The sequence below is a fragment of the Kitasatospora sp. NPDC058046 genome (assembly GCF_042885595.1).
Classification (GTDB): Bacteria; Actinomycetota; Actinomycetes; order Streptomycetales; family Streptomycetaceae; genus Kitasatospora.
Genome location: NZ_JBHVRS010000028.1, coordinates 13,073 through 110,672, shown reverse-complemented (window position 1 = coordinate 110,672; position 97,600 = coordinate 13,073). Strand labels below are relative to the sequence as shown.

General features: G+C 73.3%; 92 protein-coding genes and 2 pseudogenes. 48 read left to right on the top strand and 46 right to left on the bottom strand.

Features of this window, described 5'->3' with window-relative positions; all coding sequences use genetic code 11:
* Window positions 1–82: 82 nt before the first annotated feature.
* The 18 genes from ACFVU7_RS38765 to ACFVU7_RS38680 all read right to left on the bottom strand — a co-directional run bounded on the left by ACFVU7_RS38765 (window position 83) and on the right by ACFVU7_RS38680 (window position 20,018).
* Entirely contained in the window at window positions 83–2,779 is a 2,697-nt protein-coding gene (locus ACFVU7_RS38765) for an HNH endonuclease (protein ID WP_388050633.1), read from the bottom strand.
* Window positions 2,780–2,931: 152 nt separating this feature from the next.
* Window positions 2,932–3,513, bottom strand: coding sequence for a hypothetical protein (locus tag ACFVU7_RS38760; protein WP_388050631.1), 582 nt, complete (start codon window positions 3,511–3,513; stop codon window positions 2,932–2,934).
* Window positions 3,510–4,673, bottom strand: coding sequence for a DnaB-like helicase N-terminal domain-containing protein (locus ACFVU7_RS38755; protein ID WP_388050628.1), 1,164 nt, complete (start codon window positions 4,671–4,673; stop codon window positions 3,510–3,512). The genes ACFVU7_RS38760 and ACFVU7_RS38755 overlap by 4 nt, the downstream gene beginning before the upstream one ends.
* Window positions 4,673–4,894 carry a hypothetical protein gene (locus tag ACFVU7_RS38750; RefSeq protein ID WP_388050625.1) on the bottom strand — a complete coding sequence of 74 codons (222 nt, stop codon included), beginning with the start codon at window positions 4,892–4,894 and terminating at the stop codon, window positions 4,673–4,675. Before ACFVU7_RS38750 ends, ACFVU7_RS38755 begins: the two co-directional genes overlap by 1 nt.
* 98 nt (window positions 4,895–4,992) lie before the next feature.
* Complete coding sequence (locus ACFVU7_RS38745; RefSeq protein ID WP_074003042.1) at window positions 4,993–6,777, bottom strand: type IV secretory system conjugative DNA transfer family protein; 1,785 nt, start codon at window positions 6,775–6,777, stop codon at window positions 4,993–4,995.
* A 98-nt stretch (window positions 6,778–6,875) separates the two neighbouring features.
* Window positions 6,876–8,096, bottom strand: coding sequence for a hypothetical protein (locus ACFVU7_RS38740; protein ID WP_241852921.1), 1,221 nt, complete (start codon window positions 8,094–8,096; stop codon window positions 6,876–6,878).
* A 284-nt stretch (window positions 8,097–8,380) separates the two neighbouring features.
* On the bottom strand, window positions 8,381–8,878 hold the full coding sequence (locus ACFVU7_RS38735; protein WP_074003041.1) for a hypothetical protein: 498 nt from the start codon (window positions 8,876–8,878) through the stop codon (window positions 8,381–8,383).
* 33 nt (window positions 8,879–8,911) lie between these two features.
* Entirely contained in the window at window positions 8,912–9,148 is a 237-nt protein-coding gene (locus ACFVU7_RS38730; protein ID WP_074003040.1) for a hypothetical protein, read from the bottom strand.
* A gap of 143 nt (window positions 9,149–9,291) precedes the next feature.
* On the bottom strand, window positions 9,292–10,044 hold the full coding sequence (locus tag ACFVU7_RS38725; RefSeq protein WP_074003039.1) for a hypothetical protein: 753 nt from the start codon (window positions 10,042–10,044) through the stop codon (window positions 9,292–9,294).
* 96 nt (window positions 10,045–10,140) lie between these two features.
* A complete protein-coding gene (locus ACFVU7_RS38720) occupies window positions 10,141–11,247 on the bottom strand; it encodes a hypothetical protein (RefSeq protein WP_079272239.1) in 1,107 nt (368 codons plus the stop codon).
* 100 nt (window positions 11,248–11,347) lie between these two features.
* Window positions 11,348–12,625, bottom strand: a complete 1,278-nt coding sequence (locus tag ACFVU7_RS38715) for a hypothetical protein (RefSeq protein WP_074003038.1) — start codon at window positions 12,623–12,625, stop codon at window positions 11,348–11,350.
* Window positions 12,626–12,657: 32 nt separating this feature from the next.
* On the bottom strand, window positions 12,658–14,163 hold the full coding sequence (locus ACFVU7_RS38710) for an ATP-binding protein (RefSeq protein WP_074003284.1): 1,506 nt from the start codon (window positions 14,161–14,163) through the stop codon (window positions 12,658–12,660).
* A gap of 18 nt (window positions 14,164–14,181) precedes the next feature.
* Window positions 14,182–14,631 carry a DUF6238 family protein gene (locus tag ACFVU7_RS38705; RefSeq protein ID WP_074003037.1) on the bottom strand — a complete coding sequence of 150 codons (450 nt, stop codon included), beginning with the start codon at window positions 14,629–14,631 and terminating at the stop codon, window positions 14,182–14,184.
* A gap of 34 nt (window positions 14,632–14,665) precedes the next feature.
* Window positions 14,666–16,138, bottom strand: coding sequence for an SCO6880 family protein (locus ACFVU7_RS38700; RefSeq protein WP_380740961.1), 1,473 nt, complete (start codon window positions 16,136–16,138; stop codon window positions 14,666–14,668).
* 138 nt (window positions 16,139–16,276) lie between these two features.
* Window positions 16,277–17,737 carry an ATP-binding protein gene (locus ACFVU7_RS38695; RefSeq protein WP_074003283.1) on the bottom strand — a complete coding sequence of 487 codons (1,461 nt, stop codon included), beginning with the start codon at window positions 17,735–17,737 and terminating at the stop codon, window positions 16,277–16,279.
* Window positions 17,738–17,773: 36 nt separating this feature from the next.
* The gene (locus tag ACFVU7_RS38690; RefSeq protein WP_388050619.1) at window positions 17,774–18,460 is read right to left on the bottom strand and encodes a hypothetical protein; all 687 of its coding nucleotides are present in this window, start codon (window positions 18,458–18,460) and stop codon (window positions 17,774–17,776) included.
* Entirely contained in the window at window positions 18,460–18,768 is a 309-nt protein-coding gene (locus ACFVU7_RS38685; protein ID WP_063346628.1) for a DUF6112 family protein, read from the bottom strand. Before ACFVU7_RS38685 ends, ACFVU7_RS38690 begins: the two co-directional genes overlap by 1 nt.
* A gap of 80 nt (window positions 18,769–18,848) precedes the next feature.
* Window positions 18,849–20,018, bottom strand: coding sequence for a C40 family peptidase (locus ACFVU7_RS38680; RefSeq protein ID WP_074003034.1), 1,170 nt, complete (start codon window positions 20,016–20,018; stop codon window positions 18,849–18,851).
* A 570-nt stretch (window positions 20,019–20,588) separates the two neighbouring features.
* On the opposite strand from ACFVU7_RS38680, the gene ACFVU7_RS38675 reads away from it, so the two are divergent.
* Entirely contained in the window at window positions 20,589–21,338 is a 750-nt protein-coding gene (locus ACFVU7_RS38675) for a site-specific DNA-methyltransferase (RefSeq protein WP_074003033.1), read from the top strand.
* An 84-nt stretch (window positions 21,339–21,422) separates the two neighbouring features.
* Here ACFVU7_RS38675 and ACFVU7_RS38670 read toward each other — a convergent pair whose 3' ends face one another.
* From ACFVU7_RS38670 to ACFVU7_RS38660, 3 genes are all read right to left on the bottom strand, one after another.
* A complete protein-coding gene (locus tag ACFVU7_RS38670; RefSeq protein WP_074003032.1) occupies window positions 21,423–22,373 on the bottom strand; it encodes a DUF5655 domain-containing protein in 951 nt (316 codons plus the stop codon).
* A gap of 137 nt (window positions 22,374–22,510) precedes the next feature.
* Window positions 22,511–22,633, bottom strand: coding sequence for a hypothetical protein (locus ACFVU7_RS38665; protein WP_380786730.1), 123 nt, complete (start codon window positions 22,631–22,633; stop codon window positions 22,511–22,513).
* Window positions 22,634–22,674: 41 nt separating this feature from the next.
* The gene (locus ACFVU7_RS38660; protein WP_387828573.1) at window positions 22,675–23,097 is read right to left on the bottom strand and encodes an SsgA family sporulation/cell division regulator; all 423 of its coding nucleotides are present in this window, start codon (window positions 23,095–23,097) and stop codon (window positions 22,675–22,677) included.
* Between the two features lie 469 nt (window positions 23,098–23,566).
* Here ACFVU7_RS38660 and ACFVU7_RS38655 point away from each other — a divergent pair, with 469 nt between their 5' ends.
* The 3 genes from ACFVU7_RS38655 to ACFVU7_RS38645 all read left to right on the top strand — a co-directional run bounded on the left by ACFVU7_RS38655 (window position 23,567) and on the right by ACFVU7_RS38645 (window position 25,267).
* On the top strand, window positions 23,567–23,833 hold the full coding sequence (locus ACFVU7_RS38655; protein WP_074003030.1) for a hypothetical protein: 267 nt from the start codon (window positions 23,567–23,569) through the stop codon (window positions 23,831–23,833).
* 258 nt (window positions 23,834–24,091) lie between these two features.
* Window positions 24,092–24,436: a hypothetical protein gene (locus ACFVU7_RS38650; protein ID WP_380741362.1), complete on the top strand. Its 345-nt coding sequence runs from the start codon at window positions 24,092–24,094 to the stop codon at window positions 24,434–24,436.
* A gap of 288 nt (window positions 24,437–24,724) precedes the next feature.
* Window positions 24,725–25,267, top strand: coding sequence for a DUF6328 family protein (locus ACFVU7_RS38645; RefSeq protein WP_388050616.1), 543 nt, complete (start codon window positions 24,725–24,727; stop codon window positions 25,265–25,267).
* 19 nt (window positions 25,268–25,286) lie between these two features.
* Here ACFVU7_RS38645 and ACFVU7_RS38640 read toward each other — a convergent pair whose 3' ends face one another.
* A complete protein-coding gene (locus ACFVU7_RS38640; protein ID WP_388050613.1) occupies window positions 25,287–26,963 on the bottom strand; it encodes a phytoene desaturase family protein in 1,677 nt (558 codons plus the stop codon).
* Window positions 26,945–27,439 (bottom strand): SRPBCC family protein, encoded by a 495-nt coding sequence (locus ACFVU7_RS38635; RefSeq protein WP_388050610.1) that lies wholly within the window; start codon window positions 27,437–27,439, stop codon window positions 26,945–26,947. The genes ACFVU7_RS38640 and ACFVU7_RS38635 overlap by 19 nt, the downstream gene beginning before the upstream one ends.
* 346 nt (window positions 27,440–27,785) lie before the next feature.
* On the opposite strand from ACFVU7_RS38635, the gene ACFVU7_RS38630 reads away from it, so the two are divergent.
* From ACFVU7_RS38630 to ACFVU7_RS38610, 5 genes are all read left to right on the top strand, one after another.
* Window positions 27,786–29,573 (top strand): thiamine pyrophosphate-requiring protein, encoded by a 1,788-nt coding sequence (locus ACFVU7_RS38630; RefSeq protein ID WP_388050608.1) that lies wholly within the window; start codon window positions 27,786–27,788, stop codon window positions 29,571–29,573.
* Window positions 29,574–29,576: 3 nt separating this feature from the next.
* Window positions 29,577–32,639 carry an FAD-binding and (Fe-S)-binding domain-containing protein gene (locus ACFVU7_RS38625; RefSeq protein ID WP_388050606.1) on the top strand — a complete coding sequence of 1,021 codons (3,063 nt, stop codon included), beginning with the start codon at window positions 29,577–29,579 and terminating at the stop codon, window positions 32,637–32,639.
* A 3-nt stretch (window positions 32,640–32,642) separates the two neighbouring features.
* Window positions 32,643–33,158 carry a DUF1360 domain-containing protein gene (locus ACFVU7_RS38620; protein ID WP_388050603.1) on the top strand — a complete coding sequence of 172 codons (516 nt, stop codon included), beginning with the start codon at window positions 32,643–32,645 and terminating at the stop codon, window positions 33,156–33,158.
* The gene (locus ACFVU7_RS38615) at window positions 33,155–34,258 is read left to right on the top strand and encodes an enolase C-terminal domain-like protein (RefSeq protein ID WP_388050600.1); all 1,104 of its coding nucleotides are present in this window, start codon (window positions 33,155–33,157) and stop codon (window positions 34,256–34,258) included. Before ACFVU7_RS38620 ends, ACFVU7_RS38615 begins: the two co-directional genes overlap by 4 nt.
* Window positions 34,259–34,381: 123 nt before the next feature.
* Window positions 34,382–36,136 (top strand): glycoside hydrolase family 15 protein, encoded by a 1,755-nt coding sequence (locus ACFVU7_RS38610; protein WP_388050597.1) that lies wholly within the window; start codon window positions 34,382–34,384, stop codon window positions 36,134–36,136.
* Window positions 36,137–36,427: 291 nt separating this feature from the next.
* Here ACFVU7_RS38610 and ACFVU7_RS38605 read toward each other — a convergent pair whose 3' ends face one another.
* Together ACFVU7_RS38605 and ACFVU7_RS38600 are read right to left on the bottom strand one after the other, a co-directional pair.
* Complete coding sequence (locus tag ACFVU7_RS38605; RefSeq protein ID WP_388050594.1) at window positions 36,428–36,583, bottom strand: DUF6131 family protein; 156 nt, start codon at window positions 36,581–36,583, stop codon at window positions 36,428–36,430.
* 134 nt (window positions 36,584–36,717) lie between these two features.
* On the bottom strand, window positions 36,718–37,413 hold the full coding sequence (locus tag ACFVU7_RS38600; protein ID WP_388050591.1) for a TetR/AcrR family transcriptional regulator C-terminal domain-containing protein: 696 nt from the start codon (window positions 37,411–37,413) through the stop codon (window positions 36,718–36,720).
* A gap of 424 nt (window positions 37,414–37,837) precedes the next feature.
* Between ACFVU7_RS38600 and ACFVU7_RS38595 the strand changes: the two genes are divergently transcribed.
* The 5 genes from ACFVU7_RS38595 (at window position 37,838) to ACFVU7_RS38575 (ending at window position 43,066) form a co-directional block, all read left to right on the top strand.
* Window positions 37,838–38,011, top strand: a complete 174-nt coding sequence (locus ACFVU7_RS38595) for a CsbD family protein (RefSeq protein ID WP_387828540.1) — start codon at window positions 37,838–37,840, stop codon at window positions 38,009–38,011.
* Between the two features lie 141 nt (window positions 38,012–38,152).
* The gene (locus tag ACFVU7_RS38590) at window positions 38,153–38,332 is read left to right on the top strand and encodes a YqaE/Pmp3 family membrane protein (RefSeq protein ID WP_388050588.1); all 180 of its coding nucleotides are present in this window, start codon (window positions 38,153–38,155) and stop codon (window positions 38,330–38,332) included.
* A gap of 393 nt (window positions 38,333–38,725) precedes the next feature.
* Entirely contained in the window at window positions 38,726–40,792 is a 2,067-nt protein-coding gene (locus ACFVU7_RS38585; RefSeq protein WP_388050635.1) for a catalase, read from the top strand.
* Window positions 40,793–41,010: 218 nt separating this feature from the next.
* Window positions 41,011–41,967, top strand: coding sequence for a TIGR03557 family F420-dependent LLM class oxidoreductase (locus ACFVU7_RS38580; RefSeq protein WP_387828525.1), 957 nt, complete (start codon window positions 41,011–41,013; stop codon window positions 41,965–41,967).
* A gap of 292 nt (window positions 41,968–42,259) precedes the next feature.
* A complete protein-coding gene (locus ACFVU7_RS38575) occupies window positions 42,260–43,066 on the top strand; it encodes a ribonuclease BN (RefSeq protein ID WP_387828522.1) in 807 nt (268 codons plus the stop codon).
* 113 nt (window positions 43,067–43,179) lie between these two features.
* Here ACFVU7_RS38575 and ACFVU7_RS38570 read toward each other — a convergent pair whose 3' ends face one another.
* Together ACFVU7_RS38570 and ACFVU7_RS38565 are read right to left on the bottom strand one after the other, a co-directional pair.
* Entirely contained in the window at window positions 43,180–43,914 is a 735-nt protein-coding gene (locus ACFVU7_RS38570) for a class I SAM-dependent methyltransferase (protein WP_074003018.1), read from the bottom strand.
* A gap of 10 nt (window positions 43,915–43,924) precedes the next feature.
* A complete protein-coding gene (locus tag ACFVU7_RS38565; RefSeq protein WP_074003017.1) occupies window positions 43,925–44,293 on the bottom strand; it encodes an HAD family hydrolase in 369 nt (122 codons plus the stop codon).
* A gap of 125 nt (window positions 44,294–44,418) precedes the next feature.
* Here ACFVU7_RS38565 and ACFVU7_RS38560 point away from each other — a divergent pair, with 125 nt between their 5' ends.
* From ACFVU7_RS38560 to ACFVU7_RS38525, 8 genes are all read left to right on the top strand, one after another.
* Window positions 44,419–45,486 (top strand): SDR family oxidoreductase, encoded by a 1,068-nt coding sequence (locus tag ACFVU7_RS38560; RefSeq protein ID WP_388050586.1) that lies wholly within the window; start codon window positions 44,419–44,421, stop codon window positions 45,484–45,486.
* 2 nt (window positions 45,487–45,488) lie between these two features.
* Window positions 45,489–45,812, top strand: a complete 324-nt coding sequence (locus ACFVU7_RS38555) for a hypothetical protein (RefSeq protein WP_049649641.1) — start codon at window positions 45,489–45,491, stop codon at window positions 45,810–45,812.
* A gap of 351 nt (window positions 45,813–46,163) precedes the next feature.
* Window positions 46,164–46,619, top strand: coding sequence for a hypothetical protein (locus ACFVU7_RS38550; protein WP_388050583.1), 456 nt, complete (start codon window positions 46,164–46,166; stop codon window positions 46,617–46,619).
* Window positions 46,616–46,906, top strand: a complete 291-nt coding sequence (locus ACFVU7_RS38545) for a monovalent cation/H+ antiporter complex subunit F (protein ID WP_388050580.1) — start codon at window positions 46,616–46,618, stop codon at window positions 46,904–46,906. Before ACFVU7_RS38550 ends, ACFVU7_RS38545 begins: the two co-directional genes overlap by 4 nt.
* Window positions 46,907–46,955: 49 nt before the next feature.
* The gene (locus tag ACFVU7_RS38540) at window positions 46,956–47,258 is read left to right on the top strand and encodes a monovalent cation/H(+) antiporter subunit G (RefSeq protein WP_159028339.1); all 303 of its coding nucleotides are present in this window, start codon (window positions 46,956–46,958) and stop codon (window positions 47,256–47,258) included.
* Window positions 47,255–47,545 (top strand): DUF4040 domain-containing protein, encoded by a 291-nt coding sequence (locus ACFVU7_RS38535; protein ID WP_049649644.1) that lies wholly within the window; start codon window positions 47,255–47,257, stop codon window positions 47,543–47,545. The genes ACFVU7_RS38540 and ACFVU7_RS38535 overlap by 4 nt, the downstream gene beginning before the upstream one ends.
* A 104-nt stretch (window positions 47,546–47,649) precedes the next feature.
* The gene (locus ACFVU7_RS38530) at window positions 47,650–47,997 is read left to right on the top strand and encodes a sodium:proton antiporter (protein ID WP_049649646.1); all 348 of its coding nucleotides are present in this window, start codon (window positions 47,650–47,652) and stop codon (window positions 47,995–47,997) included.
* Window positions 47,998–47,999: 2 nt separating this feature from the next.
* A complete protein-coding gene (locus ACFVU7_RS38525) occupies window positions 48,000–49,808 on the top strand; it encodes a complex I subunit 5 family protein (RefSeq protein ID WP_388050577.1) in 1,809 nt (602 codons plus the stop codon).
* Between the two features lie 14 nt (window positions 49,809–49,822).
* Here the strand turns inward: ACFVU7_RS38525 and ACFVU7_RS38520 are convergent, their stop codons facing one another.
* Window positions 49,823–50,029 carry a hypothetical protein gene (locus ACFVU7_RS38520; RefSeq protein WP_388050575.1) on the bottom strand — a complete coding sequence of 69 codons (207 nt, stop codon included), beginning with the start codon at window positions 50,027–50,029 and terminating at the stop codon, window positions 49,823–49,825.
* Between the two features lie 605 nt (window positions 50,030–50,634).
* On the opposite strand from ACFVU7_RS38520, the gene ACFVU7_RS38515 reads away from it, so the two are divergent.
* Complete coding sequence (locus tag ACFVU7_RS38515; protein ID WP_388050572.1) at window positions 50,635–50,868, top strand: DUF6296 family protein; 234 nt, start codon at window positions 50,635–50,637, stop codon at window positions 50,866–50,868.
* Between the two features lie 212 nt (window positions 50,869–51,080).
* On the opposite strand, the gene ACFVU7_RS38510 is transcribed toward ACFVU7_RS38515, so the two are convergent.
* On the bottom strand, window positions 51,081–53,147 hold the full coding sequence (locus ACFVU7_RS38510) for a YbdK family carboxylate-amine ligase (RefSeq protein WP_388050570.1): 2,067 nt from the start codon (window positions 53,145–53,147) through the stop codon (window positions 51,081–51,083).
* Window positions 53,148–53,353: 206 nt separating this feature from the next.
* Between ACFVU7_RS38510 and ACFVU7_RS38505 the strand changes: the two genes are divergently transcribed.
* Both ACFVU7_RS38505 and ACFVU7_RS38500 read left to right on the top strand, forming a co-directional pair.
* Complete coding sequence (locus tag ACFVU7_RS38505; RefSeq protein WP_388050567.1) at window positions 53,354–54,010, top strand: HemK2/MTQ2 family protein methyltransferase; 657 nt, start codon at window positions 53,354–53,356, stop codon at window positions 54,008–54,010.
* Complete coding sequence (locus ACFVU7_RS38500) at window positions 53,994–54,251, top strand: CDGSH iron-sulfur domain-containing protein (RefSeq protein WP_388050565.1); 258 nt, start codon at window positions 53,994–53,996, stop codon at window positions 54,249–54,251. Before ACFVU7_RS38505 ends, ACFVU7_RS38500 begins: the two co-directional genes overlap by 17 nt.
* 251 nt (window positions 54,252–54,502) lie before the next feature.
* On the opposite strand, the gene ACFVU7_RS38495 is transcribed toward ACFVU7_RS38500, so the two are convergent.
* The 5 genes from ACFVU7_RS38495 to ACFVU7_RS38475 form a co-directional block, all read right to left on the bottom strand.
* Window positions 54,503–54,751, bottom strand: coding sequence for a hypothetical protein (locus tag ACFVU7_RS38495; protein WP_388050562.1), 249 nt, complete (start codon window positions 54,749–54,751; stop codon window positions 54,503–54,505).
* 304 nt (window positions 54,752–55,055) lie between these two features.
* The gene (locus ACFVU7_RS38490) at window positions 55,056–55,454 is read right to left on the bottom strand and encodes a DUF2267 domain-containing protein (protein WP_388050560.1); all 399 of its coding nucleotides are present in this window, start codon (window positions 55,452–55,454) and stop codon (window positions 55,056–55,058) included.
* A 58-nt stretch (window positions 55,455–55,512) separates the two neighbouring features.
* Window positions 55,513–55,923, bottom strand: a complete 411-nt coding sequence (locus ACFVU7_RS38485) for a DUF2267 domain-containing protein (RefSeq protein WP_388050557.1) — start codon at window positions 55,921–55,923, stop codon at window positions 55,513–55,515.
* A gap of 44 nt (window positions 55,924–55,967) precedes the next feature.
* Window positions 55,968–56,261, bottom strand: a complete 294-nt coding sequence (locus tag ACFVU7_RS38480) for an STAS domain-containing protein (protein WP_388050555.1) — start codon at window positions 56,259–56,261, stop codon at window positions 55,968–55,970.
* Between the two features lie 131 nt (window positions 56,262–56,392).
* A complete protein-coding gene (locus ACFVU7_RS38475) occupies window positions 56,393–56,827 on the bottom strand; it encodes an Hsp20/alpha crystallin family protein (protein ID WP_049649656.1) in 435 nt (144 codons plus the stop codon).
* A gap of 109 nt (window positions 56,828–56,936) precedes the next feature.
* Here ACFVU7_RS38475 and ACFVU7_RS38470 point away from each other — a divergent pair, with 109 nt between their 5' ends.
* From ACFVU7_RS38470 to ACFVU7_RS38460, 3 genes are all read left to right on the top strand, one after another.
* Window positions 56,937–57,623 carry a type III effector protein gene (locus tag ACFVU7_RS38470; protein WP_387828489.1) on the top strand — a complete coding sequence of 229 codons (687 nt, stop codon included), beginning with the start codon at window positions 56,937–56,939 and terminating at the stop codon, window positions 57,621–57,623.
* Entirely contained in the window at window positions 57,598–57,846 is a 249-nt protein-coding gene (locus ACFVU7_RS38465) for a hypothetical protein (RefSeq protein ID WP_387828487.1), read from the top strand. The genes ACFVU7_RS38470 and ACFVU7_RS38465 overlap by 26 nt, the downstream gene beginning before the upstream one ends.
* Before the next feature lie 193 nt (window positions 57,847–58,039).
* On the top strand, window positions 58,040–58,375 hold the full coding sequence (locus tag ACFVU7_RS38460; protein WP_388050552.1) for a hypothetical protein: 336 nt from the start codon (window positions 58,040–58,042) through the stop codon (window positions 58,373–58,375).
* Between the two features lie 144 nt (window positions 58,376–58,519).
* On the opposite strand, the gene ACFVU7_RS38455 is transcribed toward ACFVU7_RS38460, so the two are convergent.
* Window positions 58,520–58,813: a helix-turn-helix transcriptional regulator gene (locus ACFVU7_RS38455; protein ID WP_387828482.1), complete on the bottom strand. Its 294-nt coding sequence runs from the start codon at window positions 58,811–58,813 to the stop codon at window positions 58,520–58,522.
* A 167-nt stretch (window positions 58,814–58,980) separates the two neighbouring features.
* Between ACFVU7_RS38455 and ACFVU7_RS38450 the strand changes: the two genes are divergently transcribed.
* The 8 genes and pseudogenes from ACFVU7_RS38450 (at window position 58,981) to ACFVU7_RS38415 (ending at window position 64,826) form a co-directional block, all read left to right on the top strand.
* A complete protein-coding gene (locus ACFVU7_RS38450; RefSeq protein ID WP_387828479.1) occupies window positions 58,981–59,667 on the top strand; it encodes an STAS domain-containing protein in 687 nt (228 codons plus the stop codon).
* Between the two features lie 90 nt (window positions 59,668–59,757).
* Entirely contained in the window at window positions 59,758–60,216 is a 459-nt protein-coding gene (locus ACFVU7_RS38445; RefSeq protein WP_049649659.1) for an SRPBCC family protein, read from the top strand.
* Window positions 60,217–60,397: 181 nt separating this feature from the next.
* Window positions 60,398–60,592, top strand: a pseudogene (locus tag ACFVU7_RS38440) (hypothetical protein); the annotation flags it as partial.
* Window positions 60,593–60,807: 215 nt separating this feature from the next.
* Entirely contained in the window at window positions 60,808–61,368 is a 561-nt protein-coding gene (locus ACFVU7_RS38435; RefSeq protein WP_387828475.1) for a hemerythrin domain-containing protein, read from the top strand.
* A gap of 428 nt (window positions 61,369–61,796) precedes the next feature.
* A complete protein-coding gene (locus ACFVU7_RS38430; protein WP_380744003.1) occupies window positions 61,797–62,156 on the top strand; it encodes an ATP-binding protein in 360 nt (119 codons plus the stop codon).
* Window positions 62,157–62,511: 355 nt separating this feature from the next.
* Window positions 62,512–63,327, top strand: coding sequence for a SigB/SigF/SigG family RNA polymerase sigma factor (locus tag ACFVU7_RS38425; protein ID WP_388050550.1), 816 nt, complete (start codon window positions 62,512–62,514; stop codon window positions 63,325–63,327).
* 201 nt (window positions 63,328–63,528) lie between these two features.
* Complete coding sequence (locus tag ACFVU7_RS38420; RefSeq protein ID WP_049649670.1) at window positions 63,529–63,834, top strand: hypothetical protein; 306 nt, start codon at window positions 63,529–63,531, stop codon at window positions 63,832–63,834.
* Complete coding sequence (locus ACFVU7_RS38415) at window positions 63,831–64,826, top strand: iron-containing redox enzyme family protein (RefSeq protein ID WP_380781104.1); 996 nt, start codon at window positions 63,831–63,833, stop codon at window positions 64,824–64,826. The genes ACFVU7_RS38420 and ACFVU7_RS38415 overlap by 4 nt, the downstream gene beginning before the upstream one ends.
* 45 nt (window positions 64,827–64,871) lie before the next feature.
* On the opposite strand, the gene ACFVU7_RS38410 is transcribed toward ACFVU7_RS38415, so the two are convergent.
* From ACFVU7_RS38410 to ACFVU7_RS38400, 3 genes are all read right to left on the bottom strand, one after another.
* On the bottom strand, window positions 64,872–65,759 hold the full coding sequence (locus ACFVU7_RS38410; protein ID WP_388050546.1) for a Rieske 2Fe-2S domain-containing protein: 888 nt from the start codon (window positions 65,757–65,759) through the stop codon (window positions 64,872–64,874).
* A gap of 221 nt (window positions 65,760–65,980) precedes the next feature.
* Window positions 65,981–67,075, bottom strand: coding sequence for a three-Cys-motif partner protein TcmP (locus ACFVU7_RS38405; protein ID WP_380743998.1), 1,095 nt, complete (start codon window positions 67,073–67,075; stop codon window positions 65,981–65,983).
* 90 nt (window positions 67,076–67,165) lie between these two features.
* Window positions 67,166–67,921, bottom strand: a complete 756-nt coding sequence (locus tag ACFVU7_RS38400; protein ID WP_388050543.1) for a DUF5131 family protein — start codon at window positions 67,919–67,921, stop codon at window positions 67,166–67,168.
* Window positions 67,922–68,567: 646 nt separating this feature from the next.
* Here ACFVU7_RS38400 and ACFVU7_RS38395 point away from each other — a divergent pair.
* The 5 genes and pseudogenes from ACFVU7_RS38395 to ACFVU7_RS38375 all read left to right on the top strand — a co-directional run.
* Window positions 68,568–69,947, top strand: a pseudogene (locus ACFVU7_RS38395) (rhodanese-like domain-containing protein); the annotation flags it as partial.
* A 387-nt stretch (window positions 69,948–70,334) separates the two neighbouring features.
* Entirely contained in the window at window positions 70,335–71,633 is a 1,299-nt protein-coding gene (locus ACFVU7_RS38390; RefSeq protein ID WP_074002991.1) for an Ig-like domain repeat protein, read from the top strand.
* A gap of 350 nt (window positions 71,634–71,983) precedes the next feature.
* Window positions 71,984–72,106: a class III lanthipeptide gene (locus ACFVU7_RS38385; protein WP_198959373.1), complete on the top strand. Its 123-nt coding sequence runs from the start codon at window positions 71,984–71,986 to the stop codon at window positions 72,104–72,106.
* Between the two features lie 88 nt (window positions 72,107–72,194).
* On the top strand, window positions 72,195–74,891 hold the full coding sequence (lanKC, locus tag ACFVU7_RS38380; RefSeq protein ID WP_074002990.1) for a class III lanthionine synthetase LanKC: 2,697 nt from the start codon (window positions 72,195–72,197) through the stop codon (window positions 74,889–74,891).
* Window positions 74,888–76,402, top strand: coding sequence for an ABC transporter ATP-binding protein (locus ACFVU7_RS38375; RefSeq protein WP_198959372.1), 1,515 nt, complete (start codon window positions 74,888–74,890; stop codon window positions 76,400–76,402). The genes lanKC and ACFVU7_RS38375 overlap by 4 nt, the downstream gene beginning before the upstream one ends.
* A gap of 90 nt (window positions 76,403–76,492) precedes the next feature.
* On the opposite strand, the gene ACFVU7_RS38370 is transcribed toward ACFVU7_RS38375, so the two are convergent.
* Window positions 76,493–78,856: a LuxR C-terminal-related transcriptional regulator gene (locus ACFVU7_RS38370; protein WP_074002989.1), complete on the bottom strand. Its 2,364-nt coding sequence runs from the start codon at window positions 78,854–78,856 to the stop codon at window positions 76,493–76,495.
* An 835-nt stretch (window positions 78,857–79,691) separates the two neighbouring features.
* Here ACFVU7_RS38370 and ACFVU7_RS38365 point away from each other — a divergent pair.
* From ACFVU7_RS38365 to ACFVU7_RS38355, 3 genes are all read left to right on the top strand, one after another.
* Entirely contained in the window at window positions 79,692–80,756 is a 1,065-nt protein-coding gene (locus ACFVU7_RS38365) for a MerR family transcriptional regulator (protein WP_388050540.1), read from the top strand.
* A gap of 158 nt (window positions 80,757–80,914) precedes the next feature.
* On the top strand, window positions 80,915–82,375 hold the full coding sequence (locus ACFVU7_RS38360) for a cryptochrome/photolyase family protein (RefSeq protein WP_388050537.1): 1,461 nt from the start codon (window positions 80,915–80,917) through the stop codon (window positions 82,373–82,375).
* A complete protein-coding gene (locus tag ACFVU7_RS38355) occupies window positions 82,372–83,865 on the top strand; it encodes an SDR family oxidoreductase (RefSeq protein WP_388050534.1) in 1,494 nt (497 codons plus the stop codon). Before ACFVU7_RS38360 ends, ACFVU7_RS38355 begins: the two co-directional genes overlap by 4 nt.
* Window positions 83,866–83,969: 104 nt before the next feature.
* Here the strand turns inward: ACFVU7_RS38355 and ACFVU7_RS38350 are convergent, their stop codons facing one another.
* A complete protein-coding gene (locus ACFVU7_RS38350; protein WP_388050531.1) occupies window positions 83,970–84,824 on the bottom strand; it encodes a class I SAM-dependent methyltransferase in 855 nt (284 codons plus the stop codon).
* A 225-nt stretch (window positions 84,825–85,049) separates the two neighbouring features.
* On the opposite strand from ACFVU7_RS38350, the gene ACFVU7_RS38345 reads away from it, so the two are divergent.
* Window positions 85,050–88,202, top strand: a complete 3,153-nt coding sequence (locus ACFVU7_RS38345) for an ATP-binding protein (protein WP_388050528.1) — start codon at window positions 85,050–85,052, stop codon at window positions 88,200–88,202.
* A 40-nt stretch (window positions 88,203–88,242) separates the two neighbouring features.
* Here ACFVU7_RS38345 and ACFVU7_RS38340 read toward each other — a convergent pair whose 3' ends face one another.
* Window positions 88,243–89,493, bottom strand: coding sequence for a cytochrome P450 (locus ACFVU7_RS38340; RefSeq protein ID WP_388050525.1), 1,251 nt, complete (start codon window positions 89,491–89,493; stop codon window positions 88,243–88,245).
* Between the two features lie 186 nt (window positions 89,494–89,679).
* Here ACFVU7_RS38340 and ACFVU7_RS38335 point away from each other — a divergent pair, with 186 nt between their 5' ends.
* Window positions 89,680–90,621, top strand: a complete 942-nt coding sequence (locus tag ACFVU7_RS38335) for a TIGR01777 family oxidoreductase (RefSeq protein WP_388050522.1) — start codon at window positions 89,680–89,682, stop codon at window positions 90,619–90,621.
* Window positions 90,622–90,745: 124 nt separating this feature from the next.
* On the top strand, window positions 90,746–91,633 hold the full coding sequence (locus ACFVU7_RS38330; protein ID WP_388050519.1) for a hypothetical protein: 888 nt from the start codon (window positions 90,746–90,748) through the stop codon (window positions 91,631–91,633).
* A 22-nt stretch (window positions 91,634–91,655) separates the two neighbouring features.
* Here ACFVU7_RS38330 and ACFVU7_RS38325 read toward each other — a convergent pair whose 3' ends face one another.
* Window positions 91,656–92,153, bottom strand: coding sequence for a hypothetical protein (locus tag ACFVU7_RS38325; protein WP_049658900.1), 498 nt, complete (start codon window positions 92,151–92,153; stop codon window positions 91,656–91,658).
* Window positions 92,154–92,260: 107 nt separating this feature from the next.
* Here ACFVU7_RS38325 and ACFVU7_RS38320 point away from each other — a divergent pair, with 107 nt between their 5' ends.
* Window positions 92,261–92,752 (top strand): winged helix-turn-helix transcriptional regulator, encoded by a 492-nt coding sequence (locus tag ACFVU7_RS38320; protein WP_388050516.1) that lies wholly within the window; start codon window positions 92,261–92,263, stop codon window positions 92,750–92,752.
* A 12-nt stretch (window positions 92,753–92,764) separates the two neighbouring features.
* Here ACFVU7_RS38320 and ACFVU7_RS38315 read toward each other — a convergent pair whose 3' ends face one another.
* From ACFVU7_RS38315 to ACFVU7_RS38300, 4 genes are all read right to left on the bottom strand, one after another.
* Window positions 92,765–93,211, bottom strand: coding sequence for an SRPBCC family protein (locus ACFVU7_RS38315; RefSeq protein WP_388050513.1), 447 nt, complete (start codon window positions 93,209–93,211; stop codon window positions 92,765–92,767).
* A 39-nt stretch (window positions 93,212–93,250) separates the two neighbouring features.
* Entirely contained in the window at window positions 93,251–95,587 is a 2,337-nt protein-coding gene (locus tag ACFVU7_RS38310) for a condensation domain-containing protein (protein WP_388050510.1), read from the bottom strand.
* Between the two features lie 61 nt (window positions 95,588–95,648).
* Entirely contained in the window at window positions 95,649–96,437 is a 789-nt protein-coding gene (locus tag ACFVU7_RS38305) for an SDR family NAD(P)-dependent oxidoreductase (protein WP_387828422.1), read from the bottom strand.
* A 66-nt stretch (window positions 96,438–96,503) separates the two neighbouring features.
* Window positions 96,504–97,322 (bottom strand): AfsR/SARP family transcriptional regulator, encoded by an 819-nt coding sequence (locus tag ACFVU7_RS38300; protein ID WP_049653285.1) that lies wholly within the window; start codon window positions 97,320–97,322, stop codon window positions 96,504–96,506.
* Between the last annotated feature and the right edge of the window lie 278 nt (window positions 97,323–97,600).

Below are 97,600 nucleotides of genomic sequence, written 5' to 3'. Positions count from 1 at the left end.
GGCCTGCACCATGTGGTGCAGGCCGCCGCCCATATGCGCACACGAGTCCGAGCCCTGCCTAGGCCCGACTCTGCCGCAGGACTTAGCCGAAGGACATGTTGACCGAATCGGAGAGGCCGATCGCTCTGAGGTCCGCTGAAAGCCAGTTGTAGGCAAGAGCCGTAGCCGGACTCTCCCCAAATACCGACAGGACTTCATGGACGAAGCTTCGCCCGGACCATGCGGCCGATTCGGGGTGAAGACGGCGAAACTCGGCGTGGCCGTCGATGGATCCAAACCAGGTGGGCCAATAGTCGGCCTCGGCGCTGACGTCTTCCACCTCCGTGACATCGACCTGGGATGGAGAACCAGGTGGCAACGGGAGGATGGTGCGCAAGAACATGGGCCCCACATCCAGCCGGTCGGTTTCGATAGGAGGCCAGCTGATCTTGCAGGCGAACCGCACCGGCAGCGCACCGCCGAGTTGCAGGGTCCGTCGAATGGGAGCCAGGTACTCCGTGACGATGTCTTCGTAGATGGACAGCGCGCCGGAGTAGACCTGTCTGACCATGTCGATCAGTACCTCCGGGCTGTAGGCAGCGGAGACATCGCATGAAACCCTGTCAGGCCCCGAGACGTCCGGCGCCGGATAGGGGCAGTGGATCAAACCGTCACGAGTGATCAGGAGACGCTGATCGGCGCACTGGTCGCGGAGTGTCGCCAGTTCCGACCGCAGCGCGACGACGCCGCCTTGGAATCGGACCAGGGCGATGTTCGGAGTTTCCCGGAAGATCTCGTCGACCGCCGAGATGACATCGGTGAGTGCGATGGGGAGACGTGACCCGAAGCCGACCTTCCCGGTCAAGAGCCTGGCGATGTTCCAAGCTCGCTCCTGGACAGCAGTCACGTTCTCGGGCAAGGTGAAGGCTCGGTGTATGAGCACTTGCGCCATGCTCGCCTTCACCCACGACAGAGACAGCTCCCACGGCCAGGCGGGGACGTCGGAAGCGACGGCTGTTGAGCGGAGCGAGAGGATCCGATAGCCCGCTACCTCGCCACGTTCCAGGTCCGGTGGCATGGTGACTGCGAAGAAGCGCTCCCGGCCTGTAGGAACTGTGGGAGCAGCGAACACGATGCCGATAGTGGAACTCTCGGAGTCTGATCCGACCCCGATGGGGAGCCCGCGTCCGGCCCCGTCCGAACAACTGAGCAGAGATCCTGCGCGGCCGAGTCCGCTGAGCCAGTCGTCAAGCGTCCTGGACAGGCGCCGGGCGCATTCGAGATCCTCGGGAAGGCCCGCCGTCGATCCGAGTGGGTTCTTCGGAACGGCCTGATCGGTGATCCACGCGGCCAAGCCGGGGTCGAGTGCCGTGAGGTCGCGGAGCAAGGCCGTCACCCGGTCCCACGATCCGCTGGAGACGGCGAAGGTAAGAGCATCCCTCCACCGGTCCCGGCGTTGTGGCGTGAACCCCGAGAGTTCCGGTAGGCCGTTGTCCAAGATGTACTGGCCGCCGAAGTACTGTCCCAGTACCGGTAGGGCAAAGGAGAGCGTGCGGTTCCGGTGGACGACCAGACGGGTCCGGATGAGGTTCTGAAGCTCTTCCCCGGTACCGGCCTCGCCGGCCGCGACGACTCCTCCGGCGTCCAAGGTGAGTCGGCCGAGCCGGGCGAGAAGGGCGTATGTCTCGACGCCGAGGCCGGCGGACCGGGTGAGAGCTCGCTCGACGAGGGCGGCGAGAAACGCTCCCCGCGAACGGGGTACTTCGGAGCCGGACCTGCGGCAGTCGGCGGCGATCAGCGCGAAGAGCGGCCTGTGCAGTGCGTCGCGGATCTCAGGGTTGGAATGCCATGCCAGGTCCTGTGGCGCCTCCACTCGATCGAGGAGTTCCTGGAGTTCGGTCTCCGATAGTGCAGGCAGGGTGAAGGAGTCGGCGCGGAGGTTGAGGTCCGGGCGGCTGGTGGCCAAGACTTTCCGGCCGGACGCGCTGTAGAGCCAGGTCCAGAGTTCGTCGATGATCTCGGCCGTGCGCTCGGCTCCGAACTCGTCCAGGCCGTCAAGGTACACGGTTATTTGATGGTGCCCGTTGGGAAAGTGCGTGACCTGTTCGTCGATAGCTCGTAGGAGGTCGGGTCCGGCTGACCTCGCAGTGAAGTGGACCGGTAGTGGCGCATTGGGATCGTCGATGGCCCGGAACGCCGCCTTCTGGTACTCCCGCTCCAGAGCGACGGTCTTGCCGGAGCCGAAGTCGCCCGTCAGAACTGCGAATTTGCGTCCGCTGTGGAACTGGGCGAATTCCTGACACACGCCAAGCTCGCCGTCGTCGGCCAGGTTCTCGGCTTGTTCGGGATTTAGACCCACGGCGATCCAGCGAGTGATGAGTCGGCCCCTGCTGGCGGTTAGGCCGCGGAGCAGGGCGTCCCGCCTGCTCCGCTCCTCCGACGCTCCGTCAGGGGCTTCCCGTCGCCGGTCGACGGTGTCCTCGTGCGCACGCTTCATGGCCAGGAGGGCGTCAACGGAGAAGTGGCGCCCGTGTTCCTTGTCGATCAGGGTGTGATGCGTAGGACAGAGCAGGATGAGGTTGGTGTATGAGTTCCGCTCCGAGAGCGGGAGACTGGGATTGCCCCTCGGGCCGTCGTCCTCCCTGGCAACGATGTGCGCCTCTTCCCCGAGTACAACCGGGTTCCGCACGGCCGGATCGGTACCCACATCGTCCATGAGTCTTTGGCGGCAGTTCGGGAACGCGCACTCGTTCCCGGAGCGGCCCCAGAGAAGCTTCCGGTCCATGTCCTTGATGGCCACTGGCCTCCCGTTCGTCGATAGATGGTTCGGCCCCCAGCCGGCCTCCTGGAGCCTCGAGCCGCGGTCTACCGGCCGCGATCAGTTCTCGCGCTCCGATACTGTCCCATAGGTGACGGAAGGCTGTTTGGAGTTCGGCAGGACCGGCCGGGAGTTCAGCGCGAGCGTACAAGGGGCAGGGACACAGGCGCGGCCACGGCGGCAGCCTGCGTGGACGGCGTGGACCTGGGGTGGGCGCCGGTCGAGCGGGCACGGGCGGCCTCGACCCTAGTCTGCTGTGCATCGATGATCGAGACGGACGTCCGGATGGACCGCCGGGCCTCCGCCAGCTCGCTGTGAGCGGTCGTGACCGCTTCCTCGATGACCTGGCCGGCGGTCGCCAGGGCCTGGTCGACGTCGCGTCGGCCGCGCAGAGGGCCGAGGTGGGCGGCGGTTGCGAGCTGGTCGGTGGCCGCCCCCAGGGCGGAGACGGTCTGGCCCATCCGGTCGGCGACCTCGCCGTAGGTCCAGGCCGTCCGCAGGACGTGCTCGGGGACGGGCTCTACGGCCACTCGCGCTTCGATGGCCTGACCGATCTCGGCGATCAGGTGGCCGAGTTCGGTGATCTGCCGACCGACGGAGGAGGCTTCGGCGAGCCGGGCCGGCGGGCTGGTCACGACGGGCAGCTTCGCCTCCTGCGCTTCGAGGCGAAGGGCCAGGGACTGCAGGGCGAGGGATTCGCTGACGGGTGTGTTCACGAGGAGCTCCGGTGGGGGCGGGTGGGGACGGTGGGGGCAGTGACCACGCACGGGATTCGGGCGGAGGCGGCACCGGGCATCGTGCGGCCGGCGGCTCGGGTGGGGCTGCGGGCGAGCGCGGCGCTGACGCGGGCCGCCTGGTCGGCGTGCGGCCGCGGTTGCGACTCAGGCGGGGAGGTAGCCGTGCGCCAGCGCTCCCGCACCCGGTCGACCGGGCCGAGCGCATGAAGAGCCTGGCCGATGAGCTGACCGGGGGCGAGCCGGTCGCCGTCGGCCTGAGCGGCGATCTGCCGGGCTGCGACGGCCGCGGTGCGGTTGAGGGAGCCGCGCAGGAGCTGCTCGCCGAGCCACTCGGCCGAGCCGGCCGCGCCGTTGCCGAGCACGGCGGAGAGGCGTTCGCCGGTGAGGGTGCCGTCGGCGAGCAGGCCCCGCCGCTGCACTTCCCACAGCGCGGTGACCGGGTCGATCGGCTCCCCCCGGTGGTGGAGCGCCCCGAGGCAGCGGTAGAGGTGGCCGTGGCCCCGGTCGGCGAAGTCGCCGGGCCGCAGCCAGCCGAACACCTCGCCGATCGCCCCGTCCTGGTGGATGAGCAGCGCGAGCAGGAACCGCTCGTCCTCGATCTGGCCCGCCGCAGGTGCGGCAGCGACGACGGCCGGCGGCACGGCAGGGCCCTGCGGCCTCGGCGGGGTTCCCCAACGCCGGGCGAGGTCGACCAGGACGCCCACCAGGACGTCGGATTGGGCGACCGTGCCGTCGGCCTCGTGCTGCCGGGCGCCCTCCTCAGCGACCGCGAGCAGGCGGGCGGCATGCTCGGCGACGGTGCGGTGGATGGAGCCTTCGAGCACCATCCGGCCGTAGACCGGCGCGTTGGCCGGGTGCGGACAGGCCGCGATCAGGGCATGCGGGTAGGAGGCGGTGAGACCTTGGACGTGCCGACCGGCTTCGGCGAGGCTGTCGTTCAACCAGGCCAGCGGCACGGCACCCTCGGCGGCGAGCGCGGGGTGCCCGGCACCACCGAGGGTGCGCAGAGCGCCGAACAGGGCTTGGTGGGCCGGGCGGTAGAAGTCGCGCGGCTCCAGCCAGCCCAGGCGATCGAGCTGGCGCGGATCGAGCAGCACCGCGCCGAGCACGGCCTGCTCCCCCGTGAGCAGCGGGTCCATCACGCTGCCCCGTCGCCCTCGGCCCGCAGACAGGCGACCTCGCGGTCGGCGGCGGCCCTGGCAGCGGCGCACCGGTCCAGCTCACCCGTGAACACCGGGTCGGAGGCGAGAAGGGAACCGGCCCCGGTGACCAGCCACCAGTGGCCCCCGCGCCGGAACACCGGCGCCCCAGACAGCGGAGCCGATACGCGCGGGCGCTTGACGGCGTTCGGATCGGACATGCAGAACTCCCGGAGAGCAAGGGGAATCGAGGCGAGGTGGGGAAGGACGTGCGGCGCCGGCTGGGGGTGCTGTCGACCGGCGCCGTCGGGCGGGGTGCTCAGGCAGAGAGGGTGAAGTCGTCGCGGCTGTGGGCGGCCTTGGCGAGCGCGCGCTCGGTGATGGCCTTGGTGGCGCGGGAGGAAGCCGGGCCGATCTCCTTGGCCGAGCGCTCCTTGTACCAGGGCTTGAGGTCGAGCATCGCGACCCGCATGCCGGTGGCGAAGAGCAGGATCTTGCCCTTGGGGAGCGCGCGGATCTCGTCCGGCGGCAGGATGCGTTCGGTGCGCATCGAGACCGAAGTCGACTTGCCGCTGTCGGAGTTGGAGACCGAGACGGTCTGCACGTCGTGCTCGCCGATCTGCCGCGACAGCTTGTCCGCGAAGTCGGCGTCGTCGATGCCGCTGCCGATCACCTTCACAGTGGCGGCGGACCACAGGGCATCCATGCCGGCCTCGCCCCAGCAGCGCTGGCCCTGGCGGTAAGACTGCAGGATGGTGATCGGGATGACGCCCCGGCTGCCGAGGTGGGAGTAGAGGTCCGGCAAGTCCGAAATCTTGCAGACGTTCGCCGCTTCATCGAGTACGCACAGGGCGGGCGGGTCGAGCCGGCCGCCGTTGCGTTCGGCGACGATGACGGCCGCGCGCATCACCGCGTCGGCCGCCGCCGCGATGATCGCGCTGGCGGAGCCGCCGCCGTCCTTACTGAGCAGGAACAGCGTGTCGCGGGAGGAGGCGAAGTCGAACGGCTTGAACTCCGGTACGCCCTTGGTGGGGGTGACCCAGGCGGCGATCTCCGGGTCCAGCAGGCAGCTGGCGTACTGCCGCGCCGTCTCAAAAATCCCATCCCTGGTCTCGGTGGCCCCGGTGACGGTGCCCTGGAGCTGGGCGGCGACCGCGTGGTGGCCGGCGTCGCCGAGCAGGTCGACGGGGGTGCGGTCGGAAGGCGAGGCGAGCCAGGCCAGCACATCGGTGATCGGACGGCGGTGGCTCGCGGCAGCCAGGAACAGGGCCCCCAGCGTGTTGCTCGCGGCAGTGGACCAGAAGTCGGAGCCGCTGGACTCGTCCACGCTCGCCGTGACGAAGTGCCCGGCCAAGCGCTTGGCGCCGGCAAGGTCGCGGGCGTCGGCGAGGATGTCCCACCACATCTCGCGCGGGTGATGCGCGATCTGCTGCGGGTCGAGCGTCCAGACCTTGCCGACCTTCGCCCGGGCGTCCACGCACGCCGTGTAGGCGTCGTTGGCGGCTTTGTTCGAGGTCAACAGCACGGGCCCGGGCGCGGCGAGGATCGCGGGGATCGCGATGCCGCTCGTCTTGCCAGAGCGCGGCGCCATGATCGCGACCATCACGTCCTCCCAGCTCGCGCGGACCTCGGCCTTGCCCGGGGAGAGCGTGCCGATGGGGATACCGCGGTCGGCTGGCGCGACCTCCTTCTCGTCCTTCAGGCTCGGGCGCAGGCTGCGGGCCTTGTCCGTGACTTCCTCGTCCAGCAGCGGTGCGATGTCCGCTGCCCGGGCCAGACCACTCTTCGTCCCGGCGCGGTGGCGGAGCCACAGGGCGAGCACGGTGACGGTGGAGGCGAGGGTGAGCACGCCGGGGACGAGGCGGGCGCCGACCAGGACGGCGGCGGGGCCGAGGTGGGGCCACAGCCGGTTGGGGTGCAGCAGGGCGTTGGTGGCGTTGAACGATGCCCAGGGGCCGGAGCCGGCCAGGGCGTTGGTGAGGTTGCCGGTCAGCCAGGCGAGGGAGCCGAAGGCGAGGACAGCGCCGAGGACGCCGAACAGGAGGTAGAGCAGCGCGTCCGTGCCGGTGGTGGTCGACGGCGCGCTCGTGCGAGGGGCAGGCAAGAGGAGGTCCAGGGAGGTACGAGCGGGCGGTGGGCGGGGCGCGCTCGGCTCTGGTGCGGATCACGGTGCTCTCCACGGGGCTTGGCTGGCGGAGCGATTCAGCGGGCTCGGGCGGCAGGCCGGGCCGATGTAGCTGATGCGGGCGGCAGCCGGGTGGGGGCGGCTGCGGTGGACATGCCGGGGGTGGTGCTGCGGGCGAGGGCTGCGCGGGTTCGCAGGTCGTCGGTGCCCCTGCCGTCGGTGGCGCCCGGCGCGCGGGACCCGGCGCGCCGGACCTCGTCGACGGCCCCGTCCAGTTCGGCCTGGACCTCGACGAGTTGGTCGGACGAGGACCCGAATCGGTCGGAGAGTTCGACCTGGTCGGGGTCGAGATCGGTGATCTGTTCGGAGGCGGTCTCCAAGGCCTCCTGGAGGCGCACGAGCATCCCGTCGTCCGGGTCGAGGAGTCGGTCGAGCACGCCGGCGAGCTCGGCGAAGTCGGTGCTGCCGCGCAGCTCATCGCTGAGATCGAGGATCTGCTGGCCGGCGGTGGCGAGCGGCTGGACGTCGAGCCGGGGGTCGAGGTCGACCTTGTAGCGGGCGGCGCGCAGCATCTCGGCGGCGTGGGTGGCGCAGGCGGCTGCTTCGTGGTTGGGCGTCGTGGTGGGCAGCCGGTGGCGGCGGCCGTGCCAGTCGTCGATCTGCTTGAACCCGGCGTGGCGGAGCAGGGTGGCCGAGAGGTCGTCGCTGGTGCCGGTGGCGACGACGCTGCCGCTGGGCCCGGCGCCGATGGTGATGGCGGGCATCCGGTGGTCCTTGGAAGTGGTGACGGTACGGGTGAGGTGGCCGAGTTCGGCGGCGATGCGGGTGCACTCGGCCTGTATGTGGAAGGGGTCCCGGTAGGTGCCGTGGATGTATCCGTCCTCGCGTACGACGGTGGCGACGACGTGCACGGACCGGTCGCCATTGCGGATCGCGGCCCACCGGCAGCCGTTCCGGTCGTCGACGGGGGCGAGTCCGGTCGCGGTGACCAGGCGCCGGGCGACGTCGGCCCACTGGGCGTCGCTCAGGTCCGGTTGGCGGGGGTCGGAGCGCACCGAGCACATCCACACCGGGAGTTCGGGCGCCCGGGAGCCGATCCGCAGGGCCGGGGCGTCGAGCACGCCGCCGCCGAGGACCTCGTGCGGGTCGCCGAACAGGGGTAGCTGCAGCTGTTTGTCGGCGCCGCGGTAGTCGGCGCCGATCAGCCTGGGGCGCAGCCGTCCGCGTGGGTCGTCCAGGCCGTAGAGGGTGGGGATCAGCGCGGCCGTGGTGGTGGCGCGCTGCAGGTGGGCGATCACGGCGTCCCCTCTCGGACGGGCGGTGGGGCCCGGCGGGCGGGCTGGGAGACCGAGAATCCGCGGATTCGGCGGTTTGGCCGGGCTGGAAGTCGGTGGTAGGAGGCGGCTGGGCCCGGCCGGGGTGTTCCGCGAGCGTCAGCGAGGTGCGGCGAGCGGATCGGTGGTGTCCTCGGCGCGCCGGGCGCTGCGGTGCAGGGGGCTGGCCGTCGTGGTGCTCTCGAATCGGACGGCGAGGAAGGGGAGTTGGTTCGGTGCCCTGCCCGCAGGGGCAGGGCACCGGGGGTTCACACGAAGGGGTTCTCGGTCGGCCGGTCGGTGTCCAGCGCCGCGTCGAGCAGCTCGGGCAGATCGGCGGGCTCGGAGGCGCGCTGGTCGATCCACCAGCCGGCGCGGGTGATCGTGCGGGCCTGGTCCTCGATCTGCTCCCACTGCGGCTCCGGCATGCTCCCGTCGAGGACGAGGGCGGTGTAGGCGGCGGTGAGGACCTGGTGGCGGCACCGGATGCCCCAGGCGATGCCGCGGTCGGTGCCCTCCAGTGGTGGCATCCGGTACTGCTGGGACCAGGCTTCCGACTCAGCCTGCTCGGCGGCGCGTTTGGCCTCCAGCCACTCGGCCTTGCCCGTCTCGTCGTCGCCTTGGGCGGCGCGCCAGCAGTCGGTGCAGTCCTGCCTGGCCAGCCACTCGGCGAAGCCGGCTCGCCGGTCGGCCGGGCGGGCGCCGAGGTCGCGTTCGGCCTCGTGCCCGCACGCGTGGGTGATCGTCCAGACCTTTTTCACTGCCATGCTCGTCTGTCCCTTGTTCGTGGTGCTGGTTGGTCAGCGGTGGTGGTCACCGGTGGTGGCACAGGTGAGGACGGTGTCCGCGAGGGCGGGCTCGACGGCGACGGTGTACCGGCCCCGCTGGAGGCGGATGGTCGCCTCGGTGACGGCGTCGAGGCCGTCGCCGGGCGCTCGGAGGATGTCGAGGTTCGCCAGGTGGAGCCATCCCGCTTCGGTGAGGAGTTCGGCCGGCTCGCGGGGCAGGTGGTCGCGGAGAGCGGCGACTATGCCCAACTTGGGGTGGACGGCGAAGGCTACGTCCGGCTCCTGGGAGAGGCGCGGGAGCGGGGGGTGCTGGGGCGGTGGAGGAACTGGGTGTCGTCGGAGGGGGTGGCGGCAGCGGGCACAGAGGCTTCCTCGAGGTGGTGCGGGGTTGGTCAGCGCGTACGGGCGAAGGCGATGCGGGGGTCGACGGCCGCGGGGGGCCTGCTGGTGCCGACTGCGGCGGCAGGAGCGGGCTGGTGGGTGGGGCCCTTGAGCGCGGCCTCGTCGACGCGGAACTTGTGCGTGGTGAACGCCTGCCGGACCTCGGCGCGGTGCGCGGCGACGTCCTCGGCGAGCCGGGGCTCCAGGGCGACCTGGAAGTTGCCGCGTCGCAGTCCCGTGACGGTGTGCGCCACGATGTCGAGCGACTCCGCCCGGGTGCCGGTCGGCGGGAAGTAGACGTCCAGGTCCCGGTGGTGGCGCCAGCCGTCGGTGTCCAGGAAGATGCCCGGATTGAAGGGCAGGTGGTCGTTGACGGCGGCCACGATGCCCAGCGTCGGATGCTCGGCGAAGGCGACGTCCGGACCGGTGTCCGGTTGGTGGCTGGGCGTCGGTTCGGCGGCGGCCGTCCGTTCCTGTGCCCGTTTCTGCCGACCGGTGTTCTCGGAGGCCAGGGCCATGTCGGTGTCGACGCGATAGCCGGCGTCGGTGAGGAGCTTGGCAGCCCACGCTGCGCGTTCGGGGGCTTGGAGGTGCTGGTCGGTGAGTGTGTAGAGGGTGGGGTGGCCGGGGAGGCGCTCGAAGTCGAGGCGCTCCAGCATCCACTGGGCGGCCGGGGACTGGGTGGGCAGGGAGGCGACGATGCCGTGGTTCGGGTGGTGCCCGATGGCGACGTGGGGAAGCTGGGTGGGTTCGGCGGCAGACACGGTGGGGCTCCGCTTTGGTGGTCGGACGGTGGGAGCGGTGGGCGGAACGCGGTCTGCGGCGGCGGGGCACGGCGGTTGTCCTTCCCGGGCAGGGGTTCAGCGGCGCGGACCCGCGGAGCGGACGGCGGCCGGTGCGGCGAGGACGGCTTCGGCCGGGTGACCAGTGAGGGTGCGTACGGCGGTGGGGGAGGTGGCGACGGCGGCGAGCACCCGGGTGTCGAGGCGGGCCGGGACCCGGGGTGCGGGCCGGGCGCGGCTGGGGTGAGCGGCGTGCCGATCGGCGAGGTCGCCGCGCATCGCCCGGATCTCCCGCACGTAGCCGTCCGCCATGTCCGCGATGTGGCGCAGACGGGCGGCGTAGTGCGGATCGGAAGCGCCGCCCAGGCCCTCCCACCAGGAGGCGCTTTCGTGGAGCACGCCGACGACCTGGTCGAGGACGCCGTCGCCGGGAGCGGTCAGTTCGCTCAGCGCGTCGGCCACCTCGCGGGTGTGCCCGGCTGCCGAGACGGCCTCGCCGACCTGGGCCAGCGACCGGGACGGGGGCAGCGTCGGCGAAAGGCTGTGGTCGATCAGGTCCGCCGGGCAGGTGAAGCGGTAGCCCGCGGCGCGCAGGTGGTCGACGGCCCGCGTCACGGCGCTCCGGCGCTCGCCGGGGTCGACCATGGCGACGGGAAGCCGGTGATGGGTCTCGTGGACACGGACGACGGGGATGAACCCGGCGCGGTGGAGGGCGGACTCGGCGCCGGCACGTACGGCCTGGACCTGTTGGCGGGACGGCACGCCCAGGCCGTCGAGGTACTCGTCGACGGCGGCGAGAAGCTCGGGCACGTTCCCCCGCTTGCGGGCGTCGGGCCCGCCAGGCCTGCTGTCGTAGAGGACTTCGGGCAGCTCGGCGTTGCCCGGGGCGTACCGGCTCACGAGCCACGCGTCCGGGAAACCGGGGACTTCGGGGCGTCCGCCGTCCGGCGGGGGTGAGATCGACAGGAAGGTGCCGTCGTGCAGCTGCGCGACGACGACATGGTCGTCCGCTCCGAAGTCGACCCCGGTCTCAAGGCCCCGCTGCGCGAGGGGTCGGGTGACGTGGGCGTAGTGCCGGCCAGGACCGGTGGTGTCGCGGCCGGGCGGGGTGTCCGGGCCGTAGACGTGGGCGGTGACGCCGAAGCCGTTCTCGGCGAACAGGACGGTCAGCTGGTCGGGTTGCATGGCGTGCTCCTGCGGGTGCGCGGACGGGCCGCAGCGGGGCGGGGAGCTGATGATGCCGAAGACCGGGGAGTTGGTCCGGCTGCGAAGCCGTGCTAGACGCTCACCGCGCGCACCGGAGTGCACCCGGCGTCGGCGGGACCGGTGACGTTGCCGCCGCAGTGCTGGGGCCGTGAACCGGGCCGGTGCGCGCGAGTGCGGCCTTGACCTGCTGTTCGCGGTTCGGCTCGGGCGAACCGATCCTTGGTGCGACGTGTGCTGCCAGCGCGGGAAGCGGGCCGTTCGTGAGCGGCGCGGCACACTGCCACGCCTCCTGATTGCGCAGGTCCTCGGCGCGGTCCCGCGCTCGCTCGGCGGCGGCGCGGTCTCCGGTGATCGCGGCCATGTCGGCGCGCCAGCCGTCCCGGACCTCTCGGAGCCTGTCGAGCGCGGTCTCGGTGACGTGGAGCTGTCGCAGGTCGGGGCCGATGGCGGGGTCGAGGTGGTCCTCGATCGTCGCTGCGGAACGGATGCCGGCCACGAGGTACGGGCCCTGGTCGATGAGCGTCTCGGTGTACGGCCAGGCGGCGCGGTTGCGGCCCTCCTGGGAGTCGAAGGAGCCGATCTCGCCGTGGCCCCAGGGGTCGCCAGGGGCCGGGATGTAGGCGGTGCTCAGACGGCGCAGGGCCTCGACGGCGTGGGTGGCGGCGCTCGCGCGGGCCTTCCAGGCGGCCTGCTGGCAGCGCGGCCCCAGGGTGGTGGTGAGCTCGGCCGCCACGGCGGCCGGCGGTGCGCCAGCGGGGAAGGCGACGGGCGTGGGCAGGTGCACTGCCCTGGGGTCGTAGGCGGGCACGTTGTCGGGCCGGGCAGCGCCGACGAGGAGCGGGGCGTCCACGCCGGTCCGCACAGCGAGGAGGCGTTCACCGTTCGGGCCGGTGAGGGTGAAGGCGGTGTGCGGAGCGGAGACGGTGTTCCAAGGAAGCCGTCCCCAGCCCCAGGCCTGGCGGCGGAGTTCGGCGAGGTCCCGGCCGGGGGCGAGCGGGTTGGGCTGGACGGTCCAGCCGGGCAGGTGCTCGACCAGCTCTGCGGCGAACGGAGGGACGGGCGCGGGGCGGTGGGGCTGGTCGGGCAGGGCTCGGCCGTTCTCGTCGAAGTACACCCGCACGTACGTCTCGTCGTCGGGCGTCGGGGTGCCGAAGGCACCGCCCGGGCGGAACAGCGCGTAGGTGGACTCCCACCGCCCGTCGCCGCCTCGGCCGCTGGAGCTGAGTACAAGGTGCCAGTCGGAATCGGTGTACGGGCGGCGGTCGCGTTGGGCGGCGAGCAGCTGCTCGAACGCCGTGAAGTCGGCTGCCGTGAGGTGGGAGTGGTCGAGGTAGGACTCGATGTCGGTGCTGGGCATGTGAGTTAAGGATTCTCGGAGGGCCGGGGCGGTCAGGCGGCCATGCGGAAGTCGGTGTCGTACAGCTGCTTTTCCATGGGGTGGAGGAGGTGCTGAACGATGAAGGAGAGGGCGGCGACCTTCCACAGGCCGCGGCCGCGGGTGAGGGCGGCGATGGCTTGGGCTTCGACGCCGGTGAGGCCGAGCAGGGCTATGGCGGCGGGGATCTGGTCGGGTTCCTGGCGGTAGATGATCCGGGTTGAGCAGTCGGCCAGGAGGCCCTCGGCGAGGACGCGACCGCGCGATCCGGCGTCGCCCGCGGACAGCAGGTCGGACAGGCGGTGCAGGATCAGCAGGTTTGCGATTCCCAGCCCGCGAGAGAGCTTCCACTGCTGCTGCATGCGCTCCAACAGGCCGACGTGGCGCATGATCCGCCACGCCTCGTCGTAGACCACCCACCTCCTGCCGCCGGCGGGGTCGGTGAGAGCGGCCTCCATCCAGGCGCTCGCGCAGGTCATCGCGAGGACGAGGGCGGTGTCGTCGCCGCTGCTGCCCAGACGGGAAAGGTCGATGGAGAGCATCGGCGCGTTCGGGTCGAACGTGACGGTGGACGGGGCGTCGAACATGCCGCTCAGGTCGCCGTGGACCAGGCGGCGCAGGGCGTGCGCGAGGTCGTCGGTCGCGTGGCCGAGGCCGCCTCCCTGGTTGCCGAGGGCGGCGTCGAGGCGCTCGGGACGGCCGAGGACGTGGGCGATGTCGCCGAGCAGCGGCACCGTGCCGGCAGCTTCGGCATCGGCGACGACCAGGTCCAGGGCGACGTCGAGGCCGGTGTGCTCCATCGGCAGTAGATCGCGCTTGAGCACGGTGGCCGCGAGGCTCGCCAGCAGGAGCAGACGGCGCTTGCGGACCTCGGTGCTCCAGTCCTCCTCGCTCACCTCCGCGGGCCGCTCCGGCGCGTCCAGAGGGTTCAACCGTCCGGGGAGGCCGGGGCCGAGGGCGATGGTCTGCCCGCCGAGGGCCTGGGCCAGCCCGGTCCACTCGCCCTTCGGATCGCTCGGTACGTAGATCTTGTAGCCGTGGGCGATGGAGCGGGTGGCGATGGACTTGGCGAGCGCGCTCTTGCCCATGCCGATGACGCCGCACAGGATCGCGTTCGGGTTCGTGAACCCTTCTATTCGACCGGAGTTGTAGAGCGCGAAGGGGTCGAAGCAGAAGGAGCCTTCGGCGTGGAGGTCGCGGCCGATGAAGGTGCCCTCGGCGCCGAGGCCGGCCTCCGCCAGGAAGGGGTAGGCGCCGCCGGCGACGGCGGTGGTCAGGCGGTGCTTGGGTAGGCGGAGCTTGCCGCCGCGGGCGGAGGCGGGACCCGGGCGCCCGGAGGCGGGGTAGGTGGGTCGCAGGTCGGGGTCGGGCCCCTCGTGTTCGCGGCGTCGGGCGGGGGCTTGGGCGGAGCGGGCCTTGGTGCGGGCCTCGGCGAACTCGGCGCGGGCGGCGCGCTGCTGGGCGCGGGTGGTCTTGCGGGGGACGAAGAGCGGGGAGGCGGTGGCGCGGTTCCTGGACATGATCACGGGTTTCGGAAGTCAGTGGCGGACGAGGCCGGTGAACGGGGAGTGCAGGTCGGCGGGGGTGGCGCGGCGGCGCACCAGGTGGGCGGTCTGCTGGTGGCGGCGGCAGATGGTCAGTTCGGGCGCGCCCTCGGGCCGGCGGGTGCGACACGCCTCGGGAGCAGGGACTTCGCCGGTGCCGGGCCGGGGCGCGCTGTGGTACGCGGCGTGGAGGTGGTCGGCGGCCTGCCACAGGCGGGTGCGGGCGGCCTTGAGATGGTCGCCCTCCCCGGGCAGCAGCGGGCTGGTGCGCTGGGCGTGTGCGTCGAGCAGGGCGTGCAGGGCGACCAGGTGCTCGTGCAGGGAGTCGAGTTCGGCGCGGGAGGCGACCAGCGGGCCGGTGGGGATGTTGAGCGCGCGGTGGAAGTCGATCGCGGCGGTCGCGTACGGGACGAAGTCCTGCACGACAGGGGTGGTGGCCGGCATCGGGGTGCTCTTTCGGAAGGTGGGAGGGCCGGCGTCAGGCGGCGAGAGCGAACGGCAGAGCGGAGGCTGTGAACGCCTCGCCCTGCTGCCAGGTGAGCGGGCGCAGGTCGAGCTGGGCGCCCACCGCGGCGGTCTCCACCACGGCGCAGGCGGAGCGCAGTTCGTCCTCGGTGTCGGCCGAGACGGTCAGCAGCCCGGTGAGGGCGACGTCGGCGTGGCCGGCGATCAGCTGTCGCTCTCGGTTCTGTATGTCCTGGTACTCCACCGAGTCGGCCTCGCTGGAGACCTGGCCCTTGCGGGCACGCTCGGCGGAGTCGGCGATGACGGAGGCCTTCTTGCGGCGCACGTCGCGCATCGCCGAGTCGAGGTCCTGCGGCTCGTAGGACAGGGAGACGGTGCGGCGCACCCCGGAGGCGAACAGCACCTGGTGCAGGAACCCGGGGTTGACCTCGGTGCGCGGCCAGTTTTCCACCCAGTAGGTGGCGTGGTGGGCGGAGTCGGTCGAGATGTGGTCGGCCTTCTCCACCACGACCACCGGTCCGGCGGCGGCCGGGGCTGCGCCGGGGCGTCCGTCCTCGGACCAGCGGTCGAGGGCGGCGCGGGACTTGGGGTCGTAGGCGGTGCGGGCGACGGCGGCGATCTCGGCGGTGGAAAGCCAGCCGGTCGGGTTGAGGCCGGCGGTGCGGGCGGACTGCTCGAACGAGCTCGTCAGCTGGGCGAGGACGGCGAAGGCACCGGTGAGGCCGCCGCCGGCCTGGGAGATGAGCCGCCGGGCGCCCTTGAAGTCGAGAGCGATGGCGACGTAGGCCTCGTGCGGGGCTGCGGCCGGACCGGCGTTCTGGATCAGCTCGCCGTAGAGGGCGCCGGCCAGCGGGGCGTCGGGGCGGCCGTGCTCCTCCCAGTAGCGGCGCAGCGCGTCGCCCGAGTCGGGGACGGTGCGCTCGATGACCTGGACGCGGGCGACCTGGCCGGTACGGGCGAGGGCCGCCAGCGCGCGGCCCCAGCCGGTGACGTTGGCGTTCTGGGTGCCGGGGTCGAGCAGGGCGTAGGCGCGGCTGCTCACCTTGACGATCGCGGTGAGGGTGCCGGCGTGCGGATCGTGGACGGCGCCGTACCGGCGGTCAGGGGCGGTGACCACACGCAGGCTGGCCGCGCTGCCGGGAAGGTGCAGCAGGCCCTCGCGCACCGGCCGGGAGGAGGGGCGGGCGAGCCAGAGCAGCTGCCCCCGCAGGCGGCGCAGCGCGTAGCGGGCGGCGACCGGCGCCCAGTCGGCGAGGGTGCGACCGCGGTAGCGGACGAACACGGCGGCGGCGACCGTGGCCCAGACAGGTATGAGCTGGAGGGCGCCGGTGACGCCGCGGGTGGTGAGGACGGCGAGCAGCAGCAGGCCGGTGGCGGCGGAGGCGACCAGCTGCGGGGCGCTGAGGCCGAGCAGGATGCCGCGCTTGGAGCGGTGGGGGAACTTGACGGACGCGGGGGTGGCGTCGGACTTCGGAGTGGAGGACATCGGGGTTCCAGGGAGGCGCGTGCGGGCGGCGGGCGGGGGCGCGGCGCTCTTCTGGACGTCATCGCGGGGCTCCTTCGGGGATGGTGGGCCCGGGGCGGGCGGCGCTGGGCCGCCCACCCCGGGGAAGGAGGATACTGGTCAGGACCCGGGCTCGGCGGTCCGGTTCGGGTAGACGAAGCGTCCCGGATCCGGGCCTCCAGCCGGGCCCGGACTACCAGCAGCCGGTGCCGGCAGCGGGGGAACGGCGGGGCCGACCGGTGCCGGAGGAGCGGGAACGCTCGGGGCCGAGGCCGTACCGGAAGCCGGAGAACTCCCGACAGCAGACGGAGCGACGGAGTCTGCCAGGTTGGCACCCTGGACACGCGGGGCGGCCGGGGCCGGGGCTGCCTCGCCGCCGTCGGACTTCGACCGCTCGGCGCCGCCTCCGGCGGACGCCCGGGTAATCAGCGACGGGATGCCGGGCCGGGTGACCAGGGCGCGGCCGCGGTCGCCGCCGGCGTTCGGGTCCTCGCCGAAGCGGAACTTCGTCGGCTGCTGCGCGGGGCCGGCGTCGATGCCGTCCGCGCTGATCCGGCCGGTCGGGTCGATGCCGGAGGCAGCACCGCCGCCGCCGACCCCGGGAACCTGGGGCGGTCCCTGTGGCGCCGGCATCCCCATGCCGGACTGCATGGCCAGGGAACCGGCGGTCTTCGCCGCCCCGGCCACGGTCGCCATCCCGGCCATGCCGGTGCGGTGCACGTCGTCGTGGCCACCGCCGTCCGTCGCCCAGTGGACGAACTTGTAGACGGCGTACGGGCACAGCAGCACCATGACCATGATCACGACGCCGGCCAGGGCGTCGGACAGCGCGGCGATCCCGTCCTTGGCGTCCGTCTTGCCGAGCGCGGAGACGCCGACGAGGAATACCACCGTCATCAGCAGCTTGCTGACGATCAGGGTGGCGGTGGCCTCGATCCAGCCGCGCCGCCAGCGCTTGGCGACCTCCCAGCCGCCGCCGGCACCCGCGAACGCCGCGAGCGCCACCAGCACCAGGACGCCGACCTTGCGCGCGACCATCACGCACCAGTAGAGGAACGCCCCGATCGCGCTGCCGACCGCGACCAGGGCGGGAATCGCCCAGCCGAGCGGGAACATGGCGCCGAACTGGGTGACCTTGATCATGCGCCTGACGGCGTCGGCCACGCTGGTGTGCGCCGCTTGGAACAACCCGGCCGACAAGGCGTCGACCGTCGTCACTGCTACCGCGGTGAAGCTGATCGCCCCGAAGGCGAACAGGACACCGGTCATCGTGCCCCACGCCGCCTTGGCCAGCGCTCGCTCGTCCCGGCGCCAGGCGGCCAGGATCAGCTGCGCGCAGAAGGTGCCCACGGTCAGGATCAGCCCGATTGGCAGGATCAGCTGGTAGTTGTCCCTGAACCACGGCGCTGACAGGTCGATCGCGGTGGTCTCGTCGACCGCCTTCGCGCACAGGTCGACGGCGCTGGCCGCCAGCTCACCCATCGACTTGGCGATCCACGCGCCGATGCCGTCGGTGATGCTCTTGCCCGGGTCGCTGACGAAGTTCATGCCGTCGACGACGGTGCAGACCTGGGCGATCATCGGGAGGTTGCAGATGTCCACGAGTACCTCCCGGGCTCAGGGCGCCAAGGCCGGCAGCACACCGGCCAGAGCACACGGGCGGTCAGGACGGCACTGGACGGCGAGAGTGGCCGAGCGGTCCTCGGCGCCGCCGGCCGGGGCACCGTTCCAGGAGATCGACTGCTTCCCGGAGACCGTCACGGCGTAGACGTACGCCTGCGAGATCGCCCCCGGATCCGCCTGCAGCGCCCGGGTGAACGACTCCGGGAAGTGCGCCTCCGCCGCGGTCGCCGAGGCGAACTGCCCGGAGTCGGCCATCCGCCCCCAGAGCAGGGGCGACGGGACCAGCCGGTCGACCGAGTCCGCGTCGGCGTACTGGCCCTCGTCGGTCAGCCACCGGTGAAGGGAGGCCACCAGCTCGGGCTGGGAGGACGAGCGGGTGTCGTACGACCACAGCGCCACCGCCGCCGCCTTCGCGAACGCGATCGGATCGTGCGTCGACGGCGGCCCGGGCAGCGCGGCCGAGCGCGCGCCCGGCGAAACCGAACCCGACGGGCCCGGCGCGGGCGAGCTGGCCGCAGCAGCATGTTCGGGGGAGCTCCGGCCGTCCCGGGTGACGTAGGCCAGGATCCCGGAGCAGACGACGAGCACCACCAGGACGGCCGTGCCCAACAGCACCCGGCGGCGCACCAGCGCGCCGCTGGAAAGACCACCGCGGGCGGCATTGAATGAACGTTTCTGCATTACTTGACCTGACTTCCGAGCGTCGAGAAGAAGCTCACCACGCCGTTCGCGGCGCCCAGCAGGAGGGCGGCGCCGGCGCTGACGAGCACGCCCTTCTTGCCGTTGGCCTCGGCCTGGTGACCGCCGCTGTGGTGGCCCCAGGCCCACACACCGGCGCTCACGGCCAGGGCGCCGACGACCGCGATGATGCCGAACAAGTTCAGCGAGCCCATCACCTGCTTGAGGACCGAAAGGCCGGGCAGGCCACCCTCGTTGGGGGTGATTCCGGGGTCGTAGGCGAGCTGTACGACGGCGTCCGCGAGATACAAGATTGAACTCCAGTTCGAATCAAGGCATGCCAAGGCAGCCCGGAGAAAAGGGGAGAAGAGGGAGGGGAGGAGAGTGCGGGTCAGACGACCCGGCGGGCCGCGAGGATCTCCGCCCGCCACGAGGCGAGAGTCGAGATCTTGACCACGTCGCCGGTCTTCGGGGCGTGCACGATCAGCCCCGAGCCGATGAACATCCCGACGTGCTCCGGCACGGCCGCGGTGCCCCGGGTGAACAGCAGGTCACCGGGCTTGAGCGCGTCCGCCGAGACGGCGGTGCCCTGCTTGACCTGGTCGTAGGTGGTCCGCTCCAGTGAGACCCCGCCGGTTCGGTAGGCCACCTGCATCAGGGAGGAGCAGTCACACCTGCCCATCGGGTCCGCGCCGTGCGAGTTCGCGCACGTGCCGCCCCACTGGTACGGGGTGCCCAACTGTCCGAGCGCCCAGCGGATCGCGGTCTGTACCGGCTGAGGCGCGTCCGTCGGGATGTTGTATCCGGCCGGCAGCGAGCCGGGCGGGATCGTCCCGAAGTCGGTGCCGTCACCACCTGCCGTCGGTGTACCGCAGCCCCCACTGCTGGGCGTCGGGCTTGGGGTGCTGCCCGTCGTCGGCGTCGGCGCTGGGGTGGGCGAGGTGCCGGTGGCGGGGGAGAGCAGCGGGGCGATGGCCTTCTGCAGGGCCTCCGCCAAGGGCTGCCACTTCGCGTAGGCGTTGGGGAAGCCGGAGCGCTGCACTGCCTGGGCGGCCTGGGTGACGGTCATCGACTCCCAACCGTTGACCTCCTGCAGTGCCGCGTAGAACTTCGTCGAGGCGTACACCGGCTGCATGATCTGCTCCGGCGTGCCCCAGCCCTGCGAGGGCCGCTGCTGGAACAGGCCCAGCGAGTCCCGGTCGCCGTAGCGGATGTTGCGAAGCTCGCTCTCCTGCATCGCCGTTGCCAGCGCGACGACCTGCCCCCGGATCGGGATGTGCAGGGCGACACCGGTGGCCTGGATGGTCTTCGCGTTGGGGATCTGCTCGTCGGGCTTGCTCAGCCCCGCCACGCTCGGGGCGCTGAGCGGACTGGAACCCTTCAGGATCGCCTCGACCTGCGCCGCGACGGCCGAGCTGTCCACACCCTGCGGACCGCCGCCGGGCGGACACGAGGCGGACGTCGCCGAGGCGTTGCCCGCGCCGGCGATCACCACCGGCAGGGCCAGCATCAGCGGGCCGCAGGCGACGGCCCCGACGAGTGCGCTGACCGCCTTCTTCACGGTGCCCGCCGATCACCGAACCGGAACCGGGCCAACGGCGGAGGCGGATGAGGGCATGGGTGTGCCAGGGCATGCTGCATCGCAGCGGCTCCTTGCGGGGTTCGTAGGAGAGCGCGGTGCCGGCTCCTCGTGCGAAGAAGTCGCCGGCACCGCGCTGGTGGTGAAACCGCCGTTCAGGGCGGGTCCGGGTCGGGGGAGTTGGTAGCTCCCGGACGCCGGTCTCGGGTCACGCGCGGCAGCCGGCCGCGCTCGTAATCTCAGCTGGAACACGAGGCACCCCTCGGGCGTAGGGAAGATTCGCGCACTCCGTCGCGCGGTCTCGCCTGGGCGGGACAGCGCGGGCCAATGCGCCTCGGGCCGGGCCGACTTGGCCCGCTGCCCGGTTGGCATGGCGAGACAGTAGACGCGAACTCCGGCCGCACCAAACGAGCCCCGACCAGCCCCGACGTCCTCGTGCTGTCCGTTAGGCACGGCTGCCGATCGCGGCTACCGTCCCCTGCACCACCGCTCCCGGCGGCTGCCACGGCGCGCCGCCCGGAGCCGGTACACCCCTGCCCGAGGAAGGCCCCCGTGAACGACTTCACCCTCCACCGAGGCGACGCCCTCGCCGTACTGAAGAACCTCCCCGACGAATCCGTCAACGCGGTCATCACCGACCCGCCGTACAACAGCGGCGGCCGGACCAGCTCCGAGCGCACCAGCCGCGACGCCCGCGCCAAGTACGTCACCAGCGGCTCCGCCCACGACCTCAAGACCTTCCCCGGCGAAAACCGCGACCAGCGCTCCTATCGCGCCTGGCTCACCGAACTCCTCACCGAGGCCTACCGGGCGAGCACCGAGCACTCGGTCGCCATGGTCTTCTCCGACTGGCGGCAGGAGCCCACCACGAGCGACGCTCTCCAGATGGCCGGCTGGACCTGGCAGGGCACCATCCCCTGGATCAAGCCCGCCAGCCGCCCGAGGAAGGGCGGCTTCAAACAGTCCGCGGAGTTCATCACCTGGGGCGTCAAGGGCACCCTCGACAACGGCCGCGACCTCTATCTGCCCGGCCACTTCATCGCCAGCCAGCCCCGCAAGGACCGGGTGCACATCACCCAGAAGCCGCTGGAGATCATGCAGCAGCTCGTCCGGATCTGCCCCGAGGACGGCACCGTCCTCGACCCCTTCACCGGCAGCGGCTCCACCGGCGTCGCCGCCCTGCGCGAAGGCCGGCGCTTCGTCGGAGTCGAACTCTCCCCGCACTACGCCGAGATCGCCGAACAGCGACTGCGAGCAGAGCAGACCCAGGACGACTTCACCCTCGCCGGACCGGAGGCGTGAGCATGAGAACCGCCGCCACAGCGATCGTCCGAAGACGCGAAAGGGCGGCCGGAGCACCACGCTCCAGCCGCCCTTCCAAGGCCCTCAGGACTCCTCGACCGCCCGCCGGATCAACGGCACCGCCTTCTCCACGTCCGCCGACGAGGCGATCCGCACCTCCAGGTCACCCGTCCCCAGGTGACCGATGCCGCGTACGTCGCGGGTGAAGCCCTCCTCCAGCTCCACCGAGTCCGGGTTCAGCCGCAGGTACACCAGGATCGCCCTGTGCGACACGGAGGGCCGGAAGATCACTGACGCCACGTTCAGCAGCCGCCGGTAGGCGATGTAGTGCTTGAGCAGCACCACCTCCAGCTCGCCCGCCGCGGTCAGCGCCTCGTCCAGCTCGCCGTACAGCTCCCGCAGGCACCCCGGCACCTCCACCTGCGAGGACCCCGACGGTACCGCGACAACGTCCGGCTCGTCGTCCGCAGCTTCGCCCGCACCGGACGGCATCGGCGCGAACCCTGCGGCGGAGAAGCCCGGGACGGTCTCGACGAGCTGCAGCGTCAGCAGGTCGGGACCGAAGACCCGGTAGCGCACCAGGTCCACACGGTAGTCCCGCTGGTAGAGCGAGGCGGCAGCCCGATCATGGCGGGAGAACTCGCCCGCGACACAGATCACCCGAGGCCGTCGCCAATCGACCGCCTCCGCCACATCGGCGCCCAGACGTCTACGCACCAGCGCCTCGAACTCGTGCCGGTGCGCCAGCAACCAGACCAGGTAGGACGCCGCCTGGGTAATCACCCCGGCATCCCGCCGGCGCTTGAACTCGATGATCACCGGCACGCCGTCCTCGTCCAGCCCGAGCGTGTCGATCCGCCCCTGGTGCCACGGCCCCGTCACGTACTCCGATGCCAGGAACCGCACCCCAAGCATCGGCTCCAGCGCCGCCTCGACCCGTCGCTGCAGTTCCTGCTGCTCCCGCGCCACCGTCGAACCCTGCAGCTCGACATCCCGGCCATCGGCACCCCGCCGGAACACCTTCAGATCGGCCACCCTTACCCCCTTCGCACGACCGTATGCAAAGACCAATCAGGAAGAGGAGCGGCCTATTCCTGTTCCCCTCTCTGTCAAGATGAGACCGGAAGAGGAAGGCCCGGCTGTGGTTGACGGGCCGGAGCTGCCGGGGCAGGTCACAGCCGCGCGGTGAGGCTGACCAGCAGTGCCGCGAGTCCCGCGGCCAGCCACGCGACGTAGTGCCCGAGGAGATCCCAGGCGTCCTCGTTGGCATAGGTGACCGGGGCGCACATCGGCACCCGTGCGCCGGCCGGGCGCCCGGCCGGCGCACTTCGTGCGGTCAGCCGGCGGCGCGCAGCCGGGCGAGAGTGGCGTCGATATCAAGGTGGTCGGTTTCCGAACCTGCGGGCACCAGCGTGAACGAGTCCGTGAGGAAGGCGGCCACGACGTCCTCCGGGGCGCTGAGCACCGCCCGGCCGTCGGGGCCCTGCAGGGTGATGAGGACTTCGCCGACCGGTCCGGGGCTGATCTTGACGTCCCCGGTGCCGCTGGGGACGTGGCGCCCCTCGTCCAGCAGATCCCGGCTGAAGTACCAGCACACCTCGGCGTCGGAGCCGGTGCAGCCGCACGGGGTCAGCGGGAACACCAGGCATGCCGCATACGGAAGGGCCGTGTCGAAGCGGAGCTCCACGTCGACCGGGACGTCGGGCAGCGGGCTGTCGGGGAACGTGACGGGCATCGGGCGGACAGCGGACTTCTGCATCGGATCACCCTCCTGCGACGGCTGTGTGCGTCGGCCTCCGGTGGGCCGACGCATGCCAACGCGCCTACCCCAGCGCCCACGCGCCAGTCGGCAGGCCGGACATCTGCACAACTCCCTTGCTTTCGAGGAGTGTTGCATGTCGAAGCCACATGGGTGGAGCTCGGCAGGCCGGACAGGGACGAGCGCGCCGACGCCCTCTGCAACGTGATTCTCCGCCTGCCGGGAGCGCCAGGAGCACACGGCCGGCGCGGACCACCGGCCTGTCCGGCAGGTATGCGTACCGGGCAGGGCAGGTCCTCCGGCGGGCGGCTGCTCATCACGGACCTGTGGGAAACGACGGGCCAGAGCCGCCGTGCGGATCGTCTCCGACGATGCGTGGTGGCATGCTCGGATGATCGCGTCCCGTGTACGGAGGGAGTTTGCTGATGCTTGTGCCGTCCGCGTCGGAGCGGCACCCGGGTGGGTCACGGTGAAGGGCTGGGTGACCGGGGCTGTCGGCGAACCGGGCGAGTGGAAGCGGTTGCTGGTCGTGCTCACCGACGGTCGGCGGCTGGTGACCGGGGAGATCTCCGAGCGGGAGCGGGTGGAGCTCGGGGCGTTGGTCGCCGGGCTGCTTAGGCAGCCGCATCCGGGCGCGCGGTCGGTGGTGCGCTGGTTGCATCCGGTGCTGGCCGTCGTCGTCGAACTGGAGGCCGGGCAGGTGCGCCGGGTTGCGTTGCCTGCGGAAAGCGACTGAGCGATCCGCCGGGGGCAGCGCTCGGTTGTGCTCTGGCGCCGCCGCAGCGCGAAAGCGCCGTTCAGAGTGGGGCCGCGGAGCGTTCGAGGGGGCTTGGCGCGGGACCGCCGAGGCGATGCCGCGTTCGGCTTTTGGGCCGCTGCCTGGCAGGGGGGTTCACTCGGTTGCGCCGGATCCGATGGCCCGGAACCCTGCCGGTCCACTATCCGGCTGTCGGGCCCGGCGGCGAGTGGCTGCGAGTCGTCGTAGGTTGCGGGCATGACCAGTGACGAGACGACGATCCCGGCGGTGGGGGTGCGCCCGCTGGACGAGGTGTTCGACGCGATCGAGACCGCCAATCGGCGCCCCCAGCCCTGGGGCGGGTTCGACCACGGGGTCCTGGGGGCCTACCGGTGGGCCACCGGAGCCCAGATCGCGGCACCGGTCACCGCTGTTGCCGCGCTCGGGGCCACCGGGCCGTGCCGGGCGCAGCTGCTGGCCGAATGCCAGGCCGCCGCGGTCCGCCTGCGCGATGCCCTGGAAGAACGCACGGACCCCGCGTACGCCCTGGGCACCTATCAGGCGCTGGCGTGGCTGTGCGGCCATCACGAGGACCGTCCCTGACCTGCGGCTCTCCTTGACCAGTGCCCGCCCTGGCCGCTACCCCACAGGAGCCGCCCGGTGCCCAGCCTGATCACCCGCTCCGGTGGGAAAGTCGGCACTCCCGCCCCGACGTGCCGGTGAACGTCGCGCTCGGCGACGTGGAAAGCGCCATCAGGTGCTTCTCCTCTACTGACCCTGCTCCGGGTCGCCGCCTTCACCCTGCTCCATCGCGCCCCACGGGGAGGAACTGCTGCGCGTACGGGCCCGCACCAGCCGCCACAAGGACCGCCTGTAGGCGGGGAGGATTCGTTGACGAAGAACGACGGCGCACCGGGTCGGGACGAGACGCCCCAGCAACGGGCCGACCGGCTCTGGAGCGAGATGCTCCAGGAAGTCCGCGTGTGCCAGACCGGCGCACAAATCCTGTTCGGATTCCTCATCGGCGTGGCCTTCACCCCGCGCTTCGCCGCCCTGCCCGGCTTCGACAAGAACCTCTACGTCGCCACCGTCGTCCTCGGCGCCGTCGCCACCGGAGCCCTGATCGCGCCCGTGGCCCTCCACCGCTTCCTCACCGGCCACGGCATGAAACCCGAACTGGTCCATGTCGCCAGTCGCCTCATCGCCGTCGGACTCATCACCCTGGCCCTGACCATCGCCGCCGCGCTGCTGCTCCTGCTGCGCACCGCCACCGGCAGCCCGGCCGCCGCCTGGGGACTCAGTGCGGCCTGCCTGTTCTGGTTCGCCACCAGCTGGCTCGTCCTGCCCCAGGTCATGCTGCGTCGCATAGCCGCCCGCCGGGCGGCCTTGTCCGAGCATGGCGACCCCGGCGGCGGTGGCCGCCTCCCGCGATGACAGCTTCTGAAGTCCCGGCCTACCCGGGCTGCGGGTCCCGCCCGCCCGACGGCGTCACGCCGTCTCGCCCCCCGCCCGGGTCGGACAGGGCAAGCTGGGCGCGGGCCAGGGCGGGTCGCAGCAGCCGGCCGGTCAGGGCTCCCTGGGCGCGGAGCGCGGCGCGGGCGGCGTTCGCGCCGCAGGCGCCGTGCACGCCACCGCCCGGGTGGGCCGAGGCTGAGGCGAGGTAGAGGCGCTGGATGGGGGTCTCGGGCCGCCCCGTGCCGGGTAGCGGGCGGAGCAGCGCCTGTTGGTGGAGGGCCGCGGTGCCGCCGTTGATCGCCCCGCCGACCAGGTTCTGGTCCAGGTGTTCCAGCACCGGCGGGGTGAGTACACGCCGGGCCTGGATCCGGTCGGTGAAGCCGGGGGCGAAGCGTTCGACCTGTGCTTCCATGCGGCGGGCGATGGCTTCGCTTTCCCTGTCGTCCCAGGACCCGGTGATGCCGTCGGGCCCGAGGTCGTCGGCGATGTGCTGGGGGACGTGGGTGTACATCCAGGCCGATTCGGTGCCCGCGGGTGAGCGGGACGGGTCGGCGGTGGTCATCTGGCCGAGCAGCCCGAAGGGGCGGGCCGGCAGACGGCCGGTGCTGACCTGGAGTGCGTAGTCGCTCAGTTCCGTCCAGTCGGTGCCGAGATGGACGGTGCCGGCCCGGTGTGCCTGCTCGGCGGTCCAGGGGATCGGCGAGTCGAGGGCCCAGTCGACCTTGACGGTGGCGAAGTCCCACTGGAAGCGGCGTACGGCGTCGCGGAATCCGGGCGGCAGGTGTCCTTCCCGGACCAGGCGGCCGTACAGGTGCGGAGCGGGCACGTCGGCGAGCACGGCTCGGCGCGCGCGGACGTAGTCTCCCTGGGCGGTGCGGATGCCCAGCGCCCGGCCGGCGCGGACGACGACCTCGCTGACCGGGGCACCGCGGCGGATCGTTCCCCCGCGCGATTTCAGACGCCGCACCAGGGCGCCGCTGAGGGCGCTGGCTCCGCCGACCGGTACCGGCCAGCCGTACTGCTCGCCGAGCATCGCCATGAGCCAGCCGAAGGCGGCGCTGCCCGGCGATTCGGGCAGTAGATCGGCGTGCAGCGCGCAGCCGGCCAGCAGCAGCCCCGGGCCGTCCCGGTCGAACTCCTCCTCGGCCAGTCGCCGTACGGGCAGCGCCGCGAAGCGGGCCAGCCGCAGCAGGCCCGGCGCCCGGAGACGCGAGGCCAGCGCCAAGCCGGCGCGTACCGGCGGGAACGGCGCGAACATCGCCCCTACCAGGCACGGGTCCAGGTCCTGCCAGAGCTGTGACAGCCGTCGCCAGGCGAGCGCGTCCGGCCGGCCGAAGCTCCGCCCGATGTCGTCGATGTTCGCCTCCGGTCCGCGCCGCAGCAGTGCGCAGCGGCCGTCGGGCAGGGGATGGGCGAGCACGATCGGCGCGTGGCTCCAGGCGAGGCCGTGCTCTTCGAGGCGCAGGGCCGCGATCACCGGCGAGGCGGCGGCCAGCGGGTAGAACGAGCTGAACAGGTCGCTGACGTAGTCGGGGTGGACGCCGCGGTCGCTGCGGACAGCGCCGCCGGCCTGGTCCTGGGCCTCCAGCACCTCCACCTCCCAGCCGGCGTCGGCCAGCACGTTCGCGGCGACCAGACCGTTCGGCCCGGCCCCGATCACGACGGCGTCGGCCATGACGGACCTCCCCCCGACGCGGACGCTCCCAGGTCGGCCGCCCGGGGCGCCTGCTCGACCGTGCGGGCGAGGCAGGCGAGCAGTCGGCGGTGGCGCAGATCCAGCACCAGGTCCGCGGGCGCCGTGTGGAGGCTTCCGCCCAGGCCTCGCAGCGGGTGCTCGTCGACGATCACCAGGGTGGCGTCGCCCCACGCGATCAGCTCGATGGCGATCCGGACGGTGCCGAGCCGCCCGGCGAAGGCCTCCAGTTCCAGCCGGTGCCCGCTGTCGGACACACGTACGACGGTGTGGCCTTCGAAGCGGAACGGGCCTGCGCTGACGGTGTAGCGCAGGCTCGACCCGACTGCGGGCCACCGGCCCTCACCCGGGCGGGTCCGCTCCGTGCCGGGCACCCACCGGCCGTACGCGGCCGGGTCGCCCAACACGCTCCACACCGCCTGCGGAGTCCGCTCTATCAGGACGTGTCTCACAGCCATCGGCTGTGCCTCCTCGTGTCCGGTCCCTGACGAATCACCCGTACCTCAAAAGGCGCATACCCGGTGAATTCCCCTGAACGCGACACTCGCAGCGGCCCGTTCTCCGCCGTGGGGCAGGGCCACCCGTTCCACCGGAACCTCGACTGGTCGCCGCCGGGCCCCGTCCAGGGCAGCGTCTGTGCCGAGCCCGGCATGCCCGCCCACGGCCTGCGGGCCGGCAGGTGATACCGCACGGACACCGGGCGGTATCACCCACGGCGGTTTCATCGCGGCGCGAGCGGTTAGCCGCTCTCCGGGCCTCGTTCGCCCACCAGGAGCCACGCCCGCGCTGTGGAGGAGTTCGGTGATGAAGGTTTCCGACTACGTGCTGGAGCGCCTGCGCGACTGGGAGGTGGAGTACGTCTTCGCCTATCCCGGGGACGGCATCAACGGGCTGCTCGCGGCCTGGGGCCGCGCAGAGGACCGGCCGAGGTTCATCCAGGCCAGGCACGAGGAGATGGCCGCTTTCCAGGCCGTCGGGTACGCGAAGTTCTCCGGCCGCACCGGGGTGTGCGTGGCCACCTCCGGACCGGGCGCGATCCACCTGCTCAACGGCCTCTACGACGCCAAGCTCGACCACGTCCCGGTCGTCGCGGTCGTCGGGCAGACGGACCGCAGCGCCATGGGCGGCTCGTACCAGCAGGAGGTCGACCTGCTCAGCCTGTACAAGGACGTGGCCTCGGAGTTCTGCGAGATGGTCACCGTGCCGGCTCAGCTGCCCAACGTGCTGGACCGCGCCATGCGCATCGCGGCGACCCGCCGCACGGTCACCGCGGTGATCATCCCGGCCGACGTCCAGGAACTCGACTACGAGGCGCCGGCGCACGCGTTCAAGCAGGTCCCCTCCAGCCTCGGCGTCCCGCACTACGCCCCGGTACCGGCCGAGGCGGACCTCGCCCGGGCGGCGGAGATCCTCAACGCCGGGGAGAAGGTCGCGATGCTGATCGGGCAGGGCGCCCGCTCGGCCCGGCCCGAGGTCGAGCAGGTCGCCGACCTGCTCGACGCCGGGGTGGCGAAGGCCCTGCTCGGCAAGGACGCGCTGCCCGACACCCTGCCGTACGTCACCGGCTCGATCGGCCTGCTCGGCACCCGCCCGTCCTACGAGATGATGCGCGACTGCGACACCCTCCTCGTGGTCGGCTCCAGCTTCCCCTACACCCAGTTCCTGCCCGAGTTCGACCAGGCGCGCGCGGTGCAGATCGACCTGGACCCGTCCATGATCGGGCTGCGCTACCCGTTCGAGGTCAACCTCGTCGGCGACGCCGGCTCGACGCTGCGCCGGCTGATTCCGCTGCTGGAGCGCAAGGCGGACGGCACATGGCGCAAGACGGTGGAGGACAACGCGGCGCGCTGGTGGGAGGTCATGCAGCGCCGAGCCGACGTGTCCGCCGACCCGATCAACCCCGAGTACGTCGTCCACACCCTCGACGCGCTGCTGCCCGACAACGCGCTCCTGGCCGCGGACTCCGGGTCCGCGGCGAACTGGTACGCCCGCCACCTGCGGATGCGCGGCGGTATGCGCGGCTCGCTGTCGGGCACGCTGGCGACCATGGGGCCGGGGGTGCCCTACGTGATCGGCGCGAAGTTCGCCCACCCGGACCGGCCCGCGATCGCGATCGTCGGCGACGGCGCCATGCAGATGAACGGCCTCGCGGAGCTGATCACCGCAGCGAAGTACTACCGGGAGTGGGCCGACCCGCGCATGGTCGTCGCGGTGCTGAACAACCACGATCTGAACCAGGTCACCTGGGAGATGCGGGCGATGCAGGGCGCGCCGCAGTTCGAGCCCTCGCAGAGCCTTCCGGACGTGCGTTACGCGGACATCGCCCGGACGTTCGGTCTTGGCGGGGTACGGGTGGAGAAGCCGGAGGACGTGGAGCCGGCGTGGCGGCGGGCACTGGCCGCGGACCGGCCGTTCGTCATCGACTTCCGCACCGACCCGGCGGTGCCACCGATCCCGCCGCACGCCACCTGGGACCAGATCAAGGCCGCCGCCCTGTCGGTGCTCAGGGGCGACAGTGACCGGGGATCGGTGGTCCAGCAGGGCGTCAAGGCGAAGGTCCAGGAGTTCCTGCCCGGCAGCGGACGGAGCTGACCGGTGTCCGGGCGTCAGGAGGTGGACCTGGCCGCACTCGAGTCGGCCCTGCGGACCGAGGTGGACGGTGAGGTCCGCTTCGACGCGGGCAGCCGCGGCGCGTACGCCACCGACGGCTCCAACTACCGTCAGGTTCCGCTCGGGGTGGTCGTGCCCCACACGGTCGAGGCCGGCGCTGCCGCGGTGGGCGTCTGCTCCCGGTTCGCCGCCCCGGTGCTGTCCCGCGGAGGCGGTACCAGTCTCGGGGGGCAGTGCACCAACGAGGCGGTGGTCATCGACTGGACCAAGTACTGCAACCGGCTGGTCTCGGTGGATCCCACAGCGCGGACCTGTGTGGTCGAGCCGGGCATCGTCCTGGACGAGCTCAACCGCCGACTCGCTCCGCACGGGCTCATGTTCGGGCCGAAGCCGTCCACGCACAGCCACTGCGCGTTGGGCGGCATGATCGGCAACAACAGCTGCGGAGCGTCCGCCCAGGCTTACGGCAAGACCGCCGACAACGTCCACCGCCTGGAAGTCCTCACCTACGAGGGCACCCGGTTCTGGGCCGGTCCCACCAGCGAGGACGAGTACGCGCGGATCGCGGCCGAAGCAGGACCGCGCGCCCGCCTCTACCAGGGGCTGCGGGACATCACCGGGCGGCACCTGGCCGAGATCCGGCGTGGCTACCCGAAGATCCCGCGCCGGGTCTCCGGCTACAACCTGGACGCCCTGCTGCCGGAGAACGGCTTCGACGTGGCCCGCGCCCTGGTCGGCAGCGAGGGAACCCTGGTGACGCTCCTGCACGCCGAACTGCACCTGGTCGAGGTGCCGGCGGCGGAGGCCCTGCTGGTCCTGGGCTTCGACGACATCTACCAGGCCGCCGACGCCGTCCCCGACCTGCTCGCGCACAGCCGCCCCACCCAGCTGGAGGCCATCGACGGGCGCATGGCGCAGCTGATGCGCGAGGAGCACGCCTACCTGGACTCGCTGGAGAGCCTGCCCGAGGGCGACAGTTGGCTGCTGGTCCAGTTCACCGGCGACACGAAGCAGGAGGCGGACGCGCGGGCGTTCGAGCTGCTGCGGGCGATCGGCCGCGAGGAGGACGACCCGTCGGTGGCGCTGTCCGACGATCCCCCGCGGGAGCGGGAGATGCTCAGGGCCCGCGAGGCGGGTCTGGGAGTGACCGCCCGCCCGCCGGACGGCTCCGAGACGTGGGAGGGCTGGGAGGACTCCGCGGTCGCCCCGGAGAAGCTGGGCGACTACCTGCGAGACCTGGAGCGGCTGTTCGACCGGTACGGCTACCAGCAGGCCTCCTTGTACGGGCACTTCGGGCAGGGCTGCGTCCACACCCGGATCCCGTTCGAGCTGCGCGAGGGCAAGGGCATCGAGGCGTTCCGGGCGTTCCTGTTCGACGCGGCCGACCTGGTCGCCTCCTACGACGGTTCCCTGTCGGGTGAGCACGGTGACGGGCAGGCCCGCGGCGAACTCCTGCCCCGCATGTTCGGCCCCGCGCTCGTGGAGGCGATGGGCGAGGTCAAGGCCCTGTTCGACCCGGGCGACCGGATGAACCCCGGCAAGGTCGTCCACCCCCACCGCGTCGACGAGAACCTGCGCCTGGGCGCCGACTGGCGGCCCCGACCGCAGCGGACGCACTTCGGGTATCCCGACGACGACCACGACTTCACCCGCGCGGTGCTGCGCTGCGTGGGCATCGGCAACTGCCGCACCCACCAGGGCGGGGTGATGTGCCCCTCCTACCGGGCGACGGGCGAGGAGGAGCACTCCACCCGCGGCCGGGCACGGCTGCTGTTCGAGATGCTCGGCGGCCACGACGACTCCCCGGTCACCGGCGCATGGCGCTCCACCGAGGTCCGCGACGCACTGGACCTGTGCCTGGCCTGCAAGGGCTGCAAGTCCGACTGCCCGGTCGGCGTCGACATGGCCACCTACAAGGCCGAGTTCCTCGCCCACCACTACCAGGGCCGTGTGCGCCCGGCCGCCCACTACGCGATGGGCTGGCTCCCGCTGTGGGCACGGCTGGCCCGCACGGCGCCGGGCCTGGCCAACGCGGCCTTGCACGCCCCCGGCCTCGCACGGCTGGGAAAGCGGCTGGCCGGCATCGACCCGCGCCGCACCGCACCCCTCTTCGCCGCCGAATCGTTCCAGGAAACCCGGCATCGGCAGGGCTGGGCGGAGCCCGACCCGCGCGACCCGCGCACCGTCCTGCTCTGGCCGGACACCTTCACCAACCACTTCCACCCGCACGTCGCCGAGGCCGCCGTCCGCGTCCTGGAGGACGCCGGCTTCCACGTCGCCGTACCCGAGGGGCCGGTGTGCTGCGGCCTGACCTGGATCTCCACCGGGCAGCTCGCCACCGCCCGTCGCGTCCTCGAACGCACCATCCGGACCCTGCGCCCATGGCTGGAGGCCGGAACCCCGATCATCGGGCTCGAACCCTCCTGCACCGCGGTCTTCCGCGCGGACGCCCCCGACCTGCTCGACGGTGACCAGGACATCGCCCGCCTGGCCGCGCAGACGCGCACCTTCGCCGAACACCTCGTCAACCACGCCCCCCACGGCTGGCAACCGCCCCGGATCGGCCGGGCGGCGACCGTGCAGACCCACTGCCACCAGCACGCCGTCCTCGGCACCGACCCCGACCGCGAACTGATGCGCCGCGCCGGGCTGGACGTGAACGTGCTCGACGAGGGCTGCTGCGGCCTGGCCGGCAACTTCGGCTTCGAGCGGGGCCACTACGACCTGTCCCAGGCCATCGCCGAGCAAGGCGTCCTCCCGGCCGCGCGCGACACGGCCCCCGACGCGTTCGTCCTGGCCGACGGCTTCAGCTGCCGCACCCAGATCGAACAGTCCTCGACCGGACGGCTGGCCGTGCACGTGGCCGAGGCCCTCGCCCTGGCACTGGACGGGCCGCCGCCCGCCGACCATCCCGAGAAGACGATCCCGCGCCCGCAACCCCGCAACGAGGTGGCCGGCCTGCTGACCGCAGGTGTCGCGGGCGCGATGACAGGCCTGGCCGCGGCCGGTGCTGCCGCCGCGCGGCGCCACCGCGCCAGGAGGAGGTAGACCATGCGGTCCCTGCACGAGCGGCTCCACCGCGAAGCCCGCGCCTACACCGGCGACAACGACCGCCCGCTCGCGGCCTACACCGGCCTCATGGCCCTGTACGCCACCGCGGTACTCGGCACCGCCGCAGCCGCCCGGGCCTTTCGCCGAGAGCTGCCCCACCCGACTCCGTGGGACGTCGCCCTGAACGCGCTGGCCACCCACCAGCTCTCCCGCCTGATCGCCAAGGACCCGGTCACCAGCCCGCTGCGCTCGCCGTTCACCCGTTTCGAGGGCACATCCGCCCCGGCCGAGCTGGAGGAGGACGTGCGCGGCACCGGAGCCCGCAAGGCCGTCGGCGAGCTGGTCACCTGCCCGTTCTGCACCGGCCTGTGGGTCGCCACCGCGGGCACTGCCGGGTCCGTCTTCGCTCCGCGCGCCACCAGGCTCGCCACCGCGACCCTGGCCGCCCTGGCCGGCGCCGACTTCCTGCAGTTCGCCCGCGCCGCCGCCCAGCACGCGGCCGACGAGACGCCATGACCGTCACCGCCACCGTGGAGTCCCTGCACGTGCAGGTCCTCGACATCCCCACTGACGCTCCGGAAGCCGACGGCACTCTCGCCTGGGACTCCACCACCATGGTCCTCGTCCGTGTCCACGGGGGGGACACCACCGGCCTGGGCTGGACCTACGGCGCCCCCGCCACCGCCCAGGTGATCACCGGGCACCTTCGGGACACGGTCATCGGCCGCCCGGCGTTCGACGTCCCGGCCGCCAACGAGGCGATGAGCCGCACGGTGCGCAACGTCGGCCGCCCGGGGCTGGTCGCCGGCGCGATCTCAGCCGTCGACATCGCCCTGTGGGACCTCAAGGCCCGCCTGCTCGGCCTGCCCCTGGTCGACCTGCTCGGCGCCGCCCGCCATGAGGTCCCCCTCTACGGCAGCGGCGGCTTCACGACGTACACCGACCGGCAACTCGCCGAGCAGCTCGCGGGCTGGGCCGAACAGGGCTTCCACCGATTCAAGATCAAGATCGGCGAGAGCCGCGGCAGCCGGGAACGGCGCGACCTGGAACGCACCGAGCAGGCCCGGCGGGCGGTCGGCGACGCCGCCGCCCTGTACGTGGACGCGAACGGCGCCTACACCCGCAAACAGGCCGTCCGCGTCGGACAGACGCTGGCCGGCCTGGGGGTGAGCTGGTTCGAGGAGCCCGTCTCCTCGGACGACCTCACCGGCCTCGCCCACGTCCGCGACGCCGTCACCTCCGACGTCGCGGCCGGCGAGTACGGATACGACCTGCCCTACTTCGCCCGCATGGCCCCGGCCGTGGACTGCCTGCAGGCGGATGCCACCCGCTGCGGCGGCATCACCGTCTGGCTGCGTGCAGCCGCCCTGGCCCAGGCCCACGGACTCCAGCTGTCCGGACACTGCGCCCCGCACGTCCACGCACACGCCGCGGCCGCCGTGCCGAACCTGCGCCACCTGGAGTGGTTCCACGACCACGTCCGGATCGAGAACCTCCTCTTCGAGGGAACCCTCGACCCGGCCGGGGGACTGGTCCGCCCGGGCCACAGCGGCGAGCCAGGCCTCGGCCTGGCCATCCGCACCGAGACGGCGGAGCGCTACCGTGTCCGCGCCTGAGGAGATCCGGCCCGCTCCCGACGACGGCCGCCAGCCTCCGCGGACCGTGCACGTTCCCGGCGCTCCGCGTCCACCCGGCCGCGGACACGCGGCCCGCACCGCCGTACCCCAGGAGACGAGAACGTGACCGCCCCCATCGGCGGCTCTCCCGCCCCTCACGCGCTGCGTGACTACGCCCTGCTCGCGGACGGCGAGCGCGGCGCCCTCGTCGGACCGCGCGGCGACATCGTGTGGATGTGCGCACCCGGCTGGGACAGCGACGCCGTCTTCGCCGCCCTCATCGGTGGCCCCGGCTGGTACACCGTCACCCCCACCGACCCGTTCGTCTGGGGCGGCTACTACGAGAGCGGCAGCCTCATCTGGCGCAGCCGCTGGGTCACCACCGGCGGCGTCGTCGAATGCCGCGAAGCCCTCGCCTGCCCCGGTGACCGGCACCACGCGGTGGTGCTGCGCCGGATCCTGGCGGTCGACGGCGACGCCCGCCTCGACGTCCACCTGCACCCGGCGCCCGGATTCGGCACACACCGGCTGCGCAAGGTCCGCAGGGACGGGCAGGGGCGTTGGACGGCCCGGGCCGGAGAACTGCACCTGCGCTGGAGCGGAGCGCCCGACGCCCGGCCGGGCGATGGGGCGCTGTCCACCACGATGCGTCTGGAGACCGGTGAGCACCACGACCTCGTCCTGGAGATCTCCGATCGGCCCCTGCCCGAACCGGAGACGGCCGACGTGCTGTGGCGGTCCACCGAAGCGGCCTGGACCGCGCGCGTGCCGGCCCTCGCGAACACGCTGGGCCGACGCGACGCCCGGCACGCCTACAGCGTCCTGGCCGGCCTCACAGGCACCGGCGGCGGCACGGTGGCAGCGGCCACCACCAGTCTGCCCGAACGCGCCGAGACGGGCCGCAACTACGACTACCGGTACGTGTGGATCCGCGACCAGGCCTACATCGGCCAGGCCGTCGCCGCCGCGGGGCCGCACCCGCTGCTGGACGACTCCGTACGGTTCGTCACCGCCCGTCTGCTCGAACACGGCCCGGCTCTCGCGCCCGCCTACACCGTGACCGGTGCGGCGGTACCCGACCAGCGCACCCTCGACCTGCCCGGCTACCCGGGTGGCTTCGACGTCGTCGGCAACCACGTCAACCGCCAGTTCCAGCTCGACGTGTTCGGGGAGAGCCTGCTGCTGCTCGCCGCCGCCGCCCGCCTCGACCGGCTCGACCCCGACGGCTGGCACGCCGCGCTCACCGCCGCCGACGTGATCGCCACCCGGCATCGCGAGCCGGACGCCGGGATCTGGGAGCTGCACGACGACCGTTGGGCGCACAGCCGCCTGATCTGCGCGGCCGGTCTGCGGGCGGTCGCCGCCGCAGCACCCCGGGCGAGCAGCGGACGCGCCGCCGGCTGGGAGGCGCTGGCGGATGCGATCCTCGCGGAGACCTCCGCCGACTGCCTGCACCCCACCGGCCGGTGGCAGCGCTCCCCTGGCCGGACGGGCGTGGACGCGGCCCTGCTGCTGCCCGCCATCCGCGGCGCCCTGCCTGCCGAAGACCCGCGCACCGTCGCCACCCTGCGAGCGGTGCGCGCCGATCTCGCGCAGGACCACCACGTCTACCGGTTCCGCCACGACCGGAGACCCCTTCAGGACGCCGAGGGCGCCTTCCTGCTGTGCGGATTCGTCATGGCCCTGGCGGAACACCAGCAGCACAACGACGTCGAAGCCGTGCGCTGGTTCGAACGCAACCGTGCCGCCTGCGGTCCGCCCGGCCTCTATGCGGAGGAGTTCGACGTCGCCCAACGCCAGCTGCGCGGCAACCTGCCCCAAGCGTTCGTCCACGGGTTGATGCTCGAAGCCGCCGCCACGCTCGCACCCGGTCACTGAGACCGCCGCGATCCACCGCATCCGGATGCCGGAGCAGCGACGATGCCGTTGGAGAGTCCCGGCGGCATCGTCGTGCCCAGGGCCCTGACGGAAAGGGAGAGGCTCGCGTCACCGGCAGCAAGGCGACCGCAGTCGGCACGGCCGGCGTCGACGCCAGGCCATTGACCAACGGAGAACCGGTCCAGGCAGACGGCATGGATCGAACCGTCCACGTGTGCGGCGCATGACTGGCGTCGCGGCCAGCAGGACTGCGCTGCCGTGACAGGTCCGATGGCTGGTCTCCGCTGGTGTCTACCAGTAGTGGCGGCGGCCGCCGATCTCGTGGCCGACCGCGCCCATGATCCACAGGATGAGGCCGATGAGGGCCAGGACGATGCCGATGGTCCACAGGATGCCGATTCCGGTGATGAATCCGATGACAAGGAGGATGACTCCGAGGACGATCACGATGACCTCCGTTTCTTCCCCCTCTTCCGATGCGGCCTTCGCCGATGCGGAGGAAATGCCGCACTTGCTTTCGCGGATGCCCGGTTTGGGGGCGAGATATCAGCCGCGATGGCGCGACTCCCGGGTTCGGCGGACTACTGAGGTGTGGTGGCCAGGCCGGCGAGGAGGATGTCGAGGCCGCGTTCGAGCTCGGCGGCTCCGTCGTAGGAAGCGAGAGGGCCGGCGAGGCCTCGCAGGAGGGGGAACTCGCCGATCGGCAGCCGGTACAGGCCCAGTCGCAGCATGTCGTTGGTCTCGTCGGGGTTGTCGACGAGTTCCTGCAGTTCGTTGAGGACGTGGCCGTGGAGGAGTCCGAACAGGGCGCGGTAGACGTGCAGAGCGTCCGCGCCGGTGAAGCCGGCGCGGGTGAGCAGGGTGAGGATGGCCTCCAGCGGGCGCAGAGTGCCTTTGGGGCGCAGGGCGAGCGGGGTGGCCAGGGGGCGGGTGACCAGGAGCGGCACCGCATTGGGGTGGGCCAGGGCGAGTCGGCGGTAGCCGCGCGCGACGGCGCGCAGCTGGGCGGCCCAGTCCGGGTCGGTGGAGTCCACGGTGAGCTCGTTGAGGACGGTCTCGGCGACGCCGTCGAGCAGGGCCGCCTTGTTCGCAGCGTGGCGGTAGAGGCTCATCGGGTCGTGCCCGAGGGTGCGGGCGAGGCGCCGCATGGACAGCTGCTCGATGCCCTCGCGGTCGATGATCTCCAGTGCGCAGGCCAGGATCCGCTCGCGGCTGAGCCTCGGGCTCGCGGGCGGGTCGCCGTCCTGAACGGCCGGGCCGATCCGAGGAGGGGCCACGTCGAACCTTCTCTCGCTGGCGGCTTGCACCGGCGACCGTGAACTTCGTAGACCTACGGTGTAGACACCAGTCTAGTGCCGGAGTTGACTGGAGGCATACGACGTGGCCCTGCTGGGAGTACGTCATGATCATTGTTCTCGGACTTGTCCTCCTGGCAGCATCGGCGACCCAGGACCGCGACGAGCTCGCCGCAGCGCGACGCGTTCGCCGCGCAGCGGGACGGTCTCGTCCGCAAGCAGGAGCGGACCAGCGAGCATACGGCCGGCGCCCGCTTCAATCCGATGGCCCAGGGCAAAAGCGAAGGCGCGCCCGGGTACGCCTGGCAAGGGGCACCACGGACCACACCGCCTCCTCGGGCGTGGTACCGGGCGCCGATAGGCCCCGAGCCTGCCCGTCAGGGCCAACTCACGAAGGGAACCAGTCATGGGTATCGGCAAGAAGGCCGCCCACAAGGCCGAAGCGGTCAAGGGAAGCGTGAAGAAGAACGTCGGACGCGCCACCGGCGACCGCGCCCTCGAAGCCGAGGGCCGCGGCGACCAGTTCAAGGGCAACATCAAACAGGCCGGCGCCAAGGTCAAGGACGCGTTCAAGCACTGAGCGCCCGGCCGAGTGGGCCTGGTGGGATCCCGCGGGCTCGAGCTGCCCCGCCCACCGCCAAGGAAGCCGGGCAGGACGAGGACGATGCCCGCGGCTCCACCAGCGGACTCAACTCCTCCTCGATGGGTTGCGTCCGCTGTCGTGAATCGAGGAACGATCATGGTGAAGGTCCTGCTCATACTGCTCTGCCTGGTCCTGCCGTGGCTGGCGGTGCTCATCAAGGACGGCCCGAGCATCAAGGTGCTCTGGGCGTTCCTCCTGCAGCTGTGCGGCCATGTACCCGGCGTCATCTACGGCATCTACCAGGTAGCCAAGGACTGACCGGGACGCGCCCACTCTCGACGGCGGCCTCGGGGCGCATCCCCCGGTTGGTCCACAGCCGCGTGGGCAACCCGGCGCGGTGCGAGCCCGCATGTCGGCGGTGTTCGCCGGGCCCGGCCGGACCCGGGTGGACCGACCTTCGAACGCTCGGTTTGCCTGGGTGCGCTCTCGGGCTGCGGGGCCGCCCCGGCGCCTCTAGGCTCCGAGCTGGGCACGCCGGTTTGAGCCGCTGTCCGACGGGCGGCCGCGAGCTGCCTCGCACCGGCCCCAGGACGGAGAGCGTTGAGATGACCACCAATCCCGGACCGCCTGGAGGACGCCCCCAGCCGCCCCCGGTCACGGAGGCTCCCCATCCAGGCCCTCCCTCGGGGGGGCGAGCGCGATGCCAAGGACATCGCGCTGGACGCCTTCCGGGCCCCGGAGCCGGATGGTGCGCTCACCACCGATCAAGGGGTTCGGGTCGACGACACCGACAACTCCCTGACTGTGGGCGAGCGTGGCCCGACGCTGCTGGAGGACTTCCACCTGCGGGAGAAGCTCACCCGCTTCGACCACGAGCGCATTCCCGAGCGGGTGGTGCACGCCCGCGGTGCCGGCGCGTACGGTTTCTTCGAACCGTACGAGTCGCTGGCCGAGTTCACCTGCGCCGACTTCCTGCAGGAGGCCGGCCGCCGGACCCCGGTGTTCGTGCGCTTCTCGACCGTCCAGGGGCCGCGCGGCTCCGCGGACACGGTGCGCGACGTCCGCGGCTTCGCCACCAAGTTCTACACCCGGCAGGGCAATTACGACCTGGTCGGCAACAACATGCCGGTGTTCTTCATCCAGGACGCGATCAAGTTCCCCGACTTCGTGCACGCGGTGAAGATGGAGCCGCACAACGAGATCCCCACCGGCGGCACCGCACACGACACGTTCTGGGACTTCTGTTCGCTGCAGCCCGAGTCCACCCACATGCTGATGTGGGCGATGTCGGATCGGGCGATCCCGCGCAGCTTCCGGATGATGCAGGGTTTCGGCGTGCACACCTTCCGCCTCGTGACCGCCGACGGGCGCGCCACCTTCGTCAAGTTCCACTGGAAGCCGAGGCTCGGCGTCGCGTGCCAGGTCTGGGACGAGGCCCAGATCACCGCCGGACGCGACCCCGACTTCCACCGCCGGGACCTGTGGGAGGCGATCGAGGCCGGCGAGTTCCCGGAGTGGGAGCTCGGCGTCCAGCTGATCCCGGAGAAGGACGAGTTCTCGTTCCCGTTCGACCTGCTGGACCCGACGAAGCTGGTGCCGGAGGAACTCGTGCCGGTGCGGCCGGTCGGCCGGATGGTCCTCGACCGGAACCCGGAGAACTTCTTCGCCGAGACCGAGCAGGTCGCCTTCCACACCGCCAACATCGTTCCCGGTATCGACTACACCAACGACCCGCTGCTGCAGGGCCGCAACTTCTCCTACCTGGACACCCAGTTGATCCGCCTGGGCGGCCCCAACTTCTCCCAACTGCCGGTCAACCGCCCGCTCGCCGAGGTGCGCACCGACCAGCGCGACGGCTACGGCCAGCAGGTGATCCACTCCGGGACGAGCTACGCGCCGAACTCGGTCGGCGGCGGATGCCCGGCCACCCTGGGCGGCGGGCGCCTCGCCGAGGGGGTGTTCGAGCACTATCAGGAGCGTGTCGACGGGCGGGCGATCCGCCGGCGCAGTCCGAGCTTCGCCGACCACTACGGCCAGGCCACGCTGTTCTGGCGCAGCATGGCCGGCTGGGAGCAGGAGCACATCATCGCCGCGTTCTCCTTCGAGCTCGGCAAGGTCGGGGACCAGGCCGTGCGGCGCCGGATGGTCGCCAACCTGGCCCGTGTCGACCGGGAACTGGCTGTGGAGGTCGCCCGCCGCATCGGCGAACCCGAGCCCGCGCCCGAGCCCGCACCGGACCGGCCCACCGGCAACCGCGAAGCCGGAGCAGCGGGGGAGCGGGTCTCGCCCGCGCTGAGCCTGGAGAACCTGCGCGGCCACGGCATCCGTACCCGAAAGGTCGCCGTCCTGGTGGCGCAGGGCGTGGACGCCGCCCAGGTGCGGGCCGCTCGCACCGCCCTGCGGGCCGAGGGCGCCACGGTGGAGACCCTGGCCCGGTACGGCGGGAGCGTGGCCGGCAGCGACGGCCAGGACGTGGAGGTCGACCGGGCGTTGGCGACCACCGCCTCGGTGCTGTACGACGCCGTGGTCGTCCCGGACGGCGCAGAGGACGCGCTCGTCGTGGAACCGGACGCCGTCCGGTTCGTCAACGAGGCACTGCGGCACGGCAAACCGGTGGCCGCGCTCGGCACCGGCACGGCACTCGTGCGGGCCGCAGGGGCCCGCGAGGCGGAGCAGCTCGCCGGGGTCGCCCTGTGCGGCCCGGACCGGCAGCCCGGCGCCTCATTCTGGGAGGACTTCGTCCGCCTGATCGAACAGCACCGGTTCCCGCAGCGCTGAACACGAGCCCGAATCGCCCGCGCGACCTGCCCAGGAGGACGAGGTCGGTGGGCCCTGCCCCGTTCGCCGGCTGGGCCCGTTCGCGGTCGAGTCCGTCGGCCTTGTGGTGCTGTCAGGGAGCACTCGAAGGAGCATCGGCCTAGCGTGGTGGCGACAGTGCCCGGGGGCCGCCGCCACCCGAGGCGGGGCGAGGACGTTCACGAAGGAGCGGATTCCGATTGGCCGAGTACGGCTACTTCCTGTCGTGTGAGGAGTTCACCCCCGCGGAGCTGATCGATCAGGCCCGCCGCGCGCAGCAGGCCGGGTTCACCCGGTTGGCGGTCTCCGATCACTTCCATCCGTGGAATGACGCGCAGGGCAACAGCGCGTTCGTGTGGTCGGTGATCGGGGCGCTGTCGCAGGCCGTCTCGCTGCCGGTCACGACGCTGGTGACCTGTCCGATGGTGCGGCTGCATCCGGCGGTGACCGCGCAGGCCGCCGCCACCTCCAGCGTTCTGCTGGATGGGCGCTTCGCTCTCGGTGTCGGGACGGGGGAGGCGTTGAACGAGCACGTTCACGGCGATGCGTGGCCGTCGTTCGAGGTGCGGGCCGAGATGCTGGAGGAGGCCGTCGAGGTGATGCGCAAGTTGTTCACCGGTGAACCGGTCAGCCACCGCGGCCGGCACTACACCGTCGACAACGCCCGCCTCTACACCGCCCCAGACCAGCCGCTGCCGGTCTACGTCTCGGCGTTCGGGCCGAAGGCCGCCGAGCTGGCAGGCCGGATCGGGGACGGGTTCGTCACCATGACCCCGGACGCCGACCTCGTGGGCGCGTTCCGCGAGGCCGGGGGCCAGGGCAAGAAGGTGGTGGGCGGCGTGAAGGTGTGCTGGAGCAGCAACCGGGAAACGGCCGTGGACGTGGTGCACCGGCTGTGGCCGACCGAGCTGCTGCCCGGCGAGCTCGCCCAGCTCCTGCCCACCCCGGCGCACTTCGAACAGGCAAGTCAGCTCGTCACCCGCGACATGGTTGCCGACGCGGTCACCTGCGGCGACGACGTGGAGCAGCACGTGGAGACAGCGCGCGCATATGAGCGCGCCGGGTTCGACGAGGTCTACGTCGGACAGATCGGCCCCGATCAGGAGGTCTTCTTCGACGCCTACCGTGAGCTGGTCCTGCCCGCCCTGAACCGCTGACCCGGGCTGTCCGACCTATGGCCGCTGAAGCCGCGTCCGCACACGGGAGAGGCCCCGCTACAGGGTCCGGCCCCGGCAGGTGGCCCCTTCGGGCGCAGACGCCTTCGAGAGGCAGAGGTGGTTGCGGCGGCACGGCAGGGTACTTCGCGGCGCCGGGGCGCTCGGCGCCGGCCGGATGCCCCGGGTTCTGGCACCTGACCGGCGTGCGAAGGCGTGCACTGTGAGAGCGGTCTGGCACCGGTTGCGCTTTGTGTGCGGGCGGGCGTGGGGGCGCGGGTTGGAGATCGAGCTGATGCAGCGTTCGCTGGCCTTCGCCGCGCTGTTCTTCGTGACCCTGGTGCCGTTGCTCATGGTCATCGCGGCGGCTTCCCCTGCCCGCGGCAACGGGATCGCCCAGTGGATCACCGACGGCCTGGGGCTGTCGCCGCGCGGTGGCCAGGCCGTCGAGACGCTGTTCAGTTCACGCGGGCAGGTCCTCAGCACGACCACCGGGTTCAGCCTCGCCGCGCTGGCCTTCTTCGGCGTCTCGCTGACGGGTGCGATGCAGGGCGCCTACGAGCGGATCTGGGGCCTGCCGCGAGGACCGTGGCACCGGGTGGGGCGCCAGGTCGTCGCGCTGGCCGGGCTGACCGGCTATCTCGTCCTCGCGGCCTGGAGCGGCGTGCCGTGGCAGCACACCGCCGTCCAACCGACCCTGCGGATCCTCGCCACGGTGCTGGGCGGTCTGCTGCTGTTCTGGTGGCTTCCGCGCTTCCTGCTCGGGGCCCGTGCCCCGCGGCGAGGGCTGGTGCCCGGGGCGGTGGCCACGATGGTCGCCCTGGCCGGCCTCCGGCTGTTCTCCCGGCTGGTCTTCGCCCCGCTGCTGGTCTCCAACGCCGTTTCCTACGGCACGGTCGGCGCAGTCCTGGTGGTCCAGTCCTGGCTGATCGGGGTGGGCTTCACCGTGTACGGCGGAAGCCTCGTGGGGTGGGCGCTGTCCGGCGGCGACCGGTCAGCCGCGGGTGACGGTGGTGAGGGGGGCCGCGGCATACCGGAAACCGGTGAGGGGCCGGCTGGCGGGGCGCCAGGCGGAACACCACCCGGCGAAGCGGACGACTGATCCGGTGCGGCACGGGACCAAGGCCGCGTGAGATGCGCGCGGCACCGGTAGCCGGGGCCGTCCAGCAGCAGTGGCACCCGGAACGTGATGCCCGCAGGCGGGCGAGGTCGGGTCTAGAGAGCGGGGCGGCGGGCCGCCACGAGGTCGGATCCGGGGGCCTGCACAACGTGCAGTCCTGCGGCTTCGAGTTCCTCGGTGAGCCGCTCGGGCGGGGCAGGCCACATGTCGAACGCCTCCCGGGCCTCGCGCAGGAGCTCCTGCTCGCGTTCGACGCGGTAGGTGAAGACCACACGCAGGACGCCGCGGTGGGGCCGGCGGGTGACGTCGGCGCTGTACAGGTCAGGGCCCACCCGCACCGGACCGATCCGTCCCACCGCCTCGCATCCGCCGGGCAGGTCGGCGGGCGGCGGATCGAACAGGAGTAGGCCGCCCGGTAGGAGGGCCGCGGAGATCGCCCTCCAGGTGGCCCGCCTGGTCGGGGGATCCAGACAGGCGATCACGTTGGAGGCGACGGCCAGGTCCGCCACGGCCGTCAGGCCTGCTGCCGCGAGGGGCTCGGGGTGCACGGTGACGCGAGCGCGTTGGTCCGCCCCGAGGCGGGCCAGGCGCGACAGCAGGGCGGCGCGCATGGCCGGGGCCGGTTCGACGGCGTGGACGGGCACGCCGGAAGCGTGCAGCAGGACCTCGGTGACGATGCCGGTGCCCGCTCCGACGTCCAGGACCGCTCGGCGGGCTCGCTCGGCCGCCTCGGTGAAGCGCCGCTCGGCCAGACGGCGGTCGGTCTCGGCCTGCAGGAGATCGTAGAACTCCGCGGAGACCGCGTACCCGCCGTCGGGGGAGTCGTCCACGGCCGCGCGCTCAGCCGCGTACGGGCTGGAAGTGCGTCGGGTCCGCGAGGGCGCTGGAATCAAGGCGGGCAAGGAGTTCGCCGACATCGGTGTGGACCTCAAGGGCTCCCGCCGAGCGCAGGGCCCGCTCGCCGAAGCCGCCGGAGAGCACCGCCGCGCAGGTGACCTGGGCCCCGGCGGCGGCTTGGACGTCCCATGAGGTGTCACCGACGAACAGCGCCTCGCCCGGCCTGGCGCCGGACGTGACCAGAGCAGTGTGGACGCGGGCCATCGCCGGTGTGCGGCCGAACCGGGCGAGCGCCTCGGTCCAGGCGACGGTGTGCCAGTAGCTGGTGTCGAGAAGTGTGCCGTCGACATCGAACAGCGCTGCGGCCGGCATCGAAGCCTCCCTCACTCACGCCCCCGGCATGTCCACCCTGTCGACGCTACGGCCCGACGACCGGCCACGCACGCGGCGCGGCGCCGGGCCGTTTGCCCCGCTGTTTCCCGGAAACCCGAAGCAGTATGGAAACTGCCTGCCGGACCATCGTCATCACCGGGGCCAGCGGTGGCATCGGCCGCGCGACCGCCGAGGCGTTCGCCGCCCGCGGAGACCGGCTCGCGCTGATCGCCCGCGGCCGGGCCGGCCTCGAAGCGGCGGTGCGCGAGGCCGAGCGGGCCGGCGCTGCCAAGGTCATCGCCATCGAGGCCGACGTCGCCGACGCACACGCGGTGGAGGCCGCCGCCGAACGGGCCGAGGAAGAACTCGGGCCGGTCGACGTGTGGGTCAACGACGCGTTCGCCTCCGTCTTCGCCCCGTTCACCGAGGTCTCCCCGGAGGAGTTCCGGCGCGTCACCGAGGTTACGTACCTCGGCTACGTCTACGCCACCCGGGCCGCCCTGGCCCGGATGCTGCCCCGCGATGCCGGGGTGATCGTGCAGGTCGGCTCGGCGATCGCCTACCGCGGCATTCCGCTGCAGAGCGCCTACAGCGGCGCCAAGCACGCCATCCAGGGCTTCAACGAGGCGCTGCGCTGCGAGCTGCTCGCTTCCGGTACTCGGGTGCGGACCACGATGGTGCAGATGCCGGCCGTCAACACCCCGCAGTTCGACTGGGTCCGGTCCCGCCTGCCCCGTCGGGCGCAGCCGGTTCCGCCGATCTACCAGCCCGAGGTCGCTGCCCGCGCGGTGCTGTTCGCCGCCGACCACCCCGGGCGGAGGGAGTACTGGGTGGGCGGCAGTACGGTGGCGACCCTGGTGGCGAACGCCGTCGTGCCCGGGCTGCTGGACCGCTACCTGGCCCGCACGGGCTTCGACTCCCAGCAGGAGGACCGTCGGCGCCGCGCCACGGACCCGGACAACCTGTTCGAGCCGGTGGACGCCCGGCGGGACTTCGGGGCGCACGGCCGGTTCGACGGCCGGGCCCGGGATCGCAGCCGCCAGCAGCAGGTGGCGCACGCCCTCGGCGGCCTCGCCGACGCGCTGGGGCGCGCGGCTGGACGGGTGCAAGCCGGTTTGCCCGGTGCTGGTAGCGGGTTCCTCTCACGGATGCGGGGAACACGCACCCCGCAGTCATCGGACAGGAGTGTGTGACCATGCCTCGCGGATCGAGTCCCAAGCGGGAGCGGCAGTACGAGCACATCAAGGACAGTGCGCTGGAGCGCGGTGAGAGCGAGAAGCGCGCCGAGGAGATCGCCGCCCGCACCGTGAACAAGGAGCGGGCCCGGCACGGGGAGTCGAAGACCGCCAGCCGCAGCTCGCTGAAGGACATGTCCTCCTCCCGTCGCGGTGGGCTGCGGTCGCACAGCGGCGCCCAGGGGCCGACGAAGGAGCAGCTCTACAACGAGGCGAGGCAGCGCAACATCCACGGGCGCTCGAAGATGAACAAGAAGGAACTCGAACACGCCCTGGGCCGATAGGAGCTGGTCACCGTGGATACCGTTCCCGTGCCGCCCGACCCCGATGTCACCCCGGTTCCGCCGTCGCCCAGCCCGCCGGAGCCGGTGGAGCCACCGGTGCCGCCGGATCCGCCCGCGCCTCCCGAAACGCCCGAACCGCCCCCTGAGCCGCCGGCCCCGCCCGGCCCGGGCGAGCCCGCGGAGCCTGCCCCTCCGGAGCCCGGGCACCCCCGCCCGTCGGAGCCTCCCGACTGACCCGGAGGCCATGACACGGCCGGGCGGTGGACGGCGTGCGCGGAGGCACCGCCTGCGCCGCGGAGTCGCCAGGTGGCCGGCAACCGAACAACGGCCCGGAGGACTACAGGAGGTCAGGTGCTCACCCGGCTGGTGGAGATCGTGGTGTGGGGTGCTGCCCTGACGGGGCTGACGGTGGTGTTCATCAGCTCCGTCTCGCCCGTCGAGCTGCTGGTCGCCGTTCCCGCCGCGTCTGGCGGGGCGGTCGCGGCCCGCAGGATGCGTCTGGCCGCACACGTCCGTGTCGGAGGAGGGCGTGGCGCGGTGTGTGCGCTCCTCGCGCTGCCGGGCTCGGTCGTGCGCGGTCTGGCCGTGCTGACGGCCGCGATGGCCCCCGGTCACGGAGACGGGAGGGTACGGCGCATCCGGCTGCGCCCCGGAGCGGGAGCCGGGTGGGCCGGCACGCTGCTCGCCGCCTCCCCGGACACCTGCGTGATCGACGTGCCCCGCGACGACGAGGTCGTCGTGCATGCTCTGCGCCCGACCCCGGGACCGGTCGAGGAGGCCGTGGCCCGCACGGACGGCGCGCGGTGAACGCCTGGACAGCGGCGGCCCTGGTCCTGCTGGCGATTCCCGCGCCGACGTGCCTGTGGGTCGCGGCGCGCGGCACTGCGGTGCGCCGACTGCTCGGGGCGTCGATGCTGTCGACCGTGGCCGGCGCGGTGTTCCTGCTGCTCCCGATGGCGTACGACCGGTCCTCCTACCAGGACCTCGCGCTGATGCTGGCCGTCCTGGCCCCCGCCGGCACCCTTGTGTTCGCCCGCTTCGTCGCCGGCCGCCGCCACGACGCCCACCCGTACGGTTCCATGCCCGAGAACTGACGAGACCCCGCCCGGCCGGCCAGACCGGGGGTGGGGGAGGGAGTTCGGATTGACGCCACGCCATGTGATCGTGCTCGTGCTGCTGTGGGCCGGCGTGGGGTGCGTGCTGCTGTCCGCGGCCGCGGTGCTGCGGCTGCGCGGAGCGCTGGCGCGCCTGCACGCCCTGGCCCCGGCCTCGGTGGCCGGTGTGCCGCTGATCGCCGCGGCCGTGGCAGTCGACCAGGGACCGGGCCGGGGGGCGGCCAAGACGCTGTTCATCGGCCTGGTCTTCGCCGTCGGCGGGACGGTCACCACGATCGCCGTCGGCCGTGCCACCCGTGAAGCCGAGGCCGAAGCGGTGAGCAGGCCGTGAACGCATGGCTGATCGGATTCGTCGTCGCCTTCGTCGTCCTCGCCGCCACCACGGCGGTCCTCACCCGTGACCCGGCCCGCCAGGCGGTCGTCCTCTCCGTGCTCGGTCTGGGCCTGGCGATGCTGTTCGCGGTGCTGCAGGCGCCCGACGTGGCGCTCTCCCAGCTCGCCGTGGGCACCGCGCTGACCCCGTTGCTGATCCTGCTGACCGTACGCAAGGTCACCCGCCGACCCACCCGCACCGACGACCGGGCCAGCGCCGGCGACAACGGGCGGGAACGGAAGTGACGGCCCGCGCCCGGCTGACGATGTTCCTGGCAGCGGCCGCCGTCATCGCCGCGTTCTTCACGGCCGCGTGCACTCACCTCCCGCCGTTCGGCACGGACAGCCATATGGGAACGTGGGTCTTCCTGGCCGCCGGATGGGTCCTGCTCATCGCCCTGTACGGCCTGGTCACCAGTCGCAACCTCATCCACGCCATCGGCTGCCTGGCCGTCGCCCAGTCCTCCACCTACCTCCTGCTCCTCGCCGTCGGCTACCGCCGCGGCGCGACCGCCCCCGTCTACTCCGACCTCACCCCCGGAACCCGCCCCGTCGTCGACCCCGTCGTGCAGGCCCTTGCCCTGACCGACGTCGTGGTCGGCGCGACCGTCACCGCGCTGTTGCTCGCCCTCACCATCCAGTTGCGCAAACGGCACCACACCGTCGACCCGCAGGCCCTCACCGGCCTCAAGGGCTGACCGTGACCGAAACAGCCCTGCTGCCGCTCGCGGTGGCCATTCCCCTGCTCGGCGCCGCACTGCTCGCCGTCGCCGGCCGCAGACTCCCCCGGACCGGTTGCGACATCCTGGCCACCACCTGTGCCGGTGCCGAGGCAGCGTGCCTCGCCCTGCTCTGGGCGCGCACCGACGGGCGCCTCGTCACCGCCGACCTGGGCGGCTGGCCCGTCCGCCTCGGCATCGTGCTCGCCGCCGACCCCATCGGCGCCGGACTCGCGCTGCTCGTCGCCGTCCTGGTCCTCGCGGTCGTCGTCTACGCCTGGCGGTACTTCGACGAACCCACCGGCGAGCACGCCGGTGCCTTCCCCGCCCTGATCCTGCTGTTCGAAGCCGGCATGGCCGGCTTCGCGCTCACCGGCGACCTGTTCAACGCCTTCGTCTTCTTCGAACTCATGGGAGCCGCCGCCTACGCCCTGACCGGCTACCGCATCGAGGACCCCCGCCCGCTCCAGGGGGCACTCACCTTCGGCATCGTCACCTCCTTCGCCGCCTACTGCTCCCTGCTCGGCATCGGCCTCCTCTACGCCCGCACCGGCGAACTCAACCTCGCCCGCCTCGGCCGGCAGCTCGCCGGCCACCACACCGACGTGCTGACCGTGGCCGCGTTCGCCCTGATCGCCACCGCCCTGCTGGTCAAGGCCGCCGCCGTGCCGTTCCACTTCTGGCTGCCCGACGCGCACGCGGTGGCGCCCACCCCGGTGTGCATGCTGATGTCCGGCGCCATGGTCGAACTCGGCGTCTACGGCATCGCCCGCGTCTACTGGACCGTCTTCGCCGGCCCGGGCGGCATCCACCCCCAGGCCTTCCGCACCACCTTCACCGCGATCGGTGTGCTGACCGCACTCCTCGGCGCCCTGATGTGCTGGCAGCAGCGCCACCTCAAGCGCCTGCTCGCGTTCTCCACCATCAGCCACGTCGGCCTGTTCCTCATCGCCGTCGCCCTGCTCACCCCCGACGGCGCCACCGGCACCGCGGTGTACGTCGCCGCGCACGGCCTGGTGAAGGCCGCGCTGTTCGCCCTCACCGGTGTACTGCTGGACCGCTACGGGAGCGTCGATGAACACGGCCTGCACGGCAAGGCACGCGACCTGCGCACCGTCGGGGTGCTGTTCGTGGCCGGCGCCCTGGCCCTGGCCGGCATGCCGCCGTTCGGTACCGGCCTTGGCAAGGCCCTGAGCGAGGAGGCCGCCGGCCACTGGCAGCCGTGGCTGCCCGCCGTGTTCGTCGCGGCCTCCGCCGCCACCGGCGCGGCCGCTCTCCGCGCGGCCCTGCGGATCTTCTTCGGCATCGGCCCGGCCCCACACAGCCGACCGGACGAGGACGAGACCACCGGCGAGGGCGAGGAACCCGAAATCCGCTCCCCGCAGCGCGCTTTGCCGCGAACCATGACGATCGTCCCGGCCGGTCTGATCGGCCTCGCCGTCCTCGTCGGTTCCCTACCCGCCATCCCCGCTGCCCTCGCCCGTGGCGCGGCCGTCTTCACCGACCCCGACGGCTACAGCGCCGTCGTCCTCACCCACGCCAACACGCCGCCCGGACCCGTGCCGGCCGCGGACTGGACCGTGACCGGGATGCTGCTGGGCCTGCTGTCCGCAGCCGTCGCCCTCGCCCTGGCCACGGCCGCCCTCCACCGGCCCGCCGCCGACCGGCACGCGGCTGCCCGAGCCGTACGGGCGCTGCGCCGCCTGCATTCCGGACACCTCGGCGACTACCTCGCCTGGCTCGCCCTCGGCGTCGCGGTGCTGTGCGTCGCGATCGCCGCCCAGACCTGAATCCTCCCAGGGCCCTACAGCCGCTCCGCCATCCTGATGGCTGCCTTCAGATCCTCGTACGCCTGACCGTGCTTGCCTTCGTGCTGCTCCAGCATCGTCCGGACGATCGCATCCAGCTTGCGCTGGATGGATACCGTCCCCGGTGGGCCGGGGGCGCGGCAACACGCCACACGGTGCCCTCCGCAGGCGGCGATCGCCGTCAGCCCGTCGCCGTCGCCCACGGCGTTGCCTGCGGACAGGCGGGGCGGGAGGCCTCTGGGCAGCGAGGATGCGGGGTGGGGGGTTACCCCGATTGGCGTGGTGCCTCAAGGGTGTCATCGAGGCCGGTCGGTCGGGCGACTCCGGTGGCCCCGGACGGTGGATTCCGAGCGCGGCGGGGCAGGATCACAAGCGGACAGCTTCCCTCGCGCGAGGAGGCCGGTCATGTCCCCCCACCACCGTCCGCTGAGGGCGTGCGCCTGTCGGGCCCCGCGGACCACGACCGCAGACCTGCCCGGGAGAGCCGGCAGCGCCCGCCTGGACGGCAAGGCCGACCATGATCAGCGCGGCCGGTTGGAGGACGCCTTGGCGCGCTCGGTCAAGGAGGGCATGCCCTGTGTGATCGTCGACTTGCCCCGTCTCCTGTCGCGCGACTCCACTCGTCTTGACGCTCTGCTCCCAGCGCGCTTCACCGTGTACGCCGCCGCAACCGCCCCGGTGGTTGCCGCTTCGTTCCCTCAGACCCGGCGCTTGCGGCAGATCACCGGCGCACACGAGATCTTCACCCGTCCGCGACACCGTCCGCGCCCTCACAGACGCCGGTGCACCCTGCAGAATGAGGCCCGCCATGGACATCCCTGGACGCTACGCGATCACCCTGCCGGGCCCACCAGGAGCGCATCGTCCGCCCGAGATCGTCGTTGTCCACGCCACCGGCGACAGGACACCCGACGGTACTCCGATCTACGCCGACGACACCGGAGCCTTCCGGGTCGAGATCCAAGCCGGTGTGGCCAGGCCCCTGGACGTCGCCACAGGGCCCGGCCAGCACACCTGCCTGCGCGCTACCCCGCTGACCTGACCGCGGCATTGCCGACCAGGCATGATCGGCATCTCCCGTTCGGGGTCGTACATGTCGTCGTCCGGGAAGCAGTCGTGGCGCATCCGAGCGGAAACACGGGAGGAGCCCGGACGGTTCAGTCCGGCTCCACCGCTCGCTCGGCACTTTCCGGACCGCGTTTCGACCTTCCGGAAGAGACCGCCACAGCGGATTCAGGCAGTGGACCCCCCCGGTCAAAGCCCCGGGGCGTAGGGGGCGATTCCGATGATGAGGATGTCGCGGCGCCCTTCGTTCCCGTCGTCGCCGAGGCGGACCGGGCCGACGTAGTGGCTGACGCGCCGGTCGTGGACGCCGTAGCCGTCCAGCGGCTTGGTCAGCACGAAGCGGTCGTGGATCGCTTCCGGGGGCAGCGCGTCGGGTTGTCGGCCGGCGCTCTCCGGGGCGGCGATGACGTTCTCGCCGCCCTTCACGTTCCGGCGGCCGATCAGGTGGGCGAAGGTGAAGGTGGCCGGTGAACCGCCGTCCTGATGCAGGCAGTTCGGTGAGGACACCGCCTCCTGGTCCTGGTCGTGGACGCCGAGCGAGATCAGGTGGATGCCGACGTAGACGGGGACGCGGTGCAGGTCCTCCAGCCACAGGGCACGGTCCAGGTCGGCATGGACGAGGGCGTCGAGCAGCCGGTTGCGGTGCAGGGCTTCCGGGATGTCGGGCAGCCGGCGCCGCACCCGGGGGTACTCGGGGTTGTGCTCGTCCTGCCAGTACTCCGTGACGGTGCCGAACTCCTCGTCGGGGGTGCCCGGGATGTAGGAGAGCTCGCCGGTCCAGGGCAGGTGGACGGCGTGCGAATAGCGGCGGAAGCGGTGGGTCTCACGGGCGTACGGATCCGGCGGCAGGTCCTGATAGGAGTCGGCGAGCCGGATGAAGTCCTCGGCCAGGGCCACGGTGTCGATGCCGAGGTCGGCGGCGTTCAGGCGGGCGTACCCGTCACGGCGCACCCGCCCGCCGTGCTCCGGCGGGCGTCCGTGCTGCTCCGGGCTGTCGACCATCGGCTTCTCCGGGCGTTCGCGGGCGTCTGTGGACATGGGTCCGCATGGCCTTCCGGCTTCCTTCACGCTGGCACACCCGTCGGGGGCGCGCCCTTGGGGGGTCCGCCGTATGGATGGCCGGGGCGGGACGGCCTGCGGGCTGGTCATGCAGGTCGCGAGGTCGTCCACGACCGCCGGCAGGCCGCCGGCCCGGTGTGCGGCGCGCTGGCGGTGGGCGCCGCTGCCCCGGACGGCCAGCCGGTCGACGAAGGCGGCGACCCGCTCCAGGTCCCCCAGCTCCTCCAGCGCGGGGCCGATGTGCTCGACGAGCCTCCGTGCGCGTTCCGGGGCGGGCAGGACGCGTCCGGTCAGCGCATCCGCTCCCGGCCCCGGCCAGCCGTCGCGGGTCGCGTACCAGTACGAGCCGCGCAACAGCTCACCGCGAAGCTGCGGTCCCTTGTCGCCGCGCTCCGCCAGGCGGGCGGAGGTCACCACCAGGCCGCGCACGACGGCCGCCAGGGCCACCGAGTCGGCGGACTCGGCCGGAACGTCCATGCACCGCACTTCCAGCGTCGGCAGGCGCGGGTGCGGGCGGGTGTCCCAGAACGGCAGGTCGGCGAAGGAGCTCCCGCCGATCTCCGCCATCGCGGCGGCGACGCGCCGGTAGTCGTCGAAGGACTCGACCCACGGTGGCGGTCCGAGGGAGGGGAAGCGCAGCCGCAGCACCGAGCGCCAGCTCGCGTACTGGGTGTCCCGTCCGGCGTGGAAGGGCGAGTTGGCGCTCATCTCCACCAGCAGCGGCAGCCACGGGCGCAGATGGTTGCCGACTAGGGCCGCCACCTCGCGGTCGGGCAGGCACACGTGGACGTGCAGGGCGCAGACGGCGAAGTCGTCCATCAGGCTGCGGAACAGTTCCACCCCGTCCAGGTACCGGGGGTGGTGGCCCACCGGCACCACGCCGCCGCCCCCGATCACGGGCGTCGCACTGGGGCACACGGCCAGGCCCTCGGCCTCGGCGCACGCGGCGAGCTCGCGGCGCAACCGGGCCAGCTGGGCGGACAGCTCGCGCATGGTGGCGCACGGCGGTGTCCGCACCTCGACCTGGAGGTCCGTGAACTCACCGGACACCAGGTCCCCCAGCACGCCCGCGGCGCGGGCGGCCAGCCGCGGGCCCGCGGGAACCACGGCCCGGGACACGGGGTCCACGAGGAAGTGCTCCTCCTCCACGCCCACCGTCGGCGTCGGCCCCCGGCCACGGCCCGCAGTGCCTGCCACGGGCTGCCGGGCTCCTCGCGCGCCCGGGGCGCCGCTGCCGTCCACCTGACCAGAGTCCCTTCTCCCGGCCACGTCGGCATCACGGATCCGGGGTCCGGCCCGAAGACGAGCGCTCGGGGCGGACCCGAGCGGACGCTCGGGACATGTCCGGGTACGAGCCGCCGTGCGGTAGGTGTGAACGGTGCCGGGCCGGGCAACCGCTCGGCATGCTGCTGATCCGCCCGCCCGGGGTCTACGTGCCCCAGGGCGACACCGAACTGCTGGCCGCCTGTGTGCGCCGGGAGCCGCTGGACGGCTCCAGCCGGGTGCTCGACCTCTGCACCGGGACCGGGGCCGTCGCGATCACGGCGGCGCGCAGCGGGGCCCTGGTCACGGCGGTGGACCTGTCCGCCAGGGCGGTGGCCACCGCCTGGTGCAACGCCCGGCTGCACCACGACCGGGTCCGGCTGCGCCGGGGGGACCTTCTGGCCCCGCTGCCCGGTGAACGCTTCGACCTGGTGACCGCGAATCCCCCGTACGTCCCGACGGACCCGGACGGCGCGGCTCCCGGCCGGGGCGCCGCGCTGGCCTGGGACGCCGGACCGGACGGACGGCTGGTCCTGGACCGGATCTGCCGGACGGTTCCCGGGGTGCTGGCCGAGGGCGGCGTGCTGCTGGTCGTGCAGTCCGCGCTCGCGGGCGTACCGGCCACCCTGGCGCTCCTGCGCGCGGCCGCGCTGCGCACAGAGGTGGCGGCTCGGCGGCGGCAGCCCTTCGGGCCGGTGATGACGGCCCGGGCCGCCCTGTTCGAGCGGCTCGGAGTGATCCGGCCCGGCGAGCGGGAGGAGGAGTTGGTGGTGGTGCGCGGTGTCCGCGGGCGCTGATCGCTACGCCACCCGGGTGGTCGTCGTGCCGGGCGGCCCTCTGCTGGTCGAGGGCCCGGTGGAGGTGGTCCTCCCCGACGGCACCCGGAGGCTGTCCGAGCGCCCGGTGGTGGCCCTGTGTGTCTGCCGGCGCAGCCGCACGTACCCGTTCTGCGACACCAGCCACCGGCGGCACGGACGGCCGCTGCGGGCCCGGGAGCAGGGCCCGCGCGACTCGGACGGTGCGGCCGGTGGGAGGTGAGCGGACGGACGGTCCGCACCGCTCACCGCGGCCGCCGCGCCGGATGCCATCGCGCCGGCCGCGGCGGCGATGAACGCCGCCCCGCCGACGGCTGCTAGGGGGAGCCCCGCAGTTGGGCGCCGTGATCACGGGCTTCGTCGTCGAAGCGGCCGTGTGCGCCGCAGTCGGCCTCCTGACATGCCGTCCCCGCCCGGCGCGCGCCGGTCCGGGGAGAGGAGCGGCGCGGGCTTGCCGGGCGGCCACGACTCTCCCTAGGGCGCGACGGTGTCCGCCGCCGGCGGCTCCGGTTCGTCGTCGTCCGAGTCGGCCTTGCGCCGGACGTCGGCCGGGGTGGGAGCCGTGATCCCGCGCTCCTCTGCGGAGCGCTCGCGGGCCCCGACGATCCCGTCCGCTTTCGCCCGGACGTCGGCCGGGGTGGGGGAGGTGATCGAACGCTCCTCTGCGGAGCGGTCCCGCGTTGTCTCGTTCGGCTGGGTTCCCTTGTCGCCGGAGTTCGTCATGGCGGGCTCTCCTTCGTGAGTCGTTGCCGGTGGGATACCTCGCGGGTGCCCGGGAACTCCGGGCCTGAACCGACGAAGGGCACCTGATCCGAGTCCTTCCGCCGTCCGGCCGCCGCCTGCACGGCGGATACCGGGCCCTGCGGGGGCATGGCGGCCCCCGCGGTGACGATCTCTGGTGCCGGGTGTTTCGGGTCTGGTGAGGTCGCGTTCAGTGAAGTAGCGAGTTCCGCCCGTCCTACTACCCTGTGCGCACAGGCGTGAGGACGCACGTGCAGCCGGCGATGTGAGGTCGGGCCCGCTTGTTTCAGGCGACGGCGGCCAGGTCGGCGCGGCCGAACAGCAGGGCGTAGCCGCGGGGTAGGTGGGTGAGGAGGCGGTCGGTGAGGGTGTCGTCGGTGAGGGTGGTGAGGGCGGCCAGGACGGAGGAGGCGTCCCAGCGGGCGGCGGTGAGGCTGGTGCCGAGGGTGTGGGCGAGGCTTTCGACGAAGGCGGGGGCGGTGACGGGCGAGGGGAGGGGGATCTGGGCGGCGAGGACGGCGCGGGCCCGTTCGGGCAGGGCTGCGGCGAGGTCGCAGCGTTCGTCGCCGGTGAGCTGGGAGCCGAGGAGGGTCAGGACGGCGTCGAGGGCGCGTTCGGCTTCCTCGTCGGTGGGGTAGCGGCCGAGGTTGCGGACCTGCTGGAGGAGGTGGCGGTAGCGGGTCATGACGGTGGGGCCTTCCTGGGGCCGGCCGCCGGGCGGGCCGGCGGCGTGTGAGGGGTGGTCAGGGCCAGGGTCGTGTCCTTGCGGTCGGGCGGCCGAACAGCAGGTCGTAGCCGGGCGGCAGCTGGAGCAGGACCTGGTCCATGAGGTCGTCGCCGGCGGCGTCGGCCACCGTGGACAGGACGGCGCCGATGTCCCACGGGGCCGTGGCTTCGGTGGCGCCCTCGATCCAGGCCGCGGTCGCGCGGACGAACCGCTCGGTGTTGAGCGGCTCGGCGGCCTGCAGCGGGTTGAGCAGGATCAGGGCCATGGTCTCGGGCAGTCGGGTGGCCAGTTCGGCGCGCACGTCGCCGACCAGGTGGGCGCCGAGCAGGGCAAGGACCACCCGGGCGGCCCGCTCGGCCTCCTGTGGGCTGTCGTACTCACCGCGCTCCCGGACCTTCTCCAGGAACGCCTCCCATCGAAGCGTCATCGCGGTTCTCCCTCCGTCCCGAGGCCCGGCACGCCCGGGTGACCTCAAGGCTCGACGGCCAGGCGCCGGTGCAGACCGGTCAACTCGAGCAGCCGCACGACGCGGCGGCCGGCTCCGCGAAGGACCAGGCGGGCACCGCACCGGTCGGCCTGGGCGCGGGCCCGGACCAGGGCGCCCAGGCCCGCGCAGTCCATGAACGTCACCTCCGACAGATCCAGCACCACCTCCCGGTGCGACTCGAGCGCGGTGGCCAGGGCACGGCGTAGCGAGGGTGCGGCGTCGAGGTCGATCTCGCCGTGGGCTCGCACGATGAAGGGCTGGTTGCTGTGACCGTTCATGGCGTTTCCGCGTCGTGTGCGGGTAGGCCGGTCCGGACGGGGCCGGCCCGGCGGTCGAGGGGTGTTCCGGCCGCCCCTTTCGATCGAGGGGGAGAGATCGGGGGCGGCCGGAACGGCATCGGGGGAACGGGTCAGGCCTGGATCTGCTTGCGGCTTCCGCTGTGGCTGATCTCGATCTTGCGGGGCTTGGCCTTCTCGGCGACCGGGATCTTCAGGGTCAGCACGCCGGCGTCGTAGTCAGCGGTGATACCGGCGGGGTCGAGGGTGTCGGAGAGCATGACCTGGCGGGAGAACACACCGAGCGGGCGCTCGGACAGCTCCCACTTGATGCCCTCGCCTTCCTGGCGCGGGCGGCGCTCGGCCTTGACGGTCACCATGTTCCGCTCGACGTCGATGTCGATCGCCTCCGGGTCGACCCCCGGCAGGTCGAAGCAGATCACGTACTCGTCGCCGGCCCGGTAGGCGTCCAGCGGCATCGGCGTGGGACGCGACCAGGTGCCGGTCGTGTTGAGGAACTGCTGGGTCAGCCGGTCCAGCTCGCGGAACGGGTCAGTGCGCAGCAGCATTGCGAAACACCTCCATGGGTCGAATGGGTGCCAGTGCGCTTCACCTGACTCCTTTCTAGCGCGTCATCCATCCGATGACAAGTTGCCGCGTCGCCTATAGAGTGACGGCATGAGCGAGAAGTCCCGCAGCGCCGTCCCCGATGCCTCCCCGCCGGTCGAGCCCGTCTCGTTCCTGGCGGCCGCGGCGGCGCTGGCCGCCATCGACGACGCGGTCCGCGCCGCCCAGAATCCCGCGTCCCGGCCCCCGACCACCCCTGACGAGCACGGTGGCCCTGAGCAGGCCCTGGCCGCACTCGTCCTGCTGCGCGAGCTGCGCGGCCAGCTCGCCGGCTGGGAGGCGGGCCTGGTGGAGAGTGCCCGGGAGGCCGGCGCCACCTGGGCCGACCTCGCCCACCCGATGGGCGTGGCCAGCCGCCAGGCCGCCGAGAACCGCTACCTGCGCCTCAAGCCCGCCACCGAAGTTTCGCGGTCCGGTACCGGCGCGGAACGGGTCAAGGCCGTCCGCGACCGGCGGGCCGCCGACCGATCGGTCACCGTCTGGGCCCGCGACCACGCCGCCGAGCTGCGGGTCCTCGCCGCCCAGATCACCACGGCCGCACTCGCTCCCGGCGCCCGTCCCGCCCAGGCCGCCCTCACCGCCGCCCTCGGCGCCGCCGACCCCGCCGACCTCATAGAGCCCCTCGCCGCCATCCGCCCCCACCTCGGCGCCGGCCACGGCGACCTCGCCACCCGCCTCGACGCCCTCACCCACCACACCACCCAGATCCGCGATGACAGCGACCGACGCCGCGCCTGACCCTGTCGCCGCCGCCGAAAGGCGCTGGCAGGACCTCCTGGACCGGATCCACGGCCTCGAAGCACGAGTGGCCGCCACCACGAGCACCGTCAACGCCGCCCTCGACCACCACCTCGCCCGCCTCGACGCCCTGCGCCACCACCTCGCCCACCCCAACTGGCCACTGCCCGCCCCCGATCCGGACGGTCACCCAACCGCGCCGACGGACCACCGGCCGGCCTGACGAGGCCGGGAACCACCGCAACCACCCCGGCCGTCAGAACCGGCTCCCGTGTTCCACCGGCACGCCCAGGGGGCCCGTCAGCGCTGGGGGTCTCCGGCGACGTACCGGCTCCAGGTGACCCCTTGTCCGTCGCGGCCTGCTCGGTGGTGAAGTCGGTGTAGCCGAGTGCCTTCGCGGCGACAGGCGGCGGTGTGTGGGCGCCGAACCGGCGCAGCACCTGGGCACGGCCGGTGCCGGGCGCGATGCCGGCGTTCCTCAGGATCGCCTGGAGGGCCCGTGCCGTCATGGGCTGGTCGGCATGGCGCCCAGGAAAGAGCTACCGCCGGTTTCGCGCACTGACGTGGGGCCGGCGCCGGTGACCGGCCGTATCCTGGACGGCCCGCCGGCCGACGCCGACCTCGCGGTGGAGGAGCGTGCGGCGATCGAGCTCTCGCGCGACCGTGACCGTTCGGGCCCCGAGCACGTCCGTGCGGCGGGCGCGGCCCGCGCCCTGGGCTGGATTCTCGGCTTCGCGCCGATCAGTCGCTGACCGTGGCCCGACATCCGGCCCCGTCGTGATCAAGTCTGGCCATCTGTGTGCGCTGCGCCGCCCCGTCTCTCAAGAAGCTCACGCCCTGTCCGCGGCCGTCCGGCCGCCTCGGCGTTGCCGCCGGCTCTCCGTGCCGGGACGGGTTCAGCGCAGGAGGGTGGCGAGGAGTTCGGCGATGGTGGGGCCGGCGTCGGCGGGGTGACGCAGTTGCTTGCTGGTGACGACGCGGTAGTGGTTGGTGCGGCCGCGGCGTTCGTGGCTGAGGTATCCGGCCTGTTCGAGGTCGACGATGATGCGTTGGACGGCGCGTTCGGTGAGCAGGCAGCGGGCGGCGATGTCGCGCACGCGGATGCCGGGGTCGCGGGCGATCTGGACCAGTACGCGGGCGTGGTTGGTCAGGAAGGTCCATTGCCGTTCGGTCGTCGTACCGTTGTCCATTCCTCCACGATAGGACTCCTGTTTCACGACTGCCGATACACGACAGAAGATTCGTGCAATGGTTGACATGTCTGCCGGATGGGCGAAGAGTGGAAGGGCCGCACTCCGCAGTGCTTCGCCGCGGATTCCCCGGCGGCTCTGCTTCTGGAGATGGTTCCATGGACCCGATGAGCAGGCACGGGCTGGAACGGCTGAGGTCCCGGCTGGTCGACTGCCTGGGGCCGCCCCGTGAGGGCGGTCGGGACCCCCGCACCTGCGGGGAGCCGCTGTGCCGGCAGGTGCGCCACGCCGTCACCGGCGTCGACGCCTACCTGACGGCCCTCGAAGAGGGCAGCCGCACCGCGGCGGGGCTTCACGAGCGGGCCCTCGACCTGTGGCAGGACCTCGAACGCATCGCGTCCGTCCAGCCCGGGCGGGCCGCTGTCGACGGCGGGGCCGGCGCGGCCGTGCGGTGCGGCTCCCGGCCCGAGGAGTGGGCCGTTCCGCCCTGCCTGAGGGCGGAGACCGTCCGGGCCGGTGACGCCCTCGTGTGCTCCTTCACCGGGGACATGGTCCTGGACAGCGAGCCCGTCGCCGCCCGGGCACTCGATGCCGCGCTCGTCCGGCGTCCCGCCCTGCTCGCGGTCGACCTGGCGGGTGTGGAGCTGTTCACCTGCACCGGGCTCAACCTGCTCCTCGCCGCCCGTCGGCGCGCGCTGGACATCGGCATCCCCCTCGTGCTGGTCGCCCCCTCCGGGCGGACGCTGCGGGTGCTGGAGCTCACCGGGACCGCCGCGCTGTTCCCCGTCCACCCCACCGTCGAGGACGCCTTGCGGCACCGCCCGCTTCCCGCCCCGCGCCCCGACGGAGGATGACCATCCGGGCGGGACGGTTGAGCCGGCAGCGGACGGGCAGGCGCACGGTCGGCCGGGAAATCCCCGGCCGTACCGTGGGAGGAGGACCGGATGAGCATGGTGAAGGAGTCCGTGGACGTGGACGTCCCCCTGCACACCGCCTACAACCAGTGGACGCTGTTCGAGGAGTTCCCGCGCTTCATGGAGGGGGTCGACTCGGTGACCCAGCTGGACGACCGCCACAACCACTGGCGGACCAGCATCGGCGGCGTCACCCGTGAGTTCGACACCGAGATCGTCGACCAGCAGCCCGACGAGCGGATTGCCTGGCGGACCACCGGCGGCGACGTCGACCAGAAGGGCGTGGTGACCTTCCGGCAGCTCGACCAGGACCACACCCGGGTCGCCATGGCCATCGACTTCCGGCCCGAGGGCGTGGCGGAGCGGGCCGCCGATGTCACGGGTGTGGTCGACCGCCGGGTGAAGGGGGACCTGACGCGGTTCAAGACGTTCATCGAGGAACGCGGCCGGGAGGAGGGCGGCTGGCGGGGCCGGATCAGCCCTGGCTGAACCCGCTTCCGATCGTCCGCGCCACCGGCCGCCGGGACACCCGCCCGGCGGCCGGTCCACGCCCCGCGGTGACGTTGGATCGGAAACGGCTGATCAGGCGTGGCCCAGGGTGCGGCGGGTACCCGCCGAGCCCGGGGCGCGCGTTCGCGCACCCGAGGCATCCCGCGGACCAGGAGGAGAAATGACCCAGCACGGCAGGGCCCTGGCAATCGTGACGAACTACGGCGTCGAACAGGACGAACTGCTCGTCCCCGTACGGCACCTGCGCGAGAACGGCGTCCACGTCGACATCGCAGCCCCCACCCGGGCCGACGAACCGCTGGTCACGGACGACGCCGGCAACTGGCGGCTGGTGACTTCACGCAACCCCGGTGACCGCGAACACTTCCTCCGGGGAGTCGATGCCGCGCTGCGCACCCGGCCGGGGCCGCTGGCGCGCGCTGAGCGCGGGCCACGTGCGACGACTGTTTGGCTCCGGGGCTCCCGGGGACACGCAGGGGCGATGGAAACCCGCCCGACGGAGGCGGGGGCTTCACCGCACCGTCGGGCTGACCCCCGTAACCGGCAAGGCCAGAGAACGGAGCGTCCGCCGTGCACCACGACGAAGACCTACTGGAGCAGCTGACCGCCGACCACCGGTCCGTGCTGGTCCACTTCAGCGAACTCAGCGGCATCCCCAGTGGGGACCCGCAGCGCAAGGACCTGGCCGACCTCGTGACCGATCAACTGGTCCGCCATACCCGGGCCGAGGAGCAGCATCTCTATCCGCTCGCCCGTGACCGGTTGGCCGACGGGCAGGCCTTGGTGGAACGCGAACTCGCCGACCACCGAGGGGTGGAAGCGTTGCTGGAGGAGCTCCGCCCGACCCATGTCACCTCGCCCCGCTTCGATCGGCTGGTCGCCCGGTTGATCGAGGAGGTCACCCGGCACGCCGGCGACGAGGAGGCTCGACTCTTCCCGGCCGTACGGGCAGTGTCGAGCGAGGCCGAGCTGCGCGACCTCGCGATCAGGGCGCGGGAGACCAAGGAGTCCTCCACCGGCCGGCCCCGCCACCAACCGCCCACCGCACGCCCGGCGGACCGCCTGCCGTCCCCCGAGCGCTCAGCCGCCGAGCGGATGCGGGACTTCCTGACCCCGGGCGGGCCGCACTGACCCCGGGCGGCACCCGAACCCCCGGCCGTGGTGCGGTCGGTCCCGACCGGTGCCGATCCACACGACCAGCTGACGGAGGGGCAGTTGACCTGCCTGGCGGCCGGCTACGATCAGCCGCCGGTCCGACCCCCTCCAGGTCAGGAGTCGTTCGCGGGGCCGGGCGGTGATCAGCGGCGCGCGTTCCGTCCCGTGGACGTGTAGCCGCGACCCGCTCGGGCAGGCGCTGGGCATGGCTGGACCGGGCCGAGGAGAGGAGGCCAGGCATGGACCGCTTCCGGCAAGTGCCGCTGACAGGGCCGATCGGAACGGCAGGCCCGGTCGGAGTCCCGGTGAACCCGGGGGCTCCGGGCGCGGGGGAGACCAAGCGGTTCGTGTTCTCCGGTCGGGAGGGCGCCGTGCAGGCGGGCCGTGATTTCAGTCGGGAGGCCTTGCGGTCCTGGTCCTGGCTGCCGACCGCGGACGAGGAACGGCTGGGGGTCGCCGAGGACCTTCTGCTGATGGTCGCCGAACTGGTCGCCAATGCCTGCCTGCACACCTCCGGTGGGCCGGGCGAACTGCGGCTGAGCTGGGACGGGCGCCGTCTGCGGGCGGAGGTCACGGACACCAGCCCGGTGCCGCCCGAGCTGCGCCCGCACGCCGACCCGGGCCGACCGGGCGGACACGGTCTCCGTGTGGTGGAGCGACTTGCGGGGTCTTGGGGCTGCGCGCCCGAGGGCGGGGGCAAGGTGGTCTGGCTGGAGATTGGGTTCCCGCCGGGTCCGCCGAACCACCGAGAGTGCTCGGCCTGAGGACCGGGCCCGGGATGCTGGGTGGCCATCCGAGGTCGGCTCGGCAAGAGAGAGCTCGGATCCTGAGTCGGGAACCGATTCCGGGGTAGAAGCCTCAGAGAGCGGCCGTGATCCGTCCGGCTGCCGCAGCACCGTGGACGGTGCCACCGGGACCGCGCTTGAAGAAGCCGGGCACAGGTTCTGGGAAAGGAGTCCGCGACGCATGGGGTGTGAGCCCCACACGTGTCGCCGGGCGTGATGCCGATGCCCTGGAGATCCAGTGTCTATCCGTGTGGAAACCACCGATCGCGAAGCCGTCCCTGCGGGTCTGCCGCCCGATCTGCCGCGACGGCCCACGGCGGCCGAACTCCGCCGTATGGGGAAGTCCGAGGCGCGGGAGCTGAGCGACGCGCTGTTCGGGCGGCTGGCCGGGCTGGCCCGCGAGAGCCGCGCCTACAGCTACGTCCGCGGCACGATCATCGAACTCAACATGCCGCTGGTGCGCTTCATCGCCGCCCGCTACCGGCACCGGGCCGAGGACATGGAGGACATCCTCCAGGTCGGCACGATCGGCCTGATCAAGGCGGTCGACGGCTACGACCCGCGGCGCGGCCTGGAGTTCGTCACCTACGCGATCCCCACCATCACCGGCGAGATCAAGCGGTTCTTCCGCGACACCTCCTGGCCGGTGCGCGTCCCGCGCGGTACGCAGGAGCTCTACCTCGCCGTCGTCCGCGGCTCCGACCGCCTGGAGCAGGAACTCGGCCGGCAACCGCGGCCCGAGGAGATCGCCGAGGACCTGCACCTCACCGTCGAGCAGGCCGCCGAGGGGCTGCTGGCGGGCCGGGCCTGCCGCCCCAGCTCCCTGGACGCGCTGCGCGACCAGGAGACCGAAGAGACCGGCAGCGCCCTGCTCGACCGGCTCGGCGGCTGCGACCCCGGCATCGAACTCGCCGACTTCCGCACCGCCGTCCGCCCGCTGCTGGCCCGCCTGCCGGAGCGCGAGCAGACCGTCCTCAAGCTGCGGTTCTGGGACGGCTGCACCCAGTCCCGGATAGCGGAGCGGATCGGCGTCTCCCAGATGCACGTCTCCCGGCTGCTCAGTGCCACCCTCGCCCTGCTGCGCGAGCAGTTGGACGACCTGGACGCCGACGGCTGGGCCGACAGCGCGGAGCCGGCGGAATCGGGCTGAGGCCGACCAGGCGAGCCGCGGTTCCGGCGTGCGGCTTCAGGCCGCCGCCCGCATCGCCGCCCGCCTCGGCGGGCCCAAGCCGGACGACGACAGCTGTCTACTGGCCGTCCGGCTTCGGGCGGGGCCGGGGCGTTAGCGAACGCGGAACCCGGGTAGCCGCAGCGGCGGACCATGGGGACGGCGGCGCGAGGAGGCGGACGGATGGATCGGCGTGAGCGGGTGGAGCTGCGCGGGATCGAGCGGGGGCTGCGCCGGGACCACGTCCTGGAGCTGAGGCTTCGCGTCGTCGGGTTCCGCTTGCGCGGCCGGGCCTGGGACGTGCTGCGCGGCGTGCGGCCGCGGACCGTGCTGGCGCTCGCCCTGCTGTCGCTGGGCCTGCTCGGGGCAGGCCTGGGGACGTCCGAGGCGCCGTTTCTGTGGGTCTTCACGGGCTGCTGGGCGCTGACCCTGACCATCGCCTTCGCGGTGCTCTGTGCCTGCGCCGACGGCCGCCAGGAGGAAGGGTGAATGCGCTGCCCGCGTCGCGCGGTCCGCTGTCGGCGGCGTTGACGGCCCTGCTCACCTCCGGACCGCCCGGAGCGGGCTGTCTGCCCACACCGCCCGGCCCGTTCGACGAGCCGTGGGGCGAGGACCACCAGCTGGCCCTGCACCTCTGCTACGAGCTCCACGACCGCGGGCTGCCCGGGGTCCTGGACGACTGGGAGTGGGATCCCGAACTCCTGAGATTCCGCCAGGGGTTGGAGCGTTCATTCCTGGCCGCGGTGCGTGCGGAGGTGGAGCCCGCGCCGCCCTTGCGGGACGCGTTCGAAGCACTGCTCACCGAGCCGCCCGACGGCACCGGCCCGTCGCACTTCCTGCTCGCCGAGGGTGAGCGCCGGCACGCCCGCGAGTACCTGGTGCACCGATCGGTCTACCACCTCAAGGAGGCGGACCCGCAGCTGTGGATGCTGCCGAGGATCCATGGGCCCGCACAGGCGGTGCTGACGGCGATCCTCTACGACGAGTACGGCGCCGGACGGCCGGAGCGGGCCCACGCCCGGCTCTTCGAGCGGATGATGGCCGCCTTCGGCCTCGACCCCGGCTACGGGCACTACCTGGACTTCGTGCCGGCGCCGACCCTGGCCGTGGTCAACCTGATGACGCTCTTCGGCCTGCACCGGGCGATGCGCGGGGCGGCCGTCGGGCACTTCGCGACCGTCGAGATCACTTCCTCGCCCGGCTCCGCCCGCTTGGCGGCGGCGTTGGAACGGCTCGGCGGCGGCCCGGACGGCACCCTCTTCTACCGCGAGCACGTCGAGGCGGACGCCGTCCACGAGCAACTCGTGCGCCGCGGGGTCATCGAGGAACTGGTCGCGGCCGAGCCCGAGTTCGCCAGGGACGTGGCGTTCGGCGTGGCCGCGGCCGGGGTGGTCGGCGGGCGCTTCGCGAACCACTTGCTCGACCACTGGCGGGCCGGACGCAGCTCGCTTCGCTCACCCCTCCCGGACGGCACAGGCTGAGCCGGGCCCGCCCGCGACCTCGCGCGGTCCGACCGGGAAAGATGGTCAGCCGGCTGCGGGGAGCCGGATCTCCAGATGCCCGGAAAGTACTCGGGCCTCCATGACCGGCTGGGGTGCGGTGGCCGGGCCGTGCACCACTTCGCCGTCCCGGAGCCGGAACGTGCTGCCGTGCCAGGGACAGCGCAGACAGCCCTCCACGAGGGAGCCCTCGGAGAGCGGCCCGGACAGGTGGGCGCAGCGCTCGGCCAGCACGTGGCAGCGGTCGCCCTCGCGGACCACGACCACGGCCAGTTCGCCGGCCGTCGCCCGCACGGGCTTCCCCTCCGGGAAGTCCTCCACCGCGCCGAGGGAGACCCAGTCCGCGGGCGCCAGGCGAGGCACGGCGGCGGCCCGGTCGGGGCCGGCGGCCTGCCGGTAGGCCAGGTGCCCGCCGAGCGCGGCGGCGGCTGAGACGACGGTCGCCCCGGCCAGGCCGAGCAGCCGGCCGCGGGCCCGGTGCCCCCGGCAGCGGGCCACGAGCGAGCCGGCGTAGAGCAGCACACCGGTGGTGTTGCCCAGCGCGTGCACCAGGCCGGTGCGGCGGCGCGGCGGGTCGAGCCGGGCCCAGTCCACCCAGCCGGTGAGGGCGGTGGGCCCGGCGGTCAGCAGCCCGGCCGCCACCAGGGTGTCGGCGGACCGGTGCCCGCCGGGGAGGTAGTCCAGTACTGCGGCGGACGTCCAGAAGCCGATCGGCAGCTGGACCATCGCGGGGTGGAGCGGGTGGCCCAGCCACACGCCGTGCAGCGCGTCTCGGTAGGGCCCGAGCGGGAGGGCCTCGACCGCCTTGGCGAGAGGGCGGGCCGGAGCGTCGAGGAGGTCCCAGTGCTCCGGTGCGTCCAGGGCTTGGCGCAGTCGGCGGGACCACCGGCGGGTGTGCAGGGGTGTGTTTTCCATACCAGAGCGGCTAGCCAGGCACCGGACCGGCAAACCCGGACGGCAGGGTGTGTCCGGGAGCCGGTCCGGGCAGGCGTACGAGAGTGGCCGTAAGCCCGACCGTGACCGGAGAGCGGGGTCGGCGCCGTCCCTCCGTGGCTGCGGGGGCGGCAGGCGCAACGCCGTCGGGCCCTGGCTCAGGAGACCGTGGCGACGCCGTCGGGCCGCGCCGAGACCGTTTTTCAGAACAGGGCGGCCTGGCGGAGCGCGGTGACGGTGCTGGCTCCGGTGATCCGGCCCGGGGAGACGTCGATGTCCCGGTCGTCGCGCATCCTCTTGAGGAGCGGTATGACCTGGGTGGGGCGGTAGACGGTCTCCAGGAGGGCGTACTTCTTGAGCTGGTCGACGCTGCGGGCGGCGGGGGCGGTGCGCAGGTGGTCGAGCAGGATGCGGCGCAGGGGGCCGGTGTCGGGTTCGAGTTCGAGGTCGAGGGCCTGCTGGTTGGGGTCCTTGGGGTCGCGGTAGCGCACGCCGGAGGTGGTGTCGACGACCCACATGGCCTCCTTCATCTTCTCCACGCCCCGCTCGTGGCGGGTGCCGAAGATCAGGTAGAGGAGGTGGCCGGCCTCGTCGATCATCTCGAAGACCAGGGTGTGCTGGAACCCGGCGCGTCCGAGGGACTCGCGGTAGCGGTCGCGCAGGTAGGCGGCCTTCGCGGAGGAGGGCTGCTGGAAAACGCCGTGCCAGTCGCTGTCGCCGAAGAAGGCGTCGCCGGCCGCGCGGTGGCGTTCGTCCTTGCCGGCGAAGCGGACGAGGAAGGCGGGTTGGAAGGTGACCATCACCTCGCTGCGGCGCTGGGTGGCGATCCGTCGCAGGAGGGGGAACGGGATCTCCGGACCGCCGAAGCCGTCGAGCAGGACGAACATGGGGTGGTTCAGACTGCCGGCTAGGGCGAGCTGCTGCAGCAGGTCGGGATGGCACCGGCCCTGTGCTACGTGCACGTCCAGTCGGCCGCTCCGGGGCCCGTGGGTGCCTGCGGCCGCCTCGATGCGGCGTTCCAGCTCGGTCCTGCGCCGGGCGTCCTCCTCGACCAGTACCATCTTCACGCGCCGGGGGCTGCGCCGAAGCGCTCCGGAGAAGACCTGGTGGGCGACGACAGGGGAGCCGGGTTCGCCGTCGCGGTAGACGCCGGGGCCCGCGAAGCCCTCGGCATAGGTGATGATCTCGTTGCGGCTGAGCATGATCGGTGCCCAGGCCTGGAGGTAGCGCCGCAGCAGGGCGTGCTTGGCGGCGGTGTGCGGGTCGCGTGGCCAGATGACGTCCTTCGGTGCCGCCATGTGTCTCCCCGGTGCGGTGAGCCGTCGCTGCCGGAGGCAGGATCACACAATCGTCACGGCGCGAACAGAGGGCGTGCACGGCGCACTGGATCAGGGCGCCACGAGCGGCCCCCGTACGGGCATCTCGTCCCAGGTACGGCCGTTGAGGTCACGGCCGCGAGCCTTGGGGTTGCGGCCGCCCCACTGCTTGAAGAAGAACGGCACGCCGGCCGCCTGGCAGGCGTCGCGGACGGTGGCGACCCACGCGGGGTCCATCGGGCGGTGGCCGGGGCCCGACTCGCCGCCGACGATCACCCAGCCGATGCCGTCGAGGTCCAGTTCCGGCAGCGGTCCGAGCAGCGGCTCCAGGGAGAGGAACCGGACCGCGGCCGGGACGGCTCGCAGATCGTCGACGCGATCCAGCTGGCTCTCGTCCTCGACCGACACTCCCATCCACAAGTTGTCCGGCCACTCCAGTCGGCCGGCGGCCCGGCGAAGGCGCACGGAGCGCTTCGTCAGCACCTGGTAGGTGTGCTGGGGGGTGTCGGCGATCACCTGGAACACGTCCCGGACGAACGGGAGCGGCACCCGGGCGTGGAAGAGGTCGCTCATCGAGTTCACGAAAACGACCCGGGGGCTGTGCCAGCGCTTCGGGACGTCGAGCGCGTCCGGATGCAGCGCAATCCCGAAGCCGGGGCCGGACGTTCGAGGGTCACCGTCCGTCTGGTACTTGGCGGCGCCCATGGCCTTCAGCCGTTTGGCCAGGGTCAGGGCGTAGCAGTTGTCGCAGCCGGCGGAGACCCGGTCGCATCCGGTGGTCGGGTTCCAGGTCGCTTCCGTCCACTCGATCGCGCTTCGATCGCTCACTGCCGCTCCTCACTGCCGTGCCGGGCCTCGCGCCGACCGTTGTCCGGCGAGGGCCGCCAACCGCCTACCTTCCTCCGCCTACACCACCGGTGTCGAACCCGCAGGCCAGGCCGATGGCTCCTCCGGCCGAGCCGACGGAACGGAGTTCGGCCGGTGCCGGAGTAGGTTGGCGACTTCCGGGCTGATGCCGTCCGTCGGCCTCCGCGCTGTGGCTCGGGGGCGGGAAGGCGGTCGGCAGGGAGGTCGCGATGCGCGGCAACCGGAATGGAATCCGAGCTGACGCATGATCAGACAAGGTCAGCAAGAGGTCAGCATCAGGATGAGTAGACCCTGCTGCACACGCGGACACACGAGAGCACTCGTCGACCATGCCGAGTCGCCACGGGACGCCCGGAGGCCTGCCCGCAGCTTTCCTGCGCGAGCTGCTCAAGAGCGTCCTGTGTTCGCCAGTCGGCAGCCCTGACAGTAGATCGGGGGAGGCATTTTCGCAGGTCAGCATAGTCCTATCCGGGGTGTCAACCGCATGCTCCGCACTGCTTGTGCATACCTGGGCAGCGGCTTGATCGCGTACCTGGCCCGCACCCTGCCCCCCTTCCCCAGCCCCTCCCTCGCCTATACGATCTCCCTACCGGATCGGTTGACATAGTTCGCCCAGTTCTACCTCGACTGCCTCTCCCAGGCCTCGTACCTGATCGCCGACGAGCGCACCGGCCAGGCCGTGATCGTCGACCCCCGCCGGGATGTCGACGAGTACCTCGCCGACGCCACGGCACGCGGCCTGACCGTCGTCGGCGTCATCAACACCCACTTCCACGCCGACTTCCTCGCCGGCCACCTCGAACTGGCCGACCGCACCGGCGCCTGGATCGGGTACGGGCACCGCGCGGAGACCGACTACCCCATCCGCCACCTCACCGACGGCGAGCGGATCGAGCTCGGCGACGTCACCCTGCAGATCCTGGAAACCCCCGGGCACACGCCCGAGTCGATCAGCATCCTGGTCTTCGAGCAGCCCGACGACACCGTCCCGTACGGCGTGCTCACCGGCGACGCCCTGTTCATCGGCGACGTCGGCCGCCCCGACCTGCTCGCCTCGGTCGGCGTCACCGCCGCCGAACTCGGCGCGATGCTCTACGACAGCGTCCACCGCAAGCTGATGGCCCTGCCCGACGAGACCCTCGTCTTCCCCGCCCACGGCGCCGGCTCGGCCTGCGGCAAGAACCTCTCCACCGACCGCCAGTCCACCATCGGCGCGCAGCGGCGCACCAACTACGCCTGCCAGCCGATGGACCAGGACACCTTCGTCCGCATCGTCACCGCCGGCCAGTCCGCCGCCCCCGCCTACTTCGGGCACGACGCCGCCCTCAACCGGCAGGACCGCCCGCTGCTCGACCGCACGAACGCCACCCGCCCCCTGTGTCCCGAAGGCTTCAAGGACGCCCGAACCGCGGGCGCCGTCGTCCTCGACGCCCGCAACCCCCAGGACTTCGGCGCCGGACACCTGCGCGGCGCCGTCAACGTCCCCCTCGACGGCCGCTTCGCCGAACAGGCCGGCACCGTCCTCACCCCCGACAGCACCATCGCGATCATCGCCCCGCAGGACCGCGAGGACGAGGTCGTCACCCGCCTCGCCCGCATCGGCTTCGACCACATCGCCGGCTACCTGCGCAACCCCGACAACGCCCTGCCCGCCCTCGCCGACGACCTCACCCCCGCCAGCCGCCTCACCGCCGACCAACTCCGCACCACCCTCACCGCCGAACAGCCCCCCACCGTCCTCGACGTCCGCACCTGCGGCGAACGCGAAACCGGCTTCATCGAAGGAGCCCTCCACATCCCCCTGACCGAACTCCCCACCCGCCTCGACGAAATCCCCACCGACCACCCCCTCGTCATCCACTGCGCCAGCGGCCACCGCTCCTCCATCGCCGCCAGCCTGCTGCGCCACCACGGCCACCCCGACGTCTCCGACCTCCTCGGCGGCTACGCCGCCTGGCACACCCTCACCCACCCCGCCCGGGCCTGAATCCAGCCGCCCAGGCCAACCCCGTCCGGGCCGTGGGCGCGGAGTCGCCCGCCGGCCGACGATCTCCGCGAAGTCATCCGCCCGTGACCAGCTCAGTGAGTTCGTGTGCCGCCCAGTGTGATGGTGTGTGGCATGCCGCTGTCGGAGCAATCGGGGCACAAGGGCCGTCCGGTCGTCACGCTGTCCCTGTTGATCACGCTCCGGAGCAGGGACACCACCGCTGCACGGGGCGCGTGATCCAGCACCCCGAAGTCTCACCTCAAGCCGTCACATCGGGAGACAGCAGTGATCAGACACCATGCCCCAGGACATCCCGTCGCCGAAGGAGAGGCAGGTGCCCAGGCTCGTGCGCGGTGGTGGCAGGCCGGTGTCGTGGCAGGGGTGTGCGTGGCACTGGCCGGGACCGGGCTGAGCCCCGCGACCGCCGCGGCCACGGGGTCCGCGCCGGCCACCGCCCCGGTGCGGACCCGAGGGGCCGACCCGGTGGTCACCTTCGGTTTCACCGGTGCTCCGCAGAGCCTCACCATCCCGGCCCAGGCGGTGGTCACGATCACCGCCGACGGCGCGGGCGGTGCCGACAACACCGGCACCTCCTGTTCCGTCACGGGGACGGGCGGGACGGGGGCGCGGGTCGTCACCACTCTCCCGCAGACCACCGCGCCGACGACGGTCACCGTCAACGTCGGCGGTACAGGCGGCAAGGGCTGCAACGGCACGGGTACGGGGGGTGCCGGCGGGTTCAACGGCGGTGCTTCGGGTGGGGGCATCCCGGTCACCGGTTTCCGGGCGGAAGGGCCGGGTGGGGGCGGTGCTTCCAGCGTCAGCGTGGGCTCCTTCCTGGTGGTCGCCGGGGGCGGCGGTGCCGCCGGGGGCACCGGGAGCGGCCTGGCGGGCGGCAACGGGGGCAACGGCGGGACGACGCCCGATGCCACCGGCGGTACCACGGGAAGCGCCACCGGCCCCGGGGCCGCGGCGGGGCACGGCGGGGGCGGCGGCAGCACCAGCACGACCACGGGCGGTGCGGGCGGGGCCGCCGGCGCCGCCGCGCCCTGTAGTGCCACGTCGGGTGGGCCGGGGGGCGGGTTCGTCGGCACCACGATCGGCACCGGCGGGAACGGCGGAGCGATCGACGGCGGCTGTGCCGCCACCGCCACCGGTGCGGGCGGGGGCGGTGGCGGCGGGTACTTCGCCGGCGGGGGCGGCGGCAGCGGCGCCGTCAACAACACCGGCACGGAGGCGAGCGGCGGCGGTGGCGGTGGGGGAAGCAGCTTCGCGACCCCGTCGGGCACCGGGACGTCCTATGCGGCCTCGACGATCGGGACGGCGAACCACAACGGCCAGGTGGTCATCAGCTACACCGTGGGCAAGCCGATCACCACGACCCTGACCGCGATGCCCCAGCGCACCCGGACCGGCTCGCCGGTCGTGCTCAGCGACATCGTCTGCCCCGGCGCGGGCTCCACGACCAGGCCCACCGGAACCGTCACGTTCACCGACACCACCACCGGGACGACCCTCGGCACGGGACGCCTGATCCTCTCCCTCGGCACCTGCGCCGCCGGCGGGACGGTCACCGCCTTCCGCACCGCGGGCACCCACACCGTCACCGCCGTCTACAGCGGTGACCCGGTGTACCAGGACAACAGTGCCAACCCCGAGACCATCACCGTGACGGTGGACCCCTGATCAGAACGCCGCGGCGGCACCGAGGGGCACACCCTCGTCAGCCGCGACAGGCACTGCTGCCGACGCAGGTGACAGCGTGACACCGGGCGGGGCTCGCGAGGACGAATCGCGGGCTCCGCCGCCGTCGTGCCCGAGGCCCGGAAGGACGACAACTCTTCAGTCTGCGGCCGAACCGGTCGGAAGGCCATGACAACTATCAGCCCCTACCGGCACCCGGTGCGCCGCGACGAGACTCTCCATCACCCGGGCCGCGGAGGCATCACGGTCCGGGCCCGTGCCGGCTGCCGGCCGGTGCGCATCCCACCCTTGTTGCGCGTCCCGCGCACGTGATCTCCCAGGAGACGACCCTGATGAGTGTCCTCAAGCTCCAGAACATGGAGGCCCGCGTCAAGTTGAGCGCCGTGGCCATCGTCAGCCTGACGAGCAGCACCGGCCGCTGCTGCACCACCCCGCCGAAGCCCGGCGAGTCGTAGCCCGACGGGTCCGTGCGGGGGTGCGCCGCGCCCCCGCACGGACCCCGCCGCTCCCACCGGCTGCCCGCGGACGATCACAGAGGCTGACATGCGCAACGAACGATGGGTCTACCGCTTCCTCTTCGCGTGGAACGACACGCTGTTCTTCGACCCGCTCGACGTCTCGTACGAACCGAGTGCGGACCACTTCCTCGCCGGGCTCGACGAGCCGCTGAGGGCGCGGTTCGTCCGCAGCGGCATCTGGTGGAGCCATCGGTCCAGCCCGGACCTGCCGGCGCAGGGCTGGAAGATCCACGTGTCGGCGAGCTGCCGTCACGTGCGCGAGGTCGCCGCCTCGGTGATCGGATATCTGACGGAACGCGGGACCGATTTCAAGATAGCCCTCGACCTCAACGTCTTCGAGATGCTCAACTCCAAGGCCATGTCCCGGGGGAGCGGCGGCAAGTTCGTCACCGTCTACCCGCGCGGTGACGACGAGTTCAGGAAGGTCCTGGCCGACCTGGCCGGACTCCTGGAGGGCTACGAGGGCGCCTACGTCCTGTCGGACCTGCGCTACCGGGACAGCAGGGCGCTGTACTTCCGCTACGGCCAGTTCCTCGACACCCACACCGTCGACGTCCTCGGCCGGCGGCACCCGCGGATCCTCGGACCGGACGGTCCCGTCCCCGACGACCGGAGCGTGGGGAACGCCCGGCCCGACTGGGTGCCCTGGCCCTTCGACGACTGGAAGCCCGAGGACGAGGACGAGGACGACGGCCTGGTCGGGGGCCGGTTCCGGGTGACCGGGGCGATCCAGTTCTCCAACAGCGGCGGCGTGTACACGGCCGAGGACACGGCGCACGACGACCGGCCGGTGCTGCTCAAGGAGGCCCGTCCGCACACCAACATCAACCCCCGTCGGAACCACGACGCCGTGGACATCCTCGACCGCGAGTGGATGTTCCTGAACCGGCTGGCGGACATCGGCTCGTACCCGGCCCCGATCGCGAAGTTCCGCCACTGGGAGCACCACTTCATCGCCGAGGAGTTCGTCGACGCCTCCGACCTCCGCTCGGTGCTGCTCGAACGCAACCCGCTCGCGCGGCCGGGGTTCGACATCGAGCAGTCGCGGGAGTACCTGCGGATCTTCCTCGCCGTCTTCCGCGGGCTGGCCCGCGCGATCCAGGCCGCGCACGACCGCGGGGTGATCCTCGCCGACTTCACCGCCTCCAACCTGCTCGTCGACCCGGACACCCACGAGGTGACCATCGTCGACCTGGAGGCCTGCCGGCTGGCCGGGACCGACAGCCGCGGCGGGAGCGGCGAAACGGAGTTGGAGCAGCCCGTCGAGCTCTACACACCGGGGTTCAGCCTCTCGCGCGACGGCTTCAGGGAATTCGGGCCGGAGGGCGACCGGTACGCCCTGGCGTCCACCATGGCGTACTTCGTCTTCCCGATCGCGGCGATGTCCTACCTGCGCGAGGACGTCCTCGACCTGTACCGGATCCACATCACCGAGGGCCTGGGCTGGCCGGAGCGCGTCCACCGGTTGATCACCGACCTGGCCGGGGACCGGATCGGCCTCACCGACGTGCTGGACGCCCTGGAGGACGAGGCGGAGCTGCTCGACCAGGTCGAGGCCCTCCCGGCGCGGCCGGTCGTCGAGGAACGGCTCGGACTGGTGGAGGCGGAGGACGGAGTGGCCGCGTTCGTCGAGGCCGTCGCCGACCCCGGCCGGGGCACGCTCTTCCCCGTGGACCCCTTCGCTCACGTCACCAACCCGCTGAGCCTCGGCTTCGGGGCGAGCGGCGTCCTGTGGGCGCTGCAGTCCTCCGGCATCGCGATCCGGCCCGAATGGCGCGACTGGCTGGGCGGCGAACTGGCCGGCATCGACAGCGCGGAGTACCCGGACGGTCTCATGAACGGCCTGGCCGGCATCGCCTGGGCGGCCGACTCGCTCGGGTTCGGGACCGAGGCCAGGCGCCTGTTGGCCCGGGCCAACAGGCGCGCGCTGGAGAAGGGCGACTACACCTTCTACTACGGCCTCGCCGGCGTCGGGATGACGAACCTGCGCTTCTTCCTGCAGGGCCGCGACCCGCGCGACCTCGCCGCGGCACGGGACTGCGCGCAGGCCCTGCACGACACGGTGCGGCACGACGGCGGGCGAGCCCACTGGGTGAACGAGTTCGCCACCGAGGGGCCGCTGACCGGCCTCGGCTTCGGACAGGCCGGCGTCGCCATGTTCCTGCTGCGCATGCACCAGGTCACGGGAGAGGATCACCACCTGCGGCTCGGACGGCAGGCGCTTTCCTGGGAGATGGCCCACGCCAAGCCCCTGAACGACGGGGGCCCGGTCATGTTCGAGCACGAAGGGACGATGGAGCCGTACATCGAGGTGGGGTCCGCCGGCGTGGCGCAGGTGCTGCTGCGCTACGGCGACCTGGACGCGGCGCGCACCGTCCTGCGCGGACTGGACGTCCGCTACTCGGTGCTGCCCGGGTACGGCTTCGGCATGACCGGGATCGCCGACGCGCTGCTCGACGCGGCCGAGTTCACCGGGGACCGCTCCTACCGCGACAGGGCGCTGACGCAGCTCGACACCGTCCGGAGGGTGTTCCTGTTCGAGCCCGCCGAGCGCTTCGGCCTGCCGCGCCAGGACGGCCGTACCCTGCTGGGTCTTCCCGGCGAGGGGCTGCTGCGCTGCTCCTGCGACTACCTGACCGGGTCGGCGGGGCTGCTGCGGGTGCTCCACCGCGTGAACACCGGAGGCACCGCCGACTTCCTGCTGGACGAGGCGGCGCGGTGAACAACCGGCTGTGGCGTACGCTGCGGGGCCACCGGGCCCCGTTCGTGGTGGTCCTCGTCGCCGAGGCCGCCACGGGCGGGCTCGAGGCCCTGCTGCACCCCCTGCTGCTCAAGGCCCTGTTCGACCAGGCGATCCTGACCGCCGACTTCCGCAGGTTCCTCGTCCTCGGCCTCGGGTACCTCCTGCTCGGACTGACCCTCAACATCACGGGCTACGCCGTCGCCTGTTGGCGCAAGCGCCTCGAGAACGCGTTCACACTGGTGCTGGAGACGGAGTTGCTGAGCCGCACGCTCGGCCTGGACGGCCGAGAGGTGGCGAAGGCGGGAAACGCCTCGTACGTCAGCCGCATCCACAACGACGTCTCCCAGGGCGTCCTGCCGGCCATCGACGTCTCCCTCCGCATCGCGCGACAGGCGGTCGCGTCGGTCGCCTTCCTCGGCGTGCTGTTCTACCTGTCCTGGCAGGCCAGCCTCATCCTGCTGGTGATCGTGCCGCCGCTGGTGCTCGTGAGCAACCGGCTCGGCAGGCGGATCGAGCAGAACACCGGGCCCGAACGCGAGGCGGAGGCGCGGTACATCAACACGCTGACCCGCACGCTGGAGTCCTTCCCCGCCCTGCGCGGACTGCCGTCGCTGCTGCCGGGCACCCGCGCGGTGAACCGGGACGCGTTGCGCGGGTTCCTCGACCTCACCTTCGTCAACTTCCGTCTGTCACAGCGGCAGCGAGCCCTCAGCGACCTGGTGATGAACCTGTCGGACACCGCCTCGATGATCATCGGAGCCTTCTTCGTCTTCGCCGGGCGGATGTCGTTCGGCAGCTTCCTCGCCTTCGTGAACTCGCTGTGGCGGGCGGTGACCGGGATCTTCGACCTCGTCAACATGATTCCGCAGGCCCGCCGGAGCAGCGCGGTCCTCAAGCGGATCGAGTCCCTGCGGGACTCCGGGCAGGCCCCGTACTACGACGAGGGGGCCCTGGTGCGGGTCCGCGGAGTCCGGGTCGGGTACGGCGAGGAGGCCAGGGTCTCGATCGACGAGTTCGACCTGCGCGTCGGTGAGCGCGTGCTGCTCCGCGGCCCCAACGGTTGCGGCAAGACCACGCTCCTGCACGTCATGGCCGGGACCCTCGCCCCCGACGCCGGGGCGGTCACCCTGCCGCCCCGGGTGGCGAGCCTGACCGCTCCGGTGCACCTGCCTCCGCTGCCGGTGCGCGAACTGGTCGCCGACGAGCGGCTGCGCGCCGCGATGGGTCTGGACGCCCTGGCCGACCAGCTGCCCTCGGACCTGTCGTCCGGCCAGCGCCAGCGGGTCGGGGTCGCCGTGCTCCTGCACGAGGACGCGGACGTGTACCTGGCTGACGAGCCGTTCGCGAACCTCGACGACGGCGGCCGGGAGCTGGTGTTCCGGGTGCTCCGGGAGCGGACCGAGGGGCGCGCCCTGCTCGTCGTGCACCACGGGGACGAGGCCATCGACGGCCGCTTCGACCGGGTGGCGACCCTCACCGGGCTGCGTTAGGCGCCCCGAGCGGTCGGGGCGCGGGTGTCCGGACCGGCCGACCTGGAATCCGGTTCGGCAGAGGCCCGGGCGGCGGGCGCTCCCGCCGGGTCAGGAGGCTTCGAACGGTTCGTCGTGCCATCCCCGCCTCGCGCCGTGAGCGGGGCCCGGCGGCCGGCCGGAGCGGTGCACCCAGCCGGCGACACCGACCCGCGAGGAGCACTGCAACCGCCGCATCGCCTCGCGGAGGTGGTTGACCACGGTCCACTCCGAGATGCCCAGGCGACGTGCGATCTGGTGGTTGCTCAGTCCGTCGGCCACCAGCAGCGAGACCTGGAACTGGCGGTTCGTCAACTTCCGCTTCGACGGTGTCCCGGTGGAGTCCGACTCGCCGAGGGAGCGGAGCAGGTCCGGGAGCGAGGTGGCCGCGCCGGCCGCCAGTGCGTGGGTGAACTCGTCCTCGGTGAGCCGGCGGCGGATGCCGGGGAGCAGCCGGGCGGTGGCCAGGTCGGGATCCGCGGGGTCGCCGGGAATGCCGGCCCGCCCCGGGTAGAAACTGCCCAGCAGTCGGGCGGCGTCGGTCGCCCGGGCCGGTGCGGGGCGCAGCGGACTCGCGGCCAGGCCGACCAGCGCGCCGAGCGTGGCGACGGCGCCGAGCGGGCGCAGCCGGGCCAGCCCCTCGACGCAGCGGGCGCGGGACGCGGACGGATCGCCGTCGGCGGCGGCGAGCAGACCCAGGTGGAGCAGGGCCGCGCCGGCCAGCAGCGCGTCCCCCCGGTGCCGCGCGGCGGTCAGCACCCGGTCCGCCAGCGCGCTGCCGGGGCCGGTTCGACCGAGCCGAAGCTCGGCCAGGGCGGCCTCCAACTCGACGCGCAGGGCCGCCGGTTCGTCGTCGGCTTCGCGGAGGAGCCCTGCCGCCCGAGTGAGTGCGGCGAGGGCTCGGGAAGGGTCACGGTCGCACCCGGTCAGGCCCCGCAGTCGCAGGAGACGGGCCGCCGTGGAGGGGGCATCGGGTTCGGTCCGACATCGGTCCGACGCGTCCGCGGCCGCCTCGGCTTCGCCCAGCAGGGCGGTAGCCGACTCGTCGTCGCCGTCGAGCAGCCGGGCTTCGGCGCGGATCAGCGCCAGCCGGACGCGTGCCCGTTCACCCGTGGCGCTGGTGGAGCCGGGCAGCGCGGTGTCCCGGTCGGTCCAGGCCGGGCCGAGGCCGACGACGCGGGCGTGGGCGAGCAGCCGCTCCATCAGGTCGAGGGCCTCGGCAGTGGACCCGTGGTCGGTCAGGGTGTCGACCGCCGATCGGAGGTTGGCCTCCTCGACGCGCAGGGCGAGCAGGGCTGTCGGCTGGTCACCGGCGGCCAGCCGACGGCCGGCCCCGGCCGCGAGCCGGGCGTAGTAGCGCGCGTGGCGGAGCATGAGGACGGTGTGCCTGCCGTCGGCGGGCCGGGCCTCGGGCAGGCCGTCGAACGGCACGTGAAGTCGCGTTTCGGCCGCACCGTCCAGTCGGCCGGACGGCCGGTCCTCGAGCGTCAGCGACTGCCGGCCGAGCAGGGCTTCGAGCGCCGCCGGGAAGGCGCTCGGCGTGATCCCGGATACCGCCCGGAGCGCCTCGGGTCCGAATCCGCCGGCGAACAGCGGCGCGCAGGACATCAGCCGCGTCTCGTCGGCGCCGAGCGGGCCGCTCCGCCCCGCCGGTCGCCTCGCCGCTCGTCCCGGCGCCCCGTCCGCCGGCCGGCCCGCCGGCGGCACGCGCGGCCCGGGGCAGGGGGCCACCGGCCGGTTCGGATCGGCCTCCACCCCGCCGTCGGCCGGAAGCCCCCCTCCTGCGGGGGCGCTTCCTGCGGCTCCGTCTCCTCCCGCCCCGCCGAGTGCGGCCAGCACGGCGCCGATGCCCTCCAGTGCCGCCATCCGGGCCGCGACCACCAGCGCACCCGGCAGGCCGCGGAGTTCCACGCAGATCCGGCCTACGGCCTGCTGGTTCCGGGCGGTCACCGTGAAGCACGGGCTCCAGGCCCGCCGGGCGGCCGTGAAGACCTGTACCGAGGGGATGCGGCAGAAGGCGTCCAGGTCGATCGGTGACCAGTCCACCGGAACGGCCAGTGGGTCCACCCGGTACGCCACGTCGGCGCCGGTGGTTGGCAGGCGGCCGGTCGCGAGCAGCTTCGCCCCGGTCGAGGCGCACCGGGCCAGCAGTGCCGGGTACTCGTCCGGCTCGACCTGATCGACAGTCAGCAACGAAGCCGGGCGGGGAGTTCCGGCGGATGGGCCCGCCGCTCGGTACTGCTCGGCGACCGCGGACGCCAGCCGGGTCTTGCCGCTGCCCGGAAGGCCGTGCAGCAGCACGCCCGGCACGGTGGGGTCGGCGAGCAGCCGCAGCAGCTCGGCCGTCTCACGTGCCCGCCCGAACAGCTCGCCCGCGACGGCCCGGTGGTCCGCGGGCTCCGGCTGGGGGACGGTGGACTCGAACAAGGTGGTCATGGACGGCTCCAGAGCTGGCTCCACTTACGCGGCGCCCGTGCGCCGGCGGGATCGTCCGTACTGATGCTGGGTGTCGGCCGCTGCCGGCGGTATCCTAGAGTTCTGGGATACCGCCGGGGTATCGCGGACCGCGGTGGTGTCCGCCGGGCGTTCGAGGGCGAGCGGTACGGGACTCCGTGGTGTCGTCTCCGCCGGGGCCGGCGGTGGCCGTCGTGCGGGCCGTCGCGCGGCGGCGGTCGGGGACGGCGAGGGTGCCGGACTCGCTGACGCGGTCGTGCTTCGCCATCGTCCGGCAGGTCCGGTTCCGCCGGGAAACGCTGCACAAACGACGCGGATGGGCTATCGGTGCTGAACCGCTGCACCGTGGCCGCGTGACCTCGCTCATCCGAACCCGTTCCGGCCTGGATCCCCGCGGCAGGCAAGTGCCGACCGCCGCGGACCCGGGTCGTCTCCTGGACCTGCCGGCGCCCGGCGACGAAGGCGCGTCCGAGGTGCTCCACCGCGCGGTTGCCGCACCCGTGTACGGAGTCGCCTGCCGCCGGCGGCCTCCGGTGGTCCGGTCCGTGCCGGTGTTCCATCCAGGGCGGGTGGACCTGTGCGCCGTCGACCGGGAGGCTGTGCGCGTGACCATCGCCCGACAGCTTCCCGCCCGGGAGCGTCCCGCTCCCGCGAGCCCGCCCGCCCAGACGCCCGAGCGCGAGGCGTCGAGGTGCGCGGGCATCTCCACTCCGGGGTGGGCCGAGCCGCACACGGCCCGGTCGGGCCGGAGCCCGCAGCCGGTCATCGCCGCCGTGGCGGTGTGCCGCGCGGGGCTCGCCGCGGGGAGGACCGCGGGATGGTGACCCCATCGGCCGGCCGAGACCCCGGCCGGCGCATCGGAGTGCGATCCGGAGACCCGGACCCGGCACCCGAGCCGGTGGACGATGCCGGGCTTCCGACCGGCCGGGTGGCCCAGCGGCTGGGTGTGTCACCCACGACGGTCCGCTCCTGGGAACGCCGCTACGGCATCGGCCCGGCCCGTCGGGAGGCCGGACACCACCGCCGCTGGAGCCCCCGGGACATCGCCGTCCTGGAGTCGATGTGCCGGCTGACGGCACGCGGGGTGCCTCCGGGCGAGGCGGCGAGGGCGGCCCTGGCCGAGCGCGACGTCTCCGTACCCGAGGACAGCCCGCGACGCGCTCTCCCCGAGCCGCGAACGGACTCGCGGGGCGGCGGCCGGCTCGGGCACGGTCCGGGCGGAAGCCGTGCCCCGCAGGTCGGAACCGTGCGCCCCGAATGCCGGGGCCTGACCAGGGCGGCGGTGCGACTGGACGGGCCGGAGGTCGCCCGGATCCTGCGGGAAGCGGTGGACGCGCTCGGGGTGGTCGACGCGTGGACGGAGGTCATGATGCCCGCACTGCGCGCCGCGGGCCGCAGGTGGGCGGCGGACGGCGAGCAGTACGTCGAGGTCGAGCACCTGCTGTCCTGGCACGTCTCCAGCGCTCTGCGGGGCGTGGCCGTCGGCGGGCCCGCCGCCCGCCAGGTGAGGCCCGTCCTCCTGACGGCGACGCCCCTCGAACTGCACACCCTCGCCATCGAGGCCACGGCCGCCGCGCTCACGGAGCGCGGGGTCCCCTTTCGCATACTGGGCGCGGCCGTCCCGCCCCGGGCCCTGCTCGACGCCGTCCACCGGATCGGGCCGTCGGCCGTGATGATCTGGTCCCAGGACCAGCACACCGCGGACCGCGAGCTGGTGCGCAGGGTCGGCGACAGGGTGTGGGGCCCGCGCGGAGCCCGCGGCGGAGCCCTGGTCGTGGCCGCCGGTCCCGGTTGGGCCCGCGACCAGCCCCGGGCCGGCGCAGCCCGCCCTCGCACCCTCGCGGACGCCGTCGACCTCCTGGAGCAGGCCGTCACGGCGTGAAGTGCCACCACCGACACACCGTCCCGTCCTCTGTCCCGGGCCTGCTCGGCGCGCAACGGCCCGGCCGGGCCGAGTCCGGGGCCCGCACCGGCGGGTTCGCGCCCCTGCCACGCGCCGACACCCGACCACCCCGACCGCACTCCTGCGAGGCACCGCCCGTGACCGTCTCCATCGCCCTGTTCACCCAGGACCTGCGGCTGCACGACAACCCGGTCCTGCACGCCGCCCACACCGCGGCCGACCAGGTCGTGCCGCTGTTCGTCCTCGATCCCGCCGTCGAGGCCGCCGGGTTCGCCGCGCCCAACCGGCTGGCGTTCCTGGCCGACTGCCTCGCCGACCTGGACGCCTCGCTGCGCCGGGCCGGCTCCCGGCTGGTCGTGCGCCGGGGTGCGACCGCCGAGCAGACCGCCAAGGTGGCCGCCGAAGCCGGCGCCGGGACGGTCCACGTCGCCGCGGGCGTCAGCGCCTTCGCGCACCGGCGGGAGGAACGGCTGCGCGAGGTCTTCGGCGACCGCCTGCACGTCCACGACGCCTCGCTGACGGTCGTCCCGGCGGGCCGGATCACCCCGGCCGGCCGGAGCCACTACGCGGTCTTCACCCCGTACCACCGCGCCTGGCGGCAGGCCCCCCACCGCGGCGTCCTGGCCGCGCCCCGGGTGATCCGCACGCCGGACGGCATCGGCAGCGAGAACCTCGTGTTCAGGGGCCCGCTCTCGCCCTCCCTGCCGCACGGTGGCGAGAGAGCGGGCCGGGAACTCCGGCGTCGCTGGGACGTCGACGCGTACGCCGACGTCCATGACGATCTGGCGGCCGACGGCACCTCCCGGCTCTCCCCGTACCTGCACTTCGGCTGCCTGTCGGCCACCGAGCTCACGGCAGGCGCGCTCCAGCGCGGCGGGCCCGGAGCGGAGGCCTTCGTCCGGCAGCTCGCCTGGCGCGACTTCCACCACCAGGTCCTCGCCGCCCGCCCCGACGCCGCCCACCGCGACTACCGCGCCCGGGACGACCACTGGTACCACGACGAGCGCGAGGCCGAAGCCTGGCGGCAGGGCCGCACCGGCTACCCGATCATCGACGCCGGGATGCGCCAGCTCGCCGAAGAGGGCTGGATGCACAACCGGGCCCGCCTGCTGACGGCAAGCTTCCTCACCAAGTCGCTCTACCTCGACTGGCGGATCGGCGCGGCCCACTTCCTCTCCCTGCTCGTCGACGGCGACATCGCCGTCAACCAGCTCAACTGGCAGTGGGTCGCGGGCACCGGCACCGACACCCGCCCCAACCGGGTGCTCAACCCGCTGCGCCAGGCCGACCGCTACGACCCCACGGGCGACTACGTACGCCGATGGGTGCCCGAACTGGCCCACCTGCCCGGGCCGTCCATCCACCGCCCCTGGCTCCTCGACGGAGACTACCCGCCCCCGATCGTCGCGCCCGAGGACCTCACGGCCCGGTTCCAGCACGGCCGGCCGGTCCTCGGCGCGGGCGAACGCCAGGACCGGCCGCCGGGCCCGCCGGTCCACCCGGTCGCGGGCTCCGGAAGCAAGGCGGGATCCTGGTCCCGTCGGTCCGGGCACCGGCCGGAGTCGACACCCTTGACGTCGGACGAGGAGCCGAGATGAACGCCTTGCGACCCGACTCGAAGCGCTGCCTGGTGACCGGCGCGAGCGGCTACATCGGCGGCCGTCTGGTGCCCGAACTGCTCGCGCGCGGGCACTCCGTCCGCTGCCTGGTGCGCGACCCCGACCGGCTGCGGGACCAGCCGTGGCGGGCCGACGTCGACGTCGTCCCCGGCGACGTGACCCGGCCCGAAACCCTCCCGGGGGCCCTCGCCGGCGTCGACGCCGCCTACTACCTCGTCCACTCCCTCGGCACCGGACCCTCCTTCGAGACCACCGACCGGGAAGCCGCGCGAGCCTTCGGGGCCGCCGCCGCGGCCGCCGGCGTCACCCGGATCGTCTACCTCGGCGGCCTCGTGCCCACCGCGGTGCCGGAAGCGGACCTGTCACCCCACCTGAGGTCCCGCGCCGAGGTCGGACGCATCCTGCGCTCCAGCGGCGTCCCGACCGCCGAGCTGCGCGCCGCCGTGATCATCGGCTCCGGCAGCGCCTCCTTCGAAATGCTCCGCTACCTCACCGAACGCCTGCCCGCGATGGTCACCCCTCGCTGGGTGTCGACCCGTATCCAGCCCATCGCCGTCCGCGACGTCCTGGGCTACCTCGCCGCCGCCGCCGACCTGCCACCCGAGGTGAACCGCACCTTCGACATCGGCGGCCCCGACGTCCTCGACTACCAGCAGATGATGCGGCGCTACGCCCGCGCGGCCGGACTGCGCCGCCGCCTCATCGTCCCCGTGCCCGTCCTCACCCCCCGCCTCTCCAGCCACTGGGTCGGCCTGGTGACCCCGGTGCCGAACTCCATCGCCCGCCCCCTGGTCGAGTCCCTGCGCCACGAAGTCGTCTGCGGCGAGCACGACATCGCCGAGTGGATCCCGGACCCGCCGAACGGGCTGACCGGCTTCGACCAGGCCGTCACGCTCGCCCTGCGCCGCATCAAGGACGCCGACGTCGCCACCCGCTGGTCCTCCGCCTCCCTGCCCGGCGCCCCGAGCGACCCCCTGCCCACGGACCCCGACTGGGCGGGCGGCAGCCTCTACCAGGACATCCGGGAACGCACCGTCACCGCGTCGGTCACCGCCGTCTGGCGGGTCATCGAAGGCATCGGCGGTGACAACGGCTGGTACTCCTTCCCCCTCGCCTGGGCCCTGCGCGGCTGGCTCGACCGCGCGGTCGGCGGCGTCGGACTGCGCCGGGGCCGCCGTGACCCGGCCCGGTTGCGGGTCGGGGACTCCCTCGACTTCTGGCGGGTGGAGGAGATCGAACCCGGTCGGCTGCTCCGCCTGAGGGCCGAGATGCGCCTGCCCGGGCTTGCCTGGCTCGAACTCTCCGTCACACCCGAGGGCGAGCGCGGGGCGCGCTACCGGCAGCGGGCCCTGTTCCACCCGCACGGCCTGGCCGGACACGCCTACTGGTGGGCCATCGCCCCGTTCCACAGCGCCGTCTTCGGAGGCATGGCCCGCAACATCACGGAACGCGCCCTCCGCGCCGATTGAACGGCTCTCCACCAGCCCGCGACCAGCCGCACGGCGGTCGAACCGGCCGGATGCCGGGACGCTGTAGGGGCCCCGGGCCCCGGGCGGCGGGCGTCGGACGGGCGTCACATCCGGCGGACGCGCAGGACGCTGGTCAGCATCGGGAGGGTGAACTCGCCGTCGCCGGTCTCCGGTCGGGCGGCGAGGTAGGTGCGGGTCGCTGCCAGGAGGGCGTCGCGTTCCTGCTCGGGCATGACCAGGACGCCGGCCTTGGTGGCGAGGGTCGCGACGAGGGAGTCGGCGGTACGCCGCTGGCCGTGGGGGAACTCCGCCTGTTCCGGTGAGTCGAACCAGGCGTCGGCGCCGCCCGACGCGGGCAGGTGCATCCGGGCCGTCTCGGTGCGCCAGCTGCCGGGCACGTCGCGCGGGCCGATGGCGGCGGGGCCGGTGACCTCGGCGAGGCCGGCCACCCAGTCGACGCCGTCGTCGAAGACGTTCCACAGGCCGGCCAGGACTCCGCCGGGCGCGAGGACCCTGGCGATCTCGGGGCCCGCGGCGGCCATGTCGAACCAGTGCATGGCGTTGCCGGACACCACGGCGTCGACCGACCCGTCCGGCAGCGGGATCGCCTCGGCGCTCCCCTCCAGCGCGCGGACGTCCGGCAGTGTGCCGCGCAGTTCGGCCAGCATCGCCGGGTCGGGTTCGACCGCGACGACCTGGTGGCCCAGTGCGACCAGCGTGGCGGTGAGCTTGCCCGTTCCGGCGCCGAGGTCGAGCACCCGTGGGCCGGGCGCTGCTTCGAGCGCCCAGTGCACGGCGGCGTGCGCGTAGTCCGGGCGGTGCTCGGCGTAGGCGACCGCCGCCCGGCCGAACGACGAGCTGTGCAGCCGTCGTTCGTCCTGCGCCGGCACCTGTCCGGTGGGCGCGTGGCCGCGGGTGTCGTCCCGGTGGTGCTCGGTGCTGTGGTCGGTCCCCGTCATCGTGGCTCCTCGTGGTCGGCGGGTTGTGCCGGGTGCACAGCGCGCGGGCGTCCGCCCGGGGTCGACCGGCCCCGGGGGCGCGAGCTATCGGTTCGATGTATCGGATCGATATATCGGGAGGGTAGGCGCTGCCGCCTTCCGGGACAAGGGACGAGGGGCAAGGTCCACGTCCGCTGACCGGGGATCAGAACGGACGTACGGTCCGGTGATCGCTACCCTGGCGCGGTGACGATCGAGCTGCGCGTGCTGTCCACGGTCTCCTGCCGGGGTGAGGAGGTCACCGCGCCCGGGCTGCGAGGGCTGCTTGCCCTGCTGGCCGGGGAGGTGCGGGCCGGGTGCGGCCGGGGGCGGCTGGTGGACGGGCTGTGGCCGGAGGAGCGGCCCGAGCGGCCGGAGAAGGCGCTGCAGGTGCTGGTGTCGCGGGCCCGGGCGAAGTTCGGGGCGGAGCTGATCGCCAGCACGCCGACCGGGTACCGGCTGGGGCTCGGGGAGGAACGGGTGGACGCCTCGGCGGTGCTGCTGCACGCCGCGGCCTGCGCCGAGAAGGCCCGGGCCGGGGACCATGCCGGGGTGCTCGCCGAGGCCGAGGCGGGGCTGGAGCTCTGGGACGGGGACACCGCGCCCGCGGAGCCCGAGGGGATGGACCCGGTGTCCGCGCTGCGCGCCGAACGGGCCCGCACCCACCGGGTGTTGCGGCGGGCCCGGGCGCTCGCGCTGGCGCGCACCGGGCGGCACGCGGCGGCCGTCGAAGCGCTCGCCGGGGAGGCCGCCGGGCAGCCGCGCGACGAGGAGGTGCTGCTGGAGCTGCTGCGCTGCGAGGCCGGGACGGCCGGGGCGGCGGCCGCGCTCGGCCGGTACGACCGCTACCGCCGCGGCCTGCGGGACGCTCTGGGCGCCGACCCGGGGCCCGAACTGCGCGCACTGCACCAGGAGTTGCTGCGCGGTGCGGCGGCTCCGGTGCGGCGCGGGGTGCCGCACGAGCCGAACCCGCTGGTCGGCCGGGAGGCCGATCTCGCCGCCGTGGCGGAACTGCTCGGCACCGCCCGGGTGGTGTCGGTGGTCGGCCCCGGCGGGCTCGGCAAGACCCGGGTGGCCGCCGCCGTGGCGCGCGGGGCGGCGCAGCGGGTGGTGCACCTGGTGCCGCTGGCCGGAGTGGCGGCCGACCAGGACGTGGCCGGGGCGGTGGCCGCCGCCCTCGGCGCGGGCGACCGGGCGGGGATCGCCGGTGCGCTCGCCGCCGGGCCGGTGCTGCTGGTACTGGACAACTGCGAGCAGGTGGTGCGCGGTGTCGCCGATCTGGTGCACGCGCTGGTGGCCGCCCGCCCTGACCTGCGGGTGCTCACCACCAGCCGCACCCCGCTCGGGATCTCCGCCGAATCGGTGTACCTGCTCCCGGAGTTGGACGGGGCGTCCGCCGTCGAGCTGTTCACCCAGCGGGCCCGGGCGGCCCGACCGGACGTCGAGCTGCCGGCCGGCCCGGTCGCCGCGCTGTGCGCCCGGCTGGACGGGCTCCCGTTGGCCCTGGAGCTGGCGGCGGCCCGGGTGCGGGTGCTGGCGGTGCCCGAGATCGCCGACCGGCTGGCCGACCGCTTCGCCCTGCTGCGCGGCGGGCCCCGGGACGCGCCGCAGCGCCACCGCACCCTGCAGGCCGTGGTCGACTGGAGCTGGAACCTGCTGGACCCGCCGGGCCGGGCCGCCCTGCGCGCGCTCTCCGTCTTCCCCGGCGGCTTCACCGCCCGCGCCGCCGGGCGACTGCTCGACGAACCCGACGTCCTGACCGTCCTGGAGGACCTGGTCGACCAGTCGCTGCTGCGCCTGACCGACACCCCGAGCGGGGGACGGTTCCGGATGCTGGAGACGGTCCGCGAGTTCGGCGCGGCCGAGCGGACGAAGGCGGCGGAGGACGAGGCCGTCACCGCCCGGTTCCTGCTCTGGGCGCGGGAGTTCGGCATCGACCACCACGACGGCCCGTTCGGCCCGGCGGCCGTACCGGAGTGGCGGCTGGTCCGCGCCGAGCAGGACAACCTGGTCCGGGCGCTGCGGCTGGCCCTCGCCGCCGGGGACGGGCCCGCCGTCGCCGCGACCGCCGCCGTCCTCGCCGGGCTGTGGACCACCGAGGGCAACTACGTCCGGCTGCTCGCCCTCGCCGAGGACACCGGCGGCCCGGTCTCCCGGCTGCGGCCCGGGCCCGACCTGCTGGAGCCGGTGCGCACCCTCGCCGCCCTGAGCACCGTCAACACCCTGCTCGCCGCGGGCGGCGGGCTCGGCACCGGCACCGGCGCGCTGCGGCTGCTCGCCGCCCTGCGGCGGCTGCCCCCGGCCGCGCCGGACACCCCGGTGAGGGCCATCGCCACCGTGATGGCGGCCGTCCCCGAGGTGCTCGGCCCGAACGGCGGAGCCGCGGACGGCGACCCGGACGGCGACCCGGGCGGCGGGCTGTTGGCGGCCCTGTGCGCCGCCCCCGAACCGCTGCTCGCAGGTGTGGCCGAGGCGGTGGCCGGCTACCGCTGGGAGGCCGCGCAGGAGATGGAGCGGGCGACCGCCTCGGCGCGGCGGACGCTGGCGGCCTTCGAGACGCTGCCGGTGCCCTGGCTGCGGGTGCTGGCGCTCGCCCGGCTCGGCGAGCTGCATCTGCAGGGGGAGCGGGGCGCCGAGGCCCTGCCGCTGCTGGGCGCGGCGATGGCGGAGCTGGACCGGCTCGGCGACTGGAACGACATGCTGGGCCTGCGCTGGGGCATGGTGATCGGTAGCTTGCAGGCCGGGGACCCGGACGGCGCCGAGCACTGGCTGGAGCTAGCGGTGCGGCACCAGCCCGCGGAGGCCGCCGAGCTGCCCGCCCCCGAGCTGGGCGTGCGGGCCGAACTGGCCCTCGCCCGGGGTGAGGTGGACGCCGGTCTGGCGCTGTGGCGGCGCTCCGCCGAGCTGCTCGCCAGGGCCGTGGAGCCGCCCGCCGAGCCGTCCTGGGCGCTGGAGCCGATGGCGGCCTGCGTGGCCGCGCACGCCCGGTACGGCGAGTCGGAGCGGGTGGCCGCCCTGGCGGCTTCCCTCCCGGAGTGGCTGGTCGAACTGCTGGGCCGGCCGGCCGCGTTGGTGGAGGGCCCGCTCGCGGGGGCGCTGCTGCTCGCGCTCGGCCTGGTGGCGCTGGACCGGGGCGGCCGGGAGGGCGATCCCGAGCGGACCCGGACGGGCGTACGGCTGGTCGTGCTGGCCGAGCGGTTCCGCTGCCTGCGTACCTTCCAGCCGACCATGGGCTCGGCGGCGGCCCGGGCGGACGCGGAGCGGGCCGACCCGGCGGAGTACCGCCGGGCGGTGGCCGCGTACGCGGCGCCTGACCGGTCCACCCTGGCGGCCGAGGCGCGCCGGCTGGTGGGCGGCTGAGCGCGGAACCCAGAGCGGGCCCCGGCACGCCGGCGCCCGCTCAGAGCCGCACCGGCAGCCGCAGCAGGTGGAAGCCGTCGGCCGGCCAGTGGCCGAACTCCAGCCCGTCCCGCGCGACCCCGAGCGCCGCCTCCGGCCGCCGGATCAGCACCTGGTCCAGCACCACCGAGGTGACCAGCCGGCCGAGGGCCGCGCCCAGGCAGTAGTGCGCGCCGTGGCCGAACGCCAGGTGGCCGTCGCCGCGCCCGAACTCCCGGGCGATGTCGAGGCGTTCGGGCGCCTCGCCGTACTCCCTCGGGTCGTGGTCGGCGGCCAGCAGGGCGACGGTGACCGGGTCGCCGGTGCGCAGCGCCGTCCCGGCGAAGGTGAAGTCCTCGGCGGCGTACAGGGTGGCGCCGATCCGCACCAGGGTGACGTACCGCAGCAGTTCGGGCACGGCCCGCTCCAGCAGCTGCGGCTCGGCGCGCAGCCGGGCCAGCTGGTCGGGGTGGTCGAACAGGGAGAGCAGGCCGTGGGCGAGGAACAGCGCGGGCGGGGTGATGCCGGTGTTGATCAGCAGGAAGACGGCCGCGACCAGGTCGTCCTCGTCCAGCGGCTGCTCGCCGTCGCGGGTGTCGTGGGCCAGGGTGGAGACGAGGTCCCCGGTGGGTTCGGCGCGGCGGCGCGCGATCAGCTCCTTGACGTGGTCGACGATGCCGACCAGGCCCTCGACCGTGCGGCTGCCGTCGCCGTACGCGAAGTCGCGGATCCAGCCGCAGACCCGGGGCCGGTCGGCCTCTTCGACGCCGACCAGCTCGCAGATCACCTGGGTGGTCAGCGGGTAGGCGAACTCGCCCAGCAGGTCGGCCGGTTCGTCCCGGGCGGCGAGGTCGGCCAGCAGCTCGGCGGCGGTGCGCTCGACGAAGCCGCGCAGGGCGGCGATCCGGCGGGCGGTGAAGGCGCGGGTCAGGGGCGCGCGGCGGCGGGCGTGCTCCTCGCCGTCGAACAGCGCCAGGTGGCCGGAGAGGTAGCCGGCGTACTCGGCGGGGAAGCTGTCGAAGGCGGCGGCCAGCAGTTCGTCCTGCGGGTCGGATCCGGCGTCGGCCGGAGCGGCGAGCCCCGCCCGGTCCCGGACCAGCCGGGGCTCGGTGAGCGCGGCCTTCACGTCGGCGTAGCGGGTGACCAGTCGGACCGGGGTGTCCAGGCCGGGCAGGACGACCCGGGGCAGCCCGGTCTGCTCGCGGAAGCGGGCGTAGGCGCCGACGGGGTTCTCGACGTCCTCGGGGGTGAGCCGGACGGGGGTGGTGGTCATGGCGGGTCTCTCCTTCGTCACACGGCTGTGCGGCTTTCGATGCCCCGGAGCTTGCCGGGGCCCGCCTTCAGCGCGGTTTCACCGTGGTTTCAGTCGTCCGGCGGTGGCGCGGACGGTGTAATTGAACGCGTTCAGAAGTTTGGGCTAGGCTGGGCTCCCAGGAACCGGGGGCAGGAGGGGGAAGCCATGAAGGTCGTCATTCCCGGCGGATCGGGGGCACTCGGGGCGCTGCTCGACCGGAGCCTGACCGCCGCCGGACACCAGGTCGTGGTGCTGAGCCGCAGGCCCGCCGGGCCCCGGCAGGTCGGCTGGGACGGACGGACCCTCGGCGCCTGGGCGGCCGAGGTCGACGGGGCCGACGTCGTGCTCAACCTCGCCGGGCGCAGCGTCAACTGCCGCTCCACCGAGGCGAACCGGCAGGAGATGATGGACTCGCGGGTGCAGTCGACCCGGATCGTCGGCGAGGCCGTCGCGGCCGCCCGCCGCCCGCCCGCGCACTGGCTCCAGATGAGTACCGCCACCGTCTACGCCCACCGCCACGACGCCCCCAACGGCGAGCTGGACGGCCTGATCGGCGGCAGCGAGCCCGACGCCCCGGCCGCCTGGCGGCACAGCATCGACGTCGCCCGGGCCTGGGAGCGTGCCCAGGCGGAGGCCGACACCCCGCACACCCGCCGGGTCTCTCTGCGCACCGCCGCCGTCCTCGGCCCCGAGCGCGGCGGATCCCTCGACGCGCTCTCCTGGCTGGCCCGGCTCGGCGCCGGCGGCCCCGTCGCGGGCGGCTCCCAGTACGTCTCCTGGATCCACGAGCGCGACTTCGCCCGCGCCGTCGAGTTCCTGATCGCCCGCGAGGACCTCACCGGCCCGGTCAACCTCGCCGCCCCGAACCCGCTGCCGCAACGCGCGTTCATGCGCGAGCTGCGCACCGCCTGGGGCATGCCACTGGCCCTGCCCGCCACCCGCTGGATGGCCGAACTGGGCGCCTTCGCGCTGCGCTCCGACACCGAACTGCTGCTGAAGAGCCGCCGCGTCGTCCCGACCCGGCTGCTCGACGCGGGCTTCACCTTCGACCACCCGAGCTGGCCCGAGGCCGCCCGCGACCTCGTCCGGCGGCTGCGCGGGCGGTAGCGCTGTCCGGAGCGTGGTGGGCCGGGTTCGTCACGGGGCCGTCACAGCTGCCCGCCGGTGCTTGCCCGGGCCCGGCCGCTGCCGGGAGCGTGGAGCCCACACGCAGGGGACACCAGGGGGCGGGATGCGGACGGTACGGCTGTCGTACATGCGGCGGCGGGTGGACATCATCGGCGTCGGCTGCCTGCTGGCCCTGGTGACGGTGATCGTGCTGGGGGAGTCCGGTCTGGCCGACCCGGGGACGGCCGTGCTCGTCGGCGCCCTGGTGGCCGGCGCGGTGGCCGTCGGAGTGCCGCACACCTTCTGGCTGCGGGAGGAGGCGGACGGCCTCACCGTGGTCCGGCTGCTGGTCCCGCGCCGCTACGCCTGGTCGGAGATCCGCGGCCTGGCCATGGAGTTCGACGAGGAGGAGGAGACCAGCGTCCACCGGGTCACCCTCCGGCTGCGCCTGGTGGACCCGCCGGGCCGGTTCTGGGGCCCGCTGCTCGGCCGGTTCGACGTCACCGACGACGACCGGCCGCGCGGCCTCGAACCGCGCGCCCTGGCCGAGCTGTTCGCCCTCTTCGGCCGGCACGGGCTGCCCGTCGACCGGCCGGAGTTCGCCGACGACGTGCTCCACACCCGCGGGCTGCCGCCGACGCCGCCCCCGGCGGTGCGGAGCGTGCCGGCCGGGCCGGTGCCAACGGCGGCGGAGGCGTACGCGGCCGCCCCGGGCATCGCGGAGGAGGAGGCGTACCTGGCGGCCGGCCGGAACACCGCCAAGAGCCCGCCCCGCAAGCGGCGCGCCCACCTGCTGCGCGCCGCCGCCCAGGCCGACCGGATCGCGCTGGCGGGCGGCGACGCGGACCGCGAGCAGGTGGCGTGGGCGCGGATCTCGGCCGGCTACCTGTGCGAGCACGACGGCGTCACCGCCGCCACCGACGACGACGCGCGCTCGTACGTCCGCCAGCAGTACCTGGACTGGCGTCGGGCCTCCGCCGACCCGCGGCGCGGCCGCCGCGACGGAGGCTGACCGGGGGCCCGGCGTCGGTCGCCTACGGCAGCCGGGCGTGCTCGGCGCGGCTCTCGGCGATCCGGCGCGCGGCGAGGTCGCGGGCCCGGGCGCGGTCGTTGCCGGTGAGCCGGGCGAGGATCGCGGCGAGCGGCCTGACCTTGCCGAAGCCGCCCCAGTGGCCCTCGGGGATCTCGGTGGGGAACACCCAGATCCGGCCGGGGTCGCGCGGCCAGGCGCCGTCCTCGGCGTCCAGGATCGCCTCGGTGACGTCGGCGATGACGCCCGCGCGCTTGCGGGCGTCGAGCTGGCCCTCGGGCACCGACGGGACGACCTTGTAGCGCGGCGCGTCCGCGAGCTCGCCGCCGACGTAGACGGCGGCGGGCCGGTGGAGGAAGAGCCAGGACACCGAGCGGGTGACCGGGTCGGCGGGGTCGAAGCCCTCGTGGTGGATCAGGATCTCGGTGATGCGGTTGAGCAGGGCCGCTTCCGCCTCCGGGCGCAGGGCGCCGTCGGGGATGTGGACGTCGAGCATCGGCATGGCCGTCGCCTCCTGGATTTAATTTCTCAACTCAGGTGGCCCGGAGCCTAGCCCGGGCTGAGTACGGATTGTCAACCCAGGTGGGTCGGACGGGCTAGGATCGACCCATGGCGGAGCAGCGGCGGCGGATCGACCCGGTGAACTGTTCGATGGGGCGCGCCCTCGCGGCGGTCGGCGAACGCTGGTCGCTGCTGATCGTGCGGGAGGCGCTGGACGGCGCCAGGCGCTTCGGGGAGTTCCGCACCCGGCTCGGCATCGCCAGCAACCTGCTGTCCACCCGGCTCGACGGCCTCGTCGCCGCGGGTGTGCTGCGCCGCGTGCCCTACCAGGAGCCCGGCGACCGGCAGCGCTTCGAGTACCACCTCACCGAGAAGGGCAGGGACCTGCGGCCCACCGTGATCGCCCTGCTGGAGTGGGGCGACAAGTACCTCGCCGACGAGGAGGGCCCGTCGGTCGTCGTCCGGCACGGCGGCGGCGAGGAGCACGGCTGCGACGAACCGGTCACCCTCGTGCTGGAGTGCGCGGGCGGCCACACCCACCTGTCCCCGGACTCCGTCTACCGCAGCCCGGGCCCGGGCGCCCGCTTCCTGCCGTCCTGAGCGGCCGGGCCGCTACGGCCCCAGCAGGTGGTCCAGGACCCGGCCGAAGACCAGGCGCCCGGACCGCGCCAGGACCGGATCGAGCAGCGGATCGAGCGTCCGGGGCAGGCCGGCGACCGTCAGCTCCTCCGTCCAGGCCGCCGCGCTGCCGCCGCCCACCGCCCGGACCCGCAGCTCGGCCCAGCCGTGCACCGGGTGGCCGCGCTTGACCAGCCGGCACCGCCCGTCCCGGCCGGGGCCGGGGACGACCAGCTCGGTGAGCTCCATCGGGTCGTCGAAACGGAACGGCCCGAGGGCCGTCCGGGCCAGGACGACGTCGCCCGCCTCCCGGCCGGAGCCCCGGACCACGCGGACCCGGGTGAACGGCACCCGGTCCCCGTGCCGGGACCAGTCCGTCAGCCGCTCCCAGCACTCGGCGGGCGGCAGCGGCGTACGGCGGATCAGGACGAAGCGGGCCACGGTCGCCACCCTAGGCCCTCTCGAAGCCGCGCGGTGGCCCTAGCGGAGCCGCGGCAGGCCCCCCAGCAGGCCCGCCACCGCCGCCAGGTCGCCGCCCCCGTCGAGCAGCACCACCAGCGGCGGGTGCGCCGGCGAACCCAGCCGGGCGATCCCGCACGCCGTGGCCCCGAGCCCCGGCGGGGCGACCAGGGCGACCGGCGCGCGGGACTCCAGCAGCGGGCCGAGCACCGGGCGGTACGCGGCCGGGGGCGGGTCGTCCCCGGCGGGGCGCAGCACCCCGAGGGCCTGCGGGCCGGGCCAGTCGCGCGCGGCGCCGGGGTAGCGGGTGTGCGGGGCGTCGGGCGGGGGCAGCAGCAGGACCCAGCCCGCGCCCGGGTGGGCGGCCCGGCGCAGCACGTCCAGGCGCACCGCCGGGGCGGCCGGCTCGGTGCCCTCGGCGGCGCCGGCCGCCGGCTCGCCCAGCCGGGGCGCCGGCTGTCCGGCCAGGGTGGAGCGCAGCACCTCGGTGGTGCCCAGCCCGCTCGGCAGGTCGGGGAAGCTGCGCAGCAGGTGGGCGCTCTGGTCGAGGAGTTCGGCGGCGTCCCGGTCGGCGAGCAGGGCACGGTCGTGGGTGGTGGTGAGGACCAGCCCGCCGGTGGCGTCGTAGTGGGCGGCGAGCGTGATCGGGTACGAGGTGAGGGTGCCGGCCGGGGCCGGGCTCTCCACGTGGATGCCGTGCGCGGCCAGGTCGGTCTCCAGCCGCAGGTGGTGCGCCGCGGCGGGCTGGTGCTCCAGGACGACCAGGCTGTTCGGCCGCTGGCCGCGCGCGCCGGGCGTCCAGCGGTGGGCCTGGCCGGGGGAGACCCACTCGTACGCGGCGAGGTCGAGCACCCCGTCGCGCAGCGCCGCGAGCAGCTGCGGCACGGTGGTGCCCGGCTGCACCCGGACGGAGATCGGCAGCGGGTTGCGCAGGGCGCCGGGCAGCCGCTCGACGCCGTCCAGCGGGATGCCCCGGCCGGAGACGGTCACCGCGAAGCCGACCCGCACCGCGCGGGCCGGGCGGCGGGGCCGGTCCGTCTGCTCGGCGCGGTACAGCAGCAGCGCCCAGGCCGCCTGGAGGGCGCTGCTCTCGCCCGCGCCCCAGGCGGCCGCCCAGCCGCGCAGCCGGACCGCCTCGTACGGGGTGAGCCGGCGCCGGGCCCGGCCGCTGCCGCGCCGGCGCGGGTCGGGGGCGAGCGGCAGGACGGCGGTGGCGGGGGGCCGGGTGGACCAGAACTGCCGTGCGGCGTCGGTGCTCTGGCCGGACAGCCAGCGGGCGTGGTCGCGCAGGTCGGGGCGGCGCTGGCCGCCGGCCAGCACGCCGCCGGTCAGGTAGGCGCGGTAGAAGGACTGGAGCAGCAGCCGTACGCTCCAGCCGTCCAGCATCGCGTGGTGGTAGGTGAGCAGGACCCGGGTGGCGGGCCCCTCCCCGGCGTCCGGCGGCGCGTCGACGAGGGTGGCGCGCAGCAGGGCGGGGCGGCGCAGGTCGAAGCCGCGCCGGCGGTCGGCGGCGAGCAGGTCCTCCCACTCGGCGGCGCCGTGGCGGTGCCTGGTCACCTCGGGGACGGCGTGCTCGTGCAGCACCATCCAGGGGTCGTCGGGGCCGTGCTCGTCCCAGTCGAAGGCCGCGCGCAGCACCGTCTCGTGGTCGAAGACGGACTGCCAGGCCGCGGTGAAGCGCTCGGTGTCCAGCGGCCCGTGCCAGTTCCAGGACAGCTGCTCGACGTGCCGCCCGCCGGGCTCGGACTCCCCGATCACCTGGCGCAGCAGCTCCCGCTGGAGGGCGCTGGTGGGTACGGTGACCGGCTCCGGCGGGTGCGCCAGTGCTTCGCGCAGCTCCTCCAGCACCCCGGCGGCGCGGGCGAGCGGGCCTTGGGCGACGCCGACGAACAGCCGCCGCCCGCCGTCCGGTGCACCGCTCCCGGAGTCGTGGCGCCCGCCGTCCCCGGTGGCGTCGCGCGCCTCCTCGACCAGGACGGCCCGCAGCCGGGGGCCGTCGGCCAGGCTGCGCCCCAGTTCCACCAGCACCCGGTCGAGCCCGTCCGGGCCGTCCACCGTCCGCTGCCAGAGCAGGTCCGCCGCGGGCCCGGCGGGGTCGTCGGCGAGGACGCTGCGCAGCGCGGCGCGCAGCGCCTCCGGCGGGTATCGCTGGTGCAGCTCGACCAGGACGAACTCCGGTGTCCGGGAGGGCCGTTCGGGGGCCCGCCGGGGCCGGGGGGCGGCGCCGGCCAGCGCGGCGCGCACCGCCCCGGCGTCCAGCGGCCCGGGCGGACGGCCGGCGGGCAGGCAGGGCTCGGGCGCGGGAGCGCCGGCCACCAGCAAGGTGACGGGTGCGCTGGAGAACTGACGGTTCGTCATGGCTGATCAGCGGGCACCGGAGCCCTCATCCTTCCCGTGGCCGGCCGGGATCGCGCCGGGGTTACTGGGTGGCGAGCCCGCCGCAGACGTTCAGTGCCTGGGCGGTGATGCTGGCCGCGGTGGGGCTGGTGAGGTAGCCGGCCAGCGAGGCGACCTCCTCGGGCGTGGTGTAGCGGCCGAGCGGGATGTGCTGCTGGAAGTGCTGGTGGATGGTCTCGGGGGTGGTGTTGTAGGCGGTCGCGTACTCGTGGTGGATCCTGGTGGTGTGCGGGGTCTGGACGTACCCCGGGCAGATGGCGTTGACGGTGGTGCCGGTCGGCGCCAGCTCCTTGGCCAGCGCCCGGGTGAAGCCGATCACGGCGTGCTTGCTCGCGGTGTACGGGGCGCCCAGGGTGACGGCCTGCTTCCCGGCGGTGGACGCGATGTTGATGATCCGCGGGTGAGCGGTGCTGGTGATGTGGCCGTGTCGGAGGGTCTCCCGGGTGACCAGGAAGACCGCGTTCAGATTGGTGTCGATGACGTCGTACCAGAGGTCGTCGGTGGTGGTCGCGGTCGGCCCGCCGCCGGTGCGTCCGGCGTTGTTGACCAGGACGGTGATAGGGCCGTACTCGGCCACCGCGTGCCGGATCAGTTCGGCGACCTGGACGGGGTCGCGGACGTCGCAGGTGAGGCCGTCGGCCTGGTGGCCCTCGTCGCGCAGGGTGGCGAGGGCCTGGTCGATGTCCCGGGCGGTGCGGGCGCAGATGAAGACACGGTGGCCGCGGCTGCCGAGTTCGCGGGCGATGGCGAGGCCGATGCCGCGGGTACCGCCGGTGATCAGGGCGAGGGGTTTCTCGGGTGCGGTGGTCATGACGCGTCCTGTGGGTGAGGGCTGGGAGCTGGGAGAGGTCGGCGGGGACGGCCGTCCGGACGGGGCTCAGGCCGAGTACAGGTTGTAGGTGGTCGGGTGGGCCGTGGTGGGCGTGTTGAGGGTGGGGTCCAGGGTGAGGATCGCGTGCTGGAGGTGCTGGAGGTGCGGCGAGGGCTGGATGCCGAGCTCGGTGGTCAGCCGGTGCCGCAGGTGGTGGTAGGTGGTCAGGGCGCTGGTCTGCCGGCCGGCCCGGTAGAGCGCGACCATGGCCTGGGCGTGCAGGCCCTCGTGGTGCGGGTGCTGGTGGGTCAGGTGGGTGAGCTCGGGGATGAGCTCGTTGTGCCGGCCGAGCCGCAGGTCGGTGTCGATGCGGCGTTCCAGGGTGATCAGCCGGCTCTCCTCCAGGCGCATGATCTCGATGGTGAGGATCGGCCCGGGCCGGACGTCGACCAGGGCCGGGCCGTGCCAGAGCGCGAGGGCCTGGCGGAACTGGGTGGCGGCCTGGTGGTCCTGGCCGTGGTTGAAGGCGTGCTGGCCCTGGGTGGTCAGCAGGTTGTAGGTGTGGACGTCCAGGTTGTCCGGGTGGGTGGTGAGCTGGTAGCCGCCGTGCCGGGTGGTGAGGATGTCCTTGGCGGTGGCGTGCGGGGTCGGCCCGAGGGCCTGGGTGATCCGGCGGCGCAGCTGCAGGATGTACGTCTGCATCGTGGTGAGCGCCTGTCTTGGCGGGTCGTCGCCCCAGATCTCCTCGATCAGGGTGGCCGTGGGCAGGATCCGGTTCGGGTAGAGCGCGAGGAGGGCGAGGATCTGGCGCTGCTTGGCGGCGGTGGGGACGACGGAGATGCCGTTGAGGTCGGCGGTGAGGGGGCCGAGGACCCTGAGGTGCATGGCGGTTCTCCTCTCGTGCGGGTGAGTGGGGCTCGGAGGATCGTGAGCCCGTGGATTCGTGGGGCTGTGGACCCGTGGACCCGTGGGTCCGGTGAACTGTGCGCTGCTGGTGCGGAAGTGTGTTCGAATCAGGGGGATGGTGGGGTGGATGCGTCGCACCCTAGCGGCGCCACGGAGGGGCGGCCGGATTCCTCAAGTGCCCGTCGAGCGGGGTTCCGGGCGCTCTGGTGGGGGCTTCCGGGCAGCCGGAAGCGGGGGGGGGGGCGGCCCCCGCGGGG

What these genes read in the sequence shown, in the direction of transcription:
- ACFVU7_RS38755 (WP_388050628.1), bottom strand. Translation starts at nt 4,673, where the DNA reads ATGGACCCGCTGCTCACGGGGGAGCAGGCCGTGCTCGGCGCGGTGCTG.
- ACFVU7_RS38750 (WP_388050625.1), bottom strand. Translation starts at nt 4,894, where the DNA reads ATGTCCGATCCGAACGCCGTCAAGCGCCCGCGCGTATCGGCTCCGCTG.
- ACFVU7_RS38735 (WP_074003041.1), bottom strand. Translation starts at nt 8,878, where the DNA reads ATGGCAGTGAAAAAGGTCTGGACGATCACCCACGCGTGCGGGCACGAG.
- ACFVU7_RS38720 (WP_079272239.1), bottom strand. Translation starts at nt 11,247, where the DNA reads ATGCAACCCGACCAGCTGACCGTCCTGTTCGCCGAGAACGGCTTCGGC.
- ACFVU7_RS38715 (WP_074003038.1), bottom strand. Translation starts at nt 12,625, where the DNA reads ATGCCCAGCACCGACATCGAGTCCTACCTCGACCACTCCCACCTCACG.
- ACFVU7_RS38710 (WP_074003284.1), bottom strand. Translation starts at nt 14,163, where the DNA reads ATGTCCAGGAACCGCGCCACCGCCTCCCCGCTCTTCGTCCCCCGCAAG.
- ACFVU7_RS38705 (WP_074003037.1), bottom strand. Translation starts at nt 14,631, where the DNA reads ATGCCGGCCACCACCCCTGTCGTGCAGGACTTCGTCCCGTACGCGACC.
- ACFVU7_RS38700 (WP_380740961.1), bottom strand. Translation starts at nt 16,138, where the DNA reads ATGTCCTCCACTCCGAAGTCCGACGCCACCCCCGCGTCCGTCAAGTTC.
- ACFVU7_RS38695 (WP_074003283.1), bottom strand. Translation starts at nt 17,737, where the DNA reads ATGATCGCCCAGGTCTGCACCGTCGTCGACGGCATGAACTTCGTCAGC.
- ACFVU7_RS38690 (WP_388050619.1), bottom strand. Translation starts at nt 18,460, where the DNA reads ATGCAGAAACGTTCATTCAATGCCGCCCGCGGTGGTCTTTCCAGCGGC.
- ACFVU7_RS38660 (WP_387828573.1), bottom strand. Translation starts at nt 23,097, where the DNA reads ATGCAGAAGTCCGCTGTCCGCCCGATGCCCGTCACGTTCCCCGACAGC.
- ACFVU7_RS38650 (WP_380741362.1), top strand. Translation starts at nt 24,092, where the DNA reads ATGACCAGTGACGAGACGACGATCCCGGCGGTGGGGGTGCGCCCGCTG.
- ACFVU7_RS38640 (WP_388050613.1), bottom strand. Translation starts at nt 26,963, where the DNA reads ATGGCCGACGCCGTCGTGATCGGGGCCGGGCCGAACGGTCTGGTCGCC.
- ACFVU7_RS38635 (WP_388050610.1), bottom strand. Translation starts at nt 27,439, where the DNA reads ATGGCTGTGAGACACGTCCTGATAGAGCGGACTCCGCAGGCGGTGTGG.
- ACFVU7_RS38630 (WP_388050608.1), top strand. Translation starts at nt 27,786, where the DNA reads ATGAAGGTTTCCGACTACGTGCTGGAGCGCCTGCGCGACTGGGAGGTG.
- ACFVU7_RS38620 (WP_388050603.1), top strand. Translation starts at nt 32,643, where the DNA reads ATGCGGTCCCTGCACGAGCGGCTCCACCGCGAAGCCCGCGCCTACACC.
- ACFVU7_RS38615 (WP_388050600.1), top strand. Translation starts at nt 33,155, where the DNA reads ATGACCGTCACCGCCACCGTGGAGTCCCTGCACGTGCAGGTCCTCGAC.
- ACFVU7_RS38595 (WP_387828540.1), top strand. Translation starts at nt 37,838, where the DNA reads ATGGGTATCGGCAAGAAGGCCGCCCACAAGGCCGAAGCGGTCAAGGGA.
- ACFVU7_RS38575 (WP_387828522.1), top strand. Translation starts at nt 42,260, where the DNA reads ATGCAGCGTTCGCTGGCCTTCGCCGCGCTGTTCTTCGTGACCCTGGTG.
- ACFVU7_RS38565 (WP_074003017.1), bottom strand. Translation starts at nt 44,293, where the DNA reads ATGCCGGCCGCAGCGCTGTTCGATGTCGACGGCACACTTCTCGACACC.
- ACFVU7_RS38560 (WP_388050586.1), top strand. Translation starts at nt 44,419, where the DNA reads ATGGAAACTGCCTGCCGGACCATCGTCATCACCGGGGCCAGCGGTGGC.
- ACFVU7_RS38555 (WP_049649641.1), top strand. Translation starts at nt 45,489, where the DNA reads ATGCCTCGCGGATCGAGTCCCAAGCGGGAGCGGCAGTACGAGCACATC.
- ACFVU7_RS38530 (WP_049649646.1), top strand. Translation starts at nt 47,650, where the DNA reads ATGGGAACGTGGGTCTTCCTGGCCGCCGGATGGGTCCTGCTCATCGCC.
- ACFVU7_RS38515 (WP_388050572.1), top strand. Translation starts at nt 50,635, where the DNA reads ATGGACATCCCTGGACGCTACGCGATCACCCTGCCGGGCCCACCAGGA.
- ACFVU7_RS38505 (WP_388050567.1), top strand. Translation starts at nt 53,354, where the DNA reads ATGCTGCTGATCCGCCCGCCCGGGGTCTACGTGCCCCAGGGCGACACC.
- ACFVU7_RS38495 (WP_388050562.1), bottom strand. Translation starts at nt 54,751, where the DNA reads ATGACGAACTCCGGCGACAAGGGAACCCAGCCGAACGAGACAACGCGG.
- ACFVU7_RS38490 (WP_388050560.1), bottom strand. Translation starts at nt 55,454, where the DNA reads ATGACCCGCTACCGCCACCTCCTCCAGCAGGTCCGCAACCTCGGCCGC.
- ACFVU7_RS38485 (WP_388050557.1), bottom strand. Translation starts at nt 55,923, where the DNA reads ATGACGCTTCGATGGGAGGCGTTCCTGGAGAAGGTCCGGGAGCGCGGT.
- ACFVU7_RS38480 (WP_388050555.1), bottom strand. Translation starts at nt 56,261, where the DNA reads ATGAACGGTCACAGCAACCAGCCCTTCATCGTGCGAGCCCACGGCGAG.
- ACFVU7_RS38475 (WP_049649656.1), bottom strand. Translation starts at nt 56,827, where the DNA reads ATGCTGCTGCGCACTGACCCGTTCCGCGAGCTGGACCGGCTGACCCAG.
- ACFVU7_RS38470 (WP_387828489.1), top strand. Translation starts at nt 56,937, where the DNA reads ATGAGCGAGAAGTCCCGCAGCGCCGTCCCCGATGCCTCCCCGCCGGTC.
- ACFVU7_RS38465 (WP_387828487.1), top strand. Translation starts at nt 57,598, where the DNA reads ATGACAGCGACCGACGCCGCGCCTGACCCTGTCGCCGCCGCCGAAAGG.
- ACFVU7_RS38455 (WP_387828482.1), bottom strand. Translation starts at nt 58,813, where the DNA reads ATGGACAACGGTACGACGACCGAACGGCAATGGACCTTCCTGACCAAC.
- ACFVU7_RS38450 (WP_387828479.1), top strand. Translation starts at nt 58,981, where the DNA reads ATGAGCAGGCACGGGCTGGAACGGCTGAGGTCCCGGCTGGTCGACTGC.
- ACFVU7_RS38445 (WP_049649659.1), top strand. Translation starts at nt 59,758, where the DNA reads ATGAGCATGGTGAAGGAGTCCGTGGACGTGGACGTCCCCCTGCACACC.
- ACFVU7_RS38425 (WP_388050550.1), top strand. Translation starts at nt 62,512, where the DNA reads ATGGGGAAGTCCGAGGCGCGGGAGCTGAGCGACGCGCTGTTCGGGCGG.
- ACFVU7_RS38420 (WP_049649670.1), top strand. Translation starts at nt 63,529, where the DNA reads ATGGATCGGCGTGAGCGGGTGGAGCTGCGCGGGATCGAGCGGGGGCTG.
- ACFVU7_RS38410 (WP_388050546.1), bottom strand. Translation starts at nt 65,759, where the DNA reads ATGGAAAACACACCCCTGCACACCCGCCGGTGGTCCCGCCGACTGCGC.
- ACFVU7_RS38405 (WP_380743998.1), bottom strand. Translation starts at nt 67,075, where the DNA reads ATGGCGGCACCGAAGGACGTCATCTGGCCACGCGACCCGCACACCGCC.
- ACFVU7_RS38385 (WP_198959373.1), top strand. Translation starts at nt 71,984, where the DNA reads ATGAGTGTCCTCAAGCTCCAGAACATGGAGGCCCGCGTCAAGTTGAGC.
- lanKC (WP_074002990.1), top strand. Translation starts at nt 72,195, where the DNA reads ATGCGCAACGAACGATGGGTCTACCGCTTCCTCTTCGCGTGGAACGAC.
- ACFVU7_RS38370 (WP_074002989.1), bottom strand. Translation starts at nt 78,856, where the DNA reads ATGACCACCTTGTTCGAGTCCACCGTCCCCCAGCCGGAGCCCGCGGAC.
- ACFVU7_RS38365 (WP_388050540.1), top strand. Translation starts at nt 79,692, where the DNA reads ATGGTGACCCCATCGGCCGGCCGAGACCCCGGCCGGCGCATCGGAGTG.
- ACFVU7_RS38355 (WP_388050534.1), top strand. Translation starts at nt 82,372, where the DNA reads ATGAACGCCTTGCGACCCGACTCGAAGCGCTGCCTGGTGACCGGCGCG.
- ACFVU7_RS38350 (WP_388050531.1), bottom strand. Translation starts at nt 84,824, where the DNA reads ATGACGGGGACCGACCACAGCACCGAGCACCACCGGGACGACACCCGC.
- ACFVU7_RS38340 (WP_388050525.1), bottom strand. Translation starts at nt 89,493, where the DNA reads ATGACCACCACCCCCGTCCGGCTCACCCCCGAGGACGTCGAGAACCCC.
- ACFVU7_RS38335 (WP_388050522.1), top strand. Translation starts at nt 89,680, where the DNA reads ATGAAGGTCGTCATTCCCGGCGGATCGGGGGCACTCGGGGCGCTGCTC.
- ACFVU7_RS38330 (WP_388050519.1), top strand. Translation starts at nt 90,746, where the DNA reads ATGCGGACGGTACGGCTGTCGTACATGCGGCGGCGGGTGGACATCATC.
- ACFVU7_RS38325 (WP_049658900.1), bottom strand. Translation starts at nt 92,153, where the DNA reads ATGCCGATGCTCGACGTCCACATCCCCGACGGCGCCCTGCGCCCGGAG.
- ACFVU7_RS38320 (WP_388050516.1), top strand. Translation starts at nt 92,261, where the DNA reads ATGGCGGAGCAGCGGCGGCGGATCGACCCGGTGAACTGTTCGATGGGG.
- ACFVU7_RS38310 (WP_388050510.1), bottom strand. Translation starts at nt 95,587, where the DNA reads ATGACGAACCGTCAGTTCTCCAGCGCACCCGTCACCTTGCTGGTGGCC.
- ACFVU7_RS38305 (WP_387828422.1), bottom strand. Translation starts at nt 96,437, where the DNA reads ATGACCACCGCACCCGAGAAACCCCTCGCCCTGATCACCGGCGGTACC.
- ACFVU7_RS38300 (WP_049653285.1), bottom strand. Translation starts at nt 97,322, where the DNA reads ATGCACCTCAGGGTCCTCGGCCCCCTCACCGCCGACCTCAACGGCATC.